Raw genomic sequence first — 115,343 nt, 5'->3', positions numbered from 1 at the left:
ACACCGAGGTGACCACGTGCTGGGAGACGAAGGCCAGGCGGGCCGCGTAGACCATCGGGGCGATCACCAGCGCGCACAGCAGGCCGACCGCGAGAGCCGAGAGGTAGCGGGCGGGGCCGGTCAGCGTCTCCGGGCGGACCAGCTGGTAGGACCGGATGACCACGGCCACGGTGACGGCGGCGAAAAGCAGGGCGCCCAGCGCGAAGGTCCACAGCCAGCTCGGCTGCACGGCGAGGGAGAGCAGTTCCGGCTTGGTCTTGAACAGGGTGGCCACGATCGCCGCGACGAGAGTCACGTAGATCCCCATCAGGAGGGCGCCGGTCACGCGCCGGCCCACCCACAGGTGTGCCAGACCCCACAGAGCGGCTGAACCCAGCGTCAGCGCCAGGCTCGATCCGACGCTCAGGCCACCCCGTTTACCTGCCATCTTTCTAACATCTCCCGTTCATCGAATTCACGTGTCACAGGTTAGTAACGGTTTTCGGATGAATGGGCTATGTGGCTGTGCGACGCGCTGAGAAGTCCAGGTCAAGCTTCGGTGAGCGAAGCCTGTCGTTTCGGGCGATCACTGATCTCCAAATCGCGGTCAAAAAGGATATCCAGCGGGTTTTACCAGGTGGGGATGGGGATTCCCAGATAAGGCCGGGGAGGGGGATCCTGTGCGGGCAGTGTTCAGCGTGATCCTGATCGTCCTCGGCTGCGTCCTCGCTCCGCCCGCCCTCGTCGGATTCTGGGTGGCGGCCGACCTCGCCGACACCGACAGCTATGTCAAGGACGTGGCCCCGCTGGCGAACCATCCGGACGTCCAGGACGCCGTCGTGGACCGCGTCACCGGCGCGATCGCCAGGCCGCTGCGGAAACGGACGCTGTCGCCCGCCGAAGACCTCGTCCACACGCTGGTGCAGGCGGTCGTCAGTGGCAAGGACTTCCCCGTCGTCTGGGAGGACGTCAACCGGATGGCGCACCGGCAGCTCATCGCGATCCTGTCGGGTGGGGACGGGCGCATGCCACCGGTGCGGGACGACACCGTCAGGCTCGACCTCACCCCGGTGTACAACCTGGTCAAGGATCAGGTGAACAGCCTGGTCCAGGAGGAGCTGGGAGGTCCCCTCCCCGACCTGCGCCCCATGTTCGAACTGTTCTCCTCAGCCGACCTGGCCAGGGCGCGGACCGCCTACACCTGGCTGATCAGGCTGAAATGGGTGCTGCCGTTCCTGTCCCTCGCCCTCCTCGCGGCGGGGGTGCTGCTGGCACGCGACCGGGGGAGGGCGTTGACGGGCGCCGGACTCGGCCTGGCCGCGAGCATGTTCCTCCTGGCCGCCGCCCTGGCCGTGATCCGCGACGTCTACCTGCCCGACTACGTCGGCCCCGCGATGCCGGAGGCCGCCGCGACCGCCGTCTTCGACGCGCTGACCGGGTCCCTGCGGGCCGGTCTGCGCGTGATCTTCGCGGTCGGTCTGGTCGTGGCCGGGGTGGCCTTCTTCGCGTGCTGCCGGAAGCGGGCCTCCCGCGATCACCAGCCGGCCGCGCCCGCGAACGACGTCGCCGCCGGCTGAAAGCCCAGCCGGTCGCGGGCGGCGGTGATGTCGAGGGTCCGCTCCACCGCCAGGTGGCCCGCGGCGTAGCGGGTGAGCCGGGGCGGACGCGGACGCCGGAGCAGCCGGAACGCGGTCTCGGCGGCGAAGGCGAGGGGCTCGACCAGCCCGAGGGGCAGATAGTACGGCTCGGCGTCGACGCCTCGTTCCTCCAGGATCGAACGGAGGGCGTCGTCGAGGACGACCGGTTCGGCGTCGGTCACGTTGAAGACGCCGTGCCCGACGGGACCGGCGGCGGCGAGCAGGCAAGCCTGGACCAGGTTGTCCACCGAGGTCAGGCTGACCCGCTGGCGGCCGTCGCCCACCGCGAGGAGTCGCCCTCCCCGGACCGCCCCCAGGACCCGGGGGAGCAGGGTCGTGTCCCCCCTGCCGTAGACGGCGTGCGGCCGCAGCACGAGCGCCCCCTGCAGGACCCTCTCCGCGGCGGCCTTCGCGGCGCCGTAGGCGTTGACGTATCGGCCCACCGGGGCCATGTCCTCGGTGGCCATCACGGTCGGCCGGAAGGGGTCGTAGACGCTGGCCGTGCTCACATGCACGAACCTGGCCCCGGGGAAGGCCGCGGCCGCGTTGCGGGTCCCGTCCACGTTGGCCGCCCAGACGTCCTCCGCCGGCCCCCAGTCCGTGACGCTCCCGGCGCAGTGGATCACCACGTCCACCTCCGGCAGCTCCGGCCTGCCTCCCAGGAGATCCCACGGCGTGTACGGCGCGCCGCCCACATGCCCGCGCTCCACCGAGGGCCGCCTGCCGAAGGCGGAGACCCGCCACCCCTCGTTCACGGCCGCGCGGCAGACCGCCCCGCCCACGAACCCCGAAGCCCCTGTCACCCCGACTCTCAGCACGGCCCGTCCCCGCCTCCGCGGAGGCTCCCGGGGCCGGGCCGTCCCGGAGGGCGGCCGGATCCCGGCGCTCCGGCCCTGCTCCCGCCCGGCCCCGGCGCTCCGGCCCTGCTCCCGCCCGGCCCCGGCGCTCCGGCTCTGCTTCCGCCCGGCCCCGGCGCGCCTGCCGGGTCTCCCGCTCTGCTCCCGTCCGGTCCCGGCGCCGGCACGCCGGCCGGATCTTCCGGCCGCTCAGGCACGGCGGGTCACCAGGTCACGGAGGGCGGCGCGGTCGAGTTTGTCGGCGCGGCCGGAACGGGGGAAGGCGTCGAGGGGTTCGACGCGGTCGGGGAGGGCCGCGGCGTCGATGATCGCCGGAAGGGCCTTCCTCAGCAGGCCCTCGTCGTAGCCGTCGGTGGGGATGACGGCCAGCACGACCTCCTCGTCCCCGGTCTCGGGGTCGGCGAGCCCGACGATCGCCGCCTCGGCCACTCCGGGCAGCGCGGCCACCGCCGGTTCGTAGAGGCCGGGGTAGATGTTCACCCCGTCGCGGAGGATCATGTCCTTCTTCCGGCCGAGCAGGACGAGCCGGCCCTCCTCGACCCGGACCAGGTCCCCCGTCGCGATCTCCTCCAGCGGCTCCTCGCCCAGATACCGCCGGGCGAGATGGGGCCCGGAGACGAACAGCTCGCCGTCGTCCGCGATCCGGACGCCGACCCCCGGCAGGGGCGCGCCGAGCAGGTCCCCCTCTGCCTGGGCCAGCTTCTCCCGCGCCGAGGCGATCGCGATCGGCAGCGCCTCGGTCATCGCGTAGACCGACAGCACCTCGGGCCCGGACTCGATCGCCCGGCGCAGTACGGCCGGGGGCGCGGGGGCCGCTCCGAGCAGCAGGTAGCGCAGGGTCTCGGGGAGCCGGGGCGTCCGGCGGAGCAACCTGTCCAGATGCACCGGGACGGCGAAGGTGTGGGTGGCCCCCCTGGCGGCCATCTCCTCGGCGGGGTCCCCGCCTCCGGGCAGCGACCAGGTGGCGCCGGCCAGGAGCGCCGGCAGCCCCAGCATGAGCTGGTCGGTGTGCACGACGTCGCCGGGGCCCAGCGGGAACGCGCTCCGGAAAAGCGCCAGCCCCGCCGCCAGGGATCCCCGGGTGTGCACCACGCCTCGCGGTCGCGCGGTGGTCCCCGAAGTGAAGATCACCGCCGCTGGCTGATCTGCTGAAATTTCGGATATGTCCGGCGCGCCAGCGCCGGTCATATCCGGGCCGGTGGTGCCGGTCATATCCGGGCCGGTGGTGCCGGATATGACCGGGCTGGTGGTGCCGGTCATATCCGGGCCGGTGGTGCCGGATACATCCGGGCCGGTGGTGCCAGTCGTATCCGGTTTGATGGTGCCGGTCGCGTCCGGGGTGGCGGCGGCACCGGGCGATCGGAGGATCCGTGACAGCCGCAGGGCCCGCCGGGGGACGCCGGGCAGCCAGGGACCTGTGTAGAGGTGGCGGACGGGCCGGCCGGGAAGGGGATCGCGGAGGTTCGGCAGGAGCAGGCCGCGGCGGCGGGCCAGGCCCTTGAGCGGGCCGCTCAGGGTGTAGAGCAGGGACTCGGCGACCACCCACCGGGGCCGGGTGGCGGTCATGCGGGCGGTGAGCACCTCGGGGGCCAGTCCGGGGTCGGCGAGCACGAGCGTCCCGCCCGCGGCCACCGCCCCCAGGGCCAGCACCACCGCGTCCACTCCCGGCCGTACCGCGAACAGCACCCCGTCCCCGGGCTGCAGCCCGTCCTCCGTTCCCGGTGGTGTCGCGAGCAGCACCCCGTCCCCGGGCTGTAGTCCGTTCTCCGTTCCCGGTGGTGCCGGGAATGGCACCCCGTCCCCGGGCTGTAGTCCGTTCTCCGTTCCCGGTGGTGTCGCGAGCAGCGCGCCGTCCCCGGGCTGCAGTCCGTTCTCCGTTCCCGGTGGTGTCGCGAACAGCACCCCGTCCCCGGGCTGCAGCCCGGCCTCCGTACCGGCCTGGCCCTCGGGACCGTGCCGGGGGCCGGAGCCGGGGGCGGGGCGCGGACGTCCGGTCATGGCGGCGCGGACGGCCTCCACCCGGCGGGCCAGCTCGCCATAGGTGATCGCGCGGCCGCGGCCGTCGACGATGGCGGTCCGTTCGGGCTCCCGGCCGGCGGTGGCCATGATGCCGCCGATGATGTCGTCGCTCATGCCGCGGTGATCCACAGGTGTTCGTAGGTGGGGATGAGGACTCCTCTTGCCGCGCGCCGCCGTACGACGCGCACGTGGTGGGAGAGCAGGACCGTGGCGACCGCCCGGATCTCGGCCAGGGCCAGCGGGTAGCCGATGCAGAAGTGCGGGCCGGCGCCGAACCAGAGCCGGCGCAGCTCGGGCGGGTGCCTGCGGGAAGGGTCGAACGGGCCGTATGCCCGGGCGCAGTTGTGGGTCACGATCAGCACCCTGTCGCCGGGCCGTACCGCCACCCGGCCGATCCGCGCGGCGGAGTCCACCGAGCGCAGCATCATCGGCGTCGGCGTGGTGATCCGCATGGCCTCCTCGATCATCTGGTCCAGGTCGCCGACCCGCGTCCGATGGTCGTGCAGGAGGGCGATGAGCCGGGGCACGAAGGTGGCGACGGTCTCGGTGCCGGTCAGGAAGAACGCGCCGGCCGCGCCCCTGGCCTCGGCCGCCGACAGCCCCTGCGCCCGCATCCGGCCCATCACGGTGGACTCGTCCCCGGCCTCGTAGGCGGCCTGGGCGATGTCTCCGATCTTGTCCAGCACCTGCCGGGCGATCACCACCTGCCGGTCCCGCAGCCGCCGGGACCTCAGCGAGACCATCGAGACGACCCGCTCCCCGTCCGCGAACAGCTCGCGGGCACGGGCCTCGGAGACCTCGCCCAGCCCGATCACCCGGCAGATCACCGCGCCGGCCATCACCCGCATGGCGTCGACCAGGTCGACGGTCTCGCCGCGCCCCAGCCGTGCGGAGAGGTCCGCCAGCGGCTCCCGCAGCACGTCGGCGACCAGCGCCGAGACATAGGCGGGGGTGAACAGCGGCATCAGTTTCCGGCGCAGCGCGAGGTGGCCGGGGCCCTCCATGTTGAGCAGCACCGACGGGCCGAGCACCGGCGTCCACAGGTCGCCGGGCGATCCGGGGCCGTCCTTGCGGAAGCGCTCGTCGGTGAGTACGGCGCGCGCGGTGACGGCGTCGTTGACCACGACCCCCAGCCCGGGGACGCGGACCACCGGGCCGAGGCGGGCCAGCAGCCGCATGAGCGGGTAGACGAAGGGGTGCGCGGCCAGGTAGAGCCGTGCCTCGTGGTTCACCGGATATCGATCACTTCGGGCTGGTAGCGATGGTCGGCGTACCAGGCCAGGGTGCCCGCCAGGCCGTACGCCCGCAGGCGCCGGACCGAGCCGAAGACGACCACGTCGCGGCGCGAGCCGTAGGCGGAGGTGAGCTTGCGGACCCGGTTGACCAGGGCCCGGTCCTCGTGGACTTCCTCGATGGCGGTTCTCGGGAAACCTCCGGCCCGCTCGTAGAGCGCGGCGGTGATGGCCAGGGTCGCGCCGGGCATCATCACGTACGGCCCGAGATACTCCGGCGACCGGTTGCCCGGCCGGTAGCGGCCGAACGTCGCGGCCACGTCCACCACGAACGGGATGAACCGCCGCTCCCAGAACTTCAGCGGGAACTCGTCGGTCCGGGGCACGAGCCGGCCGCCCACCATCTCCAGCCCGTCGCCGAACGCGCGCCGGATGTTGCGCACCCAGTCGGGGCGGGGCAGGCAGTCGGCGTCGGTCCTGGCCAGATGGGTCGCGCCGTGCGCGATGGCATGGCGCATCCCGGTGTCGGAGGCGGCGCCGGTGCCCTTCCGGGTCTCGGTGATCACCTCGACACCGTGCCGCCGGACGATCTCGGCGGTGTCGTCGGTGCTCGCGTTGTCCACCACGACCAGGGTGAAGTCACGGTCGTCCTGCCCGGCCAGCGCCCGGAGCGTCGCCTCGATGCCCGCGGCCTCGTTGTAGGCCGGAACGATCACCCAGAGGTTCATCACATCTCCGCCAGCATCACGCCCGTGCTGATCCCGCCGCCCAGGCCGAGCAGGGCGACCCGGTCACCCGGCTCCCACCCGCCCAGCGCGAGCTGGAGCGGCAGCGTGGTCGAGGCGCAGTTGCCGTGGTCGGGCAGGCTGACCACGAGCTTCTCCTCGGGGATGTCCAGCACCTGCGCGAGGAAGCGCAGGTACGGCAGCGCCACCTGGTGCACCGCCACGACGGCGAAGTCGTCCCAGCTCAGGCCGGTGCGCTTGAGCGCGTTGAGGAAGATGTCCGGGCCGATCCGCTCGAACGCCTCCTTCAGCCGCCGCCCGTCGCCCCGGAAGTAGGAGTACTCGGGGTCGCGCGGATGCGCCGAGCCGCCTCCCGGCAGCGTGCCGATCGCCCACGCGGTGGAGTCGGCCGAGAAGTCGCGGTAGAAAATGCCACGTTCCAAATCCGTGGTGACCAGCACCGCGGCCCCGGTGTCCGACAGCGTGTATCCGGCGAAGGAGTCCACGAACTGCGCCCTGTCCCTGACCCGCCACCGGATCGCCCGTGAGGGGACCTCACCCGAGCAGACCAGCACCTTGCGGTGCGCGCCGGACAGGATCAGCGCCTCGGCGATCTGGATCCCGTTGAGCACGCTGTTGCAGGCGTTCTTGACGTCGAACACCGGGCAGGACAGGCCGAGCTTGGCTGCCACGATGTGCGCGGTCGCGGGCTCGACCATGTCCTGCGAGGCCGAGGCGAAGATCATCAGATCGGCGCCGGCGTGGTCGAGCTTGCGTGCGGCCTCCACCGCCAGGTCGGATGCCTGCTGATCGTCGCGGGCGACGTACCGTGACCGGATTCCCGTCAACCGCTCGACCACACCTTGGTAGGGCACGTATCCCTCGATCCGCTGCTCCACCTCCGCGCTGGTCAGCGTCCGTTCCGGCAGATACGTCGCGACGCCCGTGATCCGGGCTCTCATCGCTCCCCCTATATGCGGTCAATTCTCCCCATGTCCGCGCAATGTATCGAAAAGACCGGAAATTGTCCTGGTCATGACAGCGGAATGAGGCCGATGCGCATCAGGGTGTCGATGTAACGGCGCAGTTCGACGGGATCGTCCAGATCGGTCGTCAGGCTGGGCGTGGTGATGAGGGAGAGGATGAGCCGTACTCCCCACTCGACCACCACGTCGATCCTGACGTCGGTGGCTCCCGCGCGGGCGAAGGCCCGTCGCAGCGCGGGAGCCGTCGCGTCGACCGCCAGGCGCATCAGCGGCCCGGCGTCGACCGTGAACCGGGGGAGCACCACCTCCGGCTGCTCCAGGAGCATCTTGCGCAGCAGGGGATGGTGCCGGGCATAGGTGACGCTGAACGCCACGATCTCGGCGAGCTGCTCCCTGATCGGGCTGGGCCGTTCGAGCAGGGGGCGCGCGATGTCGAGGAAGCGGCCGACCTCCCGGTGCAGGAGCGCGTCCAGGATGGCCTGCTGGTCCCCGACGTGCTTGTAGACCGTGGGGCGCGAGACCGCGGCCCGTTCGGCGATGAGCCGGTGGATCCGGGCGCTCAACCCGATCTCGAGGAAGCACTCCTCGGCGGCGTCGAGGATCCGCCCCCGGATGTCCTCTTCACTCATCGGGTCCTGCTCCTGTCGCGGTCATGAGGGGTTGGGGTGATCGTACCCGTGGGCCTGTATGTGAGATCGGACACAACTTACGAATGCCGGTGAAATGTAAACGAAAGGTGTTGACCGGCGGCCATCGGCGATTTACGTTTCAGGCGAAAATGTAAATCGCCGGTTGGGAGAATCCTCGTGACGATCGCGCCCCCGGACCGCGAGCAGACCGCCGAACGGCTGCTGCGCACCTCGGCCAAGCACTCCTACGACCCGCTGACCGAGATCGACTGGGAGGCCCCGCTCGCCGAGGGACGCCCCTTCGCCCCGCCGCACCGCTCCTCCCTGTACGGCACGGCGCTGTGGGAGGAGCTCGGCGAGGAGCGGCGGATCGAGCTGACCAGGCACGAGACGGCCAGCATCGCGAGCGTCGGCGTCTGGTTCGAGTGCCTGCTCATCCGGGTGCTCATGAGGCACATCTACGACCAGGACCCCACGACCAAGCACGTCCAGTACGCGCTGACCGAGATCGGCGACGAGACCCGGCACTCCGTGATGTTCGCCCGGATGATCGACAAGTTCGGGTGCCCGGCCTACGGCCCCGACCGCGTCGCCCGCCTGCTCGGACGGTCGGTGGTGCTGGTGCTCCGGCAGATCTCCGGGTTCGCCGGGGCGCTCTTCGTGGAGGAGGTCCTCGACGCGCTGCAGCGCGAGGCCATGGCGGACGAGACGCTGCAGCCCCTGTCCCGCCAGGTCTCCCGGATCCACGTGGTCGAGGAGGCCCGGCACATCCGTTACGCCAAGCAGGAGCTCGCCCGCCAGTGGACCGCGGCCGGGCCGTTCGCCCGCGCCTACCACCGGCTGGTCCTCGGCGGCGCCGTCTACCTCGCGACGACCCGCCTGGTCCACCCCGGCGTCTACGCCGCCGTCGGGCTCGACCCGCGGCGGGCCCGGCGGGTCGCCGCCCGCAACCCGCACTACCGGGAGACCCTCGCGTGGGCGGCGGGCAAGGTGGTGGCCGAGCTGGGCGGGCTGGGGATGATCAAGGGGCCGGGCAGGCGCCTGTGGCGCCGGGCCGGGCTCCTGCCAGAGGCTGACCTGCGGAGTCGCGATCTCCTGGTATGAGCTGATCTCCGGCGGGTAGCCGGTGCCGCCATGAGCGATGTTCGGACGGGGACGGTGACCACGAAGGTCCCCGCGCGGTTGGACCGGCTGCCATGGTCACGGTGGCACTGGATGATCATCATCGGCCTCGGGACCGTGTGGATCCTCGACGGCCTCGAAGTGACGATCATCGGCAACCTCTCGGCCCAGCTGGCCAAGGACGGCAGCGGGCTGGAGATCACCCAGACCCAGGTGGCCGGTACGGCGGCGGCCCTCTACGTGGCCGGAGCGTGCCTCGGAGCGCTGTTCTTCGGCTGGCTCACCGACAGGTTCGGCCGCAAGAAGCTGTTCATCATCACGATGATCGTCTACCTGGTCGCCACCGCGGCGACCGCGCTGTCGTTCTCCGCGTGGTGGTTCTTCCTGTTCCGCTTCCTGACCGGGTTCGGCATCGGCGGGGAGTACGCCGCGATCAACTCCGCCATCGACGAGCTGATCCCGAGCCGCCACCGGGGCCGGATCGACATCATCATCAACGGCAGCTACTGGCTCGGCGCCGCCGGCGGCGCGCTGCTGACCGTCCCGCTGCTGAACAACTTCGCGGTGAACGTGGGCTGGCGCATCGCGTTCGGCCTGGGCGTGGTCCTGGGCCTGGGCATCCTCCTCGTCCGGCGGCACGTGCCCGAGAGCCCGCGCTGGCTGTTCATCCACGGCCGGGACCGGGAGGCCGAGGAACTGGTCGACGGCATCGAGGAGGAGGTCGAGCGGGAGAAGGGCGTCCGGCTGGAGGAGCCCTCGCAGTCCATGACCATCCACCAGCGCAGGTCGATCGGCTTCGGCCGGATCGCGCACACCATGGTCGCCCGCTACCCCAAGCGCACGATCCTCGGCTTCTCGCTCTTCATCGGGCAGGCGTTCCTCTACAACGCCATCACCTTCGGGTACGCCCAGATCCTGTCGACCTTCTTTAAGATCGACACCAGCACGGGCTACTACTTCGCCGTCATCGCCGTGGGCAACTTCCTCGGCCCGCTGCTGCTCGGGCGGCTGTTCGACACCGTCGGCCGGGTGCCCATGATCTCCGGCACCTACATCGGATCCGGGGTGCTGCTGCTCGGCACGGCCTGGCTGTTCAACCAGGGCGTGCTGACCGCGGTCACGCTGACCGCCTGCTGGTGCGTCGTGCTCTTCTTCGCCTCGGCCGGGGCGAGCGCGGCCTACCTGACCGTCAGCGAGATCTTCCCGATGGAGACCCGGGCCATGGCCATCGCGTTCTTCTACGCGATCGGCACCTTCGTCGGCGGCATCGCCGGTCCGCTGGTCTTCGCCAACCTCGTGGAGAGCGGCAGGCCGGGCGACACCGCGCTGGCCTTCTCCATCGGCGCGGTCCTCATGATCGCGGCCGGGCTGGTGGAGATGTTCCTCGGCGTCAAGGCCGAAGGCAGGAGCCTGGAGGACATCGCCGAACCGCTGAGCGCCGCGTCGCCCTGAGGGCTCCGGGCATCGGCCTCACCGTGCTCGTGCCGTGCGCCGGGGCCTTTTCCGTGATCGATCACCGTCGCGGTGGCGCGACTTGTGAGATCCGCCGTCGGAACGGGTAGCTTGATACGATAGTCATTATCATTTGAGCACCTGTTCAGGAGTTTGTCCCATGGATGTCCTCGCCGGTCTGGACGCGTGCACGACCATGGAGCCGGATGAGGGGAGGGTGGCGGCGGCACGCGACCGGCTCGTCACCCCGGAGGAGGCGACCCAGCTCGCCGACCTGTTCCGCCTGCTGGGGGACCCGACCCGGGCGCAGCTCCTGTACGCCCTGCTCGAAGCCGGTGAGCTGTGCGTCTGCGACCTCACCGAGACGGTGGAGGTCAGCGACACCGCCGTGTCGCATGCGCTCAGGCTGCTGCGGACGGCGGGCATCGTGGCCAGCCGCCGGGCCGGGCGGATGATCTACTACCGTCTCGCCGACGTCCACGTGCGGATGCTCCTCGACCTCAGCCGCGAGCACCTCCGTCACGGCTGACCCGTCACGGCCGTCGGGGCGCGCGCGGACCGGGTACGGCTCAGGCTCTGAACCCCCCCGAACCCGAACCCGCCCTTGAATCCGACCCCGAACCCACCTCCGACCCCGAACCCGGCGCAGGCCCCGGGCCGGCGCGGAGGCTCAGGCCTCGACCAGGGTCAGATCGGGCTCTGCCGACCGGAACGTGCGACGGTAGGCCATCGGTGAGACGCCGACGGCCGCCTGCATGTGCTGCCGGAGGGAGGTGGCGGTGCCGAAACCGGCCCGCTCGGCGACACCGTCCACCGGCAGGTCACTGGCCTCCAGCAGGCGGCGGGCAAGCTCCAGCCGCTGCAGGATGAGCCACTGGCCCGGACTGACCCCCATCTCGTCGCGGAAGCGCCGGGTGAAGGTGCGCCGGCTCATCCGGGCGTGGTCGGCCAGCTCGGTGAGGGGGAGCGGCAGGTGCAGGCGCTCCAGCGCCCAGGCCCTGGTCGCCGAGGTGGTGGCGGTGGACCGCTCGGGGATCGGGCGCTCGATGAACTGGGCCTGGCCGCCGTCGCGCCACGGCGGGACGACGCACCGCCGGGCCACGTGGTTGGCGGCCTCGCTGCCGTGGTCCCGGCGGACGATGTGCAGGCACAGGTCGACCCCGGCGGCCACGCCGGCCGAGGTCAGCACGTCCCCGTCGTCCACGAACAGCACGTTGGGGTTGACGTTGACCTGGGGGAACCGCTTCTGGAAGTGCTCGGCACTGCTCCAGTGGGTGGTCGCCGGGCGGCCGTCGAGCAGCCCGGCCGCCGCGAGGACGTAGGCGGCGGTGCAGATCGAGACCAGGCGGGTGCCCGGCCGGATGCGGGCGATCGCCCGGGCCAGCGGCTCGGGGAGCCGTCCCTCCGCGGAGATCTGGCCGAGCGCGTGGGTGGCCGGGATCACCACGGTGTCCGCGGTGGCCAGGGCCTCGGCTCCGTGCTCCACCGCGATCGAGAAGTCGGAGTCGGTGCGGACGGGGCCGCCGTCGACGGTGCAGGTGATCACCTCGTAGAGCGGCTCACCGTTCTGGCCCTTCGCCACCCCGAAGACCCGCGCCGGGATGCCCAGCTCGAAGGGGATGACACCGTCCAGGGCGAGCACGACGATCCTGTGCATGGCTGGATCCTTTCACACAATGGATTCGAGCCACTTTCACCAGGGGTTAATGTCGGGATTGATTCTTTACGATGTCCGACATGGCTTTCCTGGAGCGCCGGGGTATTCATCGCCATGTGATCAAATATCTGGTGGGAACGGTGGTTGTGGCCGTTGGCCTGCTGGGGCTCCCGGCTCCGGTGTCGGCCAAGGGGCGGACCCTGCGTCCCGGTGACTACGCGAAGATCGTGGAGCGGTTGCAACGACGACTGCAGGAACTGAACTTCTCCCCGGGCCTGGTGAACGGCTACTACGGCGCGGAGACCCAGGTCGCGGTCTGGGCCTTTCAGAAGTCGCAGGGGCTGATGGCCAAGGACGAGGTCGGACCGGAGACCTGGCGGGCGCTCGCCCATCCGCACTGGGCGCCGCCGCTCGTCTCCGCGGGACGGCCCCGGCGGGTCGAGATCGACCTGCGCCGCCAGCTTCTCACCGTCTACCGCCACAACCGCCCGATGCTCATCTCCCACGTCTCCACCGGCAGCGGGACGTATTTCTGCCAGTACGGCAACAGCTCCAGCGCGCTCACCCCGGCGGGTGACTTCCGCGTCGCCCAGCGTGAGCGGCACCGGGCGGAGGATCCGCCGGCGACGATGTACGAGACGCTCTCCTTCGTGAGGGAGCCCGTCAGCGGCTTCACCGGCGCCGTCAGGAGCGGTCTCACCAGTGGCTTCACGGGCGGGTTCAAGCGCGGCCCCGGCGGGGCGGTGGAGGCGGGAGACCGGAAGGGCGGGGATCGGGCACTCCCGGACCGCCCGGACCGTCCGGCCGTGGATCCGGCCGTGAACCCGGTCCGTGAGCCCGGGGTGGGGCGTCCCGCCCGGCCGGTGCTCTCGATGGAGTCGGCCCGCCCGGTCCGTGAGCCTGGCGTGGGGCGTCCCGCCCGGCCGGTGCTCTCGACGGAGTCGGCCCGCCCGGTCCGGTTCGCCCGGCAGGACCACCCGGATCGCCCGCTCCAACCGGACCATCCTCTTCATCCGCTCTACCGGAGCGCTCCGTTCCATCAGGTCCGGCCGGCTCTGTCGGTCTCCCCGACGCCGGTCCCTCCGGAGCCGTCCGTGTCCCCGACACCGCCGCTGCGCCCCGTCTCCGGGTGCGCCCGGGTTCCGGAGCACATCGCCGAGCGGCTCTTCCACATGGTCGGCGTGGGCGACCCGGTCCACGTCCGGCGCAAGGGCTAGGAGGGCGTAACGGCCAGGACGGTGCGAGGACCACAGGCGGTGCAAGGACCACAGGCGGTGCGCGGGCTACAGGCGGTGCGAGGACCACAGTCGGTGCGAGGACCACGGGTGATGTGAGGCACGGGCGGTGCGAGAACCACAGGCGGTGTGAGGCACGGGCGGTGTGAGGACCGCGGAGGGCGTACGGGCCGCGCGGGGACCACCGCGCCGCGCGCACCGGAACGGCGTGGGAGCTCAGATGGGGCCGCCGGTGGACAGCGGCAGCCTGAGGACCAGCCGGGCGCCGCGGCCGTCGGTGTTGTCGGCCGCGTACAGCCTGCCCCGGTGCGCCGCCGCGATGTCCCTGGCGATGGGCAGCCCCAGCCCCGTCCCCCCGGCGTCGCGGCCGCGGGCGGAGTCCAGGCGGGTGAACCTCTCGAAGACCCGCTCGCGCTGGTCCGGAGGGATGCCGAGCCCGTCGTCGGTGACCTCCAGTACGGCCTCGTCCCCTTCGCTGCCGACGTAGACCTCGACCTCGTCGGCCGCGTGCCGGTCGGCGTTGGCCAGCAGGTTGGTCAGCAGTCGGCTGAGTTGGAGCCTGTTGCCCTGGACCACCACGTCGGGCTTGAGCCGCATGAGGATCTTGTGCCCGGACGGCCGCCGCTTCACCTCGGTGGTGACGAGGTCGGCGAGGTTGATCCACTCGAGTGAGTCCTGCACCCCGGCGTCGAGGCGGGCGAGCATGAGCAGGTCGTCCACGATGGCCTGGAGCCTCTCGGCGTCGGCCAGCGCGGACCGCATCGTCTGCTGCGGATCGTCGCCCTCGGGGTCGGCGAGCGCCAGTTCGAGCTTGGTGCGCAGGCCGGTCAGCGGGGTGCGCAGTTCGTGGGAGGCGTCGGAGGCGAAGCGGCGCTGGCTCTCCAGGGACTGCTCCAGCCGGTCGAGGGTCGCGTTGACGGTCTGGGTGAGCTCTGTCATCTCGTCCGCCCCGTCGGGCACGGTCATCCGGCGGCTGAGATTCGAGGTGCCGGTGATCTCGGCCATCTCCGCGCGGATCCGCTTCACCGGTTCCAGGGTCCGGCCGACGACCCGCCAGGTGCCCCAGCCGAGTATCGTGAGCAGCGCGAGGCTGAAGACGGCCAGTGCCATCTCCAGGATGTGGCCGCCGAGCAGCGGGGGCTGTGGCTCCGCCGCGTAGACCATGACGTTGCCGTAGGGGGATCGGCTGTTCTGGAAACCCACGACGATGAAGCACGCCCGCCCGCCCTCGGGGGATGTCGTACAGGATGTCCCGTCCACCCGGCTGTCGCCGCCGACGGGCCACAGATCGCTGATCGCAGGCTGTCCCTTCGCCTCCGGGCTGGCGGCGACGACGCGGCCTTCGGGGGTGACGACCTGGAGGAAACCGACCCCTCTCGTCGGGAGCGTGCCGGTCGGCGGCATCTTGCTGATGACCTCGTACGTCTGCCGGGCCGCCACGGCCACGGTGCGGGTGGTCTCGTTCAGCACCTTGGCGCGCACACCCAGTGACGTCGCGCACGCCCCGATCCCCAGGACCACCGCGAAGATCATGAGTGCGGTGAACGTCACTCGTCCCCGGATTGAGCGCAGCCATAGCGATGAAGCCACATTTCCCCCTATAAATCCCCCTTCACACACTTATAGGTGGAGGGTATTCATTGGGAAGCAAAGGAGGTCTATGCTCTTATGTCCGTTTAGTCGGACAGGGGGAGTGTGCCGAGCTCGCCGCGGGAGGCGACGCCGAGCTTGGGATAGGCCTTGTAGAGGTGGTGGCCGACCGTGCGCGGGCTCAGGAAGAGCTGGGCCGCGATGTCCCGGTTCGACAGGCCCTGCGCCGCCAGCCGTACGATCTGCAGTTCCTGCGGCGTGAGCCGGGCCAGCAGTCCGGGCGCGGGGGCGGCGGGCGCGGCGGACCCGGTGGCGCTCAGCTCCGCACGTGCCCTCTCCGCCCACGGCGTGGCCTCCAGGCGCTCGAAGGCCTCCAGCGCGGTGCGCAGATGGGCGCGCGCGTCGGCCTTCCTCCGGGTACGGCGGAGCCACTCGCCGTAGAGCAGCTCGGTCCTGGCCCGTTCGAACGGCCTGCCGTCGATCTTCAAAGCCGCGGCGAAATGCTCCTCCGAGTCTTCGAGCAGGGCCCGGCAGCGCAGCACCAGGGCCTCGGCCCACGGCTGCCGCGTGTACTCCGCCCACTCCCGGTAGCGTGCGAAGGCCCCGGCCGCCCGCTCCGGGACGCCGAGCCGTACGGCCGCCTCCACCAGATCGGGCACGCACCGCGTCTCGGACACGTGGTGCCCGCCGGCCATGGGTTCGAGCCGGGAGAGCGCGGCCTCGACCCGGCCGTGGCCGAGGTCGAGCACGCCCAGCGACCAGACCGTCCACCGGGTCCCCGCCGCACCGTCCGCGAGGGCCTCGTCCACCAGCCGGCGGCAGCGCCCGTCGTCGCCCTCGATCGCGGCGAGGTGGGCCAGCAGGCTGTTCGTCTGGCTGACCCACTGCCGCTGCCCGGTGTCGCGCGCGATGCGCAGGCTCTCGGTGGCGGCGGTCAGCGCGTCCCGGTGCCGTCCCTGGAAGAGCTCGGTCTCGGCGAGGAAGAAGAGCAGCGTCGGCAGCGCCCCGATGTCGCCCAGCGACCGGGCCTCGGCGATCAGCGACGCGGCGGTCTCGCGGACCTCTCCGTCCTGCCCGGCCGCCAGCCCGAACCCGCAGACCTGGACCAGGTCGCGCGGGCCGTCCGCCCCCGCCCGCCGGGCCTCGGCGACCACCTCCGCCAGCGACGGCGGGGCCTCCCGCCGGGACAGGACCGCCGTGACGAATCCGATGACCGGCGCGAGCGGGTCGTCGCCGGGGAGACCCAGGGCGTCGAGCCTGGCCGCCGTGCGGTCGAGCTCGGGCGCGCCGATGTACCAGGCGGCGTGCAGCGCCTGCATCAGCATCCGTGCCGCACCGGCGCCGTCGACCATCGCGGCGCCGTCGAGCAGCGCCTCGTGCGCGGTGTGCAGCGACCCGCGCAGGAAGTCGGCGGTCGCCCGCACGTGCGTGAGCCGTGCCCGGAGCGCCGGCTCCCCGGCCGCGCCGTCCTCCTCCCCGGTCAGCGCGGCGAGCCGGCGGCCGCCCTTCTCGGCGAGCGCCCCGGCCCGGTCCAGCTCGCCGGCCCAGGCAGCCGTCTCCGCGGCCAGCGTCAGCCGCCGTGCCTGGGATCCGGGCCGCGTGCTGAGCCGGGCCGCCCGCTCGTAGGCGCTGGCCGCGGCGGCGTAACCGCTGCGGCCGCTCGCCCGCGCGGCGGTCCGCTCCAGCTCGGCGGCCACCTCCTCGTCCGGGCCGGTCGCGGCCATGGCCAGGTGCCAGGCGCGCCGGTCGGCGTCGTCGGGGCCGTCGAGCACGGCGGCCAGCGCCTTGTGCACGGCCAGGCGCAGGCTGGGCGGGATCCCCTGGTAGACGGCGGCCCGGACCAGGGGGTGCCGGAACGTCATGGTCCCCTCGCCGACCCTGACCAGGTCGGCGCTCTCCGCCGGATGGAGGTCCTCAAGGAAGTCGCCGAACCCGGCCGCGGCCCGCAGCACGACGCCCAGGTCGCCGGTGTCCTCGGCCGCGGCCACCGCCAGCAGGCCCTGTGTCGCCTCGGGCAGCCGCCTGACCTGTCCCAGGAAGGCGTCCTGCACCCGGCTGGTGAGCGGCAGCGCCGTACCGTCGGCGGGCGCCGCGGCGGGCAGCTCGATCAGCGCGAGCGGGTTGCCCCGCGCCTCGGCCAGCACGCGGTAGCGCACGATCGGGCTGACACCGGTGCCCAGCAACGCCGAGGCGGCCGAGGCGTCGAGGCCTCTCACCGGCAGCTCCGCCATCCCCGGCGCGGTGAAGGGCTCCCGCGCGGCGAGGATCAGCGCGACCCCCTCGGCGTCCAGCCGCCGCGCGGCGAACAGCAGCGCGTCGGTCGAGGCCCGGTCCAGCCACTGCGCGTCGTCCACCAGCACCAGCAGCGGGCCGTCCTCGGCCAGCTCCGACAGCAGGGAGAGCACGGCCAGGCCGACCAGCAACCGGTCCCCGGACTCCACGGAGGCCAGCCCGAAGGCGGCCCGCAGGGCCCGCTCCTGCTGCTCGGGCAGCGCCCCGGCCCGGTCGAACACCGGCCGCAGCAGCAGGTGCAGCCCGGCGAACGGCAGCTCGGCCTCCGACTCCACCCCGGTGCCGCGGATCACCCGCAGGTCCCCGGCGGCGGCGGCCGCATAGTCCAGCAGAGCGGTCTTGCCGATCCCCGGCTCGCCCCGGACGAGCAGGGCGCCGCTCCGGCCCGCACGGGAGTCCGCCAGCAGCCGGTCGATGACGGCCTGCTCGGCGGCTCTTCCATGCAACATGCCTCGAACCCTACTCAAAGGGGATGATCAGGCGCCTGCGCAGGAGTCGTGGGTGGCGTCGAAGCCGTTGAGGTCGGCGGCGTCGTCCTGACGGGGCGGCTTGAGGCCCTTCCAGTCGTCGCCGATGGTCAGGACGAGCCGCGCCGTGGTCGCCCGGGGGACGGGCCTGCCGCTGGAGGCGAGCAGGTCACGGGTGAGGGTCGGCGCCCCGGCCGCGCCGTTGGGCGAGTAGGCGATGGTGGTCTTCGGGTACGGCTTGCGCGGCGCGTCGCCGATCTTGGCGATGTGGTAGCCCCGTTCCTCAAGCCTGACGGCCACCAGGGAGGCCAGGCCCGAACGGGTGGTCCCGTTGCGCACCTCGACCTGGATCTTCGACCGGGGCACCCTGGACTGGCCGCCCTTGACCCCGGAACCGGTGACCGCCCTGTCCTGGGCGACGATCTGGAACAGCTTCCTGCTCTGCGGCCCGACCCACTCCACCCGGCCGGGATAGGTGACCGAGTAGCGCCAGGGGGTGGTGATGAAGTGGATCTGCCCGGCGGCCAGGCCCTGGGCGCTGGTCGCCAGGTCCTTCATGACGAGGGGGGTGAGCCCGGGGTCGGTCGTGACCGACTTGGTGGCCGCGTCGAGGAAGCCGAACAGCTTCCCGGGGTCGGTGAGCGTCTCGCCGCTCATCACCTTCTTGACCATGGACGCGATGAACATCTGCTGCCGCTGGATGCGCCCGATGTCGGAGCCGTCGCCCAGGCTGTAGCGGGCCCGGACGTAGCCCAGGGCCTGCTCGCCCTTGAGCGTCTGCCGGCCCGCGGGGAGGGTCAGCAGGGCCTTCTTGTCGTGGACCGGTTCGGGCAGGCAGACCTCGACGCCGCCGACCGCGTCGACCATGCCCTTGAACCCGGTGAAGTCGACCTTCACGAAGTGGTCGATGTGGATGCCGGTGAGCGACTCGACGGTCTTCCAGGTGCAGGTGATCCCGCCGGAGTTGAACGACTCGTTGATCATGCCCAGGTGCGGCCGCTGGCCGGGGAGCCCCTGCCTGGCCCGGCACTCGGGGAGCTGGACCATCGAGTCCCGGGGGAAGCTGACGACCATCGCGTTGTCCCGCTTCGGCGAGATGTGCGCCAGCATGATCGTGTCGGTCCGCTCGCCGGGGAACCTGCCGTACTTGGCGTTCTTGCCGCTGCGCTGGTCCGATCCGACGACCAGGACGTTCAGCGCCTTGGTGGCGACCTTGGCCGGACGGGGGCCCAGATCCTCCGGCGTGACGTCGACGTGCTTGACGTTGCCGGTCAGCTTGACGTAGACCCCGCCCACCGTCGCCGCCACCGCGACCACGACGACGGTGACCGCGGCCACCAGCCACCACAGCCACCTGCGGCGGCGCCGGGCGGGACGCTGCTCCACGGGCTTGGAGGGTGCGTCGGTCAACCCGCTGCTCACGTGACTCCCGAGGGGATGGGCCAGGGCGTGCACCCATGGCTGAGGAGCCGGATTCCGGCCGTCGCCGAGTGTACTAATCCCCCGTAAAGGGCGGATAAGAACCCGTGGCACGCTCCTGCTCATCGGAGCGTGCCGGAGAGGGACGGCCGGCGCGCTCCTGCTCACCGGGCCGTCCCGGGAAGGGGCGGCCGGTGCGGACCTCGCCGCCGGGCCACCGCGCGCCTGTCCGTTTCCCGGCCCCTGTTACGATCCGCCGATGATTATCCGCGATGGCAGTCTCGATGATGTTCCGGCGGTTCTGGGGATGTTCGACAGCGCGGTGGCCTGGCTGACCGCGCGGGGCCGCACCGGTCAGTGGGGCAGCGAGCCGTTCTCCGCCATTCCCGCCCGCGTCGAGCGGGCGACCTCCTGGGCGGCCTCCGGTGGGATGCGCATCGCCGAGATCGACGGCGAGCCCGCCGGATGCCTGGTCCTCGGGCCCGCGATGGAGTACGTCACCCCGGCCCCCGAGCCGGAGCTGTACGTCCGGGTGCTGGTCATCGACCAGCGGTTCCACGGCCGCGGCGTCGGCTCCGTGCTCCTGGAACGCGCCCGCGCCGAGGCGGTGGAGCTGGGGGTCTCGCTGCTCAGGGTCGACTGCTACGCCGGCGACGACGGCCGGCTGGTGGAGTACTACGAGAGCCAGGGCTTCACCAGGACCGAGACCTTCAAGGTCGAGGAGTGGCCCGGCCAGATCCTGGAGATGCGCCTGCCCGCCGGGACCGCCTGACCTCGGACGGGCCGCGCCGGGACCACTTGACCTCAAGTGCACTGGAGGTTGCACGGTGGTCATCGTGGGCCGTCGATCCGATCGGTCCGCCGGAGGGTGATCGGTCGCGGATCGGTCCGTCGTGGATCGGCCCGCCGGGGACCGATCCGTCAGGGAGGCCGTCGTGCTCGACGTCGCAGTGATCATCGCAAGCACCCGGGAGGGCGGTTTCGGGACGACGGTGGGGCAGTGGTTCCTGGAGCAGACCGCGCGACGGGCCGACCTGAACGTGGACGTGATCGCCCTGGGCCGGACGGCGCTGCCGCCGCTCCAGCCCGCGCGCTCCGGTGACACCGGGGACGAGGCCCGCGCGCTCGCCGCGAGGGTCGGCGCCGCCGACGGCTTCGTCGTGATCACTCCGGAGTACAACCACGGCTACCCCGCCGCGCTGAAGCTGGCCATCGACTCGGTCCGGCACGAATGGGCGGCCAAGCCGGTCGGTTTCGTCTCGTACGGCGGGCGCTCCGGCGGCCTGCGGGCGGTGGAACAGCTCCGCCTGGTCTTCGCCGAGCTGCACGTGGTCTCCCTGCGCGACACCGTGAGCTTCCACCAGACGGACGCTCACTTCGACGCGGCGGGCCGGCCGGTCGAGCCGGACGGCGTCAACGGCGCGGCCAAGGTCATGCTCGACCAGCTCACCTGGTGGGCGACCACCCTGCGGGAGGGACGGGCGGCCCGGCCGTACGTCCGCTGAGCGTCTTGTGTGGGGGCCGTCACACGGATGAAATCGCGAAAGGAGAAGATTAGATAGTTATTTATCGCGATTTGGGGGATCTGTGGTCGGCGCTCTCGATCATCGCTACCGGGGCGAGCACCCCATCCGTACACTCGCCTACCTCTTCCGGGAAGACCGCCTCAAGCTGCTCGTCGCGGTCTTCGCCTTCCTGGTCAAGCACAGTCCCACCTGGCTGCTGCCGCTGATCACCGCCAACGTCGTCGACATCGTGGTCGGCCACCGCCCGATCACCGAGCTGTGGATCAACACGGCCGTGCTGCTCGTCCTGCTCCTCCTCAACTACCCCTTCCACCTGCTCTACGTCCGCTGCCTGCACGGCGCCATCCGGCGGATGGGCATGGGCCTGCGCTCCGCGCTCTGCCGGCGGATGCAGCAGCTCTCCATCGGCTACCACTCCCGGGTCAGCGCCGCCGTACTCCAGACCAAGGTCATCCGGGATGTCGAGAGCGTGGAGCAGACCACCCAGCAGGCCGGCGACATGGGCCTGTCGGCCCTCACCATGCTGGCCGGCGGCCTGGTGGTGATCGCCCTGCGGGTGCCCGCCGCGATCCCGGTCTTCCTGGTGGTCGTGCCCGCCGCCGCGTTCCTGGTGATGCGGATGCGGACCCGGCTGAGGGAGGACAACGAGAGCTTCCGCCGGGAGGTCGAGAAGCTCTCCACCCGCGTCAGCGAGATGACCACCCTCATCCCGATCACCCGCGCGCACGGCCTGGAACAGGACGCGCTGCACCGCGTCGACGGCACCCTGACCAGGGTGCTGCGCAAGGGGCTCCGGCTCGACCTGCTCAACGGCAGCTTCGGCGCGCTCGCCTGGATCCTGCTCAACGCGCTCGGCGTCGCCTTCCTGGCCGGCTCCGCGCTCGTCGCCTACTACCAGGTCATCCCCATCACCGCCGGTGACGTGGTCATGCTGACCAGCTTCTTCGCCACCCTCACCTCCGCGGTCACCTCCCTGCTCAGCCTGACCCCGGTGATCAGCAGGGGACTGGCGTCGGTGCGGTCGATCGGCGAGGTGCTCCAGGCCCCCGACCTGGAGCACAACGGCGGCAAGGACGAGGTCGTGTCCGTCCGCGGCGAGGTGGAGTTCCGCGACGTCGAGTTCGCCTACGGCGAGCACGGTGCGGACGGCGACGCCCCCGCGGTCACCGGCTTCAGCCTCACGGCGGTTCCCGGCGAGACGATCGCCCTGGTCGGCCCCTCGGGCGCGGGCAAGTCGACCGTGCTCAACCTCGTCATCGGCTTCCTGCGGCCCACCTCAGGCCGGATCCTGCTCGACGGCCGCGACATGGAGACCCTGGACATGCGCACCTACCGGAGATTCCTGTCGGTCGTGCCACAGGAGTCCATCCTGTTCGAGGGCACCATCAGGGAGAACGTCACCTACGGCATGGCCGACGTCCCCGAGGACCGGGTACGGCAGGCGCTCCGGGACGCCAACGCGCTGGAGTTCATCGACCGGCTGCCCGACGGGCTCGACACGGTCGTGGGAGAGCGGGGAGCCCGCCTCTCCGGCGGGCAGAAGCAGCGCCTGGCCATCGCCCGCGCCCTGATCCGCGACCCGCGCGTGCTGATCCTGGACGAGGCGACCTCCGCCCTGGACAACCGGTCGGAGGCGCTCATCCAGGAGGCGCTGGCCCGCCTGGTCGCCGGGCGCACGGTCCTCGTCGTCGCCCACCGGCTGTCGACCATCCGCGGCGCCGACCGGATCGTGGTCATGCGCGACGGCGGGATCGAGGAAGTGGGCACCCACGAGGAACTGATGCGGATGCGCGGCGTCTACGCCGGGCTGCAGAGCGCCTAGGAAGGCCCGTCAGGGCGCGGGACCGGGATCCCGTGCCCTCCCCGGACTGCCGGGACCGGCCCTCCCTGGACTGCCGGGACCGCTCACCCCGCGCCGCCTGCCGCGCCGCCGGAGTCCAGCGGATAGATGCGGAGCCAGTCGACCTCCATCCAGGCCTCTCCCGGGCTGCCGTGACCGGGGAACCAGTCCAGCTGCAGGCAGGCCGACATCGGACTCCGGGTGGACCTGGACGAACGGAACCACTCCCGGCCGTCGAGATAGCCGACGACCCCGCCGGGGCCGTTCTCCACGGCGTAGGTGTGCCAGGTGGTCATGTCGACCTCGGAGTAGGACTGCTCCTCTCCTTGAGGGGTCTCCAGGTAGAAGTTCGCCCGCCACTTGCCGGGACGGTCCATGACCCCCAGGAAGTCGATCTCCTCGCGGGTGGCGCTGTGCACACCCCCGCCGCCGCCGTCCGGCCACAGCAGGGCGATGGGGTGGTAGGAGTCCGCCCCCTCGTACATGCGGACGCGGGTCTCCCAGCGCCCGTACACCTGGCTGTGCCTGCTGCCCAGCCCGGCCGTGGTGCCGTCGGCGCGGCCGTACAGGTAGAGCGATCCGTTGCCGATGAAGAGCTGGTCGGGGGAGCGGCGGCCCTGGTTGTCGTGCCCGGCCGAGTCGTAGATCACCCAGTCGGCCGGATCGGGCTGGTCGTCGAACTCCGCACACCAGGCCGGCGTTCCCCAGCCGTGGACGTCGGCGGCACTGGCTCCGCCGGTCGAGTCGGCCGAGCCGGTGGGGGCGGTCGAATCGGTGGAGCCGGTCGGAGCGGTTTCATCGGTCGAAACGGACGGATCGGTGTCGTCGGCGAGGTCAGCCGGGTCAGCGAGGTCGGCGAGGTCGGCCGGGCCCGCTGGGTCGGCGAGGTCCGCGAGGTCGGCCGGGTCAGCGAGGTCTGCGGGGTCGGCGGGGCCCGCAAGGTCGGCGAGCTCAGCCGGTTCGGCCGAGTCGGCCGAGTCGGCCGAACCGGCCGGATCGGCCGGATCGGCCAGCCTGGCCGGGGCGCCCAGGTCGGTCGAGTCGGCCGAGGAGGAGCAGGCCGCTGTCGCCGTGGTGCCGGACGTCACCTCGCCCCGGACGGCCACGGTGCCGGAGACCACCTCGCCCTGGGCGGCGCCCAGGGTGCTCACCGTCAGCATGACGATCATGCTCAACACCGCCAGGCGCACATGCGACCGGGAGATCATGACTGTTGCTCCCAGGATTTCGCACAGAGGGTCGAGGGACTGAAACTCCAGCAGCCCGCGCGGACCGGCGCCGGAGCCCACCAGGCGGACGCGTCCGGCGCGAGGGCCGGGCGGGTGGGCGGAGGCGCGAAGGCCCACAGGGGCGCGACCGGCCTGGCCGCCGTCGGAACGGCGGCGGACGGCTCCAGGGTACGGCTGCGCCACGGCGCGAGGCTCCAGCACAAGGGGTCCTGGGGCCCGCAGAAGTCGGCGGCGGAGACGCGCGCCAGCGGCGGCACCGGAAGGACGATCCGGGCCGGCGGGGACGAGGACGGCAACGCCTCAAGCGGCTGGAGCGTCTCGGGCACCTCCGTCGGCTGCTCGGCGGGGGTGTCCGGAACGAGGGTCGTGCTCGGGCTAGCCGTGGGCCGTACCGTCTCCGCCGGCGTCGCAGGGTCCGGGGGAGCGGGCTCCTGCGCCGGGGAGGTGGTACGGGGCGCCGAGGTGGCCGTGGTGCCGGTGGTCGGGCTCGGTGCCGGTTTGGCGTTCTCCTTCGGTGGCGCCGGCTTGGACGTGGGGCGCGGGGTGGCCGGCCGGGAGGTCGCGTGTTCCTTGCCGGTGGTCGGCTTCGCGGCGGGCCGGGTAGCCTCCTCCCGCGGGCCGGGGCCCGGCGTGCCCGTATGCGAGGACGTGGGCTCGGCGCCGGCGGTGCTGCTCTGCGTCGGGGTGGGGCCGGGTTCGGCGGCGGGTCCGTCGCTCTTGGCCGGGTCCGGCGGGTCGCTCTTGGCCGGAGCCGCTGTCTCGACGGGGCCGGGAGATTTCGCTCGGGACGCCTTCGGGGCGGACTTCTTCGAGCGGGACGAGGTGCTCTCGCTCGGGGAGCGCCTGTGGGCCTGCGGCTTCGAGGTGCGTTCGGGGGCGTGATCCCGTTGCTTGCCGGAGGAGCGGGGCGCGGGACTCTCCTCCGCTTCCGGTTCGGGATCCTTCTCGTCTCCCTGTTCCGGCTCGGACTCGGGCTCCTCCTCGCCCTCCTGCGGAGGCCGGTCCGCGTCGTCCGGCGGAGCCTCTCCGGGCCCGTCAGGCTCGGTGCCGGGCGGGTTCCCCGTACGTTCGGACGGGCGCTCGGACCCCGACGGCGGCGGCTCCCCGGCCGCGACGGGAGGGTCGACCACCGGTGCCGTCGTCGGTGCGGCGTCGGAGACCCGGTGGTCCGCCATGGCGGACCACGGCTGGGCGACGATCGCGCCGGTCGTCGCCGACACCCCTGCCAGGAGGAGGCCGGAGACCAGGGTGACGCGCCGGGACGGGCTGCGTGGGGGCATGACGGTCTCCTCGATCTACGGGGTGGGCTCGGGGCCGGAGAGGGGCTTCCAGCCCGCGGCGGTGAACTCGGCGGTGCCGGGCAGGGCCACCTCGGGCAGCGCGGCCGGGACGGGATCGGGGATGTTGACCCAGTCACCGCGGCCCCCGCCGCGCATGCCGGAGTGCCACGCCATGAGCAGGCTCATGGCGTACGGGCTGGAGTAGGTCGGATCGGTGTCCTGCACGCCTTTGGTCGCGGTCACCTGGACCAGGACGGAGACCTGGACCCGATCCTCGGCGCGGGCCCGCCACTGGACCCCGATCGTCCTGGTCCGCATGGCGGCTCCGTCGGGAAGTTTTCCGGCCCTGGGGAGGCCGAAGGTCTCGCGCCAGCCGGCGACCGCCGCCCGCGCGCCGGCCCGGGCAGCCTCCTGCTGCTCCGGCGGGGCGTACAGGACCGCCGCCTCCTCGGCCTGCTCGGCGTCCAGCGTCCACGCCGCCTCCAGCGTGGCGGCGGCCGCCGATACCGCTCCCAGCTCGTTGTGGGGGAACCCGACGGGATAGCCGGCCTCCCCCTTGTAGTCGGAGGGCGGGGCGAGCGTGACCGTGCCTGCGGTGAGGTCCGTGGTCCGGACGGTCGAGGTGATGGGGTCGGGCCGCAGGAGATGCCATCCGCCGATCGCCAGGAGGATCGCCCCCACGATGGAGACGACCACGATGAGCATCCGCCGGGAGTTGTGGTGCGGGGGGCCCAGATCCCAGTCGAGCACGGGATCCTCGGCGGCAGGGCCCATCAGTTGCTCCGGTCGGGACGCAGGCCGAACGCCTGACCGGCGGCGGCCGCCAGGCGCAGGTACGCGCCCCGGGTGGTGGGCCGCAGACGGACCAGGTCCACCTCCGCGCCCTCCTTGAGGTGCGGGTCGTAGGGGACGCGGATCACGGCGCGGCAGCGGGCGCCGAAATGGCGCTCCAGCAGCGCGACGTCCACGTCCGACTTGGGTTCCACGGCGTTCAGCACGACGATGGCGTTCCTGACCAGGTCCGCGTACCCATGGGCGGTGAGCCAGTCCAACGTCGCGGCGGCCGAGCTCGCCCCGTCCACCGCCACCAGGCTGACCAGCACGATCTGGTCGGCCAGTTCCAGCGTCGCCCCCATGGCCCCGTGGAGCAGCCCGGTCCCGCAGTCGGTGATGCAGATCGAGTAGTAGCGCTCGATGAGCCCGGCGACCGTGCGGTAGTCCTCCGCGTTGAACGCCTCGCTCACGGCCGGGTCGGTGTCGGAGGCGAGGACCTCCAGCCGTGCGGGCGACTGGGAGGTGAAGGCGCGCGCGTCGGCGTAGCGGACGATGTGGGGGGCTTCGGCGAGCAGGGTGCGGATGGTCGCGGCCGTCTCGGACTTGACCTTGATGCCGAGGGTCCCCCGGTCGGGGTTGGCGTCGATCGCGATGACCCGGTCTCCTCGCAGGGAGGCCAGGGTGTTGCCCAGGGCGACGGTCGTCGTGGTCTTCCCGACCCCGCCCTTGAGGCTCATGACCGCGATCCGGTGGTGGCCGCTCGCCACGGGGGTCTGGGCCAGGGCCATCAGCGTGCGGCGCTCCACCTCCGAGGCCGACTCGGACGGGATCACCCGCCCGCCGGAGAGCTGCCAGACGAGGCGCCGCCACCCGCCGGAGGGCTCGGGCCGCCGGTTGATGAGCAGGTGTTCGGCGGTGAGCGGGACCGTCTCCTGGAACTGCTCCGCCGGGCCGGACGACGAGCTCTGGATATGGGGGGACGTGTCCGTCATGGCCAAGGTCCTTTCGGAGAACTTTCACAGAGCAGGTAGGACGGGGCTGTCAGCAGGTGCTCCAGCGCACCGTCGTGGTGATCGAGTCGTCGGGTCCGTGGACGGTCAGGGGGGCGGTGACAGAGGACGGGACGCCGCACCAGTGGCGGATCCGATGGGCGCGCAGGACGATCACATCGGTGCGCCCCTGCTTCAGCGTGCCGCTGGACGGGGTCACCGACAGCCCTGGTGCCGTTATCCGCCAGTCCAGGGAGGCTCCTGAGACGGTGAGGATCAGGCTGCCCTGGCCGAACTCGTCCAGCGTGATCACGGGGGGGATCCGCAGCCGTCCGGCGAGCTCGCCCTGGGCGACCTGGGGGGCGTCACCGGTCGCGGTGGCCTGGCTGGCGGAGGACTGCAGGGAACCGGCCGGTCTCTCGACGCCGATGGCGGGCCCCAGGAGGTTCATTCCCGTCAGGGTGCCCGCCGCGCCCGCGACCACGATGATGACGATTTTTATGGTCGTGCTCCGGACCCGTTCCCCGGCCCACGCGAGCGCCTCCATGAACCGGACCCCGGGGCCGAACCGCACCCCTTCCGGCCCGTCGGCCGGTTCGGCGCGGGCCTGGATCACGGGCGCCCGCGCGTCACGGGCCCTGCGGGCGGCGTTCTTGCCGGTGACCGCGGGGATGGCGGGGTTGGTGGCGGTCCCGTCGTCGGCGGCGAGGACCTCACGCGCCCACGCCTGGGAGAGCAGCGCGTCATAAAGAGGGGTGTCCTGCCCGGACACGGGCGGAGCGGACAGCGGGCCGGCCGGGCGAGCGGGCGGGGAGGGGGAGGCGGCGCGGTCCGGCAGCACGGGACGGTACGGGAGCGTGGAGCGGTCCGACCGTTCCGTGCGGTCCGGACGGTCCGGACGGTCCGGACCGTCCGCGTGGTCCGAACGGTCCGGGCGGGCCGGGCGGCCCGGATGTTTCGAACGGTCCGGATGGTCCGTCCGGTCGGGCCGGGTTGAACGGTCCGCGCGTTCCGGGCGGTCAGGGCGGTCCGCGTGGTCGGAGCGGGCGAGGCGGCGCGTTGTGGAACGGTCCGGGCGGACGGGGAGATACGGGAGGGTCGAGCGGTCCGGTCGCGCCGGCCGTCCGGTCCGTATCGCCCGGCCGGGCTGGGTCTCCTCCTGCGAGGTCGGACGCGGGCCGGGATCCGGTACTCCGGCGGGCGCGGTGCCGCTTCCAGGGAGGGGCGGCTCCGCGGCGGGCGGGAGCGAGTCCAGGAGCCGCTTCCGCACCTCGGCGGTGAGAGGCGCGATCCGCGGATGGGAGATCATCTGCGGGACCGTGTAGCGGATGTTGATCGGCCGCGTGCACACGGAGCACGTGATCATGTGGGACAGCAGGTCTGTGCGGGCGCTGTCGAACTCGGCGGGGGGAAGCGTCCGCTGTTCCCCCGCCTCGCCGGTCTCGTCGGCCTCGCCGGGTCCGCTGAGGCCGCCGGGGAACAGGGCGTCGACCAGCGGGGAGAGGTCCGGGCAGGTGTGCCGGCCGTGTTCGATGGCGTCCAGCCCGCTCACGAGCGTCTCGATCAGGTCCTGGGTGCGCGTCGCGAGCCGGCCGACCTCGTCCACCGGCATCGCCAGCATGTGGGAGAGATCCAGGGGGGCCAGCTCGTGGCGGTACATCAGCCTGAGCGTCTCGGTGCCCAGCGGGTCGACGATCGTCCAGACGCGTTCGATCAGCCGGGCGTCCGGCATGCCCGGCCCGGCTTCCGGGACGTACTGCTCCCGGTAGCCGGGGGCGGCGCGGCAGTCGCGCCGCAGTACGGCCAGCAACTGCCCCCGGGGCGTGATGCCCTTGGCCGCCGGCTGGGCCAGGCAGGCCGCCAGCGCGGAGGCGACCGCCGCCGACACCCGGTCAGGGGTGAGGTGGTAGGCGGCGTAGTCCATCAGGTGCGCGCCGTGCTCGCCCACCCAGGTCGTCCCCTGGCCGGGACCGAGCACGGCACGCCCAGCTCCGGGGGAGCTGCTCATTGGTCGTTGTATCCGAACGGGTCCGGCTGGACCTGGCCGGTGCCAGGCTGGACCTGGCCGGTGTCGGGCCGGACCTGGCGGGTGTCAGGCCGGATCTGCTGGGTGTCCGGCTGGACCTGGCCGGTTCCGGGCTGGACCTGGCGGGTGTCCGGCTGGACCTGGCGGGTGTCAGGCCGGATCTGGCGGGTGTCGGGCTGGACCTGGCCGGTGTCCGGCTCGACCTGGCTGGTGCCGGCCGGCGCGGGCGGCAGGGTGGAGGGATCCGTCACCACGAGCTCCAGGTTCCGCTCGGGCAGGCCGGTGAACTTGGTCCAGTTGCTGACCTCCCCGGGCGCCGGCTCCGCGTAGAGCCAGCGGATGAAGGCGGGCCACTGGCACGAGTCGCGGGGGATGGCCGGGCTGCCGCTCTGGGGCGCATCCAGCTTCTGAAGCTCGGCGGCCGAGTAGTTCCGGCACGGGGGAGTGCCCGGCGGGGCGATGTTGAGGTCCCATACGCCGTTCTCATCCGTGTAGCGCATGTTCCTGTCCAGTCCCAGGGCCTCCTGGGCCCGCCGCAGCAGCTCCGGGTCCTGGAAGATCGGCAGGGAGTCGCCGTTCTCGGTGATCTCCCCGTTCGGAGCGGACGGCTGGGCGGTTGGCAGCACGGTTGCGTCGGGAGTCTGGGACGGGTTCTGGTCCGGCGAGGGAAGCTGCGTGTCCGGGGCCGGAGTGGGGAGCTGCGTGTCCGGGGAGGGCGTGACGGGGCTTGAGGGCTGGGCCGGCGGGAGGGTGCCCGAAGGGGTGGGGTTCCCCGGACGGTGGGGGTTCCGCTTCCTGTGGGTGTGCGAAGGTCTCGGGGTCGCCGTCGGCCGGCTCGGCTCCGCGGTGCCCGGAGGCGTGGTGGTCGCGGTGGGCTTGGCCGTGTTCGGAGGGGGCGTGGGCTGGACGGCGCTGGGGGACGCCTCCGGCCGGGGGGTCCCCGAAGGCGGTGCGGACTTGGGAGTCGGCTCCTTCGGAGCGGTGTTGACGTCACGTTTCTTCTCGGCCTGCGCCGCGGGCTTCTCGACCAGGCTGCCGCTCTCCGAGATGTCGCCGGCGATCTTCTTCGTCTGCGTCGGGGAGGGCGCGGAGCGGACCGGTCTCGCCGGAGGTGGTTGCGCCGCCGTACGTGGGGGGGCCGGATCGGGCTGCGCCGCCGTGCGGCGGGTGGCCGGGGCGGGTTGCGCCGCCGTCGAGCGGCGGGGTTCCGGGGCCGAGGAGGCCTTCTTGGGCGGTGCCGACCCCGTGCTCCTGGGATTTCCCGGCCGCTGCAGGGGGGCGGCGGCGCCGGCCAGGACCGCGGGAAGGGCGACGCACCCCGCCGCGCCGCCGCCGACCGCGTGCCCGTCGGCGGTGGCGGTCAGGCAGAGCCGGGGGTCCTTGGACTCCTTCTTCGCGATCGTGCTGCCCTCGTCGGCGCCGGAGAGAGGGACGCCTTGATCCCTGTCGGCCGCTCCTCGGGACTTCCACGCCCGCTCGCCGTCGGCCAGGTGATAGGTGCCCGCCGCCAGGCGCAGCACCTGCCCCTCGTCGGGATGGGAACGGGAGGCGATGACGGTTCCCAGCCCGGCGCCGGCCCCGAACACGCCGATTGCGATGCTTACAGTGATCACCGTCGCGCGTGAGGCCTTACGTGAGGGTGTCATCATGGATGTTCCTCTTCTTCCAGGGGGTGTCAGTCGCCGTGGCTCTCCAGGACATCGCTCCACTCACCCAGCACGCGGACGGGCTCAGTGGAACCGGCGGGGGGGACATGGGCTACGTACATGCGTCCGTAGGTCGCGCTCACCGAGCGGGTGAAGGACCTGTTCTCGGTGCGGACGGCGGCCGAACCCTTCAGGGTGACCTTCGCACCCACGCGCTGAGCCTTGCGCGCGTCGGTCGAGCGGGCGGCATACCAGATCAGTGCGCCCCCGTCACTGGTCCTCAGCGCGCGCACCGGGCCCTCCGGCAGATAGGAGAGCCTGAGGGTCCAGCCGGCCTCCTCCAGCTGGGCGCGCTCCTGCTGCCAGAACGTCACGGTGTCGCTCGTCCACGGTCCGTCGGCGAACGCCGGGTCCAGCTCGGCGTTCTCCATGCTCGCCAGGTGGGCACGGGCGATCTGGCGCGGGGTCGCGAGCAGTCCGGGGGCGTTCTCGGGCAGGCTCGTGGCGTAGCCGTCGGAGTCGGTTTCGATCTTGGGGAACCGGGCGGGAGTGGCGCGCGTGTCGGCCGCGGAGGCCACCAGCCGCCATCCGGCGGGGGTGGAGCTCATCACGTCGGTGATCCGGGCGACTCCCGGATCGTAGGAGACCGCCACGAACCAGTCGGGGCTGCCCTCGACATGGCGGGGGACCCACACCTTCGGGTTGGGCCATATCCCTGACGCCACCGACGTGCCCTCCAGCCGGGCGGTCTTGAAGCTCGCCCGTGTCATCTCCAGTGCCAGCCCGTGCTCCAGTTTCCCCATCGCGCCGTGGTTCAGCGCGGCCTGAGCCGCCGACAGGCCTCGCTGGTAGCGGCCGTGGATGCGGTACACCTGCTGGACGGAGAGCTGGGACGCGCGGGCTCTGGCCGAGGGGCCGACCGTGGGAGGGGCCGTGGGAGGGACCGTGACCCTCGCCCCTTCCGTGGAGGCCTCCTTCGCCTGGGAGGACGGTCCGGCCGTGCTCCCGCCGTCCGGCGCCGAGGGGGCCGGCGTGGCCCTGACTTCCGGGGCCGGCGCCGAGGGGGCGGGTGTGCTCCTGCCCACGGGGGCCGGGAGGGAGGGGGCCGGTGTGCTCCTGCCCTCCGGCGGGGAGGGGGCGGGTGTGCTCCTGCCCGCCGGGGCCGGGGCGGAGGGCGTCGGCGTCGACGGCGGGGGGACAATCGTCCCCCAGCCGGTGTCGGAGGGCTGGGGGGTGGGATTCGCGACCAGGGCCTGGGGTTCGGTGTGGTCTCTCGTGGCGAGCCAGAGCCCGACTCCGGCGAAGATCGATAAAATCGCCCCGGACAGAATGAGCTTCCGCCAATCGAATGCGGCGAGTCGCTCGGGGTGCCAGTCTGGCGACTGATCCGATTCGCGCTCGGGGGAAGCGCCACCGCGGCCAGAGGGCCCAGCCTGCCTATCTGGGAAATCTGATGCACGCCATGACATAGGTCCAAATATTAGACTGACCGTGATCTATTGGGAAGGTAAAGGGGCTGAGTAATTGGCACTTATGGCTATTGGTTTATAAATAATACATAAGCCATGATAGGGTCTGTCCGAAATCGGTCCCGCGCCGACCTGTGGTTGTGGTGCTAACAGGCTATATCTGGACTTCTCCAGAGATTTCCATGCATCCTGTGCTCTCGATCGGTCTTCCGTCTTTCCTGTTGATCTGTTATTTCCCCGGAGCGGGGTTGATGTTCGCCTCATGTTGAGTTTCCGGTTCCCCGGCCGGGTGTCAAGAGGGCGGATCGCGCCGGCGGAATCGTTTTCGTGGAGCGGATTGCCGCAGGCGCTTGCCGAAGTCCGATATGAATGGCCTTCATGTATTCCTTCCCCTCGGTAGCGCGCCTGGGGCGGGGAATAGGGACACCGTCTTTCTGGGCAGCACGTGTGCTCGAACCCGGGTTTCGGACACCCCGCTCGCCTGTCGCGGCACACGGGGACCGGATGGGAGCGGAGTAGTCTGGAAGACGGCGCCGAGCCACTGCGCGGCGCACACTCCGCCCGAACGGCAGATCGATGGCGAACAGCGAGCCCACGTGCGAGCTCCACCTCCGAATGGCCGGACAGGCCCACGACCTGATGCTGCGCCTGCACGGCGACCCACCCACCGAGGACGATCTGGCGGGATGGATGCAGAAGGGGTCGGTGGTCCGGCTTGAGGTCTCCGAGCAGGGCAGTCACCAGACGGCGCACGGCATGCTGGTGAACTTCAGCGGTGTCGTCTTCGCCTGGCTCGTCCCCTTCAGGTCCGGTAGAGGGGTGAGTTTCTAGGACCGGGGAATCGGCCGGCGGGTGCCCGGGGCGGCTATCGGGCCGCGACGGGCCCGTCCTGGGCTCTGCCCTGGTCGTCCAGGTCCACCTCGGCGATCACCTTGGGGACGCCGCGCAGGGTGGGCAGCGCGGCCACCGCGAGGAGGGCCAGCAGGACCGCGCCGGTCATCACGGTCATCTGCATGCTGTCGACGAACGTCTGCCGGGCGGTCTCGGTGACCGTCCCCGCCAGCCGCGCGGGCAGGGCGGCGGCGGTCTCCAGTGCTCCGCCGAGCGACTCCCTGATCTGGTCCGCCGCATCGGCGGGCACCTCGGCCGGGAGCCGCAGGTTGTTGCGGTAGGCGCCGTTCAGCACGCTCCCGAGTACGGCGATGCCCAGCGCTCCGCCCATCTCCTGGGCGGTCTCCGCGATCGCGGACGCCGCGCCCGCGCGCTCCCTCGGGACCGAGGCGAGGATGGTGTCGTTGGTGACGGCGAAGGTGAATCCGGTCCCCATGGAGGTGATGATCATCGCGGTCATCATGTACGCGTAGCCCGTGTCCATGTCCACCTGGCCGTACATGACGAATCCGGCGGCGCTCAGCCCCAGCCCGAAGGCGACGACCCGTGCCCGGCCGAGGGCGGTGACCAGCGGGGACGCCAGTGCCCCGCCCACCGCCGCGCCCAGCCCGCCGGGCAGGCCGGCGAGTCCCGACACGAGAGGCGACCAGCCCAGGACGAGCTGGAAGTACTGGGCGAAGGCGAGCGACGCGGCGAGCATCGAGAAGATGCACACGACGTTGGCCCCGACCGCCCCGGAGAAGGCCCGGTGGCCGAAGAGCCGGACGTCGATGAGGGGCTCCGCCAGCCGGGTCTGCCGCCGGGTGAACAGGACGAGCGAGACGAGGCCGGCGACGGCCGCCACCCAGACGCCGGCCCCGGCGACGCCGTCGTGGGCCGCCGTCTTGAGGGCGTAGATGACGGCGATGACGCCGACGACGGAGAGCGGCACGCTCACCAGGTCGAGCCGCCCCGGCCGGGGGTTGCGCGACTCGGGCAGCACGACGGATCCGACGACGACGATCAGCACGGCGACCGGCACGTTGACGAGGAAGACGGAGCCCCACCAGAAGGAGTTGAGAAGCGCCCCGCCGACCACGGGACCGAGGGCGAAGCCCAGCGCGGAGACGCTGCTCCAGATGCCGACCGCGGTGGTCCGCTCCCCGGGGTCGGTGAAGGCGTTTCTGATCATCGACAGGGTCGACGGCATGATGGTGGCGCCGGCGACGCCGAGCAGCGCCCGTGCCACGATGAGCCACTCCGGCGTCGGCGCGTAGGCCGTCAGGGCGGAGACGGCCCCGAAGGCCGTCATGCCGATGAGCAGCAGCCGTCTCCGCCCGATCCGGTCGCCGACGTTGCCCATGGTGACCAGGAGCCCGGCCAGCGCGAAGCCGTACACGTCGACGATCCACAGGAACTGGGGGGCCGAGGGACGCATCTCCTCGACCAGTTTGGGTGCGGCCTGGTGCAGCACCGTCAGGTCGATGGCGAGCAGCAGCATGGCGAGGCAGGCGATCACCAGCGTGCCCCACTTGCGGGGTGAGGGAACAGTCATGCACGGAGCTTCGACGACCGTGTTGACGGGGCGCTGACCGAACGCTGACGGTGCGGCGGGTCCGGCCCGGTCCGGTCCGGGCTGTGGGTGCGCGGGGGCGGCGGCCATGACATGCCGCCGCCCGGCGCGGGCGGTCCTACCCCTGTCTCAGCAGCGGCCGGTACTCGCCGGGGAGCTGGGCGATCGTGTCGTGGTACTCCTTCTCCCCGATGGCTTCGCGCAGCACCGCGAACACGGCTCGCACGTCCCTGGTCGCGTCCCCCCGGGTGACCCCGGCGCGGCCGGCGACATCGTGCAGGAAGACGTCGGGCGACAGCGGCACCGCCCCGCCGCGGCTGCGGGCCCCGCCCCGTCGCAGGGCGGGACGGAACCGCAGGGGCAGCAGCGGCACCAGGTCGGCGGCCCGGCCCGCGGACAGCCGCAGGCCGAGCATGTCCAGCACCGCCTCCGTGGCGCGGTGCGCGTGGTCGCGATCGGTCGCGGCGAGCTCCGCGACGCGGTCGAGGAACTCGTCGCAGGAGAGGTTGCCCGCGAACGGCGGCTCGTCCTCGGCCGGCGGGGGTGCCGCCGCCGTCGCGGTGTCCATGAGCGGATAGAAGTCCTTGTGCAGCTCGGAGCGGAGGTCCTCGAACTCGTCGGGGCCCACCGCCCTCCACAGCGCGGCGAGCACGCCGCGCGCCTGCTCCGCGGCGGTCCCGGCGTCGACCCCGGTGTGCTCGGCGACGCGCCGGACGAACTCGTCGACGTGGAACCTCTCGGGAGGGCCGTCGGGTTCGAGGCACGGGCGCAGCGGCTCCGGCAGGCGTTCGCCGAGATCCCTGGCCTCGCCGGGAGTCACGCGCCGTGCGAGCAGCCGGAGGGTCAGGCAGGCGACGCTCTCCGCCTCCTCGCCCGAGATGTCGGCGACCTGCTCGACGATCGTGATGAACTCCTGGTAATCCATGGTGTCCTGCCTCGGCCGCGGGGCGGCTGTCAGAGAGGGCGGCCGACGGTGGCGGCCGGTTTCACTGAATCCGGGGGCCGCAGGGGCCTGCGCCCGTACCGGCGTGGGCGGCGGGCCACCGCAGGGACCACGGCGACGGGATCGTCCACCGGCGCGCACGACCATCCTTCATGCCGAGGTCGTGCGGCACTCCATCCAGTTAACTCCCCCGTCTGAGGCGGGGGCAAGTGCGCCGGAACCGCCGCTGACCTGCCATCCTGTCCCGGCGCCGGGCTCCGGAGGTGCCCGGTCAGCCGCCCGGTACGGCGGAGGCCCCGGCCCGGTCGCGAATCGCTTCCGGTCCGGGGCCGCCAGATGCCGCCGATCGATCTGTCGCCCCCACGGTCACCCGCGGTGCGGCGGATCCTCTATCGGACGTGGCGCCTGCCGTACAGGCTCACGGTCAGGATCACGCCGACCGCCGCGAGACCGATCTGGATGAGCAGCTCGATCCAGTCGATGCCGCTGGTCGCGGCCACGCCCAGGGCGCCCGCGATGGCGGTGCCGATGAGTGCGGCGACGATGCCGATCACGATGGTCAGCCAGATCGGAATGTTCTGCTTGCCCGGGACCACCAGACGGCCCAGGGCCCCGATGATGACTCCGATGACGATGGCGGTGATGATGCCGGTAACCGTCATGTTCACGCTCCCTGTAGGTCGGCTGACAGGCGAGTGCCCCGGGAAAGGGGGCTGACACGTAACAGATCGGTTGCGGTCCGCCCGGCGGCGTCAGCCGAGCTTGCCGAAGAACTCGCGGATGTCGCCCACCAGCAGCTCAGGCTGCTCCAGGGAGAGGAAGTTGCCGCCGCGCTCGAACTCGGTCCAGTGGGTGATGTTGCTGTCGCGCTCGGCGAAGCGGCGGATGGCGACGTCGGTGGAGAGCGCGACGGCCACTCCGGTGGGGACGGTTCCGCGCTCCTTGGGCGCCCACGCGCTCGGGTCGTGGGCCATCTCGTAGTAGAGGCTGGCCGAGGAGCCCGCGGTGCCGGTGAACCAGTAGACGCTGACGTTGGTCAGCAGGTGGTCGCGGCCCACGGCGTCCTCGGGCAGCTCGGCGGCCGCGTCGGTCCACTCCTTGAACTTCTCCGTGATCCAGGCGAGCTGCCCGACCGGCGAGTCGTGCAGGCCGTAGGCGAGGGTCTGCGGGCGGGTGGACTGGAGGACGTTGAAGCCCATCATGTCGTCACGGAAGTTCTGCAGCCGGGCCAGGCGCTCCTGCTCGCCCTCGGTGAGGCCGGCGAAGTCGGCAGGGTCCTCGGAGGGGAAGGTGACCAGGCCGTTGAGGTGGATGCCGATGACATGATCGGGTGCCTGGCGGCCCATCTCGATCCCGATCCAGGCACCGCCGCCGCCACCCTGCACGCCGTAGCGGTCGTAGCCGAGGCGGGCCATCAGCTCGACGAACGCGCCGGCGATCTTGCCGGTGTTCCAGCCGGGACCGCTGAGCGGGCCGGAGAAGCCGACACCCGGGGTCGAGGTGACGATCACGTGAAAGTCCTGCGACAGCGGTTCGATGACGTCGGCGAACTGCGTGAACGAGCCCGGCCAGTCGTGCATGAGCAGCAGCGGCGTGGCGTCGGGGTTGGCCGAGCGCACGTGCACGAAGTGGATGTCCTGCCCGTCGATCTCGGTGATGAACTGCGGGAACTCGTTCAGGCGGGCCTCGGCCCCGCGCCAGTCGTAGCCGCCGGCCCAGTAGTCGGCGAGTCCCTTCAGGTAGTCCACCGGCACACCCCGGCTCCAGCCGGCGCCGGGGATCTCGCCGCTCCAGCGGGTGCGGGCGAGGCGCTCACGAAGGTCGTCGACGTCGGCCTGGGAGATCTCGATACGGAAGGGGCGGATCTCGGTGCTCATGGATGTTCCCTTCGAAGCGGTCTGTGCTGACTCCAGTCTAGCAGAACGGAACACTTCATTCCACAACTTTGGGACCTGTCCGGGCGGTGGTGGCGGTAGGGAAGCTGTCGCGGAGGGGTTCCTCCGGAGGGTTGGTCGACGGGGTCCGGGGCTGTGTACGCGAGGTCTCGGATGTCCGCCGGGGCCACGTCCAGTGGCGCCGTCTCGCATCTCGGGGGCTTTTCCGGAACCGTGAGTGCCCGGGGGGAAAGCGGGCGGGTGTCGATCCGTGTCAAGATCGAGTAATCTATACTAAACCGGTGGGTTGTGTCCGGTATGCTGGATGTGGATTAAGCTCGCGGTGCGGCAGCAGTGGGTAAATCCGGCAGCAGCCAGGAGGAGGCGTCTTTCGTGTGCGCTACCACGCAGCTCCAAGGCTTCCTGGACCGACTGGGCTGGTCGCCCGAGCAACTCGCGCGAGAGATCAACCATGTCCGCGGCAGCGAGGGCGTCAGTCCGAAGGCGCCCTATCACTGGCTCAGAGGGGCTTTCCCACGCCGCGACATACCTCACGCGGTGGCCAAAGTCCTGTCCGAACGTCTCGGTGAGCCGATCGACGTCAGCATGATCTGGCCTGACCGATTCATGTCAAGCCTCCCCTCCCGGGTGATCGAACCTTCCGGCGGCACCCCGGGCGTTTCCCCGGACCATTCCGATCTCACGCCTTTGATCAGGGATTCCTGCGACTCGATCAGGCTGGCCAGGCGCGTCTCGGTGACCAACATGGACGAGGCCGCCCTGGAACGGGTGGACAGCGAGCTCTCGGCCATCTCCGTCTCGTATTTCCACGTGCCGCCGGGCTCGCTCATCCACCGGGCGGTTCTCCTGCGCGACCGCATCGCCACGTCCCTGGCAGGGCCCCAGCGGCCCTCCCAGAAGCGGAAACTGCTCTCGCTCGGAGCCAGGAGCTGCGCGCTGCTCGCGTGGATGGCCGACGACCTCGGCGATCCGCGGGCCGCCCAGAACCACGCCTCGGCCGCGTGGGAGCTGGCGGAGCTGGCCGACCATCATGAGGCGCGGCGCTGGGTCCGCCTCACGCAGGCCAGGCAGGCCTTCTGGATGGGCGACCACATGGAGGCGGCGCAGCGCACCGCCGAGGGGCTGACGTACGGGGCGGACGACGGCCTCGACGCCTTCCTCAAGCTCCTGCGGGCCCGGTCGTGGGCCGCCATCGGGCTGGAGAAGGAGGCCCAGCACGCGATATCCGGCTGGATGGACATGCATCGTGACCTCCCCGCGCGAGAGGGCGGCCTTTTCGTGCTGCAGAAGGACAGGCAGTCCTATCTCGTCGGGGCCACCTACCTCGCGCTGAACCAGCCGGACCGGGCGCTGCAGGAGTTCCGCGGCTTCTTCGACCACTTCGAGGCGCTCGCGCCGAACCAGCGCTTCTACGGCGTGGAGGCCCTCACCCGCATAGACGCCTTCCGCGCCCACCTGCGGTACGGAGAGGTCGACGAGGCGGCCGGGGCGGTCGGGCCCGTCTTCGACCTGAAGCCCGAAAAGCTCATCCACATGATCCGCGTCGCGCTGCGGGAGGCACTCGGCGAGATCGGGCGGCACTCGGGCGCGGACCCTCGCCTCCGGGTCCTCGCCGGCCGGATGGAGAGACTCCTGTCCCACACCCCCGCGATGCGCTGACACCCCGCGGCACGCCGGCGACGTCCGTCGTAGCGCGCCGCCCGGGGGGCTCCTCGTCTCGCCGTCGCGAGGAGACCCCCGAGCACATGCCGTCCCGGCTGCACCCCGGGACGGCGTGCGCGTCCGGGCCGCGGTGATCAGCCGATCGCCCTCGTCACCGGTGCGAACAGCCGGGCGCGGTCGCCGGGAGGGTCGTCGCCGTAGACCATGACCGTCGTGCCGCCCGCTTCCCGGAGGCCGTGCTCCTCCAGCCAGGCCCGCAGCTTCGGCCGGTGGCCGTAGAGGTCGATCCGTACCGGGCCCTCGATGGCCGGGGCCAGGCCGGACAGCAGGGCCGCCGCGGTGTCCGAGTCCTCGGCGATCACCGGCCCGACGACGGGGCCGTCGACCCCGCGCCAGACGCCCGCGACCCCGCGGACGCCCGCCGGCCCTCCGACCAGCCGGATCTGCTCGGCGGCCGCGAACAGGTAGGCGAACACCCCGGTACGGCGGGCACCGAAGACCTCGGCGTCCAGGGCGACGATCTCCGGGAGGTCGGATGGCTCCGCCTCCCGGGACCACCGTCCCGGCTGATCGTCCGGACGCAGGTACCCGGCGTACCTGGTGCACGTGCCGGTCGCCCGGAAGCCGAGGCCCTCGTACATCTGCTGGCCGTACTCGGTCGCGGTCAGCCAGACGCTCGCGGTCCCGGCGCGCTCCGTCGCGTATCTCATCAGCAGCGCGCCGAGACCGCGGCGGCCGTGCCGGTGCGCGACCAGCAGGCCGCCGAGGTTGGCCAGCCTGTCGCCGTACCGGGCCAGCGCGATCACCGCGGCCAGCCCTCCGCCGGGATCGTCGATCCCGTACACCTCGCCGAAGGCGAACAGCAGATCCCACGCGCGGTACTCGGCGGGCCAGCCGCGGTCCTGCGCCAGGGCGAGGCAGCCGGCGAAATCCTCATAGCCCAGCCGCCGGACCGTCTCCTGCGGGGCCGTCACGGTACGCGGCCCACGACCGACGCCACCACGCCGAACCACTCGGCCATGTGCGGGCCGTCCTCGGCCTCCAGGAACCGCTCGACCTCCTCCGCGGTGACATATCCCTTGCGCACCAGGGTCGGCCCCGTCTGCCGGATCGTCGGGCGGATCCACTCGTGGAGCTGCTCGCCCCACCCCTCCCAGCCCGCGAGCGAGGGCGTCAGCTGCACGCTGACGTCCGTGAGCCCCAGCCGGGCGATGAGCCCGGGCAGGCGCCGGGTCCAGCGCATGTCGCCGCCCTGTGAGTTCATCTGCTCGACGATCGCCCGCAGGACCCCGCCCCACTCCGGATGGGCCGTGTCGTCGGAGGGGAACCAGTAGCCGTCCACGATCGCCAGCCATCCGCCCGGCGCCAGCCAGTCGACGAAACGGGCCAGTACCTCCTCGCGCTCGGGCAGGTGCTTGAGCACGGAGCGGGCATGGATGAGGTCGAAGGAGCCCTTGGGGAAATCCTCCTCGCGGATGTCGAAGGTGCGCACCGTCAGGTTGGGCGCACGCTCCCCGTCGAGGTAGCGCGGGTCGATGTCCGCCGAGACCACGCTCCCGCCCGGGTAGCGGTCGGCGAGCCAGTAGGACATGGAACCCGCTCCCGAGGCCATGTCCAGGCACCGCGGGGTGGAGCCGAGCGGGAGTTTCTCGATGGCCGCGATGCTCAGCGGGTCCAGGGCGTTCTCCAGCAGCTGGAGCCGTCGCAGTTCGGTGGGGATGTCCTTGCTCAGGACGCCTTCACCGTAGGGATCGTGTCTCATGTTCAACCCTTTTCTGCCGTGGGAGGCCCGGCTCCGTGCCGCGAGAGGCCGGAGCCGGTCCCGCGAAGATCACACCTGACTGTGCGGCTGGTACTCCAGGGCCGTGATGCCCCAGCTGAAGCCCATGGCGCTGGTGGCGAGCAGGATCAGGTCGCCGGGGCGCAGCCTGCCGTCGTCCATCAGCCCGCGGAGCGCGATCATGGTGTCCGCCCCGCCCATGTGACCCAGCCGGTCGTAGTTGAAGACGCTGCGATCCGCCGGGATGCCGGTCTCCCGCAGGAGTCGCTCGTGCATGGCGCGGTCACCCTGGTTGATCAGGAAGAAGGCCACGTCCGGCACCTCCCTGCCGAGCGCGCCCAGCGTCTGGCCGATGAGCGAGGTGAAGTTCTCCACGTAGGCCGCGGCGAGCCCGCTGCGGTGCCCGCCGCGGCGGATCACGACCCGGTCCGGCCGGTGCTCGCCGACGTAGTAGTCCGACCAGCTCGGATCGGTCCGCATGGCCGAGTGCAGCACCTCGAACGCGTAGCCGTCGCGCGCCAGGAGCACCGCCGCGGCGGCGTCTCCCAGGTTGAACAGCGCCTTCGAGGCGGGGTCGCCGTAGTCGACCATCGTGCCCAGGCGGTCACCGATGAGCACCAGCGCATACCCGGCGCCGCCCGCCGCGATCCGGTCCAGCCCGACCTGGATCGCCGTCATCCCGGCGTTGCAGAAGTTGGCGATCTCGAAGCAGTGGGCGCGCTCGACGCCGAGTTCGGCGGCCACCCTGGCCGCCGGTGACCAGAACGGGACGTCCCATTCGCCGGAGCCGGCGAATATCACCTGCCGGATGGCGGCGGGCTCCACCTGCGTGCGCTTCAGGACCGCTCTGGCCGCTTCGAGCGTCAGCTCCCACGACCGCTCGCCCGGACCGAGGACCGGGAAGTCCCTGGTGTGGGTGATCTCCAGGATGTCGGGGATCGGGACGCCCGACAGGGTGGACATGTGCTGCGCGCTGACACGCGAAACCGGGAAGGCGACCTCGAGGCCGGCTATTCCGCCCACGGCTACTCGGCTTCGATGCTGACTCGGTGCACGGTCCGCGAGACGCCGGGCTCGACGTCGGTCGCGGCGTGCAGGGTCGTGGCGGTCTTCCACACCACGAGGTCCTTGGGGGTCCAGCGGTGGGTGTAGACGTGCTCCGGGTCCTGGATGAGGCTGTCGAGCAAGGCGAAGAAGGCCGCGTTCTCGTTGGCGTCGAAGCCCTGCACCGAGTCCAGGTATTCGGGGGCGCCGTACAGGTAGGTCCTCTTGCTGAAGGGGTCCTGCCGCACCAGCGGGTGCTCGACCTTCGGGTGCTTCTCTTCGATCCAGGCCTTGTACTCGGCCGTCGACAGTCCCACGTGCTCGCTGCGGATGCGCAGGCGCTTGACCACGGTGTGCCATGCCCTGCGGTCGTCGATCTTCTTCTTCCAGTCGCCGGGCAGGCGGTCGTAGACGTCGACGGCGCTGGCGAACAGGGTGTGGCCGCTGGTCTGCGGGACGTTCACGCCGTGCAGCATGGTGTACTCGGCGGGCTTCGCCACGAAGGACGAGTCCTGGTGCCAGAAGTTGCCGACCCGGGCCACGCCGATGGACTTGTTGTTCCGCACCTCGTTGGAGGAGATCATGATCTCCGGCAGCTCGGGGTAGCGGTACTGCTCCAGAACGAAGGGGATCGGCTTGCCGATGCGGGCCGCCAGGCCCACCTGCTGTCCCGGAGTCAGCTCGATACCGCGGATGATCACCAGTTCGCGCTGGTGGAGCGTGTCGACGAACTCGTCGAGAACGTCGTCCTTCTGCAGGTCCTCATAGGTGACGCCGATCAGTTCGGTGCCGATGGAGGGGATGAGGTCGATCTTGTCCACTGCCGTCTCCTTGACTCACGCGCGAGCGAGGCACGATTCCAGGGCGTATGCGAAGTACTCGATCTGGTCGCCGGTCCGATACGGGGCGACGGTGACGCGCAGCCGCTCCGTCCCGAGGGGAACGGACGGGAAGTTGATCGGCTGGACGTAGATGAGGTGGTCCTCCAGGAGGAGGTCGGCCACCTTCCTGACCCGGTCGCCGCCGGGCACCATCACCGGGATGATGTGGTGCTCCCCGTCGATGAACGGGATGTCCGCCGACCGCAGAGCGGCTTTCATCCGGAGTGAGTTGTCGGTCAGCGCCCGGCGCAGGTCGGTGCCGTGCCGTACGAGTTCGAGGCCCTTCAGCGTGGCGTCCATGCACGCCTGCGGAAGGGAGGTCGTGAAGATGAAGCCGGGCGCGTAGGAGCGCACGTAGTCCAGGGCCGCGTCGGGGCCCGCGACGTATCCGCCGACCGTCCCGATGGCCTTGCCGAAGACGCCCTGGACGAAGGTCGGCCGGGTCTCCCCGATCTCCTCGCAGATCCCCGCGCCGGTCGGGCCCTTGACCCCGATGGCGTGGGTCTCGTCCAGGTAGGTCAGGGCGTTGTACTTCTGCGCCAGGTCGCATATCGCGCTGATCGGGGACGCGTCGGCGTCCATCGAGTACACCGACTCGAACACGATCATCTTGGGCCGCGACTCGTCGTACTCGGCCAGGCAGCGTTCGAGCCCGACCAGGTCGTTATGTGGAAATATCCGTTTTTCGCATCGCGCTCGGCGGATCCCCTCGATCAGGGAGCGGTGGTTGTTCTCGTCCGAGAGGACAACCATGTCCGGCACCGCCGACAGCAGCACGCTGAGCGTCTCGAAGTTCGCCACGTAGCCGCTGGAGAAGATGAGCGCGCGCTCCTTCCCGTGCCAGCCGGCCAGCTCCGACTCCAGCGCGACGTGCGTGGTGCTCGTGCCGCCGATGTTGCGCGAGCCGCCCATGCTGGTGCCGTGCAACGCGGTCGACTCGATCTGCGCCCTGATGAGATCCGGGTGCTGGCTCAGGCCGAGATAATCGTTGCTGCACCACACCTGGACCTCTTCCCCCAGACGCAGTGTCTGGCCCGGGCTGGCCGCCATGTGCGCGGTGGGGAGGTAATGCCGGTACAGGCCGTTGCTTTTCAGCTCCCGGAGCTTGTTCTCAATGGTTTCGAAGACGTGGGGCCGGGTGGAGACTTTTGTGAGCATGCGTATCCTTCGCTGATTGTCCTTCGCCTTCACCGCAGTCGAATTCGTCGCTGAGGAAATCGGGCGAACATTGTCGGAGTCGGGCTCGCTGGGGCTGGCGAACGCATGTGACCGGACAGCGTTGGAACAGGGCCCTGGCCGGGAGGACCGATGATCTGCGAGACGATGCGGGCGTACGGATCCTCGGCACGGAGCCCGCCGCGCGGGAGGACCGCCGTGCCGTGGTGCGTCGGAGGAAGGCCGGGGTGCGTCGGACGTGTGCCGTGGTGCGTCGGAAGATCGGAAGAGGGGTGCCGGGGCTGTCGCCTGTGTCGGGAGGGGATCGCCGGGGGCGTCGCCTCTGTGTCGGGAGAGGGCGGCCGGGGGTCGCCGCCTGTGTCGGAAGAGGACTAGCGGGGGCCGTCGCCCTGGGAGGACGCCGGCACCGGCTCGCCGCCTTCCGCGACGAGGTCACCCCGTCGCCCGGCGCGCCTGCCGCGCGTCTCCAGCGCGCCGGACGCGACGGTCAGCGCGAGCGCGGCGGCCGCCATGATCGCGCCGATCCAGTTGGGTGAGGTGTAACCGAGGCCGGCGTCGATGCTCAGGCCCCCGAGGTAGGCACCCAGGGCGATGCCGACGTTGGAGGCGGAGACCGTGACCACCGCCGCGAGGGTCGGCGCCCCCTCGGCCTTGCTGATCACCCGTGTCATCAGCCCCGGGACGGTGGCGAACCCGGCGACGCCCAGCAGCGCGAAGGTGATCGCCGCCGGCACCTGGTAGCCGGCGGTGAAGGTGAACACGGCCAGCACGACCGTGAGCGCGGCCAGCGCGGTGGCGAGGGTGGGGATCAGCGCGCGGTCCGCGTAACGGCCGCCGAGCGTGTTTCCCACGACCAGCCCGATGCCGAAGAGGGCGAGCAGCGGGGTGAGCGCCTCCTCCGAATATCCGGTCACCTCGGTCAGCATCGGCGCGACGTAGGTGAAGGAGGCGAACAGCGCGCCGAGGCTCAGCGCCGTCATGGCCAGCGCGAGTCCCACCTGCGGCCGGCGGAAGACCGCCAGCTCCCGGCCCACCCGGGCGTCCGCCTGGGAGGGCTGCCGGGGGATCAGCCGGGCGATGCCGGCCAGGCCGACCAGCCCGATGCCGACGAGCATCCAGAAGGTGACACGCCACCCGAAGTTCTGCCCGACCCAGGTTCCCAGGGGCGCCCCGACGACGTTGGCGGCCGCGCCCCCGGTGAAGACCATCGCGATCGCGCGGGCCTTCCTGCTGTCGTCGACCAGGTCGGCGGCCACGACGGAGGCGACCCCGAGGAAGGCGCCGTGGCAGATCGCGGTCGTGACGCGTCCCAGCATCAGCAGCGCGTAGCCGGGCGCCAGGGCCGACAGCAGGTTGCCGAGGATGAAGATCAACATCAGGATGAGGAGCATGCTCTTGCGGGGCATGCGTATGCCGGCCGCGACCAGCAGCGGTCCCCCCACGACGACGCCCAGCGCGTATCCGGAGATGAGGAAGCCGGCTGTCGTGATGCTGACCGACAGATCGCCGGCGACATTGGGGAGCAGTCCCATGACCACGAACTCGGTGGTCCCGATCCCGAAAGAACTCAACGTGAGCGCGAGCAGGGCAAGCGGCATCCCAGCGGACTCCTTCGATACGTTGCTGAATGACGAGCGCCGGATATCACGGAGACGGGCGGTGTGATCCGGGCACGTGAAGAAAGAGAGAACGAACGCTGCTTTTACCGGAAAATCTCACTCGGGCGCGGAGTCGATAAGGCCGCTCGGCCATATCGATTTCCTGCCGGCTCATGCAGATCACTCTTGAATAAGTGAACCTCACCCCCGCAGTTCCGTGCAATCTGCACAGCGGTCAGTTTGGTCAGAATGGGGTCAGCTTGGTCAGAACTGTTAACTTCGAGTTTTCATGACCACGCCACCCCGGAGGGGCCGGGCGTTCAGCGCTCCGCGGCGGGGGGCTCGGCCCGCAGCAGTTCGGTGAACAGCCTCTCCCACAGCGGGGTGACGGCCTCGGGAGCGTAGTCCCGCGCGGTCCGTACGGCCGCGGCGCCCATCCGCCGCCGCAGCTCCCGGTCGGCGATGAGGCGGCTGACCGCCGCCGCCAGCGCGTCGACGTCCTGGGGCGGCACGAGCAGCCCGTCGATCCCGTCGGTGATGACGTCGCGCGGACCGGTCGGGCAGTCGAAGGCGACGACCGGCAGCGCGTGCGACATCGCCTCGATCATCACCATCGGCAGCCCCTCGAACCGGGAGCTGAGCACGTACAGCGAGGCATGGGCCAGCTCCTCGTCCAGCCGGTCACTGCGCCCCATCAGGGTGACGTTGTCGGCGAGCCGGTGCTCCTTGACGAGAGCGCGCAGCGCGGCCTTCTTCGGGCCGGTGCCATAGATGCGCAGCCGCCAGTCCGGATGGTGGTGCACGACCTGCTTGAACGCCGGGATGAGCAGGTCGAACCCCTTCTGGGCGACGAGCCGCCCGGCGGCGATCACGAGCCGGTTCTCCTGCCGCGACGGCGCCTGGTCGAGGGGGTGGACCGCGTTCGGGATCCGCACGACCGGGGTGCCGGGCAGCAGCGCCTGGTAGTCCCTGCGGTCGGTCCCGGTGAGCACCGCGACCGCGTCCAGCCGGCCGTAGTGGCGGGCGATCTCCCTGCGGACGCTTTCGGGGTGGGTGGCCAGGTTCATGTGCTCCTGCGCGATCCGCACCACGCTCGCGGGAGTACGGCGGGCGGAGATGAGGTTCAGCGCCGGGCGGGTGGTGACCAGGATGCCGTCCTCCAGCGCGGAGACGTAGTCGATGACGGCCCTCTCCACCCGCTCGGTGAAGTAGGACGCCGCGAACTCGCCGTGGGGCACGATCTTCCCGCGGACCCGCCGCCAGACCCTGCGCCCCAGCGAGTCGGCGCGCACACCGCCGCGCTGGTCCGTCAGCGCGGTGACCTCGACGCGCGGGTCGACGCGGAACCGGGGGGCGTCGCGGCGCCGTACCGCGCTGACGATCTCGACGTCGTGCCCGGCGGCGGCCATCGCGTTGGCCTGGTTGACCACGGTGCGGATCGTGCCGCCCATCCCGTAGGCGTGCAGGAGCATGTACCGGATCTTCATGAGTCCGCCAGGTAACCCCAGGTGACGGACATCGGCCGCAGGATCTCGGGGATCTGGTCGGACGCCGGGAGGTCGCGTCCGCGCTGCACGACCCCTGACTGGATCTTGTCCTTCCAGTCGCCCAGGCCTTTCTGGATCACCGCCTGCTCGCCGTAGGCGAGCATCCCGGGTTCCCACGGGACGTCGAGGAAGTCGCAGACGCGCCGGGTCTCGGTCTCCGGGTCCCCGGTCAGGTCCTCGTAGCGGACCGTCAGGCCGGGGAGGGCGCGCCGGGCCCGCTGCACGGCCTTCATGTAGCGCAGGGCGTCGGCGGCGGCCTCCTGCGGTGTCCGCCGGTCCGGGGCGGCCTCGTGCCAGGACCTCGCGACGGAGGCGGGGTGGCGCAGCAGGAAGACGAAGCGGGCGTCGGGCCAGCAGGTGGCGATGCGCTCGAAGGCGAAGGCGTTGGCCGGGGTCTTGTCCACGACGAAGGACTTACCGCTGCGTACCAGCTCCCGGTGGAGCACGCGGTCCCACAGCAGGTGCTCCAGGTCGGCCCGGTTGTGGCCGAGGGCGTCCATCGCCTTCTCGGACAGCGAGGTGCCGAAGCCCACGGTCAACCGGCGTACGTGCAGCTCGTGCGGGGCGTGCAGCATCGAGTGGGCGTTGAGCACCGCCCGCAGCAGCGTGGAGCCGGACCTGACCGGAGAGAGGATGAAGATCGGCGCGGTCAGCAGCCGATCCGCCACCGGGTCGGCCGGTGGCCGGATCGGATCCCTCTCCTCACCGGCAGGAGCCGCGGCGGACGTGGACCCGGCTTTCCCTACCCGGTTGAGCTGGAATCCGGTGAACCTGACCAGGGCGTTGTTGACCGTACGCTGCCAGTTCATGCCGAGGGAGGTTACTCATCTTTCCTGGCAGTTCACTGTGTGTTCAAGTCAACACCGTGCGAGCAGGCGGCTCGCACGCCTGCCGGCCCCGGCCTGGCCGGCTGCCGGCGGCGGTTCTCGCGTGGTCCGGCTACCATTCTCGCGTGGTCCGGCTACCAGCGGTTACGGGCCTCCTCCGCCCAGCCGACCAGGCCGTCGAGGTCGACCCACGTGCCGTCGTCGGTCCGCGCCCGCCCGGAGAAATGACCGAAGCACTGGTGCGTCTCGTTGCCCACCACGCCGAGGTTGGTGCGCGCCACCTTCTCGTGGAAGGGGTGGAACTCCACCTCGACCCGTGAACCGGTGATCCGCCACGGACGCAGCCAGTCCGTCCGGTCGTAGCTCCAGGCCAGCTCATCGCCGATCTTGTGCAGCCGCCCGTCCACGAACAGCGCGTTCTCCGTCATGCCGGTGCCGTCGGTCCACTTCCCGCCGAGCTGGATCGCCCTGCCGTGCCCGCTGCCCGCGGCCCAGTTCCAGGTGATCGAGTACGGCCACTTGCCGCGGCCGTGGTCGAGCACCGCGAACGAGTCCGTCTCACTGACCGCGTACTCGCCGGACTCCAGCCGGATCCGCCCGCGCACCGGGCGCCCGACGTCCTTGACCGTGTACTGGAACCGGCGAGGCCCCCAGGGGACCACCACGCCGAGCGACTCGTGCCCCTCCGGCAGCGGCACGTCGAGATCCACCTCGACGCCGGGCGCGACGGCGCGCAGCGAGGTGCCCTCGGGACGCTGGTCGATGTCGATCATCACGCCGCCGCCGCGGACGGACGCCCGCCCGGCGCCGCTGCGCTCCGGCAGTACGGCGCCGCGTGCCAGCGGCACCACGACGTCCTTGACGGTCTCCACGCCGGTGGCGCGGTCCAGCACGTAGACGCCGTGCAGCCCCGCGTAGTCCAACGACGACGCCACGAGCCCGACCACGTGGCTCGGGGTGACGATCCCCCAGTACTCCCAGCGCTTGTCCCGCCCCCAGCCGCGCAGGTTCGCCCGGTGCAGCGGACGCCGCGTCCAGCCCACCGCCCCCGGATTGAGCTGCCCGTCCGGAAGACACAGGTCAACGGGGACGGTGATCTCCCCTTCGTGGGTCAACATAGCCAGAGGGTAGCGGCCCGAGATCGTCATGGCGCGGCAGGGCGGCCCATCCGGCCGGGGACACGAGCCCGCCGCCCGGCTCACGCCGCCGATGAGGGTGGCCCCGCCAGTGCCAGCCTTGACCCGGCCTTCCTCGGCGGCGCCCGCCCCGGCAGGTTGGTGGCCATGACTTCCGGCCAGGCAAGGAGCCAAGCGTGCAGGTGATGATCCGTTACAAGGTGAGGAGCGATCAGGTGGAACGGAACCTGGAGCTGCTCCACGCCGTGTACGAGGAGCTGGCGTCGGTCCGGCCGGAGGGCATGCGCCACGCCAGCTTCCAGCTCGAAGACGAGGTCAGTTTCGTGGACTTCGCGGTGTTCGACGGGCCTGGACCGGGGCCGCTGCCGCTGCTGAAGGCGTTCCAGCGCTTCCGGACGACCCTCGACGCGCGATGCGACGAACTCCCGGTCCTGACCGATCTCCACCAGGCCGGCTCGTATCGATTTCACTGACGCCTTTCACTGACATGCCTTTCACTGACATGCCTTTCACCGACATGTCTTTCGCGGACACGCGTTCCACCGACGCGCCGATTTCGCCAACGCGCCGATTTCGCCGACAGGCCACGCCGGTCGGCAGAAGGAGAAATGACAGATGATCCGTATCGCCGTCATCGTCGGAAGCACCCGTCCCGGACGGCGGGGAGAGACCGTGGCCCGATGGGTCGCCGAGGTCGCCGGCCGGCATGCCGCCGTCGCGGCCGGTGAGGCGACGGTCGAGGTGGTCGATCTGGCCGAGTACGGGCTGCCGCTGCTGGACGAGCCCGTGCCCGCCGCATTCGGTCAGTACCGCAACGCGCACACCGTGAGGTGGGCCACGACGATCGACTCGTTCGACGGGTTCGTGTTCGTGACCCCGGAGTACAACCACTCCGTCCCCGCCGCGCTGAAGAACGCGATCGACTTCCTGTACGCGGAGTGGAACGACAAGGCGGCCGGATTCGTCGGCTACGGGATACAGGGAGGGATCCGCGCGGTGGAGCACCTACGGCTGACGCTGGCCGAGGTGAAGATCGCCGGCGTGCAGACCCAGGTCGCGCTGTCGATGTTCACCGACTTCGAGTTCACCGACTCCGCCGACCCCGCCGAACCCGGAGTGTGCTCCCCGGCTGAGCACCAGGAGGCGACTCTGAACACTATGCTCAGCGAGGTCGTCACCTGGTCCCGGGCCCTCAAGCCGCTGCGTGCCACCGCGACCGCCGTCCCGCAGACGGTGCCGGCATGACGCGCGGGGCCCCTTCCCCACACCGGACCGCATCATGCCTCCGAGCCGCCGCACGCCTCCATACCGTCCCGTGAGCCGAGCTGTCGCGTGTCTCCGAGCCACCCCGTGAGCCGCGCCGTACGTCGACTGCCGTGTCCCGTCGACTAAGGAGCCGGCCGATGGGCGGGCGAGAATGCCTGGTAAGGGGGGCGGTGGTGGACCGGGCGAGGCAGGGCGGGCGCCGATGAGCCCCGGAAGCGGGTAGTGATCAGGGGTTTTCCTTGATCTGTTGGGATTGGCGGTCCATAGCGCCGCCAATCCCAACAGATCAAGGAAAACCCCTGCACCGCCCCCTCCCCCGGCCCGCGCAGCGGGGAGCACTCCGTACGGCGCCGCACGAAAGGGCGGCCCCCGGCCACCCCACCCACCCTCGCCGCGCCTTTGACCTTCCACCCCGTATGGCGCCGCACAGATGGACACCCCTGACCGGAACGCAGGTGGACGGGCACCATTACCGCCACCCGCCGCCGGCGGAACCCGTCCACCACATCCATGGACGCAACCCGCAGGCCCGCCGGGGTGTGGCAGTAGACATCGAGACATGTCACCTATCGTGATAGGTGATCATCCCGCTGTCACGGGGCGAGAATCCCGCGGAGCCGGCCTTTCTTCCTTCGATCTGCCTTCCAGTCAAACAAAAGTCCTGACCACCTGATCAGGCGGCCAGGACCCCCTGGCTACTACCGTGTGTCCGAGTAGATGCATGCTCGCAGGAACAGGCGTAGTCGCGGTACCAGCCGGGCATGCTGATCGCCATGGGACGAATCGCTGGGTTGGCTATGGTCCTCGGCGGCGTGATGTTTTTCGGGTTAGCCATAATCCCTGGCTTGTTAGGCGTGATCTTCGGTGGTAACCATGTCCTGAAGGCGGACAGCGTGCACAACTTCCTGTACGCCCTCCAACAGGGCCACATCCACACGTGCGGGAACCCAACGGTCAATCCCCCACACGTCGTCATCGACGAGAAGGCAAGCACGCAGTTCGCCGCGAAACTCGGCGCCCAAGACTGCGAGCAGGCGCTACAACTGGCCAAGCAGAAGCTCCAAGGCGTGAATATCGAGGAGATCTCACTCGACCTGGTCGACGACAGAGGCGAGGACTATATGCGAGAAACCCGCTTCGATCTCGGCCCCAACCCGCTCGGCATCGAGTGGGTGTACGGACGGGATGACTCCATCGCGTTGAAGCCGTACATCACAGAGATCGGCTGATCTGTCAGCCTCTACCCGTAGCCTCTCCTCGTGTCCGCCGCTGTCCCGCCTCGCCCACCTCTGGTGATGCTCGACTCCCGCATGGCGTGGCTACGCGCGTGGCGCAGGGGCGAAGCGCAGTGGATGGCGCTGGTGTTCTACGCCGAGGACGACGGCCACCGGTGCTACGTCGTCGAGCGTTGGCTTACAAAGGACCAGGTCGCCAAGGTCGATGGTGAGAACTACAGCGCCGTCCCGATCCTCCGCACCCCCATCGGCGACGACTGACCCCCCTCATGCTCGGGCAGGCGGCTTGATTCTGCGGCCGGTGTCCCGCCCGAACCACTGGGGAGGCCAGCGTGCACCAGCTCACCTCCCACGTGCGGGGATGGTCCCCACGGTTCCGGCATCTGCTTCGGCGTGCGTGAGTCGGCCCCGCGTCTGCGGGGATGGTTTCCGCTTGTTCGTGGCGTACGTGCGGATGCCGTCGCCGACCCCGTGGTGATCGCCGGATGGATCCGGGAGGAGCAGGCCCGGAGGACGGAGGCCGTGAGCAGGATCCGCTGGATGCCGCGGGTCCGTGAGCGGAAGCTCGGCCGGGATCAGCCGGCGTCCGTCATGCGGGAGCTCGGTGACGCGGTCCAAGTGCTCGCCCAGGCGGGTCCGCTGCGGAAGGCGAAGATCTACGCAGAACTGGATCTGCGGCTCGTCTATCACCCGAGAAACCGAAAGGTCCTGGTTACCACTGGTGGTAACCAGGACCTTATAGGTCAAGAGTTTGTGTCCGAGGGGGGACTTGAACCCCCATGCCCCGCAAAGGGCACTAGCACCTCAAGCTAGCGCGTCTGCCTATTCCGCCACCCGGACTTGGTGCCTGCACGCGGGACCGTCATCCCGCGTCGGCGGACTCAGGTTAGCAAACTCTTGAGCTCGCGTCATATCGGTAAGCGACCCGGCCCCGCGGGGATGTCCGCGGGCGCCCGGCGGCGGCAGGATGGAGGCGCAAGCCGTACCAAACCGAAGGAGTCGACATGACCGCGCTCAATGGCGAGGACGAGGTCGCCGGGCTGTGCCGTGACCTGATCCGGATCGACTCGACCAACGCGGGCGACAACTCCGGCCCCGGCGAGCGGGCCGCCGCCGAGTACGTGGCCGGCAAGCTGGCGGAGGTCGGGCTGGAGCCGCAGATCCTGGAGTCGGACAGCCGCAGGGCGAACGTGATCGCCCGCATCGAGGGGGAGGACTCCTCCCGCGACGCACTGCTGCTCCACGGCCATCTCGACGTCGTCCCGTTCGACGCCGACGACTGGACCCATCACCCGCTCAGCGGGGAGGTCGCCGACGGGTGCGTCTGGGGACGCGGCGCGGTCGACATGAAGAACATGGACGCGATGATCCTCGCGGTCGTCCGGCAGCGGCTCAGCGAGGGGCGCCGCCCGCCGCGGGACGTGGTGCTGGCGTTCACCGCCGACGAGGAGGCCGGCGGCACCTACGGCGCCCAGTGGCTGGCCGACAAGCACAAGGACCTGTTCGACGGGTGCACCGAGGCGATCGGGGAGGTCGGCGGGTTCAGCGTCTCCATCGACGAGGCCCGCAGGCTCTATCTCATCGAGGCGGCCGAGAAGGGCATCGCCTGGATGCGGCTGACCGCCAGCGGCCGGGCCGGGCACGGCTCCATGCTCAACGGCGAGAACGCGATCACCGAGCTGGCCGAGGCGGTCGGCCGCATCGGGCGTTACGAGTGGCCGGTACGGCTCACGCAGACGGTCAGGGCCTTCCTCACCGAGACCTCCAGGGCGCTGGAGCTCGAACTCGACCTGGACGACGCCGAGGCGACCGTGGCCAAGCTCGGGCCGCTGGCCCGGATGATCGGCGCCACGCTGCGCAACACCGCCAACCCCACCATGCTGCAGGGCGGCTACAAGGCCAACGTGATCCCGCAGGCCGCGACCGCGCACGTGGACGGCCGTTTCCTGCCCGGACACGAGGAAGAGTTCTTCCAGACGATCGACGAGCTGCTCGGCCCCAACGTGACCAGGGAGTTCGTCTACCACGACATCGCCGTCGAGACCGGTTTCGACGGGCCGCTGGTGCGGGCGATGGCCGACGCGCTGGTCGCCGAGGACCCGGGGGCGCTCGCCGTGCCGTACACCCTGTCGGGCGGCACGGACCTGAAGGCGTTCAGCCGGCTGGGCATGCGCGGTTTCGGGTTTGCGCCGCTGAAGCTCCCAGCGGACTTGGACTTCTCCGGAATGTTCCATGGGGTGGACGAGCGGGTGCCGGTGGATTCGCTCCGGTTCGGGGTCCGGGTGCTTGACCGCTTCCTGGACGGTTGCTGAGACATTCCCTGGAAACTCATTGCACTGACTCGTCGTAGTGCTAGCGTAACTCTCCGTTGAGGGGTTGGGTCATGCGACAAGCGGCCCACCCGGGAGCTTTGGGGAGGTCACGTGGCACGGATGCCGCAGGGGCAGTGGAGGGCGTTCTCGCCCGCTGCCCAGCGCGTGCCCGTGGCCGTTCCCACCGATGGCGCGATCTTCGCCTGGGCTGACCGGATGGCGCGGTTCGCGGCCGGCACCCGGCGGATCGTCAGGCGGGTCTTCGCGATCGGCGGCCTGCTGGCCGCCGGTTGGTTGCTCGCAGTCGTCTTCGGGCTCCTCGGCGCCGCTCCGGCGGCCGCGGACACCACCGCGGCGACGGGAGTGGCGCACTCCGACGCGCCCGACTCGGCCGCTTCCGGATCGGCCCTCCGGGCCGATGTCTTCCCCACGGACAGCGGCGGGCTGTCGGCGACAGGAAACGCCGAAGCCATGGCCGGGCGAGGTGTGGACGGGCTCACCAGCCAGTCGAAGCCGGTATCCCCGGCACCCGCCACCGTCGACCACAGCTCTGGCGCCGACGGGTTCGTGCCTCAGAGCGGCGGTGGATCCGGCCTCTCCGGGCCGGGTGTGGGGGACGTCTCGCGGTTCGTCTACGACCCGCGGTTGATGGCGCAGCGCGCCCCGCTGGCGTGCGTGCTCCCCCCTGTCGTCCGCACAGCGGCGGACGACCCTTCCTTCTCTCCTGACTGACTCCGCCCCCTGAACCGGCCTCGTCCTCCATTCGGACCCGCCGGTCGCGGAGCGTCTCCCAGCCCCCGTCTTCAGGGCTTTGGTCCCCATCTCCAGGGGAGCCGCCCTGTTCATGACGGTGAGCAATCTCCCATCCCTCGTGACGGCCGCCGGGGCCTCCGCTGTGCGGGCTCTCGTCAGGACCTCGCATGGCCTCGCACGCCGGCCACGAGATGTCAGGTATCCCCCCAAGAACCGCAAGGAGCGTCAATCATGCGTACGTGGGTTAAGAGCACAACCCCCGCGGCACTGCTCGCGCTGGGTGTCATGACCCTCGGCAGCGGTACGGCTTTCGCGGACACCTCCGGCGACAACTCCGTCGGAGGCGGCAACCAGGTCAACATCCCGATCTCCCTGCCGATCGACATCAGCGGCAACGCCGTCGGCGTCGTCGGCGACGCGGCTGCGGGCTCCAAGGGCGGCGCCTCCGTCGAGAACACCGGCGGCAACGGCATCCCCGGTCAGACCTCCGGCCGGGGCAGCGTCCTGGGTGGCAACCAGGTGAACGCCCCGATCACCGCTCCGATCAACGCCTGCGGCAACGCGCTGTCCCTGTTCGGCAGCTCCGAGGCGGGCTGCAAGGGCGGCGCGTCGGTCCGGAACAACGGCCGGGGCGGGGCCGGCGGCAACCGCACCAGTGGTGACCACAGTGTCCTGGGCGGCAACCAGGTCGTCGCCCCGATCACCGCCCCGATCAACATCTGCGGCAACTCGGTCGCGATCCTCGGCAAGGCGTTCTCCGGCTGCAGGGGCGGCGCCGAGGTGACCGATGGCGGCCGGCCCGGCAAGCCGGGTAAGCCCGGCCGTTCGGGCAAGCCCGGCTACCCGGGCGGGCACGGCGGGCACGGCGGCTGGCGTCCGGGCTCGACCGGCAACGACACCGACGGCCGATTCGGCGCCGGCAGCGGCAACCAGGTGATCGCCCCGATCACCGCCCCGATCACCGCGTGCGGCAACGCGGTCGGCAACGCCTCGGCGGGCTGCGAGGGCGGCGCCTCGGTCAAGAACGGCGGCGGCGGGGCGGGTGGCAACCGTACGTCGGGCAGGTCCGGTGTGCTGGCCGGTAACCAGGTGGTGGCGCCGATCACCGCTCCGATCAACGTCTGCGGCAACGCCGTCGCCGTCCTCGGCAAGGCCTTCGCCGGGTGCAAGGGCGGCGCCTCGGTCAACAACGGCGGTGCCGGGGCAGGTGGCAACCGTACGTCGGGCAGGTCCGGTGTGCTGGCCGGTAACCAGGTGGTGGCGCCGATCACCGCTCCGATCAACATCTGCGGCAACGCCGTCGCCGTCCTGGGTGACGCCGCGGCGGGCTGCCTGGGAGGCTCCCACGTCGGCAGGCCGGGCGGCGGCGGGCACCACGACTACGGCCACTGGGCCCAGCGGGTCGGCGCCCGCAAGAACAGCGGCCTGGTGCCCGCGCTCCCCGTCGTCCCCGCCCTCGGCGCCGGTGGCATCGCCCAGCCGGGCCAGCGCGCGCACGGCGCCGACCTCCCGCAGTTCCCCCTCGTCGGTGAGGCGCAGGACGTGGCCGGCCTGCCCGGGGCCCCGGCCGTGCCCGGCACTCCGGCGACCGCCCAGAGCGCGGGGCGGAAGGCGGACTCGCCGCTGACCCCCGCGACGGACCTGGTCTCCTCGACCCCGATCGGCGGCGCCCTCCCCGTGGGCGACCTCGGCCTGATGAGCGCCGCCCAGCCCGCCGGGGTGACCGGGATGAACCCCGGTTCGCTGGCGGCCCTGCTGGCCGGCGTCATGGCCGCAGCCTCCGCGACGCTTTTCGCGACCACCCGCCGCGTCCGCTTCGGCAGGAAGTAAGCGAGAAGTAAGACAGTAGTAACTCTTCAGCCATGTCCCCTCAGATCCACTGGGGGAGGCGCATAGACGCTTCGCATGTGGCGAGGGATGGTGGCGCGGCCCAGGGCCGTGTTCTCCCTCGTACTGCGAGGCAGAGAAGCTTTGCCCGTTCCGGGGGCGCGGCCCGGGGCGGGCAAAGCCATGTCCGGGCACGGATGCTGTGACCGGTGTCACGGGGGCCTGCTCAGAGTCACATCGTCCTGGTCACACGTATGATCTTGCGACGCAGCCGGACGTCCCGGCGGCCGTCGGGATACAGTCGCAGGCGGTCGAGTTCCCAGTCACCGTATTCTGCATGTTCGGTCAGGATCTGCCGAGCGGCGTCCCTGGAGGTGCCACGCGGAAGATGGAGAACCAAGTAGGAGTAGTCGAGCACAGCGATTAGTCTCCGAGGGTGGGCTGGGGGACGTCGGCACTCATAGGGCTTTATTGTGCGTCCTTGCGGCTTTCCTTGGGAGTGTGCCCGATCCAGATCGGGTAACCCGAGGGGAAGAAAACGGGGAAACCAATGCGAACAGCGAGGTAGGAAGCAGCGTGCCAGCCAAGAACGGCAACGCCGGCGGAACCCGCCTGGTGATCGTCGAGTCGCCTTCCAAGGCGAAGACCATCGCTGGGTACCTCGGCCGCGGCTACGTCGTGGAGTCCAGCATCGGGCATATTCGCGATCTCCCCGAGAAGGCCGACGACATCCCCGAGAAGTACAAGGGTGAGTCGTGGGCCCGCCTGGGCGTCAACGTGAATAGCGAGTTCGAGCCGCTCTATGTCGTCAACCACGACAAGAAGGCGCAGGTGAGCAAGCTCAAGCAGCTGCTCAAGGACGCCGACGAGCTCTACCTCGCCACTGACGAGGACCGGGAGGGCGAGGCGATCGCCTGGCACCTGCGCGAGGTGCTCAACCCCAAGGTGCCGGTTCACCGCATGGTGTTCCACGAGATCACCCCGCGGGCGATCCAGGAGGCGGTGGCCAACCCGCGTGCCCTGAACCTGCGGCTGGTCGACGCCCAGGAGACCCGGCGCATCCTCGACCGTCTCTACGGCTACGAGGTCAGCCCGGTCCTGTGGAAGAAGGTCAAGCCCCGCCTGTCCGCCGGTCGCGTGCAGTCGGTGGCGACCCGGCTGGTCGTGGAGCGCGAGCGCGAGCGGCTGGCGTTCACCAGCGCGAGTTACTGGGACCTGCAGGCGCTGTTCGACACCGGTCGCGACGAGGCGCCGCGCGAGTTCACCGCCACGCTGACCGGCGTGGGCGGCAAGCGCGTCGCCCAGGGGCGTGACTTCGCGAGCAACGGCAGGCTCAAGAGCGCCGATGTGGTCCACCTGGACGAGCAGGCGGCGCGGGCCCTGGCCGGGCGGCTGAGCGGCACGGCCTACAAGGTCAACTCGGTCGAGCGCAAGCCGTACACCCGCAAGCCGTACGCGCCGTTCCGGACGACCACGCTGCAGCAGGAGGCCAGCCGGAAGCTGGGCTTCTCCGCGAAGTCGACCATGCAGGTCGCCCAGCGCCTGTACGAGAACGGCTTCATCACCTACATGCGTACCGACAGCATCACGCTGTCGGAGACCGCCGTCGCCGCCGCGCGCAGCCAGGCCATCAAGCTGTACGGCGCGGCGTACGTGCCCGACAAGCCGCGCGCCTACGCCAGCAAGGTGAAGAACGCGCAGGAGGCGCACGAGGCGATCCGCCCCTCGGGTGAGGAGTTCCGCACGCCGGGCGAGACCGGGCTGAGCGGCGACATGTTCCGGCTGTACGAGCTGATCTGGCAGCGGACCGTCGCCTCGCAGATGAAGGACGCGGTCGGGGAGTCGGTCACCGTCAAGGTGGGCGGCACCTCCAGCTCCGGCGAGCAGGTCGAGTTCGGCGCCACCGGCCGGACCATCACCTTCCACGGCTTCCTCAAGGCCTACGTCGAGGGCGCGGACGACCCGTCCACCGACCGTGACGACTCCGAGAAGCGCCTGCCGAACCTGGACGAGGGCGACCGTCTCACCGCGGCCGAGCTCAACGTGCTCTCGCACGCCACCAAGCCGCCCGCGCGCTATACCGAGGCCTCGCTCATCAAGGAGCTGGAGGACCGGGAGATCGGCCGTCCCTCGACCTACGCGTCGATCATCGGAACGATCCTGGACCGCGGTTACGTGTTCAAGAAGGGCACGGCCCTGGTGCCGTCCTTCCTGGCGTTCGCGGTGGTCAACCTGCTGGAGCAGCACTTCGGCCACCTCGTCGACTACGACTTCACGGCCGACATGGAGAAGGTCCTCGACGACATCGCCAACGACCGGGCGGAGCGGGTGCCCGAGTTGCGCCGCTTCTACTTCGGCGAGGAGGGCGACGAGGGCCTGAAGGAGATGGTGACCGATCTCGGCGAGATCGACGCCAAGGAGATCAGCTCCTTCTCGATCCGGGGCACCGACATCATGATCCGGGTGGGCCGTTACGGTCCCTACCTGGACCGCGAGGGCGCCCGGGTGAACGTGCCCGAGGACCTGGCGCCCGACGAGCTCACGGCCGAGCGGGCCGAGGAGCTGTTCTCGCGTCCCACGGGCGACCGGGAGCTGGGCAGGGACCCGGTCACCGGTCACATGATCGTGGCCAAGGACGGCCGTTACGGCCCCTACGTGACCGAGGTCCTCCCCGAGGAGCCGCCGCCGGCCGAGGGGAAGAAGAAGGCGAAGAAGGCCGACGCGCCCAAGCCGCGCACGGGGTCGCTGCTGAAGTCGATGTCCCTGGACACCATCACCGTCGAGGACGCGCTGAAGCTGCTGTCGCTGCCCAGGAAGCTCGGCGAGATCGACGGCCAGGAGGTCACGGCGCAGAACGGCAGGTTCGGGCCCTACGTGAAGAAGGGCACCGACTCGCGCTCCCTGGCGTCGGAGGAGGAGATGTTCACCGTCACGCTGGAGCAGGCCAAGGAGCTGTTCGCGCAGCCCAAGGCCCGGGGCAGGCGTGCCGCCGCCGCGCCTCCGCTGCGTGAGCTCGGCGAGGATCCCGTCTCCAAGAAGCCGATCGTGGTCAAGGAGGGCCGCTTCGGCCCGTACGTGACCGATGGCGAGACCAACGCCTCCCTGCGCAAGGGCGACGAGGTCGAGCAGATCACCACCGAGCGCGCCGCCGAGCTCCTCGCCGACCGCCGCGCCCGCGGCCCGGCGCCCAAGCGGCCCACCCGCCCCAAGGCCAAGGCGAAGGCCTGAGGGCTCCTCCCGGAGCCTCCTGAGTCGCTGAGAGTCTCCTCAGGGACTCGGGAGATCCGGGGAACGCATCCGCCGTCCCGGGCGTTCTTCGGAACGCGCCGGGTACGGCGGGCGGGCGTGGGAGAGGTGGCGGTGACGGTCGTGGGCTTCGTGTCGCTGATCGTGGGGGTCGTGGCGCTGGTCCACTACTACCTCTGGCGCCGTCTGATCCGTGCCACCACGGCCGAGGGCCGGACCCGCCGGGTGCTGACCTGGATCCTGGCCGGTCTCGCCGTGCTCGTCCCGGTGACGCTCGTCGGCTCCCGGAGCGAGTGGGGGCACTTCCTGGCCTGGCCGGGGTTCTTCTGGATCGCGGTGATGTTCTACCTGGCGGTCTTCCTGGTGCTGCTGGAGATCCCCCGCGCCCTGGCCCTGCTGGTGCTGCGCCGTTCCGAGCGTCGCCGGACCCGCGCCGCCCTGACCGCCCCGCCGCCCGAGCCCGTGTCGCTGCCCGAGCCCGTGTCGGTGTCCGAGCCCGTGCCCGAGCCCGTGTCGGTGTCCGGTGACGCCGCTACCGGAGACGCCCCCTCCCGGGGCGCCACCCGGCTGTCCGTCGAGGATCCGCCCGCCGCCCTCGCCGCGCCGGCGCCGCCGGCGGCCGGTCCCGGGGATGGGGCCGGCAGCCCGGCCGGAGCCGGGCCGGAGGCGATCGGCCGCAGGCTTTTCATCGCCCGTACGGCCGCCGCCGTCGCCGGGGTGGGGGCGCTGGCCACGGTCGGGAACGGCGTCAGGACCGCCCTCGGCGACCCGGTGATCGAGTCGGTCCGGGTCGCGCTGCCCAAGCTGGACCCGCGTCTCAGCGGCCTGCGGTTCGCCGTCGTCAGCGACATCCACCTCGGCCCGCTCACCGGCACGGCGCACGCCGAGCGCATCGTCCGCATGGTCAACTCGCTGGAGGCCGACGTGGTCGCCATCGTCGGGGACCTGGTCGACGGCACGGTGGCCCAGCTCGGCACGGTGGCCAGGCCGTTGAGGGGTCTCGAATCCCGTTACGGCACCTACTTCGTCACCGGCAACCACGAGTACTACACCGCCAACGGTCCCGGGGAGTGGATCGAGGAGCTCCGCCACCTCGGTGTCCGCCCGCTCCAGAACGAGCGCGTCGAGATCGCCCACGGGGGTGCCGTGCTGGACCTCGCGGGGGTCAACGACGTCGCGGGAGGCCCCGCCGGAGACGGTCCCGACTTCGAGCGGGCGCTCGGCGGCCGCGACCGTTCCCGGTCCACGGTCCTCCTCGCCCACCAGCCGGTCCAGGCGCATCAGGCCGCCGCGCACGGCGTCGACCTGCAGCTCTCCGGCCACACGCACGGCGGGCAGATGGTCCCCTTCAACCTGGTCGTCCCGCTGCAGCAGCCGGTCGTCTCCGGTCTCGGCGAGGTGGACGGCACCCAGGTCTACGTCACCCGGGGCGCCGGTTTCTGGGGGCCGCCCGTCCGGGTCGGGGCTCCCCCCGAGATCACCCTTCTGGAGCTTCGCGGCGAGGGGGCGTAGCGAGGGAGGGGGCACAGGCAGGCGGGTGACGAGGACTTCTCCCCGCGGGCGCCGCCTGCGGGGGATTTTCGCGAATGCCACCTGCGGGGGACAGACCGCACGTATTACCCTCATGCGATAAGCAGCCGGGCATATCTGTCGGGCTCATGTTTTCCCCAGCCCAGCGAGCACCTGGATACGCTGACACCATGACCACCCCTGGCCGGAACACCGCGCGCCGCAAGCCCCCCAACGTGCTGGCCAACGCTCCGTTCCGCAAGCTCTGGACGGCCATGTCGCTGTGCAGCCTCGGAGACTGGCTGAACATCATCGCGTTGACCGCGCTTGCCGGAAACCTCACCAGCGGAGCCGGATACAAGGCCCAGAGCCTGGCCATCGGCGGCGTCTTCGTCGCGAAGATGCTCCCGGCCATCCTGCTGGGCCCCCTCGCGGGCGCGTTCGCCGACCGGTTCGACCGCCGGCTGACCATGTTCTTCTCCGACCTGCTGCGCTTCGCGCTGGTCCTGTCGATCCCGCTGATCGGCAGCTACCAGTGGGTGATCATCGCCACATTCCTGGTCGAGTGCGTCAACCTCTTCTGGGTCCCCGCCAAGGACGCCACGGTGCCGAACCTGGTGCCCAAGGAGCGGCTGGAGGAGGCCAACCAGCTCAACCTCCTGGTCACGTACGGCACCGCCCCGGTCGCCGCGCTCCTGTTCGCCGTGCTGTCGGTGGCCGACGACGCCCTGGGCAGGTTCGTCCCGTACTTCGCCGACCGTGACACCTACCTGGCGCTGTTCATCAACGCCATCGCGTACCTGGTGTCGGCCTTCATCATCTTCACGCTCAAGGACATCTCGAAGACCGGCGCGACGGCCACCGCGATCTCCACGCCGTCGGTGCTGCGGCAGATCATCGACGGCTGGCGCTTCGTCGGCGGCAACCGGCTGATCCGGGGCCTGGTCATCGGCATGCTCGGCGCGTTCGCCGCCGGCGGCACGGTGGTCGGTGTGGCCAAGATCTACGTGGTGGCGTTGCAGGGTGGCGACGCGGCCTACGGCGTGGTGTTCGGCGCGGTCTTCGTCGGCATGGCCTCCGGCATGTTCTTCGGGCCCAGGCTGCTGCGGGAGCTGTCCCGGCGGCGGCTGTTCGGGCTGTCGATCGTCGTGGCCGGGGTGGTGCTCGCCGCGATCGCGCTCATCCACAACCTGGTGATCGTCGTCATGCTCACCGTGGTGCTGGGGGCGTGCGCCGGGATCGCCTGGATCATCGGCTACACCATGATCGGGCTGGAGGTGGAGGACAACCTGCGGGGCCGTACGTTCTCCTTCCTGCAGTCGCTCGCCCGGGTCACCCTGCTGCTGGTGGTCGCGGTCGCGCCGACGCTGGCGGGCCTGTTCGGCAGGCACGAGGTCAGGCTCGGCGGGGAGACGGTCTACCGGTTCGACGGCTCCAACCTGGTGCTGCTGATCGGCGCGCTGCTCGCGGTGATCGTCGGTCTCCTCGCGCTGCGGCACATGGACGACCGCAAGGGCGTGCCGATCGTCTCCGACCTGGTCGCGGCGGCGCGCGGCGAGCGGTTCGCGCCCGAGGAGACCGAGCAGCCACGCGGGATGTTCATCGCGTTCGAGGGCGGCGAGGGCTCGGGCAAGACCACGCAGTCCAGGTTGCTCGCGATCTGGCTCCGGGACCAGGGCTTCGACGTCGTGCAGACCCGGGAGCCGGGCTCGACCAAGGTGGGCATGCGGCTGCGCGCCATCCTGCTGGACGCCGTCCACCAGGGGCTGTCGGCGCGGTCGGAGGCGCTGCTGTACGCGGCCGACCGGGCCGAGCACGTGGAGAAGGTCATCCGTCCGGCGCTCTACCGGGGGTCGATGGTGATCTCCGACCGCTACGTGGACTCCTCGCTGGCCTACCAAGGGGCCGGGCGGGCCCTGGAGCCCGGCGACGTGGCCAGGATCAACGCCTGGGCCACCGGCGGGCTCGTCCCCGACCTGACCGTGCTCATCGACACCCCGCCGTCCGTCGGCCTGACCCGGCTGGGCGGGGCCGCCGACCGGATCGAGTCCGAGCCGCTGGAGTTCCACGAGCGGGTGCGCCGCGAGTTCCGCTCGCTGGCCGCCGCCGCCCCGGAACGCTACCTGGTCGTCGACGGGACCCTCGCCCAGGAGCAGATCTCCCTGCTCATCCATGACCGGGTCCGCGAGGTGCTGCCCGACCCGGTGCCGGAGGAGTCGGAGGACGCCACCGGGACCATCCCCGTCATCCGCGACTGACACCGGCGGTAGGTTGAGGGCGTGGGAGTCTTCGATGACCTTGTGGGGCAGGAGCGGGCTGCGGTGGCGCTCCGCCGGGCCGCCGAAGGGGCCGCCGAGATGCTGGCCGGAGGCTCCGGCGCGGGGATGACCCACGCGTGGCTGTTCACCGGGCCGCCCGGGTCCGGCCGGGAGGAGGCGGCACGGGCGTTCGCGGCCGCGCTGTTCTGCCCCGACCAGGGGTGTGGCCACTGCGACATGTGCCATCAGGTGGCGATCGGCTCCCACCCGGACCTGGAGGTCGTCCGCACCGAGGGTCTCTCCTACGGCATCAAGGAGACCCGTCAGCTCATCCTCCGGGCGGCCGGGGCTCCGACGCTGGGGCGCTGGAGGGTCGTTCTGTTCGAGGGCGCCGACCGGATGCCGGAGCGCGCCTCCAACGCGCTGCTGAAGGCGATCGAGGAGCCGCCGCCCAAGACGGTCTGGCTGCTCTGCACGCCCTCGCCCGCGGACCTGGTCATCACCATCCGGTCGCGCTGCCGGGTGGTCACCCTGGTCACCCCGCCCACGGCGGCGGTCGCCCACGCACTGGTGACCCGCGACAACATTCCGCCGGACATGGCGGAGTTCGTCGCGCGGGCCACCCAGGGGCATCTGGCGCGGGCGCGGCGGCTGGCGCTGGACCCGGAGATGCGCGCGCGCCGCGAGGCCGTGCTCTCCATCCCCCGCTCGCTCATCGGGGTCGGGGAGTGCGTCATCGCTGCGGAGCGGTTGGTGGACACCGCCAAGAAGGAGGCCGACGCGGTCTCCTCGGCGTTGGACGAGGGGGAGACCGCCGAGCTCCGCAAGATCTACGGCGAGGGCTCCTCGGGGAAAGGGCTGAACAAGGGCCTGATCCGGGGTGGGGCAGGGGCGATCAAGGATCTGGAGAAGCTCCAGAAGTCCCGGGCCACCCGGACCCAGCGTGACGTCATCGACGCGGCACTGCTCGACCTGGTGGCGTTCTACCGCGACGTGCTGGCCATGCAGTTCGGCGCGCACGTGGAGCTGGCCAACGAGGACCGCCGGGCCGACCTGGAAGGCCTGGCCCGTTCCTCCGGCCCGGAGGACACGCTGCGCAGGATCGACGCGATCATGCGCTGCCGCGAGCGGCTGGCCGCCAACGTCAACCCGCAGATGGCCGTCGAGGCGATGACCATCTCGCTGCACCGGCCCCGACTCTGATCCGACCGGTGTTCCCGGGTAGCCCGGCGGTGTCTCCGCGTCCCCGGGTCATGTCCGCGTCTCCCGGTCATGCGGGCCGGGACAGGGGACCGGGGGAGCCCGGAGCCCGCTGAGACGGTCGGCTCCCCGGCGGTGACGCCTCGGGTGAGCGCCTCGTCGCCGAGCGAGGAGCGGAGTCCGGGTGGTCGGCTCGGGCCGCTGCCGGGTGCTCACCGGTTCCCCGGAGGCCGGTGACGCGCGGGGAAGGCCGGTGACGCGCGGGGTCTGGGAATCGGCCGGCGAGGAGATGCGGGCCGTCATGACCCGGCTACTCTCATCCGCTTTTTTCCCGTTAATGGAACCAATCGCAGCTAATGCCACTCAAAGGATGAGTGTGGATCGTTAGAATTCCCAGCGAATTTCCATGCATTCGTTATAAATCTATCGGACAGTGTCCTGCTCTACGGGGATGAGCAGGAAGACCGGGGGACTTTTGAGGAGCATCGAAGCACGTCAAGAGGTGATGGCGCCGGGGGTCAGGCGAGCTGTCACCAGCCGGGTGGACAACCACGACGTGCTGAGGATCGAATGGCCGGAGCCGGTGGACGGGAAGATCGTTCTACGGCACGTGGAGACAGGGGAGGAGCGCGAGGGCACCGATCTCGCCGGGCTGCGGCCCGGCATCTGGACGGTGTCGCACCGGGACGAGCCCCTCGCCACCGACGATCCGGGATTCTCGATGGACGGGCTGCTCGCCTACGCCGAGACGCCTCGCGACCGGGAGATCCGGGCGTTCCGGACCTCCCTCGGCACCCTCGCGCTGACCGTCCGCGACGTCGAACCGTACGTCGAGGTGACCGCCGTGGTCTCCGACGACGGCGTGATCGAGATCGACGGCGTGATCGCGTACGGCGAGCCGATCGAGGGGGCGGCCAGTCTCGTGGCCGTGGCCAGGAAGGGCCCGGAGCCGGTGAGCGGTGCGGCGCTCTTCCGGGGGCGCCGCTTCGAAGGGGTCCTCCAGATCGAGCCGATGGCCCGGACGCAGGTGAGGCGGCGGGTCTTCTGGGACCTCCACGCCGAGGTCGCCGGGGTACGGCTGCCGCTGGCGGCCCGTCTTGACGACATCACCGACAAGAAGACCAAAGTACGTTTCCCCGCCCAGCGCGTGGGACAGGTGAGGGTCCGGCCGTACTACACCGACACCGACAGCCTCGCCGTCGCGCTCACCTTCGAGGAGGAGACCTCATGAAGATCTCCTTCCTGATCCTCAACGCCTACGGCATGGGGGGGACGATCCGGGCCACCTTCGACCTCGCCACCGAGATGGCCGAGCGGCACGACGTCGAGGTGATCAGCGTCTTCCAGCACACCGACCTGCCCTTCCTGCCGCTGGGATCCAAGGTCAGGCTGCGTTCGCTGGTGGACCTGCGGGAGGGGGCCAGGGTCCGCTGGCCGTACACGAAAAAGGCGGAGCGGCTGGGCGAGCAGCCGAGCGAGCTGATCCACCCCGAGGAGCGCGCCTACGCCTCCTTCAGCGCCTGGAGCGACGACGTGCTCCGGCGCGAGCTGCGGCGGCTCCGCACCGACGTGCTGATCACCACCCGCGCCGGGCTGAACATCATGGCCGCCCGCTTCGCCCGCAGGCGGGTCGTCACGATCGCCCAGGAACACCTGCACTTCGAGGCCCACCAGCCCGGCATCTTCGAGGAGATCCGGCAGTGGTACCCGAAGCTGGACGCGATCGTCACCCTCACCGAGGCCGACGAGCAGGACTACCGGACCATGCTCGACGGGGCGCGGACGCGGGTCTACACCATCGGCAACGGGCTGGCCGGAGGGCCGCGCCCCCGCTCCAGGCAGGACAACAGGATCGTGCTGGCCGCCGGGCGGCTGGTGCCGGTCAAGGGGTACGACCGGCTGCTGAAGGCGTTCGCCCAGGTGGTCCGGGAGCGCCCGGACTGGAAACTGCGGATCTACGGCGAGGGCCGGATCAGCGACAAGCTGGTCAAGCTGGCCGTCAAGCTGCGCCTGCACAACAACGTCACGTTCATGGGCCCGACCGGCGACATCGAGGGCGAGCTGGCAAAGGCATCCATCCACGCGGTCAGCTCCCGGTTCGAGGGCTTCGGCATGACCATCATCGAGGCGTTCGCGTGCGGGGTGCCGGTGGTCAGCTTCGACTGTCCCCGAGGACCTCGCGAGATCATCACCCCCGGTCACGACGGGGTGCTGGTCCCGCCCGACGACGTGGACGCCCTGGCCGGCGGGCTGCTCAAGATGATCGACGACGAGGAGGGCCGTCACCGGATGGCGGTCAACGCGCTGGAGACGGCCAGGCGCTACGACATCTCCATGATCGTGGAACGGTGGGAGAAGTCCTTCGCCGAGCTCGTGTGAAACTCGTGGGCCGGGTGGAGCAGCGGGCGGCCCGGCCCGGCGTCTCTGTTACGTGACCATGTCATTGTCGGGGACCACCCCAGATCCCGAAATCGAGATGCTCTCCCATGGAGAGCCCCTGGCCAGGGACCGCGTCGACGTCGCGGCGTTGTTCGCCGACCACCACCTCGGGCTGGTGCGGCTGGCGCTGCTCATGGTGGGGGACCAGGCCACGGCCGAGGATGTGGTGCAGGAGGCGTTCACCCGCACGCACGCGGGACGGCACCGCCTGCGCGATCCCCGGCGCGCGCTGACCTACATCCGCTCGGCGGTGCTCAACGGCTCCCGTTCCGTGCTGCGGCGCCGGGCGGTGGCGTTCCGGCGGGCCGTGCCGTACGAGCCGCCCGTCTGGTCCGCCGAACACGCCGCACTGCTCGGCGAGGAGCGCCGCGAGGTACTGGTGGCCCTGCGCGCGCTACCGGGGCGGCAGCGCGAGGCGCTGACGCTCCGCTACTACCTCGACCTGTCCGACCTGGAGATCGCCGAGACCATGGGGATCGGTGCCGGCACGGCCCGGTCCACCATCGCGCGCGGGCTGGCAGCCCTCGCCCGCAAGCTTGGGGAGGAATCTTGAACGCCACCGAGAACCGCCTGCGCGAGGCCCTGTCGGCCGCCGCCATGACCGCCGTTGACGTCCGCCCGCTGACCGCTCCGGCCCGCCGCCGGTCCCGGGTGCCTCTCCGTGTCACCGCCGTCGCCCTGGCCGCTGCCGCGACGGCCTTCGGAGTCGTACGGCTTGTCACACCCTCCCCGGCTGCTCCGATGTCGCAGGGGGAGAGCATCGTCGCGATGTCCATGAGCGGCGAAGCGCCCGGAGGGAGGGCCGAGGTCTCGGTCTTCCTCTGCAAGGACAAGGATCCCTTCCCCTCCTGCGAGGGCGGGAAGATCACCGAGACGGAGAAGGAGAACCTCGTACGGATGCTGGAGGCCCGGCCCGAGGTGAAGAGCGTCACCTTCGAGGATCAGCAGACGGCCTGGGAGAACTTCCTGCAGCAGAACCAGGATGATCCCCAGCTGATCAACGCAATAGTTCCGAAGGACATGCCCGAGTCCTTCCGGGTCAGGACAGGGGAAGGGGCGAACTCCCTGGCCGTGACCCGGGCCGCGCACGAGCTGCCCGGCGTGGCCAACGTCGTCGACATGCCCTGCCTTCTTGAGCGCGCCTCCCTGTGGGGGATCGTCAAGAGCAACCTTCCATGGTCCGATGACGGGGAGCAGTGCCACTTGACGGGCAGGGGAAGGTGAGCTCCTCCTGCTGAGGGCGATGCGGGGGCACGGCCCACCTTCGCCGGCTTCCGTATCTGGCGCCGGAGCATCTGGTGCCGGAGTGCCTGGGGCGGGAGCCCACGCCCCAGGCCTCCGCATCGGAGCGCCGGCGCGGGAGCCCGTGTCCGGCTTCCGCGCGGGGAACAGGGCCGCTGCTCTGATGCGGGAACCCACGGGAACGCCTGCGACGCGTAGTGTGGCTCCGTGGGCGCTTAGCCGTACCCCCAGCAGCTTTGGAGCCACATGAGCATGATCATGGCCGTGAGCTTCACCCGTTACGGCCGGCTGTACTACCTCGATCCGGGCGAGCACAGTCCCAAGGTCGGCGACAGGGTGCTCGTGCCCACCGACGCCGGGCCGGAGGTGGCCGAGTGCGTGTGGGCGCCGCAGTGGACGAGCGAGGAGGTCGGCGGCCTGCCGCTGTGCGCGGGCATCGCGGATGAGGAGCACCTGGCCCGCGACGAGGGCAACAAGCGGCGGCGCGCGGAGGCCCGCAGCGTCTCCAAGCGCCTGATCAAGCGGCACGAGCTGCCCATGAAGGTCGTCGGCGTCGACTACCTCGACTCCGACAACGTCTACACCGTCTACTTCTCGGCCCCTCACCGCGTCGACTTCCGCGCCCTCGTCCGCGACCTGGCCCGCAACCTGCGCGCCCGGGTGGAGCTGCGCCAGATCGGCCCCCGCGACGAGGCCCGCCTGCAGGGCGGCATCGGCCCCTGCGGCCGTGACCTGTGCTGCGCCACCTTCCTCAAGGACTTCGAGCCGGTCTCCGTGCGCATGGCCAAGGATCAGGACCTGCCGGTCAACCCGCTGCGCATCGCGGGGGCGTGCGGGCGGCTGATGTGCTGCCTCAAATACGAGCACCCGCTCTACGTCAACGCGAACAGCAAGATGCCCCGCGTCGGCCTCAAGGTCGACACCCCCGAGGGCCCGGGGACCGTCGTAGGGCGCAACGTCCCCTCGGACTCGGTGACGGTCCGGCTGGACGAGGGCGGGCGGCGCTGCGCCTGCCCCTCCGCTTCGGTCTGCTCCCCGCGCAAGCAGCACGACACGATGTACGGCGAGGCGCCGACGGCCGCCGACGCCTCCCCGGAGGAGTAGGCGGCGCAGCCGGCGGGCGCGATCCCGGTCCCGGTCGTACGGCTCAGCATGGCTCAGCCGATGGGTATCGGTTGAGCCGTCTGAGCCGTGTGCGTACGCGGCTCAGAGGGCGGATGCCGTTCCGGCCGTGTGCCGCAGCAGCGTACGCAGGATCTCCTCCGCATGGGTCCACAGCAGCGCGCCGCCGGCGTCGGGCACGAGATGGCGGCGCGCGGACGGGATGCGGCCGGCCAGGGTGGCGCCGTGATCGGGGGAGTGGACCGTGCTGGTGTCCTGCCGGCCGTACCAGAGGTCGACCGGCACGGTGATGCCCGCGGGGTCGAACGGCCAGCGTCCCATGGCCAGAACGGTGTCCCGGGCGTATCCGGCCGGGCCCTGGGAGAACGCCTCGTCCATGGCGCGGCGGAAGGCCCGTTCGAACGAGGGCTGCAGGTAGACCTCGCGGTCGAGGTCGGGGCTCCCGGCGATGATCATTTCCCAGAGCGCATCGGGGCTGCCGAATCCGGCGAAGGACGCCTCGGCGCGGGCCGGGTCGGCCGCCACGGAGTCGACCAGGAAGCGCACCTCCGGCTCCAGGGCGTCGGCGAACTCCGGCGCGGCCAGCTCGTCCCCGCCGGAGACGATCGCCGCTCCTATCGCGACGCCGGCCGCCGCGCAGGCGAGGGCGTAGGGCGCTCCCTGGGAGAACCCGACGACCGTCAGGCCCTCCAACCCGCGCGCCGCGGTGAGGTGGCGGACGTCATCCGCCCAGCCGTCCAGTGTCCGGCCGGGCGCGGGGCCGGAGGCTCCCAGCCCCGGGCGGTCCACCGACACGAGACGGACTCCGAGAGCGTCGACGACGTCCGTGCCGAACCCCAGCCACCGGCTCGTGGCCGCACCGGGGCACAGCAGCACCGGGCTGCCGTCCTGTGGCCCCCACTCCGCCCAGCCCAGCAGCCGGCCGTCGGGAAGCCTGCTCTCTCCGAGCCGGACCGGGTCTTCGACACTCATCTGCATGACCGGAATTGTCGCTGGCGGGCGCGGGGAACGCACGCCGTTTTCCGCCCATGGCGGACGGACCTGGCGGTTCGCGAGATGGATCGTGAAGTATCTCCGCGTCAGGACCGGGTGCGGGAGCGGGCGGACATGGGGGCACGGGCATGGCGATGATCCGGATCGGTGGCACGGAGTTCGGCTTTGACGAGGCCGGTAGCGGGCCGGCGGTCGTGCTGGTGCACGCCGGCTGCGCGGACAGGCGGATGTGGGATCACCAGTTCCGGACGCTGTCCGAGAGGTATCGGGTGATCCGCTATGACTGGCGCGGGTACGGCGAATCCGGTGACGCGACCGGCGAGTTCGCCCACCACGAGGACCTGCTGGCGTTGCTGGACGCCTTCGGGGTGGACCGTGCCGTCCTGGTGGGCAGCTCGGACGGCGGCAAGATCTCGCTGGACGCCGCGCTCACCGCGCCCGAGCGGGTCACCGCGCTCACCCTGGTCGCCCCCGGGCTCTCCGGGTACGAATGGCCGCCGTCGATGCCGGCGCGGTACCGGGAGCGGGTGCACGGCGTGATCGGGGTCGACCGGCTCCGGAGCTATCGCGCCGGCGAGGTGGAGACCGTCGACGCGGCGGAGCTGGAGGCGTACTCCGAGGCCGAGACGGAGTTCCTGGTGGCCGGGCCCGGCCGTACCCGCGACGACCTCGCTCCCCAGGTGTGGGAGCTGGCGCTGAAGATGGACCGCCTGCTGAACGAGCGGTCGTGGACCGGGCCGCACGGCAGCGAGCGTGACCTGTGGCCGCCGGCGAAGGGGCGGCTCGCCGAGATCGAGGTGCCGACCCTGGTGGTCACCGGGACGGCCGACGTGCCGGAGATCCTGGAGGTGTCGGACCTGCTGGCGAGGGAGATCAGGAAGGCCCGCCGGGTCGAGTTCCCGGAGACCGGCCACCTGCCGCCGCTGGAGCGTCCGGCGGAGTTCACCGCCGCCCTGCTCGACTTCCTGGCGACCCTTTAGCGGTTCCCCGGGTGATTGTTGGCGGTTCCCCAGGTCAGAAGTCTCCCTGGTTGGGAGGTGGCCTCGGAGTGGGAGGTCGCGTGGTCCCGGAGGGCCCTCGGCGCTTCTCGGAGAGCTCCCGGCGCATCCCCGGACATCTCTCCGCCCAGGGCCGTCATGCCTGCGGCCGGGCGGGTGGGGTGGCGGATCGATCGACCAGTCCGCCGTGGATCAGTGGATTCGTCCTCGGTGAGGATTTCGGGGAGGCGGGCGTAGGATTCCCACGGAATACGATCTGCCGCCGCCCCCCGAAAGGCACAGCGTGAGATTCCGCCGTACGGTCGCCGCCCTCGTGGCGCTGGTTCTCTCCGCGACGGCCTGCACCGGTGTCGACCGGGCGGGCACCGCGCTCGACTGGACGAGCTGCGGTGACGGGTTCGAATGCGCCAAGCTGGGCGTTCCGCTCGACCACGACAGGCCCGACGGCGAGCGGATCCAGATCAGCGTGATCCGGCTCCCCGCCTCGGGAGAGCGGATCGGCTCCATCCTCGTCAACCCCGGCGGCCCCGGCGGCTCCGGGATCGGATACGCGCGCAGCGCGCGTTCGGTGCTGAGTGAGGCCGTGCGGGCCCGGTTCGACGTGGTGGGATTCGACCCGCGCGGGGTCGGCGAGTCCTCACCCGTCCGGTGCCTGTCGTCGAGCGAGCTGGACGCCTATCTCAGCCTCGACGGCTCCCCCGACTCGCCCGCCGAGGTCGCCGCGCTGGAGGAGGGCTCGCGGCGGTTCGCCGCCGGATGCCAGTCCCGCTCGGGCAAGCTGCTGCCACACGTCGGCACGGCCGACGCGGCACGGGACATGGACCTGCTCCGCGCGGCCCTCGGGGACAAGGGGCTCACCTACCTCGGCAAGTCGTACGGCACGCAGCTCGGCGCGGTCTACGCCGACCTCTTCCCCGGCCGCGTCCGCGCCCTCGTCCTGGACGGCGCGGTGGACTCCTCGCTCGCCCCGCTGGAGCTGAACGCCACCCAGGCCCGCGGCTTCGAGGTCGCTCTCGACGCCTTCCTCGAAGACTGCTTCACCGCCGCGGACTGTCCCTTCGAAGGCCCGGTGAAACCGGCCCGTGAGGAGCTCGGGGCCCTGCTCCGCAGGACGGACCAGGAGCCCCTGGCCAACAAGAGCGGCGACGGCCGCCGGATCAGCGAGGCGTGGACCACCCTTGGCCTGATCACCCCCCTCTACGACCGGCATGCGTGGCCGGTCCTCCGTCAGGCGCTCAACGAGGCGTCGAAGGGGGACGGGACCACGCTCCTGCGCATGGCCGACCTGCTGATCGACCGCCGTGAGGGCGGCACGTACTCCAACCAGACGGAAGCCAACATGGCCGTCAACTGCGTCGACGGTCGCTTCCCCGCCACCTCCGCCGCCCTCGCCGAGGCCGCCCGCGACTCCGCCGGCGACGCGCCGCTGTTCGGCCCCTCTGTCATGTGGTCGTCGCTGCCCTGCGTTTACTGGCCGGCCAAGGCGACGTCCCAGGAGAAGGTCGACGCCCCCGGTGCCGCCCCCATCATGGTCGTCGGCACCGAACGCGACCCGGCCACGCCGTACGAGTGGGCCGAGGCCCTTGCCGACCAGCTCTCCTCCGGGGTGCTGGTCGGCTTCGACGGCGACGGGCACACCGCGTACCTGACCGGCTCGGCATGCGTGGACCGCCTGGTCGACGACTACCTGATCAACCTGGCGGTGCCCAAGGACGGAGTCCACTGCCCCAAGATCGGTTGATTCGGGGGCGCAGAAAGCCCTCGGGAGCCTGTAGACTGCCGTAGGCCGTGCGAAACATGCACGGCACGCCGCCTTAGCTCAGTCGGCCAGAGCACTTCACTCGTAATGAAGGGGTCTGGGGTTCGATTCCCCAAGGCGGCTCCCAGGTCAGAGGCCCTCACCGGTTCCCGGTGGGGGCCTTTTGCTAACACCCGTGCTAACAGGGTCGTGGATCCGATGGCTTCGCCCGCGGCCGGGTGCGTGTTTGGGAATCGATCAGCTTTCGACATCCGAAGACCATGGCGTTCAGAAACACGGGCCGCCCGGAATGGTGCGCCGCTCGCACAGTGAGCACCAAACCTCCCCCGGCTGCAGCAGTTCGGCCACCTCGTTGAGCAACGACTCCTTGATCTGGTTCAGGGTTGTGGCGTCTTGGCTGAAGCAACGGGCCACCCACATGCCATGATCCTTTGTCCACCAGTTGTTGAGGCAGAGGTGCACAGCGGACGCTCCGTCGAGCCACCACAGGTCCGTCGGCCCTGAGGCCTCATCGACCCGGGGCGGAAGGTCCGCGCCTACCAGGGGCGGGATCTTTCCCCGCGGGATGGCCAGCTCCAGCGTCAGATGCGGCCAGCGGTGGACGGTCAGAAGCAGGGCGTGCGCCTCAAGCCGCTGGTCGACACTCCGGTGGAGGATCCTGAGCGGCTTGCCGGCGAGGGTCATCCCGGTACGGCCGTCCAGCAGGACCTCCACGCTATCCGTCCAGTCACCGTCCATGATTCCGAAGAACGCCCATCCCTGAGCCGTCCAGTGGACCCTCGCATCGCCATCCAGCCCGTACTTCATCCCGTTGGGTTTCAAAGCCGGACACCACAGTCCGCCGTACCGCTGCTCGAAGGCAATCATCGCCTCAACGGCTGCAGCGGGAGCCTCGGCCTCGATCCCGGCATGGTCAACGGTGCAGGCGGTCCGTTCGATCCAGTCCACGGGCGTCGGGTCATGCCAGCGTGCGTCCTCGTGAAGGAAGGTGTGGAGACGAGGCGATATCGAGCGGTCAGTTCGTATGTGCACACCTCAACGTAAAGTTTCTGAGCCTGCACCAGGGACGAAGGCCGGGCCGTCCCCGGCCACTGGGAAGGCGACCTGATCATCGGCAGGAACCAGAGGTCCCAGATCGGCACCCTGATGGAGCGTGCATCCCGATACGTCCTGCTTGTTCACCTGCCCCAGGACCGCACCGCGGAGACCGTCCAGAACGCCCTGACCGTCACCATGGCCACTCTGCCCACCGAACTCAAACGCTCCCTCGCCTGGGACCAGGGCGCGGAAACGGCGCTGCACCACCAGTTCACGGTGGCCGCCGACCTGCCCGTCTACTTCTGCGGCCCCCACTCGCCCTGGCAGCGCGGCTCCAACGAAAACACCAGCGGAAGCGGTTGGTCATCGGCCGTTCGAGATCTCCCATACCGGAGGTGCCGACCTCCAGTCCCCAGGTGCGGAGGAAGAAGGAGCCGGAGGAGAAGCACAACCGGCCGTCAGCCCGATGCCAGTGGTCCGAACTGGTGGCCACGACCTGCCGAACTCTTCGGGCAGGATCGAGCGCCCGGTCTCCTCGCGAAGGTCGCGATCATCGGTGAACCTCACCCCAGAAACTGCCGCGCGCCACGCAGCCTGGTCCGGAGCCGCCGCTGAGTCATGCCGCACTCCAAGCGCACATCTATCGGGCCGGGCATGTTGGTGTCTGCTCGCCGGCCTGAGGGCAATCGGTCCGCGTCGAGTCCATCACGTCGGGCGATGAGCAGCCCCAGCTCGTATCGGCTTACCGCGTCGGTCCCAGCGACATGGTGGATGCCGTGATACTCGGATACGGCAAGTTCGAGGAGCGCCGCAGCGAGATCGGCGACATGCACGGGACATCGCACGTCGTCGGTGAACAGCATTCCTCTCGCCCTGCCGGTGGCCAGTGAATGCACCAGCGCCTCGTGCGGAGAATCACCGTCACCAATGATCAGAGATGTCCGGGCTGTCACCGCGGTTGGTGCGATCGCGTTCACTGCTGTCTCGGCAGCGGCTTTAGCCGCACCGTACGGGCTGATCGGGTCAGGGACGCATGTCTCGTCATAGCGGATCGCGGCACCGGAGAAGACCGCGTCGCTGGACACATGGACCAGGCGCCCGCCTGCCGCAGAGGCGGCGAGCGCCACGTTCGCGGCTCCAATCGCCGTGGTCGCCCAATCTGTCTGCCGGAACGCAGCGTTAATGACCACCTCTGGCCGAAATGTGCTGATCAGCGCGTCGACGTCCTCTCGTCGGCGCACATCGAGCGGCAACCATTCAACACTTGCGGTCTTGCCTGATCGGGTCAGGTAGGTCGCAGCCACCTCATGCCGGGCCACCAGACACTGCCGAGCGAGTTCGCCGCCGAGAAAACCACTGCCACCGACGATGAGGAATCTCATGGCCGGTCACCATAGTTGGTCAGTCGCTCTGAAGCCGCCGCGTTCACGTCCCGGGACATGGTGCTCATACTCATCGGCACCTCGAAGCCGGTTGATCATCAATCGGTGTCCGGACCGACACGTACGTGGTGCTGCTTCACGGGTTCCGGCACACATTCCGGATGCTGTTGGTGATCTTCCTTGTGTCTGGTGTTCCCGTTGGCTTCGTGGTTCTCTAAAGGTGACCTCTCCGCACCGCTCTGTAGTCACTGTATGGAGGTGGACGGGTGTCGATGGGCGGGGATACCGGCCGGGTGATCCCGGCGGAGACGGTCCGTGCGGCCTGGGCGGCCAATCCTTCTGGAACTCCGGCGATGTGGATCCGGGACCGGCTCGCGGGAGTGTTCGGCGAGAAGGACTTCGTCGGCTGGTTTCCCGCTGATGGGCGGCGTGGATTGTCGCCGGTGGTGTTGGCGCTGGTCAGCGTGTTGCAGTTCGCGGAGAACCTGACCGATCGGCAGGCGGCGCTGGCGGTGCGATGCCGGATCGACTGGAAGTACTGCCTCGGGCTGGAGCTGACGGATCCGGGGTTCGACCACTCTGTGCTCTCGGAGTTCCGAGATCGGATGGCCCAAGACGATCGGGCGGACCGACTGCTGGCGGTGATGGTGCAACGGCTGGTCGAGGCGGGGCTGGTCAAGCAGCGGGGCCGGGTCCGGACCGATTCCACGCATGTGCTGGCCGCGGTCCGCAAGCTCAACCGCGTCGAGTTGGTCGGGGAGACGCTGCGGGTCGCGCTGGAGGAACTCGCCGCCGCCGATGAACCCTGGCTGGCCGCCCTGATCACCCCGGAGTGGGCCAGCCGCTATGGCCGGCCGGTCCGCTATGACCGGCTGCCGCGCGGCAAGGATGATCTGGCCGCGCACGTGCTGCAGATCGGCCAGGACGGGATGACGGTCCTGGAGGCGGTGCATGCGGCCGGGGCGTCGCGTCGGCTGCGGGATCTGCCGGGGGTGCAGGTACTGCGTCAGGTATGGGTGCAGCAGTACTGGACAGACTCCTACGGTGATCTGGCCTGGCGAGCCGCCAAGTCCAGCCGGGACCGGCAGAGCCGCCACGGCCGGCCGCGTCGGTCATCCGGCGAGGAAAGCGGCCAACAGCCGGACCCGGCACGGGTGCCATGGTCCGGGATCGAGATCGTCAGTCCGCACGATCCCGAAGCCCGGTACTGCCGCAAGGAAGGAAAAACGACCACGAAAGCTGAGTGGGTCGGCTACCGGGATCATCAGAGCGAGACCTGCGACGACAATGTTCCCAACGTGATCGTTCACGTCCTCACCCGCCCGGCGCCGGTCCAGGACATCGATGCCGTGGACGACATCCACGCGGGCCTGGCCGCCAGCGGCTTGACCCCGGCCGAGCATCTCCTCGACAGCGGATACGTCACCCCGGACGTCATCCACCACACCGCCCAGCAGTGGGGCGTCGCTCTGATCGGGCCAGTTCGAGCCGACCCGCGAGGCCGCCACGGGTTCACCAAGGAAGACTTCCACGTCAACTGGGACGATCACACCGTCACCTGCCCGCGCGGGGTGACCAGCCCGCCCTTCAAACCCACCCTCGGCGATGGCAAGCCTCGCCTGTCGGTGCTGTTCCCCCGCGCGGCCTGCCGGGCCTGCCCAGACCGCCAGGCCTGCACCGGTGACGCCAACGGCAAGGGTCGCCACCTCACCCTGCTGCCCGAGCCGCTGCAGCAGATCCAGACCCGCAATCGCGCCGACCAGCACACCGAACCTTGGAAGGCCCGCTACGCCCTGCGCGCCGGCTGCGAGGCCACCGTCTCCGAAACCACCCGCGCCCACGGCCTACGCAATTGCCGCTACAAAGGCCTCGCCAAAACCCACGTCCAGCACGTCCTGACCGCGGCCGGCACCAACGTCATCCGCCTCGCCGACTGCTACACCCCCGGCATCATCCCCGACCGACCGCCACGTCCGATCAGCCCGTTCCAACAACTCTGCCGACGGCTGGCCGCCCAGACCCCAGAATGACATCGAAGATCACCAACAGCATCCATTCCGTGAGACCAGCGGGGCTGGACGATCGACGGGCGCCCGGCTGGGCGATCAACGCAGATCAGGGCGGTTCACTCGCAGGACGGGCGGAGCCCTCCATGAAATGTGTGCCGGAAGGGTGTCACGGCGTCGGGTGGGTGAGCAGGCTGGTGTGAGCTACGAAGGCGTCCAGGAGGCCTGGGCGATACTGCATCCGCTTGAGCCGTGTGCGGATAGGACTGCCGAGTTGGGCAAGGGGCAGGCGGCCGGATCGCTCGGCACGCTGTGTCGGCTGACCGGCCTCACTGTGTCGCGGTGACGATGCAGCGGCGCAGCTCCTCGACCGCCTCAGGGACGCCCTCGACCGTCACGCCGCTCGGCTCGCCGGCACCCTCCCGGTTCCACACCCAGCGCAGCACGGCTGTCGGCGGGCCGCTCACGGTCACGTCGGCCGCGTCGTCGCCGGCGCCGTCTTCGACGGCGAACAGCCCCGGGCCGGTCCGCACCCGCCACGCCGCGCCGTCGGTCCGCACCGTGTACGTCCGGCCCGGCGAGCCGGCCAGGATGTCGGTGAAGTAGTCGCCCCACTCGGCGACGCTGTATGCCACGAAGACCTTGAGCAGCTCGTCGATGCCGTCGATGGCGAGGTCCGCCGGGACCGGCGTGACCGGCTGCCCGGTGCCGAGCTCGGCGTCGATGCGGTGGATGACCGTCTCCTGCGCCATCCGCCGGATCCAGAAGCCGACGGTCTGATCCGGGGTGTACCAGGAGCCGGCCGGATCCCCCGGCTTGCGGGCGCCGAACTCGTCGAGCAGTTCGGCGTACGCCCGGTCGAGCAGCGCGAACGGCTCCTCGTCCGCGAGCTCCCTCGGCGGCCACGGGTCGGGCTCGGCGCCCTCGCGCATGGCCAGAGTCTTGTGCAGGTACACCTCGCCGATGTGACGGGTCAGGTCGGCTACGGTCCAGCCGGGACAGCTCGGCACCGCCGCGGTGGGGTCGGTCGGCACGACGGCCCGCAGGCGGCCGAAGTCGGCTGCGAGGCAGTCGAAGAATCGGGGGTATTCCATACCGCACAGTTCAGCACACGCTCACGGCTCGGTCGGCCGGCCTGTCCTTACCTACGGACCTAAGGGTGCCGGCCACGACGAAGACGGTGACCATCGCGGCCAGGCCGCCGAACACCGAGGCGAGGGCGACCAGTTTGCTGCCTTCGGCCATCACCGCGGGGTTCTCGGCCTGGCCGCGTTCGTCGCCGGTCAGCACGGAGAGCAGATGACCAGCCGTGATCGGTGACCTTGGTACCGGCCTGCCTGTCGTCGTCGCGGGCCACCGCGGCCGGAAACGACACATCCGCCGCCGTGCCGGTGACACCGGGCACCGATGTGATCTGCCCGGCCAGTGCACATTTCGTGGCCGGCCGTATCGGCGGGGCCGGAACGTTCTTCCCGGTACGGGTGACGCCGGCCGTACCGGGAGGAGCCAGCCGTACCGGGTGACGCCGGCCGTACCGGGAAGAAAGGGCTCCGGCCTGATCAGGCGAGCAGGTTGTAGGAGAGCGCCACCGAGAGGTAGGCGCCTGCGGCCAGCACGATGGCCGTGTGGTGGGTCCTGCCCGCCCAGCCCCACCAGCCCCTGAGCCAGGCGAGCACGGTGACCGCCAGCGAGGCGGTGGTCGCGAGGGCCGCGAGCACCGGCAGCGTCCGGATGGCCGACAGCAGCGGGGAGCCGCCGAGGAAGAAGTCGGCCTGGTTGCCCTCGAAGTTGGCGAACATCGCCGCGAGGGAGGCGGCGGATGCCGTGACGAGCACCGCCGCGGTCCAGCCCGGCAGCCCCGCCAGGCGCGGACCGTGGGCCGGCCGGTGACGCGCCCGCCTGACGACGAGCACGACGGGCCAGGCCAGCGCGGACAGCAGCAGGACGGCCAGGCTCACGCCGAGCACGCCGAGATGCAGGGTGGGCAGCTGGTACCAGGCCAGGCGCTCCAGCGGTCCCGTGGGGTTCTCGGTGGCCAGCAGGCCGTCCTCGGTGAACTGGATCTTCCGGTAGCCGTTCTTCTCCTGGAAGAGTCCCGGCGAGATCTGCACCCACTGCCTGGACTCGGCCGCCCCGAGCGCGACCGCGCCCGTGGTCGTCAGGATGCCGTCCTGGCCCGCGGTCACGGTCACGGCGCTCATGAGCGCGCTGAGCTTGCCGAGGTCGGCGGTGTCCGCCGCCTGGGCGGACCGGTAGGTACCGGCGAACCTGGCGACGTCGGGCAACGTGCCCGACGCGCCGGCAGCGGGCGGGGAGGAGGGGGCGAACCTGTCGGCGAAGGCGTTCACGAGATCCCACGCGGAGTCGGGGCCGCCCTTCCCGCTGCCGTTGTAGGAGGCGTAGAGGCCGAGGCCGCGCTCGGGGATCAGCGCCATGATCGCGAAGTAGCCGGGGATGTTGCCCCGGTGCACGACGAGGCGCAGGCCGTTCCTGGTGTACTCCTGGAAGCCGTATCCCATGCCTGAGGTGCCCTCGGCGTTGGCGAACCTGCGCCCCTGCATCAGATGGACGCTCTCCGGCTTCAGGATCGGGCTGCCGCCGTTCAGCTGGGCCCGCATGAAGGCGGCCATGTCGGTCGCGCTGGAGCGGAAACCGGCGCCGTGCGGCGGCATGTGCCCGTACTTCGCCCCCTCGGCCCGGACCTGGCGGCCGTTCAGCAGCCGGTAACCGGTGGCCAGAGCCCTGGCGACGGGCTCGGGTCCGGGCTGGGCCATGGTCGTGTGCGTCATGCCGAGAGGCCGCAGGATGTTCTCCTGCACGTAACTGTGGAAGGGCAGGCCGGACCGTAGCTCGACCAGGTAGCCGGCCAGGCCCATGCCGTAGTTGGAGTACACGGCCCGCTCGCCGGGCGGGCGGATCCTGCTCGGCTGGTGGTCGGCCAGATGGGCGCCCAGCCTGTGCACCTGCTGCGGGCTCGCCGCCCCCGTGCCGTAGTCGCCGGCGGCGAAGCCGGCCGTGTGGGTCAGCAGGTGGGCCATGGTGACGGGTTTGCCCGGATAGGCATTGTCAATCTTGAAGTCGGTGAGATAGCCGTTCACGTCGGCGTCGAGGTCGATGCGGCCCTTCTCGACCAGCTGCATCACGGCGGTCGCGGTGATCAGCTTGGCGACCGACGCGGGGGCGAAGACGGTCTGCTCGGCGTCCACGGGGCGCCCGGTGTCCACATCGGCCACGCCGTACCCCTGGGCGAAGACCTGGCGACCGCCGGAGACCACGGCGATCGCGGCGCCGGGGATCTGGTGCTTCTCCAGCTGCGCGGGCACGAAGGCGTCGGCGAAGGCCCGCGCCTCCCGGGCGGGATCGGCTGTGGACGCGGCGGCGGGGGTGCCCACCGTGAGACAGGCCGCGGCGACGGTGAGCGAGCCGACCAGGGCGCGCCAGCGTGATGGTTTGCGTTGGAGCAGCATGAGCTGCTCTCCTTTCTCTGGAAGCACGTACGCGTCAAAGGCACGCCGTTCAGGCGTGGTCGTGCGGTTTCCGCTCCGGGGGCGAGTTGCCGCTCGCCCCCGGAGACCTCACTTCTCAGCTGCGGGTCATTCGACGCTCCGTAGGAGCTGTTCCACCGCCGCGACCCTGTTGGTCAGTTCCGCGAGCCTGGCCTGCACCTGTTCCTGCTGCTGGACGGCCTGCTCGGCGAGCTCGCGGTTCTTGGCCAGCTCGGCGGCGAGCACCTCGGTGCGGTGTCGTTCGAACCTGAAGTAGAACGAGATGCACCCCGTGACGGCACCGGCCAGGATCAGCATGACCGTGATGGGGATCACGATGGAACCGATATCGATCACTGCGGGGTCTCCTGCACGTGGCTGGGTCCTTCCTCGTTGTCCGCGCGAAGAGCCGCGAGGACGGTGTCGACCGTCAGAGTGAGCTCGAAGGGCGACAGCTCGATGTACTTCATGGCCTTGCCGTCGGAGGACAGCTCCAGCCGGCCTGCGACCAGCTGTGCCTTCTCCAGCCGCTCGAGATGCATGTAAAGCAGCGGACGGGACACGCCGAGCCGCCGGGCCAGCTCGCTGACGTGAACACGCCCCCCTGCCAGCTCGGCGATGATCCGCAGCCGGAGTGGATGTCCGACCGCGGCGAGCACGTTCAGCAACTCTTCACTGGTCACATGCCGTCCTCAGCAGGTTGCGTTTTCACCTGTCAGGTGAGTCTTACAGGTGAAAGTGAGAGCGTCAACCGAGTGGGGCGCGTGGGTACCAATCGTGCTGCCCCCGCTGTCCCCGCAGCCCCCCGCTCGTCCTGGCGTCTCTCCGGCCGTAGCGGCGGGGCCGGTGGCCCAGGGGCTCAGCACCTGAAGGAAGCCGTAAGTAATCCGTAAACGGGTGCTGCCAAGCTGAAGGCACATCACAACGGCGGGCCGGACAGGCCCGCCACCCCTTGAGGAGCAGGCCATGAGCAAGGTTGTCGCAGTCATCTACATCTCGATGGACGGCGTCGTGGAGGCGCCCGCCTGGACCGGGCCGTTCTGGAACGACGACCACGGCAAGTTCCAGGCCGGCCAGCTCTCCCAGAGCCGTGCCCTGCTCCTCGGCCGCGTCACTTACGACGGCATGTCCGAGGCCTGGCCGGCGATGGAGGCGGCCGGCGAGGACGTGGGCGAGATGAACAGCATCCCGAAGCACGTGGCCTCCACCACGCTCAAGGAGCCCACGTGGAACGCCACCGTCATCGAAGGCGACGTCGCCGAGGAAGTCGCCAAGTTGAAGGCCGAGGACGGCAAGGACATCCTCATCTACGGCAGCGGCGATCTGGTCAACTACCTGATCAAGCATGACCTCATCGACGAGCTCAAGCTCTTTCTCCACCCGGTCATCGTCGGCGAGGGCAAGCGCCTGTTCTCCGACGGCATCGACACCAAGACCTGGCAGCTCGCCGGCACCCACACCTTCGGTTCCGGCGCCATCGTCCTGGACTACCGCCCGGCAGCCCAGCGGGAGGCGTAGGCGCGAGGCACGCCGTGCCGCCCACCGTGGAGGCGGGGTGTCGCGGGCGATGCGACCCGCCGCCGCGGAAGAGCCGGTCACCTCCCAGGCCGGGACGGTACGGCAGCGGCCCCGGCCGACTGTCCGATCACCGGCGCGGCCCCCCCGTCCGGGAGGGCCGCCGGGCTCGTCAGCCGGAGACGCCGAGGAAGAAGGCGACCGGGATCAGGGCGACGGTCAGGGCGACGGCCCACCACCTGGGGAGGGGGGCCTCCTTCAGGACTGCGACACCGAGCGGCACGAGCGCGAGGGCCAGGCCGAGGAGGGCTGCCAGTGAGATCGGGTCGCCGCTGCCCTTGAGCACGCCCAGCGGCAGTCCCGCCGCGAGGGCGAGAGCCGCGCAGCGCGTGATGCCGGCTGGGCCGGCGCCGAGGGCCCTGGCGCGGAAGGCGCCGACGGCGAGCACGATCCAGCCGGTCATGATGAAGACGTTGACCGCCTTGAAGACGTGGAAAGCGCCGTAGGTGTCGCTGACGGCCTTCTGCGCCGCCTCCAGGCCGAGGGTGTCCACCATCTGGAAGGCCAGGTGGCTGACTCCCGCGTGGAAGACGCGGCCGGACAGGCCGAGCACCACCAGTGTGATCCCCCACCTGGCCCAGCCGGGGTGGGAGACGCCGATCCTGCGGGACAGAGAGGTCGCCGCGGGCCACAGGAGCACGGTTCCCGTGGCGAAGAGGCCGTAGGAAAGGGCCATCCGCCCCGGCTGAGCGGCGTAGGCGGCCAGCTGGCCGGGGAAGAAGTCGTTCGCCTCGATCCGCGCCAGCACCCCCGCCAGGAGCAGCAGCGGCCCGAGGATCAGGCTGACGCCCTCGACCCATGGCCCGGGGAGCGTCGTACGGTCGGGTGAGGAGGCCCGTGGGGGTCCGGTGATCGCCATGTGGATCATTGAACCGGCGGTGGTTCGCGGGCACATGGGCGCTGAAGCGAGAGTCGGGGGTATACCTGGCACTACCTCCCGCGGCCAGGACCGTGTGGACGTGCCGCCCGCCGGTAGACCCGGGCCAGGGCACCGAGGGTGCGGGTGAGCTGTTCACGCAGTCCGGCGGGCAGTGCGGTCATGAGCTTGAGCCGCGCGGTCATGAGCTTGAGCCGCGCGGTCATGAGCTTGAGCCGCGCGGTCATGAGCTTGAGCCGCGCGGCTATGAGCATGAGCCGTGCGGCGGGCACGACGGCGCCCAGCCCCAGGTCGGCGGCCGCCGCGGGCAGTCCGGTGAGGAACAGCGACGCGGCGTCGCCGGTGGGAGGAACGCCTCACACCCCTTATAAAGTGCGAATTATGCCTCTGCTTCTCTCCGTGAACCTCGCCCACCTGCACTCCGCCGACTACACCGATGCCGACTTCACCGGGATCGACAAGCGTCCTGTGGAGGGGCCGGTCGCCGTGGCCGCCCCAGGCCCGATGGGTACGGCGGGCAGCGGTGTCGCGGGAGACGTGGTGTACGACCTCCGCGACCACGGCGGCGACCACCAGGCGGTGTACGCCTTCGCCCGTGAGGACCTCGACACCTGGCAGAAGGAGCTGGGGCGCGAGCTGTCCAACGGGGTCTTCGGGGAGAACCTCACCACCTCAGGTCTTGACGTCAACGGCGCCCTGATCGGTGAGCGGTGGCGGATCGGGGCGGACCTGGTCCTGGAGGTCACCTCGGCCCGCATCCCGTGCCGCACGTTCGCGGGCTGGCTGGACGAGAAGGGATGGGTGAAGAGGTTCACGCAGGCCGCGATGCCCGGCGCCTACCTCCGCGTCATCGAGCCGGGAGAGATCCAGGCGGGTGACGGCATCGAGGTCGTCTTCCGGCCCGCCCACGAGGTGACGGTCGGGTTCCTCTTCCGCGCGCTGACGACCGAGCCCGGACTGCTGCCGCGGGTGCCCGACGCCGGCGACGCGCTCAACCCCACCTACGCGGCGAAGGTGCACAGGCGGCTGGCAGGGCGGTCCCGGGAAGTCTGATCCGCGTCACCCCCCGCAGGCGGTTCCGGGAGGCCTGATCCGGGCCGTCCCGACGGGTGCCCGGGGCACGGATCCGGCCGCCTCCGCCTCCGCCTCATGCCGAGGTGGGAGCGGCTCACTACTTGTGGCGCTGGTAGTAGCGCGCCACCCGGACCCGGTTGCCGCACAGCTCGGGAGAGCACCAGCGCCGCCGGGGATGGGCGGGCAGGAAGAGCATGCGGCAGCCGGGCCCCTCGCATCCGCGTACCGATGCGATCGGCCCGGACAGCAGGTCGATCGCCGCGCCCGCGAGTGTCGCGACCAGCGTGGACCGGTAGTCGCCCGCGCGTCCGGCGCTGACGACCAGCCGGTTGTCCTCCCAGCTCAGAGTCCGATACGGCGGGGCCAGCCGGTCGGCTCCGCTCAGCGCGCGCAGCGCCGGGGCCGGAGGCTCGGCCCCTCGTCGCAGGTGGTCGACCACCGTGCCGACGATCTCGCGCAGGTCCAGGACGGCCACCAGGTCGGCGTCGGTCAGGTCCGCTCCGGGCTGGGGAAGACGGGGTGCCTGCGCTCGCAGCCATGCCCGTAGCGCGTCCACCGTCGTCAGGTGGTCCACGGGCCCGTCGGGGGAGTTGCCGAGGGTGTTGAGCAGGTCGAGCGCGACCGGTTCGCCGGTCAGCGGGAGGTCCATGTTTCTAATGGTATGAGATCGATTGACACGTTAGAAGTCGGCGGGCTATAACTAATGCATCTTCTAGGGAAAGAAGCATGTGAGATGGATGTGCCAAACGTTGCCCACCGGTCGGTGGACGTGGACGGGGTCCGCGTCTTCTACCGGGAGGCGGGCCCCCGCGACGCGCCCACGCTGCTCCTGCTGCACGGCTTCCCGTCCGCGTCCCACCAGTTCGCCCGGTTGATCGACGCCCTCGGCACCCGTTACCACCTGGTCGCGCCGGACTACCCCGGCTTCGGGCACAGCGAGGCGCCGGCCGGGTTCGGCTACTCCTTCGACCGCCTCGCCGACGTGGTCGAGGGGTTCGTGGACAGGCTCGGGCTGGACCGGTTCGTGCTCTACGCGTTCGACTTCGGGGCGCCGGTGGGGTTCCGCCTGGCCGTACGGCGTCCGGAGTGGATCGCGGGCCTGGTCGTGCAGAACGGCAACGTCTACGAGGAGGGGCTGAGCGAGGCGGCGCGGGGGTTCGTCGCCCTGGGGCCGGGCGAGGAGGAGCAGGTGCTCCCGCTGCTGACCCTGGAGGCCACCAGGGGGCAGTACGAGGGCGGCGCGTCCGATCCCGCCGCGATCGCCCCCGACGGATGGACCCTCGACCAGCACTTCCTCGACCTGCCGGGCCGCAAGGAGATCCAGATCGACCTGGCGTTCGACTACAAGAGCAATGTCGCGCTCTACCCCGAGTGGCAGGCGTGGCTGCGTGAACACCGGCCGCCGACCCTGATCGTGTGGGGACGGAACGACCCCTTCTTCGTGGAGGAGGGGGCGCGGGCTTTCCTCAAGGATGTGCCGGGAGCGGAGTTGCACCTGTTCGACACCGGGCATTTCGCACTCGAAGAGAAGTTGCCACAGATCGCCCCCCTGATCGCCGACTTCCTCGAGCGTGCCGGAGAGGGCAGCAAATGAAGATCGCAGTCGTCGGGGCCGGCGGGCACATCGGCTCCGCCGTCGTCCGTGAGGCCCGCGAGCGCGGCCACGAGGTCACGGCCGTCGCCAGGGACGCCTCTCGGCGGCCCTGACGCCCGGATCACGCTCCCGGACTTCGCCGCCGCCCTCGTCGACACGCTGGCGAAGGGCTCATCCGTCCGGGAGCGCTTCACCGCCGGCTACTGGCCGCCCATGTTGGCCGACATCCGGCTCAGCACATCGATCGTGGCCCGGTACTCCTCGACGCTGATGCCGTCGGTGAGCCGGGCGCGGGTGGCGGTCACCTTCCCGAGCAGGTCCGCGTGCGCGCGGGCCCCCGCCTCGGTGAGGGAGAGCTCCCCGTCGCCGTCGAGCCAGCCGCGCTCGCGCAGCTCCCGGGCGAGGGGACGCAGGGACGGCTGCTCGGCGGTGAGGAAGGGGCTGAGCTCGGCGTCGATGCTCTCGACCGTGCTGGGCTCCCTGGCGACGACGTTCATCACCTGCCAGTGGCGGCGGGTCAGGTGCTCCTCGGTGAGGAGCTTCTCGAAGGACGACTCGGCCAGTTCGTGGAGGTGTTTGATCCAGTAGCCGATCGGCCGCCGCTGACCGGTGATCTCGGAGACTTCCATGGTGCCGCCCTTCGCGGAATCTATATGTACTTTGACAATAACATGTATTTATACATGTATTATCGGGACATGGAAGACTCTCAGGCGGTCGCCGCCGTCGAACGGGCGATGGTGGCGATCCGGCGCAGCCAGAGCCGCCGCGCGATCCAGCGCGTCGCCGGCGACACCCGGATCGACCCCGCGCTGTTCGGCGTGATCGACGCGGTGGAGGAGGGCCCCGGGGCGGCGACGGTCGGCTCCGTCGCCGACCGCATGGGCATCGATCAGCCCCGCGCCAGCCGCCTGGTGGCCCGTGCCGTCGACGCCGGGCTGTTGCGGCGGGTGGCCGACCCCGAGGACGGCCGCCGCAGCACCCTGGAGCTCACCGGCCCGGGTGTCGAGCAGGCCGACCGGGTCCACCGGTTCCGGCGCGAGATCTTCGGTACGGCGATGCGCGACTGGCCGGAGCACGACCAGCGGGAGTTCGCCCGCCTGCTCGGAGCCTTCGTGGGAGCGCTGGGGCGGCGCTACCGGGGCGAATGAGACACCCGCATGGACCGGCCACTACGGCGCCGTCGTCCGGTTCCCGTCCTGCGGGGAGAAGATGAACCCGGGGTGCTCGCGGTTGAGCCGCTCGACATCGGCGGCCGAGAGCCGTATGTACAGCCCGTCGGGGACATCGATCATCAAGTCTCTTCCCTCGCCGTGGAAGACGAGGCTGGTGGCGCATCGGTAGTACGTGGTCTCGGTGCTCGCCTCCAGGTTGCGTTCGCGGATGTTGCTGTTCCGCGACCCTGTCTCCTCACCGGACCCCCGTCCTCCGCCGGTACCGAGGATGCCCACGGTGCTCTCGGAGGTCGGGCCGGCGGACAGGCCCACGTGGCCCTCTCGTTCCCTGCTGTCGCTGTGGCCATGGCCGGTGCTCGTCATCGTCTGGCTGTACACGCGTTGTTTGATCGACGCCTCGGCGACCGGTTCGGCACGCAGGACCTGGAGTCCGACCTTCCCGAGACCGGGGATCACATACTCGTGCGCGAGCAGCGCCTTCAGGTTGGCGCGCGTCGCCCTCGGGCTGCCGGCCTCGTCGAGGAGCATGCCGAGCGGACGGCTGAGCTCGTATCCGAGGGGGCGGTCGGACAGCCGGGGCACCGGTCCCTGAAGTTTCGGCGGCAGGGCGGCGACCGGGGCCCACTGCTCGATCAGGAGGGCCGCCGGAACGGTGACCTGGTTGGCGACCTCGCCCAGCGTCGCGTTCACGGCGAGGGGGGTGACAGGCCTCGACCAGCGTGGCGCCTCGCCTGTGACGACCGTCTGCGCCGTAACCGGTGTGCCCTCGGCGACCGGCACGGTGACGTGTTCGGGCACGATCAGGCGGAGCTCGCCGTCCGCCACCCCGGTGGACGTGGATGCCGGATGACGCCTGTCCCAGAACCTCTCGGCCGCGTCGTTGCCGGTCAGCTCCGCCCATTTGTGCAGGGCGCCGCGGACCCCGCGGGCCAGATGCTCCAGGCCGGGCGGCGGCTCCTGACTGCGCACCACCTCGATCTCGTACCGGACGGGGTGGGTGAACTCGTGTGAAAGGTCGTAGGTCTGAACCCGGTTGATCTCCTTCACGTTGTCGTTGCGGACGTGCGAGGTTCCGGAGTCGGAGATGCTCCTGGCCGACATCTCGGCTCCGCCGATGGTGCTTTCGGCATACCTGCCGTAGCGCGCGAGCGCTCTGGCTCCATGGCTGGAACCGGCCTCGTGCATGGTGCCGGCGCCGCTGAGGTTCTCACTGCGGAGCATGAGCTTGACGTCGGGACGTTCCGCGGTGTGCGCGCCGTCCAGCACCACGGCCTTGACCCGGACCCCTACGTAGTCGGTGAGACCACGGCCACGCTCGACGGGGATCCAGGTCGTCACTCCGGTACGGAGCGACAGCAGGTTCGCCGACAGGGCCTGCTCGTTGTACTGGGAACGCAGGGCCTCCATGACCGGGCCTGTCGTGAGCTCCTCGCCTTCGAACAGGATCCGCTGCTTGTGGAAGATCTTGACGAGCTCCGGGAGCACCTTCCCCGCGGCGAGATGCTCGACGTGCGCCGAGCTCATCGCCAGTTCGGGGGAGACGTAGGCGCGGGGCGCCGGCACGACGGCCTCGGCGGGGGCGGGCCCCTCCAGTCCGAGGTGCCGCGCCATCCGGTCCGGCGTCATGAAGTCCATGATCTTGTTCACCCGGAGGCCGGTGGTCTGGCCCTGCTCGACCGAGCTGCCCTTCCACCGGATCGGGGTCACCTCCACGACCAGATCGCCGCGGTACCAGTGTGAGTCGGCGCCGTAGGTGGCGCGGGCGACGTCCGCGCCACCGGCATAGGCGCTCTCGTTCGAGGCCCGCCCGGCTGAGAAGGTCGCCGCGGCCATCGCCACGAGTTTGTGCTCGGTCCCGCCTTCCCCGGAATCGCCCAGGGTGGAGCGCGTTCCGATCATCGCCTGCGCCTCCAGGCCCCTGGTGTCGCCCTTGCCGGTGATGACCCTGGAGCTCGCGTTCGTGTAATGCTCGTACTCCACCTCCGAGCCCGACCTGGTGTGTTCCAGCCCGGCGATGCCGACCTTCACGCGCAGCGCCTGGTTCCAGCCCCCGTGTTCGGGCAGTTCGATCGTCATGCCGTCCGGAGAGGTGAGCAACCCGATGTTCGCCTCCAGATAGGAGGACCGGGTGAGCTCCAGGATCTCGGCCGGAACGTCTCGACGCCCCTCCGGCGACGGCAGTCCGGTCCACTCGGCGTGCGCCCTGGCCACCTCCAGGGCCAGGTCGGGCATGGCTCCGAAGCGGATGATGCCGGCGGGATGCCCGGTGAGGTCGAGCATGTCGCCGGGACGGCGGTCCAGGGGCTCGATGCGGCCCACACCCGCCACGTCCTGCGCGCTCACCGGCTGCTCCGGCACATGCTGGTGAGGCACCACGATCTCCGCCGTGCCGCCGTCCACCCGCCAGGAGACGTCCACGGCCTCCTCGCCCTTCTTCGTGACACGCAGTTCCACCTCGATGGGGACCGCCCGTTTGAACACGGTGACCGTGCCTTCGGTCTCGGTCCGGCGGTAGACACTGTGACCGGACGCGAAGGCCGTCCTGTCGGTGGATCCCGTCATCGCCCTGACCAGCATCTTGGGGAAGTCGATTCCCAACTTGGGAAGCTTGATCCCGAATATCTCTTTCACGTCCACTTTGAGGCGCAGGTTGCCGGAGAGCTCGAAACCGGCCGCCTTGACGGTCGTCCATCCGGTGTTCAGCGCGGCCCCCACGGTCCTGCGGTCGTTCACCGTCAGGGGATATTCTTCGGCCCCGTGCAGCGCGTCGAGGGTGCCGCGGGCCGAAACCTCGATGTGGTGGCCACTGACCGTGGTCCTGTAGTCGATCCCGGTCAGGAGATGGGTGAGGTCGGATTCCAGGGCGGGACGGCCGAAATGGGCGTCGAGATCCCGGAGGACCTGCCGTAGCGCGGCCGGTGGAAGGTCGGGCGCGGCCTCGGGGAGGGCGGCGCGGATTCCCGTGACGAGGTGCTCGCTTCCCGTCACACGGGCCGGTGTGCCCAGCCCGGGTCCACGTCCGGCGGCCAGCATCAACGGCTCCTGCGGATGGGGCTCGTACGCCGCGCGCGGGCCCTCACCGTGCGGCTGGACGGATCCGGTGTGCGGGATGGCGAACTCCTCCCGCACCTCCGCGAGCTCGTTCCGCAACCCGTCGAGCTGATCCCGAACGTTGGCGAATTCCTCCCGTACGGGGGTCAGCTCCTCGCCGAAGATGTCACGCTCGAACCGATCCGCCTCGCGCACCGGTAGCGCCATCTCCATACGCACGTCGACATCGAAGGAGTTCAGGTTCTCCGAGGTGACATGGAGCCGTACTACCGCGTCATAGAGAACGATGTCAGCCTTTTCAAGGAAATTTACCTTCGTTACGTCTGTATCAGATGCCCCTATAGAGTGGTTCTTTCCGATTCGGGCATTGGCGCCGGCCCTTACGACGATCTTGTCGGAGTGGCCTACGTCGATCTTCAAGCCGACCAGACCGTTGACCGTGTCGCCTTCCTGTGCCGTCGAGCCCGTGGCCGTACGCCGCCCCAGGTCGTCGCGGAGGCGCGTCTCGATCGGCATCTCCCTGCTCCCCGGCCTGTTCCCCGTCACGGGCTCCATGCGCAGGACAGTGGAGGTGACGTGGAAGGCGTCTTCGGTGGAGTGCAGCCGAGAGGTCTTGTACCGCACCGCCTCGGAGGTGAATCCGCTTGTCAGCAGCCATTGGCTGCGGTTCTTCATCGCCTGCTCGCTGTGCGCGGTGGACATGAGGTGATCGACGATCTTGACGACCTGGTGCGACGGCACGCCCGCCTCCACCAGCCGGCGCTGCACCTCCAGCGCCAACGGCCTGGTGTCCACCGCGGTGACGAGAACGCCGTGGTCCGGTATTCTCCGGGCCGCAGCGGGCGGGACCTCGTGCCGGGGGAGAGCCGGCGGCCCGTCGTTGCCGGTGAGCTGCCCCGTGCGGCGGAAGTCGGAGGGGAAGGGCACGACCACGGACAGGTCGGGAACGCCGGCGCCGTACGGTATCTCCGATCCGTTCCGGTAGATCCCGAACGACAGCCCGGCGTCGAAGAAGTCGTGCTGGTAGGCGACCTGCTTGCGGCCGCTCATGACATCGACGCTCCTCGTGTCGCTCGCGCGGGACGAATGCCTGACCCCTACGCCGGGCAGTGCGAGTGCCTCCACCTCATCCGTGGTGTCCCACATCTTCGCGACGCCGGTGGTCCGTGTTGAATTGCGGCTTACGGACCCTCTGCTCTCCACGCCGTCACCGCCGAAGGAGACGGGATAGGGGCGCGGGCCGTCCGGCGTCTGGGCGGGGGAGAAGTCGCGCATCGCCGGCTTCAGATACACCACATCGTCGCCGACGCTCAGCGCCGCACCCCTCTGCAGCAGATCGGTCCACTTCTCCCGATCGGCGTTGGACAGCTGGTCGGCGAGCCACGTCTTGATCTTGGTGCGGATCTCAGGGCTGAGATCGCCCGGAATGCCGTCCACCCACTTCTGCGCCGCGTCTGCGGGATCCGCCGGGATCCGGACCTCATGCAGCGCTGTCTCTCCGACGGCGCCGATCTCAACGTATCGGGGCGGATTGATCGTGGGCGGCTGGGCCGGCGGAACCGTCGCCACGACACCCGGCCTCCCGGAATTCCCTGTTGTGGGCACGGGATCGCCGGAGGGCCGCTCCTGCCGGGCGGAAGGAAGGTCACCGGTGGGAACGGAACGGACGGGTGGTCTCTCCGGCGTGATCAGCTGGACCGCGTTGCCCTGGCCCTGGTTGATGAGCTCATCGATGCTCGGGCGCGGGGCGGGTGAGATGCCGGTGCGTCCGGGACCGTGTGGCGGGCTCTGCGGAGCGCCTGGCGTTTCCCTCTGCCCGTCCCCGGAGCCCGGAGCGGACCGATCCGCCACAGCAGCGGTGTCCGTCTGGGTCTGGTCGTCATGGGGCACCGGTGGCACCGAGGGGTGCAGCAGCGGGGGAGCCGGACGGACCGGAGCGGCGGCCTGGTGCGGCGCGGCGGTGGCTTCTCCGGTCCGGTCGCCCGGGAGGTCCACCTCGTTCGGCTGTCTGGGGGTCGCGGCGGTGGCTTCTCCGGTCCGGTCGCCCGGGAGGTCCACCTCGTTCGGCTGTCTGGGGGACGTGGCGGTGCCGTGCGCCGTGTCACCGGGAGCGGCGGGCGGCGGCGAATCCTGGCGCCGCACGACCTCGCCCACGATCGTCTGTCCCGTACCGGCCGGCCGGTCGCCGGAGCCGTTGGGCCTCCCTCCGGAACCCTCCCCTTCCCCGGAGCCACTCCTTCCCGGGCCGCCGTCGCCTCGGGGTGCCGGGGTGGGCGTGCCGGCCGGGTAAACCACGGTGCCGGCGTCGATGCGCACCGGATCGGGCCGCGACTCGGCCGGTGGGGCATGCCGCGTCACCGTGCTCGCGGACTCCGGGCGGCCGCCGTCCGGGGCGGGCCCGGCATGGTTCATCTGAACGGGAGACGGGTCCGTGACGCCGGCCAGCGTCGTGTGCGACGGCTGGATGACGGCCCCGTGCCCGGCCGGCGTCGTGTGCGATGTCTGATGAGCGCTGGGCGCCGGATCCGCGGGGCGTACCGCCTCGCCGGTGTGCGGGAAGGCGGAGGGGCCGCCGCTGCCGGGGGACGGCGTGCCGTACGAGCCGGACCGGTCCCCGGCGGGGGACCCGCCGAGTTCGGCGACGGCGGCCATCGGGTGATAGGAGACGCGTGCGCCGGCCGGGACGTCGAGGCCTCCCACGACTCCGGAGACGAAGCTGTAGAACAGATGGGACGAATCGAGCTGGCCGCTCATCGCGAGCCCGGGAGCACTGCCCACGGTGCCCGCGACGCCGCCCATCAGGGCGCGCCCGTACAGGGCCTGGCCGAACGCGGCCACCTTCTCCCGCAGGGCCAGCTCGGCGCTCGACGCGACGTATCGCACTTCCCGCGCGAGCAGGCGGCTGAGGCCGAAGTCCATCCCGGTGAACACCGCGCCGGTGAGGGCGCCGCTGCCCGTGGACAGCAGGAGCGAGCCGACGTCATAGTGCTCCCGGTGCCCCCAATCTTTCTGCGCGGTCTGCACGGCGAGGTCCAGGCCGCCCATGATTGCGGCGAACCTCCGCATGTTGGCGAGCATCTGGCGCTTCAGCTCGTCGATCGACATCTTCGTGAGCAGGGTCCGCTCGTAGATCGCGGCGAGGACGCCCGGGCCGTTGACGTAGATCCACACCAGCAGGCGCGCGATGGCGAGGGCGAGCAGCGCCAGCGACGCGTAGATCATCCACTGGGTGTGCTCCATCTGCACGCCGTACTCACGGAGGTTCGCGGCCTCCGCCCGGATCGAGTCCTCCAGCCGCTTCAGCAGCGCCTTACCCGAGACGTCGCCTTGGGGAGCCTCCTGGGAGAGCTCCGCCAGCACCGCCTGAAGGGCGTTCTTCGCCTCCCCCTTCCACCCGGGGCCGCGCAGGGAGGCGAGCAGTCTGTCGACGTCCTCGGCCTCGATCCGGGAGATCATGACCGCGATCTGGTCCAGCGCGTCCGCCTCGCGCATGATCCGGTCGACGTCGGCCTTGGGGAACGCCCCTCCGGCCAGAGCCGGTGCCACGCTTCTGACCAGGTCGGGAACGAAGTCGAGATTCAGCCCCATCAGACAGTGTGCTGCCGCTCGGGCGAGGTGGCGGGCGCCGTCGTCATGGGCGCTCTCCGCGACCCTTCGGACGCGGCGACATGGCCTGCGCCAGGAAGGACGGGAAGTCGACGCCCTCGCCGAGCAGGTCTTCGAAGGGGAGGTCCGCCGGCGCGAGCGGCCGCACGGCTTCCTTCAGCTCGCCGGAGACCGTCCGGGTGGCCAAGCCGATCTGCTCGATGAGCGAGGCGGCCAGTTCCGACGGGGACAGTTTCCGGTAGACCCGCGGATCAAATTCGATCTTGCGTACGTCCCCGCGCGCCCCCACGGTGACGGTCACCATGCCATCCTCCGACGTGGCCGAGGCGGACATGTCCCGGGCCTTCTCGTGCATGTCCTGAACCTGCCCGGTCTGCCGGTTCACCTCCTTGACGAGCTTTTCGAGCACCGTCCAAGGCTCGTCCATGCTCACGCTGACACCCCCATGAGACGATTCACTCCTGTCTCGATCACATCAGGATTATCGTCTGCACCTGGAAGCGCACCACGGTCCTCACGTTAACTCCTGGTGGCACCCTTGTTAACTTTCGATTGCCGTAAACGGTGGTATCCATGGCCACTCGCGCCTGACCAGCTCATTGACAAGATGAGCCGGAAGCACTCCGGCGGTCACGCCGTGGTCTATCTCTCATTTTCTGATCATCCGCGTATGGTGCCGGCCTCATCGCTCGCCCGGTAGTTGGCGGAGGCCGCCCTGACGTTGGGTTCCTGCGCGCCCACCGCCTTTTTCAACAGGTCCAGGGCCTCACCGATGGCGGCCAGCCGACTCCCGCCCGACTGCCAGTAGGCGTGAGCGAACTCGTCGTCGCCGAGCGCGGCCCGCGTGGACGCCATGACCTCTTCGAAACGGTCGTGCACGGTGAAGAGCTTGACGGCCGTATCACGGATCCCGCCGGCCAGACCGTGCAGCTGGTCGGTGCTGTAGCTGAAGCCGTCGGATTCCATGAGCCAACCTTAATGATCGGTTCGGATATGAGAAGGGTCGGCCCGGGTTCTTCGAGGAATCGGACCGCGACCGGGGGCGGCGCAGTGGGAGCAGCAGGGATGGAGCCGCCCTCATAGATGCATAGTGTTACGAATCCCCAGCATGTTTTTACGCTCCGCAAAACCGGGTGCGGATGGTTCGCTTCGGTGTTCCGGTGGCCTGCTCGGAGCTTCTGGCGGGCCGTCTGACGGTGGAGGAGTTCGCGATGGCCATACGTGTCGTCGACGATCTCGGCGTGACGGTCCACCCGATCGGCGCCGACCATCTGGAACGGGCCGGTCCGGCGGTACGTCTGACGCTGCGCATGTACGACGCCGTCTTCGCCCGGCCGGCGCTCGACAGGATATGACCCCCTCCTCGTAGGACAGGTCCCCCCACGCGATCAACAGTGGCACATGTCGTGGTCGGTCAGTCCACTTGCAAGCTGTGACCCTCATGAACCCCAGTGGTTTGACCAACCTGATACGAGCTTCGTCTTTTCCAGCGGCGCAGGCCGCCATCTACCCGGTAGCGGTGATCCTGCGCCCGGCCGGAACAGGGTCGTACACTGCGGTTATGAGCGCGATGCGTGAGGAACTCCATCTGCTGGTGGACGAGTTGCCGGAGAGCCGGGTGTTGCCGGTGCTCGCGCTCGTCAGGGAGAACGTGTCGTCATCCCGTCGGAGGGAGAAGGCTGCGGTGGCTCTGGAAGCCATCCGTAACCGGATGCGAGGGGTGACCGGGGTAGACGAGGAGTTGGACCGGCTCCGGGACGAGTCGCGTGGCTGACGCCTACATCGTTGACACCGGCGTCTTCCTTCGCTGGTTCGTCGATCAGCCCGGGTTCGAGCATGCCCGCGAGGTTCAGGAGGCATTCCTGGACGATCTCGTCGAGTTGGAGACAGCGGACTTCGCCCGGATCGAGGTGGCCGGAGTGCTGCGGAAGAAGGGGTTTCTGACGGGCCGCCTGACGGCGGAGGAGTTCGCGATGGCGGTACGCGTTATCGACGATCTCGGTGTGACGGTTCATCCGATCGGTGCCGACCATCTGGAGCGGGCTGCCGGTCTGGCCGTACGGCTGACGTTGCGCATGTATGACGCCGTCTTCGCCCAGCTGGCACTTGACCGGGGAGTTCCCCTGCTCACGACGGATGCCAAGCTCTGTCACGCGGTCGAAGGCGTGGTGAAGACCGAACTGCTCCGAGGCGTGGGAGGGATCTGACCTCGCCCGGCCACCGAGGCCGATCGCGAACCCGGTGCCTCGTTGGCCACGCTCCGGTCCGGTGTGAACGCACGGTGCCGGGACGGTGGAAATCGAAATGCCCAAAAGGTAGGTGGGCAGGTACCCTGCGCGAGGACCTAGGAAGGGAATCGTCGTGGGACACGTAGAGGTCGGCCATCTGACGTACGTACTGCCGGATGGGCGGCCGTTGCTGGACGATGTGTCCTTCCGGATCGGTGAAGGGGTCAAGGCCGCGCTCGTCGGGCCCAACGGGGCGGGCAAGACGACGTTGATGCGGCTGATCGCCGGGGACCTGCAGCCGGTCGAGGGGAGTGTCGCCAGCTCCGGCGGGCTGGGGATCATGCGCCAGTTCATCGGCAGCATCCGCGACGGGCGGACGGTGCACGACCTGCTGGTCAGCGTCGCCCCGCAGCGCGTACGGCAGGCGGCCGAGCGGCTGGACGCCGCCGAGCTGGTGATGATGGAGCGCGAGGACGAGAAGGCCCAGATGCGCTACGCGCAGGCCATCACGGACTACACCGACGCGGGCGGCTACGACATCGAGGTGCTCTGGGACACCTGCGCGATGGCCGCGCTCGGCATGCCGTACGACGACTGCAAATACCGCGAGGTCAACACGTTGTCGGGCGGTGAGCAGAAGCGGCTGGTGCTGGAGGCACTGCTGCGGGGGCCGGACCAGACGCTGCTGCTGGACGAGCCGGACAACTACCTGGACGTGCCGGGCAAGCTCTGGCTGGAGCAGGCGCTGCGCGAGACGCCCAAGACAGTGGTGCTGGTCAGCCACGACAGGCAGCTCCTGGCCAACGCGGCCGACCGGATCGTCACCGTCGAGTCGGGCAACATCTGGATCCACGGTGGCGGGTTCGGCACCTACGCCCAGGCCCGCAAGGATCGCAGCGAGCGCCTCGACGAGCTGAAGAAGCGCTGGGACGAGGAGCACGCCAAGATCAAGCGGCTGGTCCTCATGCTCAAGCAGAAGGCCAAATACATGGACACCATGGCCGCCGCCTACCACTCGGCCCAGACCCGGCTGCGCAGGTTCGAGGAGGCCGGGCCGCCGGAGGCGGCGCCCAGGGAGCAGCTCATCAGCATGCGGCTCAAGGGCGGCCGGACCGCCAAGCGGGCGGTGATCTGCGAGAGCCTGGAGCTCACCGGCCTGATGAAGCCGTTCGACCTGGAGATCTGGTACGGCGAGCGGGTCGCGGTGCTGGGATCCAACGGCTCCGGCAAGTCACACTTCCTGCGCCTGATCGCCGGTGAGGACGTCCGGCACACCGGCGTGGCCAGGCTCGGCTCCCGGGTCGTCCCCGGCCACTTCGCGCAGACCCACGCCCGCCCGGAGCTCGTCGGCCGGACTCCCTGCGAGATCGTCATGACCGAGCACGCCCGGCTGAAGAACGAGGCGATGAAGGCGCTGTCCCGCTACGAGCTGGCCGGGACCATCGCCGAGCAGCGGTTCGAGACGCTGTCCGGCGGGCAGCAGGCGCGGCTGCAGATCCTGCTGCTCGAACTGTCCGGCACGACGCTGCTGCTGCTGGACGAGCCGACCGACAACCTCGACCTGGCCAGCGCCGAAGCGCTGCAGGAGGGGCTGAACGCCTTCGACGGCACCGTGGTCGCGGTCACCCACGACCGCTGGTTCGCCGACGACTTCGACCGTTATCTCGTCTTCGGTTCGGATGGAAAGGTATACGAATCCCCCGAACCGGTCTGGGATGAGACGAGGGTAGTGCGCCAGCGTTAAAGAGTCCGCCCGACCTGGGCGTGTCTGCTGGAGAGGGGCGCGTTCGCGGGTTATCACCACTAGGTGACGTACAGCACCCGAATCGTCGGCGCTCTCGCGCTGCTCCTTCTTGCCGGATGCTCCTCATCCCCCGAGAAGGAGCAGGCCGCCTCGCTCAAGCCGCTCTCGGTGAAGGAGGAGACCTCCTCCATCCTCAAGGGAGACGACGGATATGTGGTGAACTGGGCGGGGGTGCTGGTCAACAGCAACCCCTGGCACTTCGGCGAGCACGTGGTGGCCACGGTGATCGCCAAGGACGCCAAGGGCAAGGAGGTCGTCCGGCTGGAACAGCCGCTGGACGCCGTGCCGCCGGCCGGGTCGCTCTCCTTCACCGGCCAGGTGGTCGCCGTGGAGAAGCCGTCCCAGGTGAGCATCCAGTACCGCCCGGCCCAGTGGCGCCAGGCGGCCCGGATCGTCTCGGCCTTCCGGCCGTTCCCCGTCTCCGACGTGCTGACCGAGCGCAGGGACGACGGCTACCTGATCACCGGGTACGTCGGCACGCCGTACCGGCTGCCGGCCAGCAGCCTGGCGGTCACCGCGCTCCTGCGCGACAAGAACGGCAAGCTGCTCGGCGGCGGGAGCACGTTCGTGGACGACGTCCGCGCGAACGGCAAGCGCCGGTTCATCCTGAACATCGAGAGCGTCCGGGACACCAGCAAGATCGCCAAGGCCGAGCTGGTCGCGCGGACCTGGGGATCGAGCAGCCGCCCCTACGAGGAACTGGCCCTGGGGGGCATCGCCCCGCCGCACAGGGCCAAGCCGACCACGGCGCCGTTCGCCAGGGACCGGGGCAGGCAGGTCGCGCCCGCCGGCGACGTCCGGCCGTAACCGTGCCCTCCATGCGTGCCGTACGGCGTGGCGGGCCGGGCGTGCCGGCCGCCGGAAGGTGAGCCGCAGTTCCCGGCCGTGGCGGAGGGCCCTGACGGCCTCGCCGGCCCTGGCCCTGCTCCTGGCGTCGGGCTGCGGCCACGCCCCGGGGGCGCCGGGCGCCCCGGCGCTGCCGCGGCCCAGTGTCGCGGTGGTGTCCACTCCCTCGTCGACCCCCTACATGTCGATGACGCTCGTCCCGACGCCGGTGCCGAGCCCGCCCCCGGTCCCGCCGCAGCCGAAGGTGCTGGTCGTCGGGCTGGACGGGGTGCGCCGCGACCGGCTTCTCGCCGCGAGGGCGGTGCACTTCCGGCAGCTCATGCGGGCGGGGACCTTCCTCACCGGCCAGTTGGAGGTGCTGAAGAAGGTCCGCTCCAGCAGCGGTCCGGGATGGTCGACCGTGCTGACCGGGGTGGCGCCGGGGAAGCACGGCGTGCACAACAACTCCTTTGAAGGCCGTCAGTTCACGAAATATCCGGACTTTCTCACGCGGCTGGAGAGGATCCGGCCGAGCCTGCACACCGCGGCCGTGACCGGCTGGCGCTACCTGATGGACATCGGGGCGGTCGGCGCCCTGGTCGACTGGCACGCCACCAGCCATCTCAAGCCATACAAGATCGGCGACAAGGACGCCTTCATCATCGACAGGATGACCGACCTCCTCCGCACCAGCCAGGTCGACATCGCGTTCATGCACCTTGAGGTCACCGACGCGGTCGCCCACCGGTCGGGAGTGCTCGGCCCCGCCTACCGCCGGGCGATCGAGACGGTGGACGGCTACCTCGGCCGGCTGTTCGGCGCCATCCGCGCCAGGCGCACCTTCGCCGCGGAGAGATGGACGATCATCGTCACCACCGATCACGGCCACCGGGACGAGGGGGGCCACGGGGGCGTCTCCCCGAAGGAGCGGAGCATCTTCGTGCTCGCCGCCGGGCCGGGGATCGCCCAGGGAGTGCGGAGCGGGGGAGCCCGCCAGGTGGATGTGGCGGCCACTGTCTTCGCCCAGCTCGGTATCCCTCTCCCCGGAAGTCTCGACGGGAGATCGATCAGCGCGGTCCGGGGTGAGAAATAACCATTCATCAAGGTTTATGAGGCCATGCCGTACGGCGTTTTTTACCCACGAGGGTGACCGTATGGACACAGCTCCCGTCAACGCACGGAAATCACTGGAACTGTTAGTTACCAAACCTTTACCGTCTGTCACATGAATGACAGCGTTCTGGTCGAAGCCCTCCGCGCGCGGGAGGCGGGTGCCCTCACCGCGCTCTACGACCTGCATGCCGAGGGCCTCTACAGATACTGCTGGTTCATGCTGGGCGGCCCCGACGGCGCGCAGGTGGCGCTCCGCGACACCCTGATCGCGGCCGAGGCCCACGTCCACGCGCTCGCCGACCCCGGCCGGCTGGCGGCGTGGCTGTACGCACTCGCTCGGGGGGAGTGCGTACGGCGGCGCCCGGCGGCCGCGCCGGCACCGGCCTCGGTGGCGGGCCCGGTGCCCGCCGAGAACGGCGACGCGGGCCTGCGGGTCATGGCCCGGAACGCCACCGGGAGCCTGTCGCCCGGCGAGCGCGAGGTCCTTGAGCTGGTCTCCCGGCACGGCCTGTCCGTCGCCGACCTCGCCGCGGTGCTGGGCGTCTCGGCCAGGCGCGCCGGCGCGATGTACGGATCGGCGCGGGACCGGCTGCGCGACCTGGTCACCGTGGAGGTCCTCGCCCGCAAGGGGCCGCACGACTGCGCGAGCCGGGCACGGCTGCCGGCCGGTTTCACGGGCGAGCTCACGCCCGGCACGCGTGAGCGGATGATCCGCCACGTGAGCCGCTGCGACACCTGCGCGCCCCACCGGGCCGGGCAGGTCTCGGCGGCGAAGGTCTTCGACCTGCTGCCCGGCGTCGCGCTGCCGGAGACGCTGCGCGTGCGGGTGATGAGCGGCTTCGCCGACCCCGAGCTCGTCCCCTACCGGCAGTACGTCGCCCGCAGGACGGGACTCCTGGACGCCGCCGGGTTTCCCGTCGAGAGGGTTCGCGGGCACCGCCGCAGGTCTCGTGCGGCGATCGCTGCGGCGGCCGCGGTCGCGGCGGTGGCCGCGATGGCTCTGATCTCCCTCCAGGCCGCCATGACGTCCGGCGGGCCGCCCGCCGGCACCGCGCCGGGCGCGTCGCCGGCGACCGGCGGGCTGCCGGGCATCCGCCCGCCGCGGAGTCCGGAGCCGCGGGACACCCCGACGGCTCCGGAGTCCCGCTACGAGGGGTCCTCCGCCTATCCGATCGGGCCGGCCCCGCTGATCGGCTCCATCGGGCCGGCCCTGCCGGTCGCCGTCACCAGGCCCGAGCCCATGCCTGACCGGCGCGTTCCGGGACCCGTCCCGGCGCCCACGTCGACCGGCGGGCCGCCGGACCGGCCCGGTGGACCGACGGCGGGTCCCGCGGGGCCCTCCTGGCCCCAGGAGCCCGCGCCGGTGCTCTCTGGTCCTCCCCGGCCGGGAGCGTGGGAAAGGCCTGCTGCTCCCCGGCTGGGAACGTGGGAAAGGCCCGGTCCGCCACGCGGCCACCAGGGGATCAGGCCGCCCCGCCGCTGCCGTCCCACCCCGGGGCCGCCCCCCGCGGCTCCCCGGCCCGTGCCCACCCCCGCCGTGCCGAGCCCGGCCAGGCCCACGCCGCCTTCCACGACCGCCAGGCCTGCTCCCACGGCCCCGAAGCCTCCCAGGCCCGCTCCCACGACCGCCAAGCCTGCCCCTACGGCCCCCAGGCCCGCTCCCACGACCGCCAAGCCTGCCCCTACGGCCCCCAGGCCCGCTCCCACGACCGCCAAGCCTGCCCCTACGGCCCCCAGGCCCGCTCCCACGACCGCCAAGCCTGCTCCCACGGCCCCGAAACCTGCCCCTGCGACCGCCAAACCTGTTCCCACGACCGCCAAGCCTGCTCCCGCGCCTCCGCGGCCGGTCCCCGCGGACCGGCCCACCGGGGGGCCGCCCGCCGTGCCCGCCGCTTCCCCTGCCCGGCCCGTCGACCCGCCCGCGTCAACGGAGAGGCCGGCGGCCGAGTCCGCCGGGCCGCCGTCCGGCGCGCCCTCGGGGGCAGGGGCGGAGGCGTGACCCGGAGCCGTTCCTGCCGATATTGATTACGTTACGTGAGTTACATGTGTGCGAAGAGTGACTAAGGGGAATCTTGAGCTAGATCATTGTCACGGAACGACATGTAGCGATACGCGGCGATTCAGGAGGTGGGCACATGCAGTCTGTCGAGAGGTGCTGTCGCGCCGGTGCGGTGGTGGCGGGCCTGGCCTGCTGCCTGATCACGTGCACGGCCGTCCCGGCCGTCGCCATGCGGGACAGGGTGGGGCCATCCGCCGAGGAGGTCGCCAGGGCCCGGTCCAAGGCCGGTGAACGGAGTAAACAGCTCGGCGAGACCACAGTCCTGCTCACCAAGGCCCGGGCGGAGCTCGGCGAGCTGAGCGGCCGGGCCAGGAAGCTGACCGAGATCTACGAGGCCGAGCGCGCCAAGGCGGCCCGGGCCGAGGAGCTCCTCCGGGAGGCGAGGGAGCGGGCCGGGGCCGTCTGGGCGGAGCGGGGCCATGAGGCGGCGGCTGTGATCCCTGTCCGGGGAGACGGCGGGACGCTCTGGAACAACCCTGCCCAGGGAGGTGGGGCGGCCGCGGTCCCCGCTCAGGCGGGTGGAGCGGTCATGATCCCTCGCCAGGGTGATGGCGGGATGGTCGCGGTCCCCGCTCAGGAGGCCGCGACCGCCCTCAAGACCCGGCCGGAGACCGCTGAGACGGATGTCATCCGGGCGGAGGCCGCCGAGGAGGCCGTCCAGGCGGGGAGCACCGAGAAGGGGCCCGTCCAGACGGGGCACACCGAGAAGGAGCCCGTCCAGGCGCGGAGCACCGAGCCGGGGGCCGTCCGGGGGGAGGCCACCGAGAGGGAGCCCGCCCAGATGGGGAGCACTGAGAGGGAGCCTGTCCAGGCGAGGAGCACCGAGAGGGAGCCCGTCCAGGCGGGGGCCGCTGAGACGGGGGCCGCCAAGACGGGGGCCGCCGAGACGGGGGCCGTCGGAGCGGGGAATGTCCAGGTACGGGCTGCCGAGACGGGGAGCGCCGAGACGGGGAGTGCCCGGGGGGAGGCCGTTGAGGCGGAGGCCGCCTGCGATGAGCGGCGGGAGGCGGCGGAACGGGCGGCCGGGGCGAAGAAGGCCGCCGAGGAGGCCGTGGCCAGGCAGGTCGCCGAGACCCGGCGGATCGAGGCCGACAGGGCGCGGCTGGACAAGCAGGTGAAGGCGGAGACGATCGCCGCCGACCGGCTCGCCGGCAAGCGGGTGGCCGTACTCAAGTGGACCAGGGTCGCGAAGCAGCGCGCCCGGCAGGGCAATCGCCAGAGCGCGGCGGTGGCACGGAAGAGGGCGCGGTTCGTGGCGGCCAGAGGGACGGTGCCGACCTGGCCGCTGAACACGACCTGGCAGTCCGCGCGGGGCGACATCGCCGCCGACTGGGCGCTCACCCAGCTCGACAAGCCCTACCTGTGGGCGGCCACGGGGCCCCGCAGCTACGACTGCTCAGGCCTGACCATGCAGGCGTGGGCGCGGGCCGGGGTCAGGCTCGACCACTGGACGGGCACCCAGTGGACCTCGGGGCGGCACGTCCAGCTCAGCCAGGTCCGCCGGGGCGACCTGCTGTTCTTCGGGCGGATCACCCGCAATCCAGGCGACATCTCCCATGTGGGGATCTACATCGGCAGGGGGCTGATGGTGCACGCCCCGCAGACCGGGGACGTGGTTCGGGTCGCGCCGATATGGCGCAGGGACCTCGTCGGCGCGACCCGTCCGGACTGACGCTCAGTGCTGGTTGTCCTTCTCGCGCCTGATGGAGCGGACGATCTCCTCCTCGGCCTCGACCCGGCCGACCCAGTTGGCGCCCTCGACGGACTTGCCGGGCTCCAGGTCCTTGTAGACCTCGAAGAAGTGCTGGATCTCCAGGCGGTCGAACTCCGGCACGTGGTGGATGTCGCGGATGTGCTCCATCCGGGGGTCCGTGGCGGGAACGCACAGGACCTTGTCGTCGCCGCCCTTCTCATCGGTCATGCGGAACATGCCGACCGCGCGGCACTTGATCAGGCAGCCGGGGAAGGTCGGCTCCTGGAGCAGCACCAGGGCGTCGAGGGGGTCGCCGTCCTCACCGAGGGTGTTCTCGATGAAGCCGTAGTCGGCGGGGTACTGCGTGGAGGTGAAGAGCATCCGGTCGAGCCTGATCCGCCCGGACTCGTGGTCCACCTCATACTTGTTCCGTTGCCCCTTGGGAATCTCAACGAGAACGTCGAACTCCACCGCTTTTTCCTCCGCTCAAGCCCCCCGGGCACCCCCGGCCGGGCATTAGTGTCTCGTAAGCGTTAATACCTGTTGGATACCGATTGATGAGAGGTCGGCGACGTCATGCGGCGTGAGCGGTGGGTGGCCTTGGTCACTCTCGTCTTGCTGCAGATTTTCGTCGTCGCGGCCGGCGCCCACCTGCTGACCAGCGGTCTGCTGGTCGAGAAGGCGCCCGGATCGGCCGCTCCGGCGGAGCCGCCTCCCGTCCCGGTCATCACCGCGAGTCCGGTGCTGGCCGCGGGGGGGAACGGACCTCTCCCGGCCAAGAGTACTTTGGCGGGGCGGCTCACCGAGGCGTTGGGGGACCCCGCACTGGGCGGGAACGTCGGAGCCGTGGTTCTCGACGCCGAGACCGGCGCCACGTTGTTCGGCAGCGGAGCCGACGGCGGCGTCACCCCGGCCTCCACCACGAAGCTGGTCACCTCGGTCGCCTCGCTGGCCTCGCTGGGGCCTGACGCCAGGTTGAGCACCCGCGTGGTCCGGGGCTCCTCGCCGGGTTCGATCGTCCTGGTCGGCGGCGGCGACCCCACCCTGACGGCCCGCAAGCCGTCCGCGGTCCCCGCCTACCCCCAGCCGGCCTCGCTCGCCTCCCTCGCCCTGCGTACGGCCAGGGCCCTGAAGGCGGCCGGGACCACCAAGGTGACGGTGGCCTACGACGACGGTCTCTACACCGGGCCGACCATCTCCCGGACGTGGAAGCCCAACTACGTGCCCGACGGCGAGGCAGCCCCCGTCACGGCGCTCATGGTCGACGAGGGCAGGGTCGCCCCGGGCATCCGCCAGCGGGTCGCCGACCCCTCCCGCGCGGCGCACGGCGCGTTCGTCTCGATGCTGTCGAAGCAGGGCATCGCGGTCTCCAGATCCGCCCGCCGGGTCAAGGCCCCGGCCGGCGCCCAGGAGATCGCCCGCGTCGACTCCGCCCCGGTCTACGCGCTGGTCGAGCGGGCGCTGACGCTGAGCGACAACGACCTGTCGGAGGCCCTGGCCAGGCAGGTGGCGATCAAGGAGGGCAGGCCCGCCTCCTTCGACGGAGCGGCGGCGGCCGTCCACCAGGTGCTGACCCGACTGAAGGCGGCCGAGGGCGTGCGGGTCTTCGACGGCAGCGGGCTGTCGCCCCGGAACCGCATCACCCCCATGGGCCTGGCCCGTCTGATCGCGGTGGCGGCCTCCCCGGCGAATCCCCGCCTGCACCCGATCGTCAGCGGCATGCCCATCGCCGGGTTCAGCGGCACCCTCGGTCACCGGTTCGGCAGGATCCACTCTGCCTACGGGCTGATCCGCGCCAAGACCGGCACCCTCAACGGGGTCAGCACACTGGCGGGTATGACCACCACCAGGGCCGGCCGGCTGGTGACTTTCGCCTTCATGGCGGACGACATCCCCGCGGGCAGGAACGCCGAGGCGGCCCTCGACAGACTCGCCGCCACGGTGGCCGCGAGCTGACCGCGGGCTCGGGGCGCGCGGCCGGGAAGGAGACCGCGTACGGTGGACGGTATGCAGGTGATCGACTGGGACCTTGCCGTAGCGACCGGAACGCGCCTGGTGCGCCCCGGGCCGCAAGTGAGCCGAGAGGAGGCCCGGCAGGCGGTCGCGGAGCTGCGACAGCTATCCCGTGAGGCCGAAGGGCACGTCCGGGAGTTCACCCGGATCGACACCGAGACCGCGCCGCAACCGGCCACGATCGTCGACCGGTCCGGCTGGATCAAGGCCAACGTCGAGGGCTTCCGGGTGGTCCTGGAGCCGCTGACCGAGCGGATGGCCGCGCGCAGGGACCAGACGCCGGCGATCGTGAGCGCGGTGGGCTCGCGCATCACCGGGGTCGAGGTCGGCGCGGTGCTGGCCTTCCTCGCCTCCCGCGTTCTCGGGCAGTACGAACTGTTCCTCCCGCCCGACCCCTCGGGCCGGGAGGCCATCGGCCGGCTCACCCTGGTCGCGCCCAACATCGTGCACGCCGAGCAGGAGCTCGGCGTCCACCCCCGCGACTTCCGTCTCTGGGTCTGCCTGCACGAGGAGACCCACCGGGTGCAGTTCACCGGTGTCCCCTGGCTGCGGGAGTACATCCGCTCCCAGATGACCGAGTTCCTGCTCGCCTCCGACATGGACCTGCCCACCCTCCTGGAGCGGCTCCGCTCGGCCGCCGACGCGGTCGCCGACGCCGTCCGGGGCGGCGAGGGCAACCTGATCGACGCGATCCAGACCCCCGAGCAGAAGGAGATCCTCGACCGGCTCACCGCGGTGATGACCCTGGTCGAGGGCCACGGCGACTACGTCATGGACGCGGTCGGCCCCTCGGTGGTCCCCTCGGTCGCCGACATCCGGGCCAAGTTCCACCACCGCCGTGAGGGAGGGTCCCGCCTCGACCGGACGGTCCGCAAGCTGCTCGGCGTCGACCTCAAGATGAAGCAGTACGCCCAGGGCTCCGGCTTCGTCCGCACCGTCGTCGACCAGGTGGGCATGGACGGCTTCAACAAGGTCTGGACCTCCGCGGAGACCCTCCCGACCCAGGAGGAGATCGCCCACCCCGACCGCTGGATCGCCAGGGTGATCGGCACCCCGGCCCTTCCCGTCGCCGGGGCCGACGGTGTCACGGATCTCCGGAGAACCGGGACCGACGACGGTGACGCCGCCCGTCCCGAGACCAGGATCGAAGGGGAGAACGAGACCGGGGACGAGGCCGACGGCACCACGGGCTGACCGGAGGCCGGACAATGGCGGCATGGGTCCGCCTCCCGCCGTCGCCGACGTCCGCCGTGCCGTACGGCATGCCCTGGACGACCTGGAGCCAGGCGATCTCGTGCTGGTCGCGTGCAGCGGCGGCGCCGACTCCCTGGCGCTCGCGGCCGGGCTGGGGTTCGTGGCGCCCCGCGCCGGGCTCAGTGCCGGGCTGCTGACCGTCGACCACGGTCTGCAGGAGGGCTCCCCGGACCGGGCCGCCGGCGTCGTACGGCTCGCGCCCGCCTTCGGGCTCGACCCCGCCGAGGCGCTGAGCGTCTCGGTCGGCACCTCGGGAGGGCCCGAGGCGGCCGCGAGGGAGGCGAGGTACGCCGCGCTGTCGGAGGCCGCGGTGCGGCTCGGGGCGGCGGCCGTGCTTCTCGGGCACACCAGGGACGACCAGGCCGAGACCGTCCTGCTCCGGCTGGCCCGGGGGAGCGGGACGCGGTCGCTGGCGGGGATGCCGGCGCGGGCGGGGCTCTACCGGCGTCCGCTGCTGGAGCTCGGCCGGCGGACGACCGTGGCGGCCTGCGCGGCGCTCGGGCTGTCGCCGTGGGACGACCCGCACAACCTCGATCCCCGCTACACCCGGGTCCGGGTCCGCGAGCGGCTGCTGCCCGCCTTCGAGGACGAGCTGGGCCCGGGGGTCGCCGAGGCGCTCGCCCGGACCGCCGACCTGTGCCGGGACGACGCCGACGCGCTCGACGGCTGGGCCGACGCGGTCTACGCGCGGGCGGTCGTCTCCGATTCCGCTCTAAGCGATATCGGAGCGGTGACGGTGGCCGTACCGGAGGTGGAGGACGTGCCGGCCGCGGTGCGGCGGCGGGTGTTGCGCCGGGCGGCGATCGAGGCCGGAGCCCCGCCGGGCACGCTCGCCGCGTTTCACATCCTCCAGGTGGACCGTCTGGTCACCGACTGGCGGGGCCAGCGGCGCGTGGAGGTCCCCGGGGGGGTGGGAGCGGTCCGGCGGTATGGCACCCTGATATTCGCCAGACAGCCAGCAAGCCCCGTCTCGTAAGGAAATCCCAGGTGGACGCAGCCGACATGGGCAAGGACCTCTCGAAGGTCCTCATCCCGGAGGAAGAGCTCCAGGCAAAGATCAAGGAGCTCGCGAGCCGGATCGACGAGGATTACGCGGGCAAGGACCTGCTGATCGTGGGAGTGCTCAAGGGGGCGGTCATGGTCATGGCCGACCTGGCCAGAGCCCTGCATGTGCCGGTCCAGATGGACTGGATGGCCGTCTCCTCCTACGGCGCGGGCACCAAGTCCTCGGGCGTCGTGCGCGTGCTCAAGGACCTCGACACCGACATCGCCGGCCGTCACGTGCTGGTCGTCGAGGACATCATCGACTCCGGCCTGACCCTGTCGTGGCTGGTGCACAACCTGAAGTCACGCAATCCCGCCTCGGTCGAGATCTGCGCCGCGCTGCGGAAGCCGGACGCGGTCAAGGTGCCGATCGATGTGAAATACATCGGCTTCGACATTCCCAATGAGTTCGTCATCGGTTATGGGCTCGACTACGCGGAGCGATACCGCAACCTTCCCTTCATCGGGACCCTCGCCCCGCATGTGTATGGAGCGGGCTGAAAAAGTACGCCCTGCGCGAAGCGCGCCCCTCCAGGGGGCCGACATTGCTCATAGCGGCGGGGAACACCGGGCTACTTGACGTACGTTGGTAGGGCAAAGCCGGTACCGCCCGGGCAGTTACTCTGCGCGGCACGCCGGTGTACCTTCGGACACCAAAGAGATGACCTTTCGGGGTGTCTCTGGGGAGTCAGTTGGAGCGGTTAGGGATACCGCGAACCCCGGGTTCGCCCGGGGTGTCAGGCCTTGGTCAGGAAGGGACGGGCCCGCCGGGGTTCCGCATCGGATGGATCTCAAGCGATTTACACGTGGGCCACTGCTGTGGATCCTGGGCATCGTCGTGCTGCTCCTGCTCGTCACCACGATGTGGAGCGGCGACGGCAACTACGAGAAGGCCGACACTTCGAAGATCATTAGTTGGATCGACGAAGGCAAGGTCTCCAACGCGAAGATCATCGACAAGGACCAGCGCATCGAGGTCACTCTGACCGACAAGAAGCGCTACTACTCCTCGTGGGTGACCGGGCAGGGTGTCCAGCTCGCAGACAAGCTCGAAGCCGCCGAGAACAGCGGCAAGCTCACCGGCGGCTACACCGTCGACGTGCCGAAGGAGAACTTCCTCCTCGGCCTCCTGGTGAGCTTCCTGCCGATCGTCATCATCGTGCTGATCTTCCTGTTCATCATGAACCAGATGCAGGGCGGCGGCTCCCGGGTGATGAACTTCGGCAAGTCGAAGGCCAAACTCATCACCAAGGACACCCCGAAGACCACCTTCGCCGACGTCGCGGGCGCGGACGAGGCCATCGAGGAGCTCCAGGAGATCAAGGAGTTCCTGCAGGCCCCGGCCAAGTTCCAGGCGATCGGCGCGAAGATCCCCAAGGGCGTCCTGCTCTACGGCCCGCCCGGAACCGGCAAGACCCTGCTCGCCAGGGCCGTCGCCGGCGAGGCCGGGGTGCCGTTCTACTCGATCTCCGGTTCCGACTTCGTCGAGATGTTCGTCGGTGTCGGCGCCTCGCGAGTCCGCGACCTGTTCGAGCAGGCCAAGGCGAACGCGCCGGCGATCATCTTCATCGACGAGATCGACGCGGTGGGCCGTCACCGCGGCGCCGGTCTCGGCGGTGGTCACGACGAGCGCGAGCAGACGCTGAACCAGCTCCTCGTCGAGATGGACGGCTTCGACGTCAAGGGCGGCGTGATCCTGATCGCCGCGACCAACCGGCCCGACATCCTGGACCCGGCACTGCTGCGTCCGGGACGTTTCGACCGCCAGGTCACCGTCGACCGTCCCGACCTGGAGGGCCGTAAGGGCATCCTCAAGGTGCACGGCCGCGGCAAGCCGTTCGCCGAGGGCGTCGAGCTCGACATCATCGCCCGCCGGACGCCCGGTTTCACCGGTGCCGACCTGGCGAACGTGATCAACGAGGCCGCGCTGCTCACCGCCCGCGCGGACCAGAAGCTGATCACGATGGAGATGCTCGAGGAGTCCATCGACCGCGTGATGGCCGGTCCGGAGCGCAAGACCCGCGTCATGTCGGACCAGGAGAAGAAGATCATCGCGTACCACGAGGGTGGTCACGCCCTGGTCGCGCACGCGCTGCCCAACTCCGACCCGGTCCACAAGATCACGATCCTGTCCCGCGGCCGCGCCCTCGGTTACACGATGACGCTGCCGATGGAGGACAAGTTCCTGGCGACCCGCTCGGAGATGCTGGACCAGCTCGCGATGCTGCTGGGCGGGCGCACGGCGGAGGAGCTCGTCTTCCACGAGCCCACCACCGGTGCCTCCAACGACATCGAGAAGGCCACCTCCATCGCCCGCCGCATGGTCACCGAGTACGGCATGAGCGAGCAGCTCGGCGCGCGGAAGTTCGGCAGCGGCAACGCCGAGGTCTTCCTCGGCCGTGAGATGGGTCACGAGCGCGACTACTCCGAGAAGATCGCCTCCACGATCGACGAGGAGGTGCGCCGCCTGATCGAGGCCGGCCACGACCAGGCCTGGGAGATCCTCGTCGAATACCGCGACGTGCTCGACAACCTGGTGCTCGAACTCATGGAGAAGGAGACGCTCTCCCGCGACATGGTGCTGCAGATCTTCGCGCCGGTGGTCGTCAAGGAGAAGCGCCCCTCCTACTCCGGCTACGGCAAGCGGCTCCCCTCGGACCGCCCGCCGATCCTGACCCCGAAGGAGCAGTCCGGCAACGGCGCGCTCCCCGCGGGCGCGGGTCACGTCGACTCCGTGCCCAGGGACGGGAACTGAGTGTGAGTGTGAAGCCGTTGCAGGTCGATTCGGCCCGGATCGAGAAAGCCGTCCGCGAGATCCTGATCGCGCTCGGTGAGGATCCGGACCGGGACGGCCTGCAGGACACCCCGGCCCGCGTCGCCCGCGCCTACGCGGAGCAGTTCGCCGGGCTGGGGCAGTCCCCGGAAGACGTACTGACCACGGTCTTCGACGTCGACCACGACGAGATGGTGCTCGTGCGCGACATCGAGGTCTACTCGACCTGCGAGCACCACCTGGTGCCGTTCCACGGTGTCGCCCACGTCGGTTACATCCCGAACGAGAAGGGTCAGGTCACCGGCCTGTCCAAGCTCGCCCGCCTCGTCGACGTCTACGCCCGCCGCCCCCAGGTCCAGGAGCGGATGACCTCCCAGATCGCCGACGCGCTCATGAGCGTGCTGGAGCCCCGCGGGGTCATCGTCGTCATCGAGTGCGAGCACCTCTGCATGACCATGCGAGGTGTCCGCAAGCCCGGTGCCAAGACCATCACCTCGGCTGTGCGCGGTGATTTCCGCAACAGCGACAAGACGCGCGCCGAAGCGATGGCGCTCATCCTCCGCTGATCCCCGCTCCTTGCCCGCAGATATCCCGCCTTGTTCGGGCCGCCACGGCGGCCTGAACAAGGTTTCTGTTTTGGGGCCGGGTTCGAAAGCCCTCCAATCCTGCTTTGCTCGGGCTAATATCTCCACACTTGCCAAGGTCCGGCATGCTCCGAACTCCTGATCCGAATGCTCTCCGATCGGTTGACCGGGACAGATGCGGCCCAACCGGGGAGATGATCGCCAGAAATGTCACCGATTGTCCACGCCGGTCCGTCGCTCCGGCGGCCGCCGTCCCGGCCCGGCCGGTCACTGTGACAGTTGTCACGTCCGAGCGGCCGTGGCCCGCGCGGGGCGTCACCGGACGGCGCCCGCCGAGGGCGGGGGCCGGCGGAGCCCGGCGGAGCTTCAGGATCTGTGCGGAGGAGAACATGGCCGGCGGATGCCCCGATCGGCGGCTGTCCGCCCCGGGATGGACGGGCTGCTTCGTTATGGCACAAGCTGGACCCGCGAGATGGGCGAAGAGTGGACTACGCCTAGGCTTGTCCGCATGACTACGTGGAGTGTGCCGGGGATGCCCGACGAGGGCCGATGCCTGGTGATGGGCGTGGTCAACGTGACCCCCGACTCGTTCTCCGACGGCGGGCGGTGGTTCGACCCGGCGACGGCCGTACGGCACGGCCTGGAGCTGGTCGAGCAGGGCGCCGACATCGTCGACGTGGGCGGGGAGTCCACCAGGCCCGGCGCGGCGAGGGTGTCGCTCGAAGAGGAGCTGGCCAGGGTCGAGCCGGTCATCAGGGAGCTGAGCCGGGAGGGTGTCACGGTCAGCGTCGACACCATGCGGGCCGAGGTCGCCCAGGCGGCCGTGGCGGCCGGGGCGAAGCTGGTCAACGACGTCAGCGGCGGCCTCGCGGATCCGGCGATGCCGCGCGTCGTCGCCGAGTCCGGAGTGCCGTACGTGGTGATGCACTGGCGGGGCCACAGCCACGCCATGAACAGCAGGGCGGTCTACGGCGACGTCGTGACCGAGGTGCGGGAGGAGCTCTCCAAACGGGTCTCCTCCGTGCTGGCCGAGGGGGTGGCCGACAATCAGATCGTGCTCGACCCGGGCTTGGGCTTCTCCAAGAACCCCGAACACAACTGGGCTCTGCTCGCGGGGCTGGACCAGCTCGCTGAGCTGGGCTACCCGATGATCATCGGGGCCTCGCGGAAGCGTTTCCTGGGCCGGCTCCTCGCGGACCCGGACGGCACCCCGCGTCCTTTCAGTCGCAGTGATGACGCCACGCTCGCCGTGACCGCCCTCGTCGCACAGGCGGGGGCATGGTGTGTGCGCGTGCATGACGTACGCCCGAACGCGGACGCCGTCCGTGTGGCTGCCGCAGTTCAGGGAGCGAGAGCATGAGCGTCGACACCACCGCCGTCGAGACGGTCAACCAGGCGTTCTACACCGCGATCGAGAACGCCGACCTCGACAGGATGACCGAGATCTGGGCCGAGGACGTCGACGGCGAGCAGGTGAGCTGCGTGCACCCGGGATGGCCGATCGTGAACGGCCGCCAGGAGGTGCTGCGCTCCTGGGCGCTCATCATGGCCAACACCCCCTACATCCAGTTCGTGCTGACCGACGTCCGCGTCATGGTCCTGGGTGACGTGGCCATCCTCACCTGCGAGGAGAACATCCTCACCGCGGGAGACGAGGGCGACTCCAGCTTCGCCGCGGGCAAGGTCGTGGCGAGCAACACCTTCATCAGGACGGAGTCGGGGTGGCGGCTCTGGCTGCACCACGGCTCACCGGTGCTGCAGGGCGACGAAGACGAGGAAGAGGAAGCCGCGTGACCGACCGGATCAGTGTGAAGGGCCTGCGGGCGCGAGGACGGCACGGCGTGCTGGCCGCCGAGCGCGAGCTCGGCCAGGAGTTCGTCGTCGACGCCACGCTCTTCCTCGACACGGCGCCCGCGGCGGCCGGAGACGACCTGACCAAAACCGTGCACTACGGCGAGCTCGCCCAGGACCTGGTGAAGGTCGTGGAGGGCGAGCCGGTCAATCTGATCGAGACCCTGGCCCAGCGCCTGGCGGATGTCTGCCTGGCCCGCGAGCAGGTGCTGTCGGCGGAGGTGAGCGTGCACAAGCCGGCCGCGCCGATCCCACTGCCGTTCGACGACGTGGTCGTGACGATCACCCGGAGCCGGGGATGAAGGTCGTGCTGGCGCTCGGCAGCAACCTGGGCGACCGGTTCGACACGCTGCAGGGCGCGCTCGACTCGCTCTTCGACGCGCCGGGCCTCGAATTCGTCGCGGTGTCGCCGGTCTACGAGACCGACCCGTTCGGCGGCCCCGAGCAGGGGCCCTACCTCAACGCGGTGGTGATCGCGCATAGCACCCTGGAACCCAGGACGCTCCTCGATCGTGCTCAAGGTGTGGAGAACGCCTTCGGCCGGGTCCGGGCAGAGCGCTGGGGAGCGCGCACCCTGGACGTCGACCTGATCACCGTGGGGGACGTCGTCTCCGACGACCCCGAGCTGACGCTGCCGCACCCCCGGGCACACGAGCGCGCGTTCGTGCTGGTGCCGTGGTCGCGGGCCGACCCGGACGCGGTCCTGTCCGGTCGCCGGGTCGACGACCTGCTGGCCGCGCTGGACCAGGACTACGTACGGCTCCGCGCCGACCTGACGCTGCAGAGGCCCATTTGAAGCCGACCCGCCCCGGCGTGCTCGTCGGTCTCCTCATCGTGTTCGCGATCATCACCTGGGCACTGCTGAAGCCCCTCTACTCGTCCCTGCCGACCGTGCCGTGGACCGCGATCCCCACGGTGCTCCTGCTGGCCGTCGGCGAGATCTACAGCGGATGGATGACCAAGGCCCGGATCGAGCGCAGGGGCGACACCAAGCCCGTCGAACCGCTGGCCGTGGCCCGGCTCGCGGCCCTGGCCAAGGCCTCCGCGTACGGCGGGGCGATCTTCGGCGGAATCTTCGCCGGATTCACCCTCTACACCGCCGAGCTGCTGGAGCAGGGCGTGCCGCGCCGCGACTTCCTCATCACCGGCGGCTCGTTCGTCGTCTGCGTGCTGCTGGTGTGCGCCGCCCTCTACCTGGAGTACTGCTGCAAGGTGCCGAAGGACTCCTCGGAGGAGGACCGCTAGTCCGCCCGCGCGGGGGTCACTTGTCGATGTCGCCCACGACGAAGAACATCGACCCGAGGATGGCCACCATGTCGGCGAGCAGCTGGCCCGGCAGCATCTCGCGCAGCACCTGGACGTTGTTGTAGGAGGCCGAGCGGAGCTTCATCCGCCACGGGGTCTTCTCGCCGCGGGAGACCAGGTAGTAGCCGTTGATGCCGAGCGGGTTCTCGGTCCAGGCGTAGGTGTGGCCCTCGGGGACCTTGAGCACCTTGGGCAGGCGCTGGTTGACGGGCCCCTGCGGCAGCTCCCGGAGCCGCTCCAGGCAGGCGTCGGCCAGGTCCAGGGAGACCTTCACCTGCTCCAGGAGCACCTCGAACCGGGCGCGGCAGTCTCCGGCCGACCGGGTCACGACCCGCACCGGCAGCTCGCCGTAGGCGAGGTAGGGCTCGTCCCTGCGCAGGTCGATGTCCACCCCCGAGGCACGGGCGATGGGGCCGCTCACGCCGTACTGCATGATCGTCTCGCGGTCCAGCACGCCCACCCCGACCGTGCGGGCCAGGAAGATCTCGTTCCCGGCGACCAGGTTCTCGATGTCGGGCAGCCGCCGCCGCACGTCCGCGACGGCGCGCGAGGCCCGGCCGCTCCACCCCTCGGGCACGTCCTCCTTGAGGCCGCCGACCCGGTTGAACATGTAGTGCATCCGGCCGCCGGAGATCTCCTCCATCACGGCCTGGAGGGTCTCGCGCTCCCGGAACGCGTAGAAGACCGGGGTGATCGCGCCGAGCTCCAGCGGGTAGGAGCCGAGGAACATCAGGTGGCTGAGGACCCGGTTGAGCTCGGCCAGCAG

Annotated in this window: 103 protein-coding genes, 2 tRNA genes and 1 pseudogene (2 of these 106 cut by a window edge); 56 read left to right on the top strand and 50 right to left on the bottom strand. The window is 70.6% G+C overall.

Annotated features, from left to right (window positions below; genetic code table 11):
- Positions 1–427, bottom strand: partial view of an LCP family protein gene (locus tag SROS_RS44775; RefSeq protein WP_012895619.1) — the start only. 947 nt of this gene lie to the left of the window's left edge; only the first 427 of its 1,374 coding nucleotides appear in the window; it begins with the start codon at positions 425–427; the stop codon falls past the left edge of the window.
- A 232-nt stretch (positions 428–659) separates the two neighbouring features.
- Between SROS_RS44775 and SROS_RS44770 the strand changes: the two genes are divergently transcribed.
- Complete coding sequence (locus tag SROS_RS44770; protein ID WP_012895618.1) at positions 660–1,556, top strand: hypothetical protein; 897 nt, start codon at positions 660–662, stop codon at positions 1,554–1,556.
- Here SROS_RS44770 and SROS_RS44765 read toward each other — a convergent pair.
- From SROS_RS44765 to SROS_RS44740, 6 genes are all read right to left on the bottom strand, one after another.
- Positions 1,514–2,419, bottom strand: coding sequence for an NAD-dependent epimerase/dehydratase family protein (locus SROS_RS44765; protein ID WP_245564518.1), 906 nt, complete (start codon positions 2,417–2,419; stop codon positions 1,514–1,516). The two genes, SROS_RS44770 and SROS_RS44765, sit on opposite strands and share 43 nt — an antisense overlap.
- Positions 2,420–2,662: 243 nt before the next feature.
- On the bottom strand, positions 2,663–4,606 hold the full coding sequence (locus SROS_RS51580; RefSeq protein WP_012895616.1) for a class I adenylate-forming enzyme family protein: 1,944 nt from the start codon (positions 4,604–4,606) through the stop codon (positions 2,663–2,665).
- Positions 4,603–5,724 carry a cytochrome P450 gene (locus SROS_RS44755; protein WP_012895615.1) on the bottom strand — a complete coding sequence of 374 codons (1,122 nt, stop codon included), beginning with the start codon at positions 5,722–5,724 and terminating at the stop codon, positions 4,603–4,605. The genes SROS_RS51580 and SROS_RS44755 overlap by 4 nt, the downstream gene beginning before the upstream one ends.
- On the bottom strand, positions 5,721–6,452 hold the full coding sequence (locus tag SROS_RS44750) for a glycosyltransferase family 2 protein (RefSeq protein ID WP_012895614.1): 732 nt from the start codon (positions 6,450–6,452) through the stop codon (positions 5,721–5,723). Before SROS_RS44750 ends, SROS_RS44755 begins: the two co-directional genes overlap by 4 nt.
- Positions 6,452–7,411: a 3-oxoacyl-ACP synthase III family protein gene (locus tag SROS_RS44745; protein ID WP_012895613.1), complete on the bottom strand. Its 960-nt coding sequence runs from the start codon at positions 7,409–7,411 to the stop codon at positions 6,452–6,454. The genes SROS_RS44750 and SROS_RS44745 overlap by 1 nt, the downstream gene beginning before the upstream one ends.
- A gap of 71 nt (positions 7,412–7,482) precedes the next feature.
- On the bottom strand, positions 7,483–8,064 hold the full coding sequence (locus SROS_RS44740) for a TetR/AcrR family transcriptional regulator (RefSeq protein ID WP_012895612.1): 582 nt from the start codon (positions 8,062–8,064) through the stop codon (positions 7,483–7,485).
- A gap of 177 nt (positions 8,065–8,241) precedes the next feature.
- On the opposite strand from SROS_RS44740, the gene SROS_RS44735 reads away from it, so the two are divergent.
- From SROS_RS44735 to SROS_RS44725, 3 genes are all read left to right on the top strand, one after another.
- Positions 8,242–9,168, top strand: coding sequence for an AurF N-oxygenase family protein (locus SROS_RS44735; RefSeq protein ID WP_012895611.1), 927 nt, complete (start codon positions 8,242–8,244; stop codon positions 9,166–9,168).
- Positions 9,169–9,198: 30 nt separating this feature from the next.
- Positions 9,199–10,638, top strand: a complete 1,440-nt coding sequence (locus tag SROS_RS44730) for an MFS transporter (RefSeq protein ID WP_012895610.1) — start codon at positions 9,199–9,201, stop codon at positions 10,636–10,638.
- A gap of 160 nt (positions 10,639–10,798) precedes the next feature.
- Complete coding sequence (locus SROS_RS44725) at positions 10,799–11,167, top strand: ArsR/SmtB family transcription factor (RefSeq protein WP_012895609.1); 369 nt, start codon at positions 10,799–10,801, stop codon at positions 11,165–11,167.
- Positions 11,168–11,308: 141 nt separating this feature from the next.
- On the opposite strand, the gene SROS_RS44720 is transcribed toward SROS_RS44725, so the two are convergent.
- Positions 11,309–12,295, bottom strand: coding sequence for a GlxA family transcriptional regulator (locus SROS_RS44720; RefSeq protein ID WP_012895608.1), 987 nt, complete (start codon positions 12,293–12,295; stop codon positions 11,309–11,311).
- Positions 12,296–12,375: 80 nt separating this feature from the next.
- Between SROS_RS44720 and SROS_RS46795 the strand changes: the two genes are divergently transcribed.
- Entirely contained in the window at positions 12,376–13,512 is a 1,137-nt protein-coding gene (locus SROS_RS46795; protein ID WP_169369517.1) for a L,D-transpeptidase family protein, read from the top strand.
- 234 nt (positions 13,513–13,746) lie between these two features.
- Here the strand turns inward: SROS_RS46795 and SROS_RS44710 are convergent, their stop codons facing one another.
- The 3 genes from SROS_RS44710 to SROS_RS44700 all read right to left on the bottom strand — a co-directional run bounded on the left by SROS_RS44710 (position 13,747) and on the right by SROS_RS44700 (position 19,301).
- On the bottom strand, positions 13,747–15,081 hold the full coding sequence (locus SROS_RS44710) for a sensor histidine kinase (RefSeq protein ID WP_052317169.1): 1,335 nt from the start codon (positions 15,079–15,081) through the stop codon (positions 13,747–13,749).
- A 125-nt stretch (positions 15,082–15,206) separates the two neighbouring features.
- A complete protein-coding gene (locus tag SROS_RS44705; RefSeq protein WP_012895605.1) occupies positions 15,207–17,861 on the bottom strand; it encodes a helix-turn-helix transcriptional regulator in 2,655 nt (884 codons plus the stop codon).
- A 27-nt stretch (positions 17,862–17,888) separates the two neighbouring features.
- Positions 17,889–19,301 (bottom strand): LCP family protein, encoded by a 1,413-nt coding sequence (locus SROS_RS44700; protein WP_052317168.1) that lies wholly within the window; start codon positions 19,299–19,301, stop codon positions 17,889–17,891.
- 256 nt (positions 19,302–19,557) lie between these two features.
- Here SROS_RS44700 and SROS_RS44695 point away from each other — a divergent pair, with 256 nt between their 5' ends.
- From SROS_RS44695 to SROS_RS44685, 3 genes are all read left to right on the top strand, one after another.
- Positions 19,558–20,070, top strand: a complete 513-nt coding sequence (locus tag SROS_RS44695; RefSeq protein ID WP_012895603.1) for a GNAT family N-acetyltransferase — start codon at positions 19,558–19,560, stop codon at positions 20,068–20,070.
- 163 nt (positions 20,071–20,233) lie between these two features.
- Positions 20,234–20,803: an NADPH-dependent FMN reductase gene (locus SROS_RS44690; protein WP_012895602.1), complete on the top strand. Its 570-nt coding sequence runs from the start codon at positions 20,234–20,236 to the stop codon at positions 20,801–20,803.
- Positions 20,804–20,885: 82 nt separating this feature from the next.
- Complete coding sequence (locus tag SROS_RS44685) at positions 20,886–22,646, top strand: ABC transporter ATP-binding protein (protein ID WP_012895601.1); 1,761 nt, start codon at positions 20,886–20,888, stop codon at positions 22,644–22,646.
- Positions 22,647–22,729: 83 nt separating this feature from the next.
- Here SROS_RS44685 and SROS_RS44680 read toward each other — a convergent pair whose 3' ends face one another.
- The 7 genes from SROS_RS44680 to SROS_RS51575 are packed head-to-tail and all read right to left on the bottom strand — an operon-like array spanning position 22,730 to position 31,480.
- On the bottom strand, positions 22,730–23,872 hold the full coding sequence (locus SROS_RS44680) for a glycoside hydrolase family 16 protein (protein WP_012895600.1): 1,143 nt from the start codon (positions 23,870–23,872) through the stop codon (positions 22,730–22,732).
- The gene (locus tag SROS_RS50575; RefSeq protein WP_148269420.1) at positions 23,869–25,173 is read right to left on the bottom strand and encodes a hypothetical protein; all 1,305 of its coding nucleotides are present in this window, start codon (positions 25,171–25,173) and stop codon (positions 23,869–23,871) included. Before SROS_RS50575 ends, SROS_RS44680 begins: the two co-directional genes overlap by 4 nt.
- Positions 25,174–25,188: 15 nt before the next feature.
- Positions 25,189–25,947 carry a hypothetical protein gene (locus SROS_RS44670; RefSeq protein ID WP_012895597.1) on the bottom strand — a complete coding sequence of 253 codons (759 nt, stop codon included), beginning with the start codon at positions 25,945–25,947 and terminating at the stop codon, positions 25,189–25,191.
- Positions 25,947–26,939, bottom strand: coding sequence for a MinD/ParA family ATP-binding protein (locus tag SROS_RS44665; protein WP_012895596.1), 993 nt, complete (start codon positions 26,937–26,939; stop codon positions 25,947–25,949). The genes SROS_RS44670 and SROS_RS44665 overlap by 1 nt, the downstream gene beginning before the upstream one ends.
- 49 nt (positions 26,940–26,988) lie before the next feature.
- The gene (locus SROS_RS44660; RefSeq protein WP_012895595.1) at positions 26,989–28,944 is read right to left on the bottom strand and encodes a hypothetical protein; all 1,956 of its coding nucleotides are present in this window, start codon (positions 28,942–28,944) and stop codon (positions 26,989–26,991) included.
- Positions 28,941–30,611: a hypothetical protein gene (locus SROS_RS44655; RefSeq protein WP_012895594.1), complete on the bottom strand. Its 1,671-nt coding sequence runs from the start codon at positions 30,609–30,611 to the stop codon at positions 28,941–28,943. Before SROS_RS44655 ends, SROS_RS44660 begins: the two co-directional genes overlap by 4 nt.
- A gap of 26 nt (positions 30,612–30,637) precedes the next feature.
- Entirely contained in the window at positions 30,638–31,480 is an 843-nt protein-coding gene (locus SROS_RS51575) for a DUF8094 domain-containing protein (RefSeq protein WP_012895593.1), read from the bottom strand.
- On the opposite strand from SROS_RS51575, the gene SROS_RS51570 reads away from it, so the two are divergent.
- Complete coding sequence (locus SROS_RS51570; RefSeq protein ID WP_043654262.1) at positions 31,470–31,994, top strand: hypothetical protein; 525 nt, start codon at positions 31,470–31,472, stop codon at positions 31,992–31,994. The two genes, SROS_RS51575 and SROS_RS51570, sit on opposite strands and share 11 nt — an antisense overlap.
- A gap of 659 nt (positions 31,995–32,653) precedes the next feature.
- Positions 32,654–32,908: a hypothetical protein gene (locus tag SROS_RS44640; protein ID WP_148269419.1), complete on the top strand. Its 255-nt coding sequence runs from the start codon at positions 32,654–32,656 to the stop codon at positions 32,906–32,908.
- Positions 32,909–32,942: 34 nt separating this feature from the next.
- Here SROS_RS44640 and SROS_RS44635 read toward each other — a convergent pair whose 3' ends face one another.
- The 4 genes from SROS_RS44635 to SROS_RS44620 form a co-directional block, all read right to left on the bottom strand.
- Positions 32,943–34,502: an MFS transporter gene (locus tag SROS_RS44635; RefSeq protein WP_043654259.1), complete on the bottom strand. Its 1,560-nt coding sequence runs from the start codon at positions 34,500–34,502 to the stop codon at positions 32,943–32,945.
- A gap of 136 nt (positions 34,503–34,638) precedes the next feature.
- The gene (locus SROS_RS46790; protein WP_012895589.1) at positions 34,639–35,445 is read right to left on the bottom strand and encodes a DUF2267 domain-containing protein; all 807 of its coding nucleotides are present in this window, start codon (positions 35,443–35,445) and stop codon (positions 34,639–34,641) included.
- Positions 35,446–35,852: 407 nt separating this feature from the next.
- Positions 35,853–36,125: a GlsB/YeaQ/YmgE family stress response membrane protein gene (locus SROS_RS44625; protein ID WP_012895588.1), complete on the bottom strand. Its 273-nt coding sequence runs from the start codon at positions 36,123–36,125 to the stop codon at positions 35,853–35,855.
- 90 nt (positions 36,126–36,215) lie between these two features.
- On the bottom strand, positions 36,216–37,340 hold the full coding sequence (locus SROS_RS44620; RefSeq protein ID WP_012895587.1) for an epoxide hydrolase family protein: 1,125 nt from the start codon (positions 37,338–37,340) through the stop codon (positions 36,216–36,218).
- Positions 37,341–37,691: 351 nt separating this feature from the next.
- Between SROS_RS44620 and SROS_RS44615 the strand changes: the two genes are divergently transcribed.
- Complete coding sequence (locus SROS_RS44615; RefSeq protein WP_483754801.1) at positions 37,692–39,017, top strand: NsdA family TPR-like regulatory protein; 1,326 nt, start codon at positions 37,692–37,694, stop codon at positions 39,015–39,017.
- 137 nt (positions 39,018–39,154) lie between these two features.
- Here the strand turns inward: SROS_RS44615 and SROS_RS44610 are convergent, their stop codons facing one another.
- From SROS_RS44610 to SROS_RS44570, 9 genes are all read right to left on the bottom strand, one after another.
- Positions 39,155–39,994 (bottom strand): GNAT family N-acetyltransferase, encoded by an 840-nt coding sequence (locus SROS_RS44610; RefSeq protein ID WP_012895584.1) that lies wholly within the window; start codon positions 39,992–39,994, stop codon positions 39,155–39,157.
- Positions 39,991–40,782 (bottom strand): class I SAM-dependent methyltransferase, encoded by a 792-nt coding sequence (locus SROS_RS46785; protein ID WP_012895583.1) that lies wholly within the window; start codon positions 40,780–40,782, stop codon positions 39,991–39,993. The genes SROS_RS44610 and SROS_RS46785 overlap by 4 nt, the downstream gene beginning before the upstream one ends.
- Positions 40,783–40,851: 69 nt before the next feature.
- A complete protein-coding gene (locus SROS_RS44600; RefSeq protein ID WP_218919787.1) occupies positions 40,852–41,763 on the bottom strand; it encodes a 3-oxoacyl-ACP synthase III family protein in 912 nt (303 codons plus the stop codon).
- Between the two features lie 62 nt (positions 41,764–41,825).
- Positions 41,826–42,665, bottom strand: coding sequence for a TauD/TfdA dioxygenase family protein (locus SROS_RS44595; protein WP_012895581.1), 840 nt, complete (start codon positions 42,663–42,665; stop codon positions 41,826–41,828).
- Between the two features lie 15 nt (positions 42,666–42,680).
- The gene (gene hemA, locus SROS_RS44590) at positions 42,681–43,883 is read right to left on the bottom strand and encodes a 5-aminolevulinate synthase (RefSeq protein WP_012895580.1); all 1,203 of its coding nucleotides are present in this window, start codon (positions 43,881–43,883) and stop codon (positions 42,681–42,683) included.
- Between the two features lie 389 nt (positions 43,884–44,272).
- Complete coding sequence (locus tag SROS_RS44585; RefSeq protein WP_012895579.1) at positions 44,273–45,499, bottom strand: MFS transporter; 1,227 nt, start codon at positions 45,497–45,499, stop codon at positions 44,273–44,275.
- Positions 45,500–45,819: 320 nt separating this feature from the next.
- The gene (locus SROS_RS44580; RefSeq protein ID WP_012895578.1) at positions 45,820–46,986 is read right to left on the bottom strand and encodes a glycosyltransferase family 4 protein; all 1,167 of its coding nucleotides are present in this window, start codon (positions 46,984–46,986) and stop codon (positions 45,820–45,822) included.
- A complete protein-coding gene (locus SROS_RS44575) occupies positions 46,983–47,855 on the bottom strand; it encodes a sulfotransferase family protein (protein WP_012895577.1) in 873 nt (290 codons plus the stop codon). The genes SROS_RS44580 and SROS_RS44575 overlap by 4 nt, the downstream gene beginning before the upstream one ends.
- Positions 47,856–48,007: 152 nt before the next feature.
- Positions 48,008–48,991, bottom strand: coding sequence for a DUF2804 domain-containing protein (locus tag SROS_RS44570; RefSeq protein ID WP_218919786.1), 984 nt, complete (start codon positions 48,989–48,991; stop codon positions 48,008–48,010).
- A 194-nt stretch (positions 48,992–49,185) separates the two neighbouring features.
- Here SROS_RS44570 and SROS_RS44565 point away from each other — a divergent pair, with 194 nt between their 5' ends.
- The 4 genes from SROS_RS44565 to SROS_RS50570 all read left to right on the top strand — a co-directional run bounded on the left by SROS_RS44565 (position 49,186) and on the right by SROS_RS50570 (position 51,771).
- Positions 49,186–49,482, top strand: coding sequence for a hypothetical protein (locus SROS_RS44565; RefSeq protein ID WP_012895575.1), 297 nt, complete (start codon positions 49,186–49,188; stop codon positions 49,480–49,482).
- Between the two features lie 142 nt (positions 49,483–49,624).
- Entirely contained in the window at positions 49,625–50,254 is a 630-nt protein-coding gene (locus SROS_RS44560) for an NADPH-dependent FMN reductase (RefSeq protein WP_012895574.1), read from the top strand.
- Positions 50,255–51,036: 782 nt separating this feature from the next.
- Positions 51,037–51,504 carry a hypothetical protein gene (locus SROS_RS44555; protein ID WP_012895573.1) on the top strand — a complete coding sequence of 156 codons (468 nt, stop codon included), beginning with the start codon at positions 51,037–51,039 and terminating at the stop codon, positions 51,502–51,504.
- Between the two features lie 30 nt (positions 51,505–51,534).
- Complete coding sequence (locus SROS_RS50570; RefSeq protein ID WP_148269417.1) at positions 51,535–51,771, top strand: hypothetical protein; 237 nt, start codon at positions 51,535–51,537, stop codon at positions 51,769–51,771.
- Positions 51,772–52,264: 493 nt separating this feature from the next.
- On the opposite strand, the gene SROS_RS44550 is transcribed toward SROS_RS50570, so the two are convergent.
- A tRNA-Leu gene (locus tag SROS_RS44550) sits at positions 52,265–52,350 on the bottom strand.
- A 164-nt stretch (positions 52,351–52,514) separates the two neighbouring features.
- Between SROS_RS44550 and SROS_RS44545 the strand changes: the two genes are divergently transcribed.
- The 3 genes from SROS_RS44545 to SROS_RS44535 all read left to right on the top strand — a co-directional run bounded on the left by SROS_RS44545 (position 52,515) and on the right by SROS_RS44535 (position 56,405).
- Positions 52,515–53,822, top strand: a complete 1,308-nt coding sequence (locus SROS_RS44545) for a M20/M25/M40 family metallo-hydrolase (RefSeq protein WP_012895571.1) — start codon at positions 52,515–52,517, stop codon at positions 53,820–53,822.
- 120 nt (positions 53,823–53,942) lie between these two features.
- The gene (locus SROS_RS44540; RefSeq protein ID WP_245564803.1) at positions 53,943–54,554 is read left to right on the top strand and encodes a hypothetical protein; all 612 of its coding nucleotides are present in this window, start codon (positions 53,943–53,945) and stop codon (positions 54,552–54,554) included.
- Positions 54,555–54,806: 252 nt separating this feature from the next.
- Positions 54,807–56,405, top strand: coding sequence for a chaplin family protein (locus SROS_RS44535; RefSeq protein WP_012895569.1), 1,599 nt, complete (start codon positions 54,807–54,809; stop codon positions 56,403–56,405).
- A 229-nt stretch (positions 56,406–56,634) separates the two neighbouring features.
- Here SROS_RS44535 and SROS_RS53645 read toward each other — a convergent pair whose 3' ends face one another.
- Positions 56,635–56,820: a DUF5703 family protein gene (locus SROS_RS53645; protein WP_012895568.1), complete on the bottom strand. Its 186-nt coding sequence runs from the start codon at positions 56,818–56,820 to the stop codon at positions 56,635–56,637.
- A 158-nt stretch (positions 56,821–56,978) separates the two neighbouring features.
- Between SROS_RS53645 and topA the strand changes: the two genes are divergently transcribed.
- The 9 genes from topA to SROS_RS44485 all read left to right on the top strand — a co-directional run bounded on the left by topA (position 56,979) and on the right by SROS_RS44485 (position 69,400).
- Complete coding sequence (gene topA / locus SROS_RS44525) at positions 56,979–59,630, top strand: type I DNA topoisomerase (protein WP_012895567.1); 2,652 nt, start codon at positions 56,979–56,981, stop codon at positions 59,628–59,630.
- A gap of 117 nt (positions 59,631–59,747) precedes the next feature.
- Positions 59,748–61,160 (top strand): metallophosphoesterase, encoded by a 1,413-nt coding sequence (locus SROS_RS44520; protein ID WP_245564516.1) that lies wholly within the window; start codon positions 59,748–59,750, stop codon positions 61,158–61,160.
- Positions 61,161–61,348: 188 nt separating this feature from the next.
- A complete protein-coding gene (gene tmk / locus SROS_RS44515; RefSeq protein WP_012895565.1) occupies positions 61,349–63,415 on the top strand; it encodes a dTMP kinase in 2,067 nt (688 codons plus the stop codon).
- A gap of 21 nt (positions 63,416–63,436) precedes the next feature.
- Positions 63,437–64,618 carry a DNA polymerase III subunit delta' gene (locus tag SROS_RS44510; RefSeq protein ID WP_012895564.1) on the top strand — a complete coding sequence of 394 codons (1,182 nt, stop codon included), beginning with the start codon at positions 63,437–63,439 and terminating at the stop codon, positions 64,616–64,618.
- A gap of 502 nt (positions 64,619–65,120) precedes the next feature.
- Positions 65,121–65,846, top strand: coding sequence for a hypothetical protein (locus SROS_RS44505; RefSeq protein ID WP_012895562.1), 726 nt, complete (start codon positions 65,121–65,123; stop codon positions 65,844–65,846).
- Positions 65,843–66,994, top strand: coding sequence for a glycosyltransferase family 4 protein (locus SROS_RS44500; RefSeq protein ID WP_012895561.1), 1,152 nt, complete (start codon positions 65,843–65,845; stop codon positions 66,992–66,994). Before SROS_RS44505 ends, SROS_RS44500 begins: the two co-directional genes overlap by 4 nt.
- Positions 66,995–67,091: 97 nt before the next feature.
- Positions 67,092–67,607 (top strand): SigE family RNA polymerase sigma factor, encoded by a 516-nt coding sequence (locus tag SROS_RS44495; protein WP_043654243.1) that lies wholly within the window; start codon positions 67,092–67,094, stop codon positions 67,605–67,607.
- Positions 67,604–68,278 carry a permease-like cell division protein FtsX gene (locus SROS_RS44490; RefSeq protein WP_012895559.1) on the top strand — a complete coding sequence of 225 codons (675 nt, stop codon included), beginning with the start codon at positions 67,604–67,606 and terminating at the stop codon, positions 68,276–68,278. The genes SROS_RS44495 and SROS_RS44490 overlap by 4 nt, the downstream gene beginning before the upstream one ends.
- Positions 68,279–68,554: 276 nt before the next feature.
- Complete coding sequence (locus tag SROS_RS44485; protein WP_245564802.1) at positions 68,555–69,400, top strand: PSP1 domain-containing protein; 846 nt, start codon at positions 68,555–68,557, stop codon at positions 69,398–69,400.
- Positions 69,401–69,502: 102 nt separating this feature from the next.
- On the opposite strand, the gene SROS_RS44480 is transcribed toward SROS_RS44485, so the two are convergent.
- The gene (locus SROS_RS44480; RefSeq protein WP_245564514.1) at positions 69,503–70,390 is read right to left on the bottom strand and encodes an alpha/beta fold hydrolase; all 888 of its coding nucleotides are present in this window, start codon (positions 70,388–70,390) and stop codon (positions 69,503–69,505) included.
- A 149-nt stretch (positions 70,391–70,539) separates the two neighbouring features.
- On the opposite strand from SROS_RS44480, the gene SROS_RS44475 reads away from it, so the two are divergent.
- The 3 genes from SROS_RS44475 (at position 70,540) to SROS_RS44465 (ending at position 73,291) form a co-directional block, all read left to right on the top strand.
- Positions 70,540–71,391: an alpha/beta fold hydrolase gene (locus SROS_RS44475; RefSeq protein ID WP_012895556.1), complete on the top strand. Its 852-nt coding sequence runs from the start codon at positions 70,540–70,542 to the stop codon at positions 71,389–71,391.
- A 301-nt stretch (positions 71,392–71,692) separates the two neighbouring features.
- Positions 71,693–73,150 (top strand): alpha/beta hydrolase, encoded by a 1,458-nt coding sequence (locus tag SROS_RS44470; RefSeq protein WP_012895555.1) that lies wholly within the window; start codon positions 71,693–71,695, stop codon positions 73,148–73,150.
- 67 nt (positions 73,151–73,217) lie between these two features.
- Positions 73,218–73,291, top strand: a tRNA-Thr gene (locus SROS_RS44465).
- Positions 73,292–73,435: 144 nt separating this feature from the next.
- On the opposite strand, the gene SROS_RS44460 is transcribed toward SROS_RS44465, so the two are convergent.
- Positions 73,436–74,116 carry a hypothetical protein gene (locus SROS_RS44460; RefSeq protein ID WP_043654241.1) on the bottom strand — a complete coding sequence of 227 codons (681 nt, stop codon included), beginning with the start codon at positions 74,114–74,116 and terminating at the stop codon, positions 73,436–73,438.
- A 120-nt stretch (positions 74,117–74,236) separates the two neighbouring features.
- Here SROS_RS44460 and SROS_RS48460 point away from each other — a divergent pair.
- Positions 74,237–74,560, top strand: a pseudogene (locus tag SROS_RS48460) (IS30 family transposase); the annotation flags it as partial.
- Positions 74,561–74,769: 209 nt separating this feature from the next.
- Here the strand turns inward: SROS_RS48460 and SROS_RS44455 are convergent.
- Positions 74,770–75,588: a sugar nucleotide-binding protein gene (locus SROS_RS44455; protein ID WP_012895553.1), complete on the bottom strand. Its 819-nt coding sequence runs from the start codon at positions 75,586–75,588 to the stop codon at positions 74,770–74,772.
- 272 nt (positions 75,589–75,860) lie between these two features.
- On the opposite strand from SROS_RS44455, the gene SROS_RS44450 reads away from it, so the two are divergent.
- The gene (locus SROS_RS44450) at positions 75,861–77,618 is read left to right on the top strand and encodes an IS1182 family transposase (protein WP_012890197.1); all 1,758 of its coding nucleotides are present in this window, start codon (positions 75,861–75,863) and stop codon (positions 77,616–77,618) included.
- Between the two features lie 305 nt (positions 77,619–77,923).
- On the opposite strand, the gene SROS_RS44445 is transcribed toward SROS_RS44450, so the two are convergent.
- The 5 genes from SROS_RS44445 to SROS_RS44425 form a co-directional block, all read right to left on the bottom strand.
- On the bottom strand, positions 77,924–78,688 hold the full coding sequence (locus tag SROS_RS44445) for a maleylpyruvate isomerase family mycothiol-dependent enzyme (protein WP_012895551.1): 765 nt from the start codon (positions 78,686–78,688) through the stop codon (positions 77,924–77,926).
- A 10-nt stretch (positions 78,689–78,698) separates the two neighbouring features.
- Positions 78,699–78,884: a hypothetical protein gene (locus SROS_RS44440; RefSeq protein ID WP_012895550.1), complete on the bottom strand. Its 186-nt coding sequence runs from the start codon at positions 78,882–78,884 to the stop codon at positions 78,699–78,701.
- Between the two features lie 269 nt (positions 78,885–79,153).
- Entirely contained in the window at positions 79,154–81,061 is a 1,908-nt protein-coding gene (locus SROS_RS44435) for a serine hydrolase domain-containing protein (protein WP_012895549.1), read from the bottom strand.
- Positions 81,062–81,187: 126 nt separating this feature from the next.
- Positions 81,188–81,436 (bottom strand): hypothetical protein, encoded by a 249-nt coding sequence (locus tag SROS_RS44430; protein WP_012895548.1) that lies wholly within the window; start codon positions 81,434–81,436, stop codon positions 81,188–81,190.
- Positions 81,433–81,762, bottom strand: a complete 330-nt coding sequence (locus tag SROS_RS44425; protein ID WP_012895547.1) for an ArsR/SmtB family transcription factor — start codon at positions 81,760–81,762, stop codon at positions 81,433–81,435. The genes SROS_RS44430 and SROS_RS44425 overlap by 4 nt, the downstream gene beginning before the upstream one ends.
- Before the next feature lie 283 nt (positions 81,763–82,045).
- Between SROS_RS44425 and SROS_RS44420 the strand changes: the two genes are divergently transcribed.
- On the top strand, positions 82,046–82,597 hold the full coding sequence (locus tag SROS_RS44420) for a dihydrofolate reductase family protein (RefSeq protein WP_012895546.1): 552 nt from the start codon (positions 82,046–82,048) through the stop codon (positions 82,595–82,597).
- 169 nt (positions 82,598–82,766) lie between these two features.
- On the opposite strand, the gene SROS_RS44415 is transcribed toward SROS_RS44420, so the two are convergent.
- Complete coding sequence (locus SROS_RS44415) at positions 82,767–83,513, bottom strand: hypothetical protein (protein ID WP_148269416.1); 747 nt, start codon at positions 83,511–83,513, stop codon at positions 82,767–82,769.
- Positions 83,514–83,584: 71 nt separating this feature from the next.
- Positions 83,585–83,803, bottom strand: a complete 219-nt coding sequence (locus SROS_RS52535; RefSeq protein WP_052317167.1) for a hypothetical protein — start codon at positions 83,801–83,803, stop codon at positions 83,585–83,587.
- Between the two features lie 109 nt (positions 83,804–83,912).
- On the opposite strand from SROS_RS52535, the gene SROS_RS44405 reads away from it, so the two are divergent.
- Entirely contained in the window at positions 83,913–84,584 is a 672-nt protein-coding gene (locus SROS_RS44405; RefSeq protein WP_012895543.1) for an MOSC domain-containing protein, read from the top strand.
- Positions 84,585–84,702: 118 nt separating this feature from the next.
- Here the strand turns inward: SROS_RS44405 and SROS_RS44400 are convergent, their stop codons facing one another.
- Positions 84,703–85,254 (bottom strand): CGNR zinc finger domain-containing protein, encoded by a 552-nt coding sequence (locus SROS_RS44400; protein WP_012895542.1) that lies wholly within the window; start codon positions 85,252–85,254, stop codon positions 84,703–84,705.
- Between the two features lie 84 nt (positions 85,255–85,338).
- On the opposite strand from SROS_RS44400, the gene SROS_RS44395 reads away from it, so the two are divergent.
- Complete coding sequence (locus tag SROS_RS44395; RefSeq protein WP_043654235.1) at positions 85,339–86,199, top strand: alpha/beta fold hydrolase; 861 nt, start codon at positions 85,339–85,341, stop codon at positions 86,197–86,199.
- On the top strand, positions 86,196–86,312 hold the full coding sequence (locus SROS_RS50560; protein ID WP_012895540.1) for an NmrA family NAD(P)-binding protein: 117 nt from the start codon (positions 86,196–86,198) through the stop codon (positions 86,310–86,312). Before SROS_RS44395 ends, SROS_RS50560 begins: the two co-directional genes overlap by 4 nt.
- A gap of 87 nt (positions 86,313–86,399) precedes the next feature.
- On the opposite strand, the gene SROS_RS44390 is transcribed toward SROS_RS50560, so the two are convergent.
- Entirely contained in the window at positions 86,400–86,828 is a 429-nt protein-coding gene (locus SROS_RS44390; RefSeq protein ID WP_012895539.1) for a MarR family winged helix-turn-helix transcriptional regulator, read from the bottom strand.
- 69 nt (positions 86,829–86,897) lie between these two features.
- Here SROS_RS44390 and SROS_RS44385 point away from each other — a divergent pair, with 69 nt between their 5' ends.
- The gene (locus tag SROS_RS44385) at positions 86,898–87,350 is read left to right on the top strand and encodes a MarR family winged helix-turn-helix transcriptional regulator (protein ID WP_043654232.1); all 453 of its coding nucleotides are present in this window, start codon (positions 86,898–86,900) and stop codon (positions 87,348–87,350) included.
- Positions 87,351–87,371: 21 nt separating this feature from the next.
- Here SROS_RS44385 and SROS_RS44380 read toward each other — a convergent pair whose 3' ends face one another.
- From SROS_RS44380 to SROS_RS44370, 3 genes are all read right to left on the bottom strand, one after another.
- Positions 87,372–94,013: a WXG100 family type VII secretion target gene (locus SROS_RS44380; protein ID WP_012895537.1), complete on the bottom strand. Its 6,642-nt coding sequence runs from the start codon at positions 94,011–94,013 to the stop codon at positions 87,372–87,374.
- Positions 94,014–94,056: 43 nt separating this feature from the next.
- Complete coding sequence (locus SROS_RS44375; RefSeq protein ID WP_012895536.1) at positions 94,057–94,458, bottom strand: YbaB/EbfC family nucleoid-associated protein; 402 nt, start codon at positions 94,456–94,458, stop codon at positions 94,057–94,059.
- 233 nt (positions 94,459–94,691) lie between these two features.
- Positions 94,692–94,997, bottom strand: coding sequence for a hypothetical protein (locus SROS_RS44370; protein ID WP_012895535.1), 306 nt, complete (start codon positions 94,995–94,997; stop codon positions 94,692–94,694).
- Between the two features lie 245 nt (positions 94,998–95,242).
- Between SROS_RS44370 and SROS_RS51565 the strand changes: the two genes are divergently transcribed.
- From SROS_RS51565 to SROS_RS53640, 8 genes are all read left to right on the top strand, one after another.
- Entirely contained in the window at positions 95,243–95,386 is a 144-nt protein-coding gene (locus SROS_RS51565) for a hypothetical protein (RefSeq protein WP_169369515.1), read from the top strand.
- Between the two features lie 206 nt (positions 95,387–95,592).
- Positions 95,593–95,805 (top strand): hypothetical protein, encoded by a 213-nt coding sequence (locus SROS_RS44360; RefSeq protein WP_012895533.1) that lies wholly within the window; start codon positions 95,593–95,595, stop codon positions 95,803–95,805.
- The gene (locus SROS_RS44355) at positions 95,798–96,238 is read left to right on the top strand and encodes a type II toxin-antitoxin system VapC family toxin (RefSeq protein ID WP_012895532.1); all 441 of its coding nucleotides are present in this window, start codon (positions 95,798–95,800) and stop codon (positions 96,236–96,238) included. Before SROS_RS44360 ends, SROS_RS44355 begins: the two co-directional genes overlap by 8 nt.
- A gap of 154 nt (positions 96,239–96,392) precedes the next feature.
- Positions 96,393–98,003, top strand: a complete 1,611-nt coding sequence (locus SROS_RS44350) for an ABC-F family ATP-binding cassette domain-containing protein (RefSeq protein ID WP_012895531.1) — start codon at positions 96,393–96,395, stop codon at positions 98,001–98,003.
- 63 nt (positions 98,004–98,066) lie between these two features.
- Positions 98,067–98,870, top strand: coding sequence for a hypothetical protein (locus SROS_RS44345; RefSeq protein ID WP_012895530.1), 804 nt, complete (start codon positions 98,067–98,069; stop codon positions 98,868–98,870).
- A 58-nt stretch (positions 98,871–98,928) separates the two neighbouring features.
- The gene (locus tag SROS_RS44340) at positions 98,929–99,981 is read left to right on the top strand and encodes an alkaline phosphatase family protein (protein ID WP_012895529.1); all 1,053 of its coding nucleotides are present in this window, start codon (positions 98,929–98,931) and stop codon (positions 99,979–99,981) included.
- A 132-nt stretch (positions 99,982–100,113) separates the two neighbouring features.
- A complete protein-coding gene (locus SROS_RS44335; protein ID WP_012895528.1) occupies positions 100,114–102,000 on the top strand; it encodes an RNA polymerase sigma factor in 1,887 nt (628 codons plus the stop codon).
- A 136-nt stretch (positions 102,001–102,136) separates the two neighbouring features.
- On the top strand, positions 102,137–103,732 hold the full coding sequence (locus SROS_RS53640) for an NlpC/P60 family protein (protein ID WP_012895527.1): 1,596 nt from the start codon (positions 102,137–102,139) through the stop codon (positions 103,730–103,732).
- A gap of 3 nt (positions 103,733–103,735) precedes the next feature.
- Here the strand turns inward: SROS_RS53640 and SROS_RS44325 are convergent, their stop codons facing one another.
- Positions 103,736–104,224: an inorganic diphosphatase gene (locus tag SROS_RS44325; protein ID WP_012895526.1), complete on the bottom strand. Its 489-nt coding sequence runs from the start codon at positions 104,222–104,224 to the stop codon at positions 103,736–103,738.
- 123 nt (positions 104,225–104,347) lie between these two features.
- Between SROS_RS44325 and dacB the strand changes: the two genes are divergently transcribed.
- The 11 genes from dacB (at position 104,348) to SROS_RS44270 (ending at position 114,517) form a co-directional block, all read left to right on the top strand.
- A complete protein-coding gene (gene dacB, locus SROS_RS44320; protein WP_245564512.1) occupies positions 104,348–105,709 on the top strand; it encodes a D-alanyl-D-alanine carboxypeptidase/D-alanyl-D-alanine endopeptidase in 1,362 nt (453 codons plus the stop codon).
- A gap of 51 nt (positions 105,710–105,760) precedes the next feature.
- The gene (locus SROS_RS44315; RefSeq protein ID WP_052317166.1) at positions 105,761–106,960 is read left to right on the top strand and encodes a zinc-dependent metalloprotease; all 1,200 of its coding nucleotides are present in this window, start codon (positions 105,761–105,763) and stop codon (positions 106,958–106,960) included.
- A 22-nt stretch (positions 106,961–106,982) separates the two neighbouring features.
- Positions 106,983–107,996, top strand: a complete 1,014-nt coding sequence (gene tilS / locus SROS_RS44310; RefSeq protein ID WP_012895523.1) for a tRNA lysidine(34) synthetase TilS — start codon at positions 106,983–106,985, stop codon at positions 107,994–107,996.
- A gap of 11 nt (positions 107,997–108,007) precedes the next feature.
- A complete protein-coding gene (gene hpt, locus SROS_RS44305) occupies positions 108,008–108,565 on the top strand; it encodes a hypoxanthine phosphoribosyltransferase (RefSeq protein WP_218919784.1) in 558 nt (185 codons plus the stop codon).
- A 283-nt stretch (positions 108,566–108,848) separates the two neighbouring features.
- Complete coding sequence (gene ftsH / locus SROS_RS44300; protein ID WP_012895521.1) at positions 108,849–110,819, top strand: ATP-dependent zinc metalloprotease FtsH; 1,971 nt, start codon at positions 108,849–108,851, stop codon at positions 110,817–110,819.
- Positions 110,820–110,821: 2 nt separating this feature from the next.
- Entirely contained in the window at positions 110,822–111,403 is a 582-nt protein-coding gene (folE, locus tag SROS_RS44295; protein ID WP_012895520.1) for a GTP cyclohydrolase I FolE, read from the top strand.
- Positions 111,404–111,929: 526 nt separating this feature from the next.
- Positions 111,930–112,781, top strand: a complete 852-nt coding sequence (folP, locus tag SROS_RS44290) for a dihydropteroate synthase (protein WP_012895519.1) — start codon at positions 111,930–111,932, stop codon at positions 112,779–112,781.
- A complete protein-coding gene (locus tag SROS_RS44285) occupies positions 112,778–113,215 on the top strand; it encodes a nuclear transport factor 2 family protein (protein ID WP_012895518.1) in 438 nt (145 codons plus the stop codon). The genes folP and SROS_RS44285 overlap by 4 nt, the downstream gene beginning before the upstream one ends.
- Positions 113,212–113,574 carry a dihydroneopterin aldolase gene (folB, locus tag SROS_RS44280; protein WP_012895517.1) on the top strand — a complete coding sequence of 121 codons (363 nt, stop codon included), beginning with the start codon at positions 113,212–113,214 and terminating at the stop codon, positions 113,572–113,574. Before SROS_RS44285 ends, folB begins: the two co-directional genes overlap by 4 nt.
- The gene (folK, locus tag SROS_RS44275; RefSeq protein WP_012895516.1) at positions 113,571–114,068 is read left to right on the top strand and encodes a 2-amino-4-hydroxy-6-hydroxymethyldihydropteridine diphosphokinase; all 498 of its coding nucleotides are present in this window, start codon (positions 113,571–113,573) and stop codon (positions 114,066–114,068) included. Before folB ends, folK begins: the two co-directional genes overlap by 4 nt.
- Positions 114,065–114,517, top strand: a complete 453-nt coding sequence (locus SROS_RS44270) for a DUF3180 domain-containing protein (protein ID WP_012895515.1) — start codon at positions 114,065–114,067, stop codon at positions 114,515–114,517. The genes folK and SROS_RS44270 overlap by 4 nt, the downstream gene beginning before the upstream one ends.
- A 16-nt stretch (positions 114,518–114,533) precedes the next feature.
- On the opposite strand, the gene SROS_RS44265 is transcribed toward SROS_RS44270, so the two are convergent.
- Positions 114,534–115,343, bottom strand: the 3' portion of a protein-coding gene (locus SROS_RS44265; protein ID WP_012895514.1) for an NADH-quinone oxidoreductase subunit D. It continues 387 nt past the right edge of the window; only the last 810 of its 1,197 coding nucleotides appear in the window; its start codon lies beyond the right edge, outside the window — the gene reads right to left on this strand; its stop codon occupies positions 114,534–114,536.

This window comes from Streptosporangium roseum DSM 43021 (genome assembly GCF_000024865.1).
GTDB lineage: Bacteria > Actinomycetota > Actinomycetes > Streptosporangiales > Streptosporangiaceae > Streptosporangium > Streptosporangium roseum.
This window is presented reverse-complemented; position numbering and strand designations above follow the sequence as displayed.

Coding starts and splice junctions, on each gene's coding strand:
- SROS_RS44535 (WP_012895569.1), top strand. CDS start 54,807: ATGCGTACGTGGGTTAAGAGCACAACCCCCGCGGCACTGCTCGCGCTG.
- SROS_RS44570 (WP_218919786.1), bottom strand. CDS start 48,991: ATGTTGACCCACGAAGGGGAGATCACCGTCCCCGTTGACCTGTGTCTT.
- SROS_RS44420 (WP_012895546.1), top strand. CDS start 82,046: ATGAGCAAGGTTGTCGCAGTCATCTACATCTCGATGGACGGCGTCGTG.
- SROS_RS44620 (WP_012895587.1), bottom strand. CDS start 37,340: ATGAGCACCGAGATCCGCCCCTTCCGTATCGAGATCTCCCAGGCCGAC.
- SROS_RS44540 (WP_245564803.1), top strand. CDS start 53,943: ATGCCGCAGGGGCAGTGGAGGGCGTTCTCGCCCGCTGCCCAGCGCGTG.
- SROS_RS44730 (WP_012895610.1), top strand. CDS start 9,199: ATGAGCGATGTTCGGACGGGGACGGTGACCACGAAGGTCCCCGCGCGG.
- SROS_RS44585 (WP_012895579.1), bottom strand. CDS start 45,499: ATGCCGCTTGCCCTGCTCGCGCTCACGTTGAGTTCTTTCGGGATCGGG.
- SROS_RS44405 (WP_012895543.1), top strand. CDS start 83,913: ATGCCTCTGCTTCTCTCCGTGAACCTCGCCCACCTGCACTCCGCCGAC.
- SROS_RS44500 (WP_012895561.1), top strand. CDS start 65,843: ATGAAGATCTCCTTCCTGATCCTCAACGCCTACGGCATGGGGGGGACG.
- SROS_RS44485 (WP_245564802.1), top strand. CDS start 68,555: ATGGCCGTGAGCTTCACCCGTTACGGCCGGCTGTACTACCTCGATCCG.
- SROS_RS44705 (WP_012895605.1), bottom strand. CDS start 17,861: ATGTTGCATGGAAGAGCCGCCGAGCAGGCCGTCATCGACCGGCTGCTG.
- SROS_RS44450 (WP_012890197.1), top strand. CDS start 75,861: ATGGGCGGGGATACCGGCCGGGTGATCCCGGCGGAGACGGTCCGTGCG.
- SROS_RS44390 (WP_012895539.1), bottom strand. CDS start 86,828: ATGGAAGTCTCCGAGATCACCGGTCAGCGGCGGCCGATCGGCTACTGG.
- SROS_RS44335 (WP_012895528.1), top strand. CDS start 100,114: ATGAATGACAGCGTTCTGGTCGAAGCCCTCCGCGCGCGGGAGGCGGGT.
- SROS_RS46785 (WP_012895583.1), bottom strand. CDS start 40,782: ATGAGACACGATCCCTACGGTGAAGGCGTCCTGAGCAAGGACATCCCC.
- ftsH (WP_012895521.1), top strand. CDS start 108,849: ATGGATCTCAAGCGATTTACACGTGGGCCACTGCTGTGGATCCTGGGC.
- SROS_RS44600 (WP_218919787.1), bottom strand. CDS start 41,763: ATGTCCACCCTGTCGGGCGTCCCGATCCCCGACATCCTGGAGATCACC.
- SROS_RS50575 (WP_148269420.1), bottom strand. CDS start 25,173: ATGCCCCCACGCAGCCCGTCCCGGCGCGTCACCCTGGTCTCCGGCCTC.
- folP (WP_012895519.1), top strand. CDS start 111,930: ATGACTACGTGGAGTGTGCCGGGGATGCCCGACGAGGGCCGATGCCTG.
- SROS_RS44400 (WP_012895542.1), bottom strand. CDS start 85,254: ATGGACCTCCCGCTGACCGGCGAACCGGTCGCGCTCGACCTGCTCAAC.
- SROS_RS44480 (WP_245564514.1), bottom strand. CDS start 70,390: ATGAGTGTCGAAGACCCGGTCCGGCTCGGAGAGAGCAGGCTTCCCGAC.
- SROS_RS44395 (WP_043654235.1), top strand. CDS start 85,339: ATGGATGTGCCAAACGTTGCCCACCGGTCGGTGGACGTGGACGGGGTC.
- SROS_RS50560 (WP_012895540.1), top strand. CDS start 86,196: ATGAAGATCGCAGTCGTCGGGGCCGGCGGGCACATCGGCTCCGCCGTC.
- SROS_RS44625 (WP_012895588.1), bottom strand. CDS start 36,125: ATGACGGTTACCGGCATCATCACCGCCATCGTCATCGGAGTCATCATC.
- SROS_RS44575 (WP_012895577.1), bottom strand. CDS start 47,855: ATGAACTGGCAGCGTACGGTCAACAACGCCCTGGTCAGGTTCACCGGA.
- SROS_RS44655 (WP_012895594.1), bottom strand. CDS start 30,611: ATGATGACACCCTCACGTAAGGCCTCACGCGCGACGGTGATCACTGTA.
- SROS_RS44640 (WP_148269419.1), top strand. CDS start 32,654: ATGGCGAACAGCGAGCCCACGTGCGAGCTCCACCTCCGAATGGCCGGA.
- SROS_RS46795 (WP_169369517.1), top strand. CDS start 12,376: ATGGCTTTCCTGGAGCGCCGGGGTATTCATCGCCATGTGATCAAATAT.
- SROS_RS44680 (WP_012895600.1), bottom strand. CDS start 23,872: ATGATCTCCCGGTCGCATGTGCGCCTGGCGGTGTTGAGCATGATCGTC.
- SROS_RS53640 (WP_012895527.1), top strand. CDS start 102,137: ATGCAGTCTGTCGAGAGGTGCTGTCGCGCCGGTGCGGTGGTGGCGGGC.
- SROS_RS44370 (WP_012895535.1), bottom strand. CDS start 94,997: ATGGAATCCGACGGCTTCAGCTACAGCACCGACCAGCTGCACGGTCTG.
- SROS_RS44505 (WP_012895562.1), top strand. CDS start 65,121: ATGGCGCCGGGGGTCAGGCGAGCTGTCACCAGCCGGGTGGACAACCAC.
- SROS_RS44415 (WP_148269416.1), bottom strand. CDS start 83,513: ATGGCGATCACCGGACCCCCACGGGCCTCCTCACCCGACCGTACGACG.
- SROS_RS44555 (WP_012895573.1), top strand. CDS start 51,037: ATGCTGATCGCCATGGGACGAATCGCTGGGTTGGCTATGGTCCTCGGC.
- SROS_RS44380 (WP_012895537.1), bottom strand. CDS start 94,013: ATGGGGCTGAATCTCGACTTCGTTCCCGACCTGGTCAGAAGCGTGGCA.
- tilS (WP_012895523.1), top strand. CDS start 106,983: ATGGGTCCGCCTCCCGCCGTCGCCGACGTCCGCCGTGCCGTACGGCAT.
- SROS_RS51565 (WP_169369515.1), top strand. CDS start 95,243: ATGGCCATACGTGTCGTCGACGATCTCGGCGTGACGGTCCACCCGATC.
- SROS_RS44445 (WP_012895551.1), bottom strand. CDS start 78,688: ATGGAATACCCCCGATTCTTCGACTGCCTCGCAGCCGACTTCGGCCGC.
- SROS_RS44385 (WP_043654232.1), top strand. CDS start 86,898: ATGGAAGACTCTCAGGCGGTCGCCGCCGTCGAACGGGCGATGGTGGCG.
- SROS_RS44720 (WP_012895608.1), bottom strand. CDS start 12,295: ATGCACAGGATCGTCGTGCTCGCCCTGGACGGTGTCATCCCCTTCGAG.
- SROS_RS44635 (WP_043654259.1), bottom strand. CDS start 34,502: ATGACTGTTCCCTCACCCCGCAAGTGGGGCACGCTGGTGATCGCCTGC.
- SROS_RS44665 (WP_012895596.1), bottom strand. CDS start 26,939: ATGACGGACACGTCCCCCCATATCCAGAGCTCGTCGTCCGGCCCGGCG.
- SROS_RS44745 (WP_012895613.1), bottom strand. CDS start 7,411: ATGAGAGCCCGGATCACGGGCGTCGCGACGTATCTGCCGGAACGGACG.
- SROS_RS44560 (WP_012895574.1), top strand. CDS start 49,625: ATGATCCGTATCGCCGTCATCGTCGGAAGCACCCGTCCCGGACGGCGG.
- SROS_RS44580 (WP_012895578.1), bottom strand. CDS start 46,986: ATGAAGATCCGGTACATGCTCCTGCACGCCTACGGGATGGGCGGCACG.
- SROS_RS44455 (WP_012895553.1), bottom strand. CDS start 75,588: ATGAGATTCCTCATCGTCGGTGGCAGTGGTTTTCTCGGCGGCGAACTC.
- SROS_RS44495 (WP_043654243.1), top strand. CDS start 67,092: ATGCTCTCCCATGGAGAGCCCCTGGCCAGGGACCGCGTCGACGTCGCG.
- SROS_RS44660 (WP_012895595.1), bottom strand. CDS start 28,944: ATGAGCAGCTCCCCCGGAGCTGGGCGTGCCGTGCTCGGTCCCGGCCAG.
- tmk (WP_012895565.1), top strand. CDS start 61,349: ATGACCACCCCTGGCCGGAACACCGCGCGCCGCAAGCCCCCCAACGTG.
- SROS_RS44435 (WP_012895549.1), bottom strand. CDS start 81,061: ATGCTGCTCCAACGCAAACCATCACGCTGGCGCGCCCTGGTCGGCTCG.
- SROS_RS44315 (WP_052317166.1), top strand. CDS start 105,761: ATGCAGGTGATCGACTGGGACCTTGCCGTAGCGACCGGAACGCGCCTG.
- SROS_RS44375 (WP_012895536.1), bottom strand. CDS start 94,458: ATGGACGAGCCTTGGACGGTGCTCGAAAAGCTCGTCAAGGAGGTGAAC.
- SROS_RS44285 (WP_012895518.1), top strand. CDS start 112,778: ATGAGCGTCGACACCACCGCCGTCGAGACGGTCAACCAGGCGTTCTAC.
- SROS_RS51580 (WP_012895616.1), bottom strand. CDS start 4,606: ATGAGCGACGACATCATCGGCGGCATCATGGCCACCGCCGGCCGGGAG.
- SROS_RS44740 (WP_012895612.1), bottom strand. CDS start 8,064: ATGAGTGAAGAGGACATCCGGGGGCGGATCCTCGACGCCGCCGAGGAG.
- SROS_RS44475 (WP_012895556.1), top strand. CDS start 70,540: ATGGCGATGATCCGGATCGGTGGCACGGAGTTCGGCTTTGACGAGGCC.
- SROS_RS44695 (WP_012895603.1), top strand. CDS start 19,558: ATGATTATCCGCGATGGCAGTCTCGATGATGTTCCGGCGGTTCTGGGG.
- SROS_RS51570 (WP_043654262.1), top strand. CDS start 31,470: ATGCGGTACACCTGCTGGACGGAGAGCTGGGACGCGCGGGCTCTGGCC.
- SROS_RS44725 (WP_012895609.1), top strand. CDS start 10,799: ATGGATGTCCTCGCCGGTCTGGACGCGTGCACGACCATGGAGCCGGAT.
- hemA (WP_012895580.1), bottom strand. CDS start 43,883: ATGCTCACAAAAGTCTCCACCCGGCCCCACGTCTTCGAAACCATTGAG.
- SROS_RS46790 (WP_012895589.1), bottom strand. CDS start 35,445: ATGGATTACCAGGAGTTCATCACGATCGTCGAGCAGGTCGCCGACATC.
- SROS_RS44545 (WP_012895571.1), top strand. CDS start 52,515: ATGACCGCGCTCAATGGCGAGGACGAGGTCGCCGGGCTGTGCCGTGAC.
- folK (WP_012895516.1), top strand. CDS start 113,571: ATGAAGGTCGTGCTGGCGCTCGGCAGCAACCTGGGCGACCGGTTCGAC.
- SROS_RS44750 (WP_012895614.1), bottom strand. CDS start 6,452: ATGAACCTCTGGGTGATCGTTCCGGCCTACAACGAGGCCGCGGGCATC.
- SROS_RS44360 (WP_012895533.1), top strand. CDS start 95,593: ATGAGCGCGATGCGTGAGGAACTCCATCTGCTGGTGGACGAGTTGCCG.
- SROS_RS44670 (WP_012895597.1), bottom strand. CDS start 25,947: ATGGGCCCTGCCGCCGAGGATCCCGTGCTCGACTGGGATCTGGGCCCC.